The organism is Epibacterium sp. ABZ3_068 (assembly GCF_056159265.1).
In genome coordinates this window covers 2,858,200-2,970,613 of record NZ_JBSWUV010000001.1, presented here as the reverse complement: position 1 = coordinate 2,970,613, position 112,414 = coordinate 2,858,200, and the positions used below count along the sequence as shown (strand labels likewise).

Below are 112,414 nucleotides of genomic sequence, written 5' to 3'. Positions count from 1 at the left end.
AGTCCAGCGTAAAGGCGATCAGAGCAGCGCCACCGGGAAGGCCGACGATGTCCGGGAAGGCGCTCGCCATGAACCCTGGAGCGTGGCTACCCAACCCAGATGGAACAAGAAGATATTGTTTGCCATCCGCGCCATAGCTGACCAAACCAGACCGGATGCCCGACCCGGTGTTAAAGCTCCACAGCTCTTCCCCGGTTTTGTCGTCATAGGCATGAACCGTGCCGTGTACATCTCCGTTGAACACCAGCCCACCAGCCGTCGCCAGTACAGAGCCAAGACCCGGAATGTCATAGTCGACGGTCCATTTCAGCTCTCCGGTCATCGGATCTCGTGCGTCCAGGCGCGCACTGGCTTTGCCACCCGGCGGATCCACAGCCTCCAGAACCGACACGCCGAGATACAGTCCTGCAAGGCCGACCTCTTCCGGATTCTGTGGAGCAGCAACAATGCGGTTACAGACCTCCATCGCATTGGTGTACCAAAGCCCGGTCTCGGGGCTGTATGCCCCATGGTTCCAGCTGCGCGCACCCAGCAGATATGGGCACAGCGTGGTCTCTTCGCCTTCTTTTGGCTCATTCCGGCCAATCAGCTCACCCGTTTTGGGATTTATCCCTTCGACCCAGTTATAATTCTGAACCAAGGGCCAAACGTTGACGACATCGCCGGTTTCCTTTTCCAGAACCGAGACAAACCCACCTTTGTTCAGATGGAAAATGACCTCTTTGCCGTCGTGTTCAATGGTGACCGTCTCATAGGCCGAGTCATAGTCCCAGACGTCATGGGGCACTTCCTGGTGGAACCACTTCAGGTCACCCGTCGGGGCATCAATCGCCAGAACGGAAGCCGTGTATTTGTTGTCCCCCTTGCGTGCCTTGCCAAAGAAATCCGGGGCCGCGTTACTGGTTCCGATGATGATGGCGTCACGCTTTGCGTCGTACTGCCCCGGCATCCAGGCACCGCCGCCACCCACTTCACCTGTGTCGGCAGGCCAGCTTTCAGGATCATCCGAGATCGTATCAAAGGTCCAGGCAGGCTCTCCCGTTTCAGCATTTACCGCATAGATCTTGCCCCGTTGCGGTTGGTCCCCACCGGTGGTTCCCCCATAAAGGACACCTCCTGCCAATTGCGGAGGCGAGGAGAAGAGGCAGCCATAGCAGTTCTTCAGATCGGTGATCTGACGGGACCAGATGACCTTGCCCGTCTGTTGATCAAGCGCAATGAAACGGCCATCAAGCGTTCCCAAGTATACTTTACCATTGCCGACAGTCACCCCGCGTGAGGCCGCCTGATAGAACACCCGGCGAACGATGGGATCCAGATCCGGTTGATAGTGCCAGATCGTCTCGCCGGTGGTGCCGTTCACCGCATAGACGTTGTTATTCGGCCCGACGTAGTAGACGATCCCATCGACAACAATGGGGGTCGCCTGCAGGCCGTGCTGAATATCACCGGGCTGGTGAATCCAGGCCACCCGCAGATCCTTGACGTTTTCTGATGTAATCTGATCCAACGGGCTGTACCGCCAGCCATCGTCCGTCCGGTGGTATTTGGGCCAGTCCGCGCCGTCATCCGCCAGTAAAAGTGTCGGGGCGATTGCCCCCATTGCCAATGCCGCTGCTGCTACAACGCCATGGACCCCAAACAAGATGCCTTGGGCCATTTGTCTCCTCCATGTTCCCTGCGGGTTTCGCAAACGTTCGTGCGAAGCCACACAGATGAACAAGCAACGCCCGTGCCAAAACCTGATGGAGAATTTCAAAAGGCAGAATTCACACAGCATAAAACCCCATCCAGCCTATGTGGGGACAGGGTTTAAGCGCCCAAACTTTTGGAGGAGCAAAATCAGGCCATGGCGATCAACTGGTCCGGCAGGTCTTCGATTTCGACCGTGCTGCCCTCACACAGGGCCAGACAGAGCTCAAAGACATTGACCATCTCACGCACGTTTCCCGGCCATTCATAGGCGCAGAGCGCGGCCTCTGCCGCCTTGGAGAACCGGACGGGGCGATCTTCGGCCACACGTTTCAGAATGCAACGGATCAGCCAGGATTTGTCCTCTCGCTCTCTGAGCGCGGGAATATCCAGGATCACTCCATTCAGGCGGTAATACAGGTCCTGACGGAACTGCCCCATATCAACCAGTTCCTTCAAATTCCGATGCGAGGCCGAAATGACCCGAATATCAACGGCCACCGGTTTGGTCGCGCCGACGGCCATGACTTCGCGTTCGGCCAGAACCCGCAGCAGACGCGCCTGAAGGGCCAAGGGCATATCACCGATTTCGTCCAAGAAAAGCGTGCCACCATGGGCCTGTTCAATCAAACCTTTCTTGCCCTTGGAATGAGCCCCCGTGAAGGCATTCGGCGCATAGCCAAACAGCTCACTTTCAATCAGTGTTTCCGGAAGGGCTGCGCAGTTGATGGCAATGAACGGGCCCTTTTTCTTGCGGGCGTCATGCAGGGCGCGGGCGACAAACTCTTTGCCGACGCCGGTTTCACCTTCCAGAATGATGCTGATCTGTTTGTCGACCACCCGCGCCGCTTTGGCTGCCAAGGCCTGCATACGGCTATCACCGCCATGAACCCGGGTTAGCGCCCGTGGCAGGTCAGATTGCGCAGCCGCCTTGCGGCACCGCACCGGAGCCTGAACATCAGCAAACACAATCTGCCCGTCCAGAGTCTCCAAGGCCTGTTCACCGGGGGCCGTAGCGCCCAAAAGACAGGGAAGGTCATTAAAATCGAATTCAAAGAAGTCCTCAAACGGGCGCCCGACCACCTGCTGACGCGCCTTGGTGCCGCTCAACATATGATGCGCTCCACGGGTCACGCCTGAAATTGTGCCGTCATCCGCTACAGAGACCGCGCAGTTGGGATCCACCCCCAAGAATTCAGACGATGTATTCAGCCGTAGGATCCAGTCGGATTTGCGAGCGGACATCAAATTGGCAAGCTCGATCCGCCGCACGCAGGATTTCACCACCTCAAGGGTCAAGGCCTGGCTGTATTTTTCCGAAGGAGACATCAGAAGGGAGACATCCAGTACGCCAACCAGCTTGCCCGTCGGGTCATAAATCGGTGCAGCCGTGCAGCTGAGCGGCGTATGCGCCATATCAAAATGATCGGTCTGGTGGATGGTGATTGCTTCACCGGAACTCAGACATGCGCCGACCCCGCAGGTTCCCGCATGGGCCTCGCTCCATTCGGATCCGATATAAAGCCCAGCGCGTTTCAGTTCCCGGTCGACCTTTTCGTCGCCGATGAAATCAACAGTCACCCCTTTGGCATCTGTCAAAAGCAGAACATAGCCCATGGAATTGACGCGGCGGTACAGGTCTTCCATCCCGAACCTGGCCATGGACAGCAGGTCCTCTGCCTCTTGTTGATGCTCTCGCAGAACGGATTGGGGCACGATCCGCGCCTGCCCCTTATGTTCGGGATCCAGATTGTGATCGTTCAGACACCGCATCCAAGAGGCCACCACAGCTTTGTCACGCGTGGTTTTACCGCCCTCTGCGGCGGTCACAATTTCATTTACATGTTGCGCAAAGGCGCGTGTTCCGGTCATTGCAGCCCTCCTCCCAAAGCGACAGCAACCCGTTTCCTCTACAGTCTTACATGTTCAGATTAGGGCCATTGGAACAATTGCCAAAGTGTTTCTGTTGCCTTGCCCCAAGTAAAGCGGAAAGGCGCGCAATACGACCAAGGATGTAGGTTCGGGAGGTTGGGCAGGCTTGACCGAAGCAGGCTTGACCGAAAAGGGCAAATGCGCGCCCGGTCTGGGCGGTGACCGGGCGCGCGCGGAGAGGTCAGAGCTGAGTTTTGATCAGCTCATTGACCCGTGCTGCGTTTTCCAACTGGACCATGTGACCGGCTCCGTCGATCACAATGACCTCTGCCCCCTTGATCTGGTCCGCATGAGAGACCGGGATAACCTCATCCTCGCGCCCCCAGATCACCAGTTTGGGAATGGCGAGATCTTCGAGGGCGGATGCAATCTGCACCGCTTGATCGCCTCCCCGGAACAGGGCTGCCTGCAAGGCCTCCAGATAGCTTTGCACCCCATCAATCCGTTTGTATTTCATGAGATCTTCGACCATCGAGCGGCTCACCAGGCTTTTGTCTGCAAAAAGATGGCGCAGCTTGGGCTTCAGCTCTTTGCGGCTGGCCGCCGAGACAAAGCCTTCAATGTAATCGGCGTTGATTTCTGCGCCCAGACCGGCAGAGCAGATAAGGGTGAGAGAGGCGACGCGTTCCGGATGGGCAATTGCAACCTGACCGGAGACCAGCCCGCCTTTGGAGTGCCCCACAAGATGAGCCTTATGGATGCCCAGATGGTCCATAAAGGCAACAACCGTTTGCACCAGCTTCGGCAGATCCGGCTCGGTTACGGTTTTGACCGACTGCCCATGACCCGGAAGATCAAGCGCGAAGACCGGTGCAACCTCGGCGACTGCGTCAATGTTGAACAGCCAATTGTCCAGGTCTCCGCCAAAGCCATGGATCAGAATAACCGGCACCCCATCACCTGCCCGTTCCGCATAACGGATTTTTCCAATGGGTAGCTCGGCAAATTCATAAGTCGGTCCTGTGTCTTCTTCCGCGTCTTCGACGGGCATCTCGTAGCTGTCGACAAAGGCTGCAATTTCCGCATCGCTGACGGTTTCAGGAGCCAGAACACCCAAGAGCGCGCGGACCGGATAGACTTCACCCGCAGTGCCAACACATTTGCGCAGCAGCCCCCCGTCGGCGGCCTCTACCACATTGGCAATCTTGTCGGTTTCCACATCCATGATCTCGTCCCCGGGACTGATCACGGTGCCCTCTTTGACATGCCAAGCGGCCAGGGTTCCCTCGCTCATGGACAGGCCCCATTTCGGCATCAGGATTGGTGTGATCTCAGCACTCATCGCGCGGCCACCCCACGTGCATTTGCGCCCATGGTTTTGCGCACGGCGTCGGCAATGCGATCAGCGGACGGGATATAGAGATCTTCAAGCGCGGGCGAGAACGGCACCGGCGCATGGGGCGCAGTCACCATTTCAATCGGGGCTTTCAGCGCGTTAAACGCATCCTGCGCAACAACCGAGGACACATCAGAGGCAATCGAACACCTCGGATTGGCCTCATCCACACAGACCAGCCGCCCTGTTTCCTCGACGCTTTCAATGACTGTTTCCATATCAATGGGTGACAAGGTCCGAAGGTCGATCACTTCAACGTCGATACCTTCTTTCTGAAGTGTCTCTGCCGCCGCCAGAGAGTTCCGCACCATCAGCCCATAAGTCACGATGGTCACATCAGATCCTTCCCGTGCAATCGCCGCCTCACCAAAGGGGATCGCATAGGGTTCTTCAGGCACATCACATTCCGAGCCATAAAGGTTCTTATGCTCCAGAAAGATCACCGGATCATTGTCCCGAATGGCCTGGATCAGCAGCCCCTTGGTGTCATAGGCGTTTGAAGGGCACACCACCTTGAGGCCCGGAATATGGGTGAAGACCGGTGTCAGCATCTGGCTGTGCTGTGCCGCCGCGCGAAAGCCCGCGCCGCACATCGCCCGGATCACCACCGGCGTTTCTGCCTTGCCACCGAACATATACCGGAACTTGGCCGCCTGATTGAATATCTGGTCCAGACAAACGCCCATGAAATCAATGAACATCAGTTCCGCGACAGGCCGCAACCCACAGGTCGCGGCTCCGATCGCGGCCCCGACATAGGCGCTTTCGGACAGGGGGGTGTCGATCATCTGTTTGGGATGTTTGGCGTAAAGCCCCTTGGACACGCCAAGAACCCCACCCCAGGCGTCATCTTCGCCCGGCGCCCCTGCGCCCCCAACAATATCCTCTCCCAACATCACAACGGTGGGATCCCGGCTCATCTCCTGGTCCAGAGCTTCGTTGATTGCGTCTTTTACACTTAATGTACGTGCCATGTGTTTTCTCCTCCTTGGTCAAACGTGTCAGTAGGTCACGTACACGTCGGTTGTCAGTTCAGCCGGGGTTGGTAGAGGCGCGGCGATGGCCTCTTGGACGGCGTCTTCGATCAAGGCGAGCACTTCGCTGTCCACGGCGTCCAGCTCGGCCTCTGTCAACACGCCCGCATCGGTCACTTTGGCCCGGAATATCTTGAGACAATCGCGGTTCTTGCGGTTTTCTTCATTCTCTCCGGCTGCGCGATAGGTCTGAGCATCGCCTTCGAAATGACCAAAGAAACGGATCATCTTGCATTCCAGCAAGGTCGGCCCAGCCCCTTCGCGTGCGCGTTTGATAATCTCTCCCGCCGCTTCATAGACGGCAAAGAAGTCCGTGCCATCAACCGTGATCCCCGGCATGCCAAAGCCCGTGGCACGGTCCACATAGCTGTCCGAGGCCACCGCATATTCAACGGAGGTGGATTCAGCATACCCATTGTTTTCCACCACAAAGAGCACCGGCAGGTTCCAGATGGCTGCAAGATTCATCGACTCCAGAACCGTGCCCTGGTTCGACGCCCCATCGCCAAAGAAGGTGATACCCACCCCATCATGGCCGAGTTTTTGCGCGGCCAGGGCCGCACCGCAGACCAGCGGAGCGCCTGCGCCAAGGATACCGTTTGCCCCCATCATTCCCTTGCTCAGGTCAGCGATATGCATTGACCCGCCCTTACCCGCACAAGAGCCGGTGGATTTGCCATAGATCTCAGCCATCATCCCTTTGACATCCACCCCCTTGGCGATGCAGTGGCCGTGGCCCCGGTGGGTTGATGCAATGCGGTCGTGATCCTGCAGATGCATCATAATGCCCACTCCGGTTGCTTCCTCACCGGCATAGAGATGCACAAAACCCGGAATTTCACCGCGTCCAAAGTCCACATGCAGGCGTTCTTCGAACTCCCGAATGGTTTTCATGCGGCGATAGGCTTCCAACAGCCCCGCCTTGTCCAATGGAAATGGATTGCTCATGAGTTCCTCCCTGTTCATTGAGCGGCGCGCAGCACCTCCTGCGCTGCACGAGTGAGACGCCCGCTTTTGGCTGCAAAAGCCATGACCGCGGGCACGTTAACGGTGCGAAACGCATCTGTTTTCAGACGGATACTGACATCATCCGTCTCGCCAAATGTCAGCTCCCGCTCACCATCAAAGGCGAGCGAACCAGATGAAATACTCGGTAAAAACAAAATATTAGGCTCCATCCGCTCCACGTCTGCGACGCCGATCTCTTCGATCAGACCCGGAGCAATGGGAGCCAGTACAGAAGAAGGTGCCCCCACAGTGGGAACCAGTCGGACGCGGCGTCCCTCCGGTTCATCCCTGCTCAATGGCGCCAACAGGCCGATGATAGAGGACATGCCGATCCCCTCAGGCAGGCCAAAGGTGGCAAATAAATCGCGGAAATTTTCGGTTTTCCAGAGTGCACGGGCCCCGACAAACCCTTCGGCCACAACCGCCACATCCACCAAGGCGATCTCACGCCGGTCGTTGACCATGACCTCCAGCAGTTTGTTGTCCTGAAACGCAAAGTCGCAGGGTATCTGTCCCGAAACCGCAAGCCCCACGGCCAGCCCCGTTATCGTGGGTTCGCGTAACTCGGGAAAGGCGTTGTTGGTACCCGTAGACACACCGGCAATCGGCGTGTTCCCGCAATTGGCCACCACCACACGGTTGGTACCATCCCCGCCAAGCACAACGATGACTCCAACTCCCATGGAAGCCATCTGGCGCGCGGCTTCCGCCGTGTCCATGGCGCTGCAGGTGACGGGCATATCAAGGTAGGACACTTTGGGGAACCGCACCGCTCCCATACGCGCTTCGCGCTCCATAGTGCGCAGCAGTTGCGTGCGAATCCCGCCGTTCTCCGGCATGATGACCGTTTCCTCAACGCCGACAGCTGCCAGTCCCGACAATATGCGCAGAACGATATTGGCCCGGTCGTTGATCGGGAGGTTTCCCGCATAGGAAACAACCCTGCGGATATCCCGGGCCGAGACCGGATTCGCGATGATGCCTACTTTTGCTTTCACAATGCTGCCTCCCTTTGACAATGAACCAAGCAACGATCATGCCAAACTGAGGTAGGACCTGGCCTTTGTCCCTGGCGCGGCGCAAACCAAGACAAAGGCGGTATTGGAAAAGTCCCCCCGGACCCTGCACAATGCTCGTGTGAAACAGGAAATCGGCAGGATGAAACAAGCCCAGGTTCAGACCCAGCAGCAGCGTCTATCGCTCTCGCAACAGATGCAAAACTCGCTCAGCTTGCTGCAACTGGGGGCCGAGGGGGCGTATCGCGCGGCACTCCGGGAAAGCCGACGGAACCCGTTTTTGAAGCTGATCCCCTCCGCCCCTCACACGGGCGTTTCCCATAGGCCTGAACAGGACGCCGAAGCCCAGCTGTCCGTGTCTGACGCCTTGCTGGAGCAGATCGCATTGATCCGGCTGTCAAAAGACGATCAGGCCCTTGCGCGTGACCTGGTTCATTGCCTTGATGATCGCGGCTATTTCACAGACCCAGCAGAGGAGATCTGCGGCTATTTGAACTGCACGGCGTCGGCGCTGACCCGCGTTGTGGCCTGTTTACAGTCAGAGCTGCAGCCTGCCGGGATCTTTGTGTGGAGTTTGGCCGAAAGCTTTGCGGTCCAATTGAAAGCGCAAAACCGGTTCGACCTCATCATTGCCCGCGCTTTGGACCATTTGGACCTCGTTGCCAAACAGGACATCGCAGGCCTGAGCGCGGCCTGTGCGGTGGAGCGCGAAGACGCAGAAGACATCATTGCAGATATTCGTGGATTGAGCCCCGCGCCGCTGGTGCCTTTGATGCCAGAGTATGTCGCCTCCAAAATCCCGGACCTGATTGCAGACCATGATGCAGACGGCGTTCTTCAGATCACTCTGAACCCAGAAGCCTTGCCACAAATGCTGCTGGATGACGCGCTATTCAACCACCGATGTGCAACGGAGGTCGATGCACAAACGCTTGCGTATTATAAAGACTGCCACCGTCAGGCTGCGGGATTTATCATATCGACTCAGAAACGCGCCAACACGCTGCTTCGAATTGGAGCAATTCTTGCGCGTGTCCAGGCGCGCTATTTTAGAACCGGACGTATGCTGGACCGAAAGCCACTGACAATGGCCGGGCTGGCCGAGGAAATCGGAATGAACAAGAGCACCATCAGCCGAGCTCTGTCAGATTGTTTCATCCAATGTGACCATGGGCTGATTGCGGCTTCAGAGCTATTCGTTCGCCCTTTGAACAGCGAAGGAGATGGCAAAACCCGCCAGCACGCGATGAAACGCCTGTCCCTGCTAATCCGGACCGAAGACAAGATCGCGCCGCTATCAGATCAGGCGCTGGCGCTGCAACTGGAAAGTGCCAATCTGCCAATTTCCCGAAGAACGGTTGCGAAATACCGCGACCTCCTGGGCATTCCCAAAGCCTCTGCGCGCCGCCGCGCGCCCTAACCCAGCTCCAACGTCATCACTCCAAAGAACTTCGGCTCGCACGGCTGCGGGGGTGTTCCACGGTACATGCGCGCGGTTGAAAAGACCGGCGCAAAGCCCATGCCCTCCAGAACCTCTGCCAAGGGAGATCCAGCGGCCGTATCCACAAAAAACGGACCCTCTGGGAAATGATCCGGACAGGACTGCAGCAGGGTTATGATGTCCTCTTCAGTCTGGGCCTGCACCGGACCAATCTTGACCCCTTCGTGACACTGGCGAAAGGTTGCAAAGCCCCGAATTTGGCCTCCGACCTCCAACAGCTGGGTCTGGCGTGTGTCAGTTGTGGCGAACCAAGCGCGGGCATAGGCGCTGCGTCCATAGCCTGCAGCCGCACTGTCCATCGGCAGGATTTGGGCCAGATCGTCGTTTTCAGCCCTGCGCGAGGCTTTTCTGCCACGCGGTAGCGCCCCCATAAAGCGCACCGTCTGCCCATCCCCGGCAAACCCGGAGCGCCGGTAATTTTCCTGTTGGTCCGGCACGCCATCCAGCCCGACAGTGCGTGTGCCCGCATGTTTCAGGGCCGCTTGCCACAGGCCAAACCCCACCCCCTGCCCGCGCCATTGCGGCCGACAGATATAAAGCCCCAGAAACGCCTGATCCGCCGAATGGTTTACAACCGAAATACAAGCCGCCAGCCTGCCTTCGGTTTCCGCCACAAAAAAACCATCCGGGTCCGCTGCAAAAAATGCCCGGGCGTCCTCCAGTCCGGGGTTCCACCCTTCCTCCTGGGCCCAGCCCAGACAGGTCTCCAACTCCTGTTCCGTCATATTGCGGTAAATCATTTTGTCAGCGCCTCTTTTAACGTGCGTGCGGGTTTGGGGCGTTCCCGTAGGTCCAAGGCGGAATGGAGATCCACAAGATGGCTTTTCATCAATTCTTCCGCGGCCTGACCTTGTTTATTGGCCAATGCCTCAACCAGTGCGTGATGGGCGTGCTTTTCACACAGGGCGCTTTCACGGCGCCAGTACAAAGCGATGATCAAAGAGGACCGTGCGATCAACGCCTCGATAAATCCGGCAATTGTGGCATGATTTGCTATGCGGGCGATCTCTATGTGAAAGAGCCCGGACAGGTGCAGCGCCTTGCCATTATCTCCCGACGCCAATGCATCGTGTTCGTCTTTGATGTGGCGCTGGAGCAAATCCAGATCTTCTTCTGTCGCACGCGTCGCGGCACGTCGGGCCAGCCCAGGCTCCAGCAAGGCGCGCGCCTCAAAGACCTCATGCGCTTCGCGGATCGACGGCTGAACAACAAACGCCCCCCGATTGCGCCGGATTTCAACCAGTTGCTGGTGGCCGAGAGCCTGTAGAGCCGAGCGAATGATGGTCCTGGACACACCGAAAATCTCTGCCAGATCATCCTCACCCAGCTTGGTCCCCGGAGCGATGCGGTGCTGGTGTATAGCTGTCAAAAGCTCATCTGCAACGGCATCCGCCTGGGAGCTGCGGCTTTTGGGTTTCTTGGCGTCACGATCATTCATAATGGGACATCATTGGCAGAGCCGGAAATTGCAAACAAGGGATTCGCAAACTGCATCCATGCAGATACTTAATTGTATACAATTTTGCGCTCAATTTATCAACTTCCTGCATAAATATGGCCCATAAAATGAGCAATCCAAGTTTTCTGCACCGACGATATACAAAGGGATTTCCCCATCGCCCCACACCCCCGCCAAGGATGATGCAAGCAAAATAACGGAGCTTGCATGTCAGACCGGCACACAGAACTGGAATTGGTTCAAGTCACCAAGAACTATGGCGGCACAATCGCAGTGGACGCGATCAACCACCGGTTCAAACCAGCCTCTTATGCCTGTCTTCTCGGGCCATCGGGCTGCGGAAAAAGCTCTACCCTGCGGATGATTGCGGGCCACGAAACGGTCAGCAGCGGCGCGGTTCTGATCGGCAAGCGTGACGTGTCCAAACTGCCGCCCGCAAAACGTGGCACGGCGATGATGTTTCAAAACTACGCCCTGTTCCCCCACCTGTCAGTCGCCGAAAACGTGGCCTTTAGCCTCAAGATGAAGGGAACAGACAAAGACGCCCGTCTGAAAGCCGCCGGAGAAATGCTGGAACTGGTGGATTTGTCCAATCTGGCTGACCGCACGCCGGATCAGCTTTCTGGCGGTCAACAGCAACGGGTTGCGCTGGCGCGGGCCCTGATCACCCGCCCACAGGTATTGCTGTTGGATGAACCTCTGTCGGCACTGGACCCGTTCCTGAGGATCCGCATGCGCAGCGAGTTGAAAAAACTGCAGCGGGAACTTGGCATTACCTTTGTTCATGTGACCCATGGCCAGGACGAAGCCCTGGCGCTGGCCGATGAAATCGTGGTGATGAACAACGCCGTCATTGAACAGGCTGGCAGCGCCCGCGACGTGTTTGATGCGCCTCAGACGGCCTTTGTTGCCCGGTTTCTGGGCGGGCACAACGTGATCGACCTCCCCGAGGGGCGCTTTGCCCTGCGTGCGGATCAACTGGCACTGACGGATGCAAGCCTGGGCCGCATGGAGGCACAAGTCACCGGCGTCGAATACCAAGGCACCCATGTCAGCGTCACAACCCGAATTGCCGGAAATCAGGAGGTCGCGGTTCTGATGCCGGACAGCGACTTCTTTTCCCAATCACGAAACCCGGGCGACACCGTCGGTCTGACCTGGGAGCAAGAAAAACTGCATCGACTGCAATCCTGACTGTCTGACTAGGAGAGAACACAATGGCCGGAATTTCCAGAAGAAAACTGCTCAAGACCGGGGCCGCTGCGGTGGGTGCCAGCACCCTGGGCGCGCCGATGCTTTGGGCACAAAACATCAAAGACATCACCCTGCGCCAGTTCGGCACCGGGGTGTCGAACCTGAATGAAGTGGCCACAAAGGTCAAAGAGGACCTGGGCTTTACCCTTGAAATGACCGCGCTGGATTCCGACAGCGTGACCCAACGGGCCGCGACCCAGCCCAAGAGCTTTGACATCGCTGACATCGAATATTGGATCTGTAAAAAGGTCTGGCCCACCGGCAACCTGCAGGCGATGGATGTCTCCAAAATCAAGAACTACGACAAGATTGTCGGCACCTTCAAAAGCGGCAAACTGACACCGGACAGTGTGATTGCACAAGGCACGGCACCGCATACAGTCGGCTTTGTGAATGGTGTTGACGGCAAGGAATTCGCGTCTGAGGAAACCGGTTGGATGACCCTGATCCCAACCATCTATAACGCCGACACGCTGGGCATCCGCCCCGACCTGATTGGCCGCCCAATCGAAAGCTGGACTGAATTGTTGAACCCGGAATTCGCGGGCAAGGCTTCGATCCTCGACATTTCGTCGATCGGCATTATGGACGCAGCCATGGTCTGCGAGGCGATGGGTGAAATCCAATATGGCGACAAGGGCAACATGACCCGCGAAGAGATCGACAAGACAATGGCGATCTTTACCGAGGCCAAAAAAGCGGGCCAGTTCCGGGCCTTCTGGAAATCCTTTGACGAAAGCGTCAACCTGATGGCCTCGGGCGAAGTTGTGATCCAATCCATGTGGTCCCCTGCGATCACCGCCGTACGCTCCAAAGGTATCCCATGCGTCTATCAACCGCTGAAAGAGGGCTATCGGTCCTGGGGCGGAGGCCTGGGCTTGTCGGCAAACCTCTCCGGCCTCGAACTGGAAGCCGCCTATGAGTACATCAACTGGTACCTTGATGGGTGGGTCGGTGGCTTCCTGATGCGTCAGGGCTACTACTCTGCGGTGCCCGAAACCTCCAAGAACTACATGTCCGAAGACGAATGGGGCTTCTGGTTCGAAGGGAAGGAAGCAAAGGGCGACATCACCAACCCGTTTGGCGATGTCATGGAAAAAGCGGGCGCGGTCCGTGACGGCGGCTCTTTCTATGACCGTATGGGCGCTGTGGCCTGCTGGAACGCGGTGATGGACGAGAACCAGTATATGGTTCGCAAATGGAACGAGTTCATCGCGGCCTAAGCCAGTCCCAGACACCACTGGCGGGGCGTTCGCGCCCTGCCCATTGATAGCCTCTTTTCAAAACCCGAGCCCCCTCCATATGAGCCGAACTCTCAAAAGCTGGATGATGGTGAGCCCCCTTGCTTTGGTGCTCCTGGTCTTCCTGATCCTGCCCATTGTCATGATCGTTACGGTCAGTTTCTGGCAGGCCACCGAATGGTCAATTGTCCCGGCCTTTGTCTTTGAAAACTATGAATTCCTCTTTGGCTCTCCGGTGACCTACAAGGTCTTTGCCAATACGTTCAAATATGCCGCCATCACCTGGACCTGCACGCTGCTGATCGGCTTTACGGTGGCCTATTTCCTGGCGTTCCATGTGCGCAGCCTGACCTGGCAGATCGCGTTGTTCCTGTTGTGCACCATCCCGTTCTGGACCTCAAACATCATCCGCATGATCTCGTGGATCCCGTTTCTGGGACGCAATGGCATTGCCAATTCGGCGCTGATGTCTTGGGGACTGGTCGATGAACCGGTTGACTGGCTTTTGTTCAGCGACTTTGCCGTCATCCTTGCCTTTGTACATCTTTATACGCTGTTCATGGTTGTGCCGATTTTCAACACGATGATGCGGATTGACCGCTCTCTGATCGAGGCCGCGCGGGACGCGGGCGCAACTGGCGCTCAGATCCTGTGGTATGTGATCATCCCGCTGACAAAACCGGGCATTATGATCGGCACGATCTTTGTCCTGACTCTGGTGATGGGCGATTTCATCACCGTGCGGTTTATGAGTGGCTCACAATCTGCCAATGTGGGGCGTCTGATCTCAAACGATATTTCTCTGCTGCAATACCCGTCAGCCGCTGCCACGGCCGTCATCCTGCTGATCACGGTTCTGATGGTGATTGCAATCCTGTTGCGCTTTGTCGACATCCGCAAGGAGCTTTGAGATGGAACCGCGTTCACGCTCTTTCTATGTACTCGCTGCGTTCTTTGGCCTGTTTCTGCTGTTCCTGTACGGTCCAACGCTCACCATCGCGATCCTGTCGTTTCAAGGGCCACAGGGCGGGCTGACCTTTCCGATGAATGGCGTGTCACTTTATTGGTTCTATGACCTGTTTCAGGAACAGGCCGTGGGCGATATCTGGGGCAGTTTCCGCCGCAGCTTTGCCCTTGGCTTTATGGTCATGGTGACCACTGTTGTGGTGTCGGTCATGGGGGGGCTGGCGTTCCGGCACAGGTTTGCCGGGTCGACCATCCTGTTCTACATCATCATCACCGCGCTGGTGATCCCCTCCATACTGATCTCCCTTGGGGTTGGGCTGTTGTTCAGCCAGTCCGGACTTGAAGTCCACTGGGCCACCTCTGGCTTTGGCGCTCAGCTTACCTGGACCCTGCCCTTTGGTCTGCTGATCATGTTCGCGGTTTTCAACCGGTTTGACGGCAGTTTCGAAGAAGCCGCGCGCGATCTGGGCGCCACGCCATGGCAGGTGCTGCGCCATGTGGTTATCCCGATCATCGGCCCCTCTCTGATCGGCGTGGCACTATTCGGCTTTACGCTCAGCTATGATGAATTTGCACGGACGCTTCTGACAGCTGGCAGCTACAATACCCTCCCGCTTGAGATTTTTGGCATGACCACAAATGTCACCACGCCGGTTCTTTATGCGCTGGGGACACTGACGACGCTGTTTTCCCTGCTGATGATCGCGGCCTTCCTGCTGCTGGCCTGGATCAGCACCCGCCGCAAGGCGCGCAAGGGGTCGGACGCAGGAAAGGGCATGGTATGATTGTTATCATCAACCCCAATTCCACAGAGACCATGTCCCAGGCAATGCTGGAAACAGCCAGACCTCTGGCGGGAAACGTGCCCATAGAGGCCTGGACCTCCCGCCTTGGGCCGCCGTCCATTCAGGGACCCGAAGACGGCAAAGCCGCTGTTCCACCCCTGCTGGATCTGGTCAAAAGCGCAGTAGATCAGGGAGCGCAGGCGATCATCATCGGCTGTTTTGACGACACCGGATTGGCGGAGGCACAGGCCCTGGCTCCCTGCCCGGTCTTTGGTATCGGTCAGGCGGCCTATCATGCGGCAGCCATGCTGGGGGGGCAGTTTTCCGTTGTCACCACTTTGGATATTTCAGTGCCCATACTGGACGCCAACCTGCGTGCTTATGGGCTTGGCAGTTCCCTGGCCAAGGTCCGCGCCAGCGGTGTGCCCGTGCTTGAACTCGAGCAGGCAGAAACAAAAGTGATCGATGAAATCTGCACTGCGGAAAAGGAAGATGGGATCAAAACGGTAGTCTTGGGCTGCGCCGGAATGGTCGAACTGCCCGAAAAGGCCCGCTCTCAAACACATGTGCATCTGGTCGACGGTGTCAGGGCTGCCGTTGCCATGGCACGGGCGCTCATCGCCTGAACCGCAGTTCAGCCGTTTTATGTCCCATCTTCACCAAATGTGGTACGCGACCGCAATGCGCGCACGCGCACCCTTTGGGACATTTCGATATGGGCGCGCATGGCGGCTTCGGCACGGGCCTCGTCACGTGCCTTGATGGCGTCCAAAACGTCAAAATGCTCCTGAACGGCTTTCTCCGCACGGTCTGCATGGGCCAGAGTTGTTGGACCAAGGATCAGCAGAGTTTTTTGCAGACTAATGATTGATCGGGACAGAAACCGGTTTTTCGCAGCATCCACAATGGCAGCATGGAACTGACGATTCAATGGGACCGCCTCTGGCGCGTTGCCCATTTTCTTCAATTCCTGGTTCAAAGCCTCAAGCTCTTCGATCTCGATACGCGACGCGGCACGCGCCGCCACCCGTGCTGCTGTCCCCTCCAGCACCGAGCGCATCTCATAAAGCTCCATGAGCTCCGCATATTCCAACACCCGGATCGTGGCCCCCTGTCGCGGAACATGAGTGACAATGTCATCAGCCTCCAGCTGACGGATCGCCTCGCGTACCGGAGTGCGGCTTACCCCAAGACGCTCCGCAATATCTGTCTCGCGCAGACGGTCGCCCGAGTTCATCTGACCAGAACGAATTTCGTCCAGCAATTGACGATAGACTGCGTTGCCTTGTGGTCCCCCCGAGGCCGCCTCTTCGATGTCGGTCATTTCAAACCCGCTCATGTATACACTTGTATCCAGATGGATACATTGTTAGAAAGAAAGACGTCAAGCCACATTCCGAGAGCGCGCATTTGTCTAAGCCCCATGAATGGTCACTTCTGATACGCCGCATCGCAACCTTTACGGTCGCCTCAGTGGGGACGGCCGTCTTCTGGTGGGGCGGCCTGCCATTGCCATTCTTGTTTGGTCCGATGTTTGCCTGCCTGATCGCGGCGCTCTTTGGGGTGCCTCTTGCGGGTTTCGGCCAGCTCTCTGCCGCTGCGCGCACCATTTTAGGGGTTGCCGTAGGGGCCTCCATCACACCTGCCTTGTTCGCACAGCTGCCCGCGATGGCCAGTTCCATCGCTTTGGTTCCGGTGTTTATACTTATGATTGGTCTGGTGGGCGTCCCGTTCTTTCAGAGGGTCTGGAAGCTCGACCATGCAACCGCATATTACGCCGCCATGCCCGGCGGCTTGCAGGACATGGTGATTTTTGGGATCGAAGCCGGGGCAAACCCACGCGCCTTGTCCCTTATCCATGCAACCCGGGTTTTATGCATCGTATCGCTGTCGCCGCTGCTTCTTGCGCATTTCTATACGGCGGACCTCAGCCACCCGATCGGGTCACCCGCCAGCGAACTGCCCTTGCGAGAGCTGATGATCATGGCCGCCGCTGCCCTGATCGGATGGAAGCTCGGGGAGCGCATCGGGCTGTTCGGGGCAACGATCCTCGGACCCTTAATATTATCCGCAGCCCTGTCATTGGGCGATGTCATTCATACCCGCCCCCCCAAAGAGGCCGTTCTGGTCGCGCAGTTCTTCATCGGCTCCGTCATTGGCGCACATTTTGTCGGTGTCACCCTGACCGAGCTGCGGCGCGTGGTTCTGGCTGGTGTCAGCTATGTGGGCGTTCTCTGTGTGCTTGCAATCCTGTTCGCGCAGGTCGTAATTCACCTTGGCGCAGGCCAAGAGGTTGAGGCGTTTCTGGCCTTCGCCCCAGGTGGTCAGGCTGAGATGGCCGTTCTGGCGATTGTCACCGGAGCCGATCTGGGATTTGTCGTCGCCCACCATCTGGTGCGCATGGTTCTAGTCATCATCGGAGCGCCCATTGCAGCCACCCTGCTGCGCCGCAGGTCCAGATCTCGCAACTGATTGCCACAACCTTGCTTTGGCGAACCATCAGCCTTGTTTATGTCTCAGCGGTCATGGTGCGGTTTGTGCGTCTGTCTCCTTTTTCATTTCCTTTCGCCAATGACTAGACATGCTGCGGATTGAGTTGCCGCGATCGGCTTGACGGCAGGAGAGACCACAACAATCTAGAACCTAGCAGAAGCAGGCTGAGTGAACATCTCGCTGACCGTCAAAGAAAACTCGCTTGGAAGGACGTCGCCGTCAGGGAAACATGTGCGTCCAGCGGCGGGTGCAGCTCGAACGCCTTCGGCTCACGCGCAAAGTTCCAGAGCCGGAACAGAGACCATTCCGAACGCCGCTCCTCGGCCACGGCCAATTCGGTGCGGCTGATATGGAAAGGCGTGCGCTCCCAGCCGTTTGCCGTTTTCACTTCGATCAGGCGCGGGCGTCCGTCCTGCGCGAAGCTGGCGATATCGTAGCCAGCACCATCGCCATCCTCTTCCGACACCCACCGGACCTTACGCGCAAGGTCGTGACAGCCCGCTGATTTAAGGGCTGCACGCTCGTGCGCCAGGACGCGTTCCTCACCGGCACGGCCGAGGGCACGGTTTCGCTCATCCCGCGCCGCGACATCGAATTTGCGGGCGATGTGCAGCATCTGCTCCAGCTCCTGGGGCGGCGGCTGGTTCGATAGTGTCGGCGGTGGCCCTATCCAGATTGGCGCGGCTTCGGCCAGGCTGGTCAGCGCGCCAGAACCCGAATGGCGGCCGAGCCACGCCGGGTTCAACGCCAGCCAGCGCGCCACGGCATCCTCCAATGCCATCTGGAAACTGAATGCAGGCTTGTAACCGGGGATCCAATCTTCCCCAAGCCCCTTGAGCACTGCGCTGATGTTCCGATGTTTGAACTCGACCGCCCCTTCGGACCTATCGTTCAGCAAAGGCAGTAGCGCCCGTCGATGCTCGGCCTTGTTGTAGCGGTGCCCAGCGATGTCATCACCCAGCATCGCAAAGTAATCTGCGACGATCAGATCATTTTCTTCATCTGTCCAGGGTCCATTCGACATGCCGCCAGGCTATAAGCGGAAAGTCTCTTTGTCATCAGAGACGTCTCGTGATTGACCCAGCCCCCTGAATTCCGGCCACTGAGGTGTTAGTAATCCGTCCAAGCAAAGGATGGACTATGAAACGCAGATTTTCAGACGAACAGATCATTGGGATGATCAAAGAATACGAAGCCGGTGTGAAAGCCCAAGAGCTGTGCCGGAAGTACGGCATCAGCGATGCAACGTTTTACAAATACAAAGCCAGATTTGGCGGCATGAACGTGTCCGATGCGAAGAAACTGAGAGCGCTGGAAGACGAGAACAATCGTCTGAAGCGGATGTTGGCAGATACGATGCTGGACAATGCGGCCTTGAAAGACCTCGCGACAAAAAACTACTGACGCCTGATGTGAAGCGCAGGGCCGTGTCGGACGTGATGGATCGGCACGGCCTGTCTGAGCGTCGGGCGTGCGAATTGGCGGGCCTGCATCGGTCTGTTTTTCAATATGAGAAGCAGGATCAGGGCGATGACGCCCTGCGCAAACGACTGCGTGAACTGGCGAACGAGCGCCGTCGGTTCGGATATCGCCGTTTGGGCATCCTGTTGGCCAGAGAGGGTTTTGAGGTGAACCACAAGAAACTGTTCCGGCTCTACCGCGAGGAAGGGCTGGCCGTGCGGCGCAGGCGTTCTCGTAAGCGGGCTCTGGGCACGCGCAGGCCGATCCTGGTGCCTGAACGGGCAAACCAGCGCTGGTCGTTGGACTTCGTGTCAGATGCCTTCGCAGACGGCCAACGGTTCCGCGTGCTGTGCATCGTGGATGACTGCACCCGAGAAGCACTGGCTACGGTCGTGGATCGCTCGCTGTCGGGTTCACGCATGACCCGAGAACTGGATGAACTGATCCGCCGACGCGGTCAGCCCGACATGATCGTCAGCGACAACGGAACGGAAATGACATCTCATGCTGTGCTGCGATGGTGCCAGGACACTGGCGTTGGTTGGCACTACATCGCGCCAGGAAAGCCCATGCAGAATGCGTTTGTCGAAAGCTTCAATGGCCGCCTGCGCGACGAATGCCTGAACGAACATATCTTCGGCAATCTCGCCGAAGCCAGAAAGATAATTGAAACCTGGAGGATCGACTACAACACTGAACGACCACACACTTCACTTGGCGGGCTGGCTCCAGCCGTTTGCGCCAGTCTCAACCGTGCCACCCGGCCTGCCTCGCTTGAGCTCCGCAAGGGCTCCGCTCAGCAGGCCTTGACCGCAACCCAATCAACAGAAAGAAACAAGAACGGGTTCTACACCTGAACGGACCGGATCAGGGGGCTGGGTCACAGTTCCTATTGAATGCACCGCTACACTCCTCAGTCAATTTGAAACAAAGCTTCGAAGCCTATGCAAATAAGTTACTCAGCTACAAAAGAAATCCTTGCACGCTCTGAGAGGATTCGTGAGCAAGAGTTCCAAGCACTTAAAAATATCGTCACCTTGACCAATAACGCTTCGACCCGCTCTCAGGGGCGAGACTTGGTTATACGTTCTCTGGCAAACTTTGAGGCATTCAGCGATGTGGGCCAACAACTATTGGGAAGTCCCGTTCGATCAACAGGGCTACATCCCTATTTGTCCAGATTTTTGTCTCAAAAGAACTTTGAGGATCGATTGGCATATGAGATGCACACCTCACTGGTCGCGGATCAGAAGGTAACGCTACACAGTGAGCAATCAAAGGTTTTGAACTTGCTTTTGTCTGGTGCAAACGTAATATTTAGCGCCCCAACTAGCGTTGGTAAAAGCCTAATCGTTGACGCGTACATATCCCATAAGCGGCCATTCAAAGCAGTAATCATAGTCCCTACAATTGCGCTAATTGACGAGACACGGCGTCGATTTTTAAGTAAGTTTGGAGATGACTGTAAAGTTATTACCCACCCAAGCCAAAGCGCCGCACCAGGAATCTGTAATCTGTACGTATTGACACAAGAGCGAGTGTTAGATCGCGATGATTTAGATGATGTGGATTTTTTGTCGTAGATGAATTTTATAAACTCAACATTCCTTCTGACAACAATGATCGGGACAGATCAGTTGATCTAAACCTAGCATTTTCACGCCTAGCGAGCACAGGCGCACAGTTCTATCTACTTGGACCAAACATACAGTCGATTAATGGCATAAACAGCTACGATTACTGCTTTATTCAAACAGATTTCTCAACTGTAGCAGTAGACATTAAGAACTTCGATTTACCAACTAAGGGTAACGCTAGAAAAGATAAGCTCATCGAGCTTTGCACATCGTTTAGGGAGCCAACCATTGTCTACTGCCAATCACCGAATAAGGCAGCCGAGGTTGCAAATCACCTCATTGATGAACTGGCACTGCCTGATAATCCCGCAGCACAAGAAGAAGCTGAATGGATTGCAAAGGAGTATCATGAAGAGTGGGTTGTTCATCTCGCCATAAAGAAGGGTATTGGTATACATCACGGTGGCGTTCCTAGAGCGCTTCAGCAGCACTTTATTCAACTCTTCAATGATCGAAAAATTCAGTATCTTGTGTGCACTTCGACGATCATCGAAGGAGTGAACACTGTGGCAAAAAACGTGGTGATCTATGACAGAAGAGAAAGCACTAACTTAGTAGATCACTTTACTTACAAGAACATATCTGGCCGAGCTGGAAGAATGAACGAATACTTTGTCGGGAATGTATTTGTTCTAGAAAGTCCACCTGAAGAGAAGGAGTATTCGGTAGATTTGGTGATCGAAGATCAACCTGATGCTACGCCGTTGAGTCTACTGCTCGAACTGCCAGACGAGAAATTGAAACCACAATCCAAGGAGCGAATTTCTACAGTCAGAGATGACAGTCTTTTGTCGATTGAAACTATACGCGCCAATCGCCACATTTCTCCAGACATTCAAAACTGGATTGCAGAAATCATTATCAATGATTTATTTCTCTATGATGATGTTTTGAACTGGAAAGGCGTCCCCAAGCAAAAACAACTTGAGGCCTTAGGGTCAGGACCCATTGATTTCCGTCGGGCTGCGTGATTCACTGCTTCGAAAATGAGCGGTGAACATGTCAGACCTTTTCTGGCTGACGGACGCGCAGATGGCGCGCCTTGAGCCCTTCTTCCCGAAATCCCACGGCAAACCACGCGTCGATGACAGGCGCGTCTTGAGCGGTATTATTTTCATCAATCGCAATGGTTTACGCTGGCGTGATGCGCCGAAGGAGTATGGCCCCCACAAGACGCTCTACAACCGTTGGAAGCGGTGGAGTGACAAGGGCATTTTCGCTCGTCTGATGGTCGGCCTGGCCGCCGAGCATCGTGAAGAAAAGACTGTGATGATCGACGCAACTTACCTCAAGGCTCACCGTACAGCGACCAGTTTGGGCGTCAAAAAGGGGGGGCGTGGACGCCTGATCGGGCGAACCAAGGGCGGCATGAACACCAAGCTACATGCCATTTGCGACAGCCAAGGACGCCCGCTTGATCTGTTTGTAACCGCCGGACAGGTAAGCGATTACATCGGGGCACGCGCTTTGCTCAGCAACTTACCGCACGTCGATTGGTTGCTCGGAGATCGAGGCTATGATGCCGACTGGTTCAGAGAAGCGTTGCAAGACAAAGGGATACGCGCCTGCATCCCGGGCCGGAAACAACGCAGGAAGCCAGTGAAGTACGATAAGCGCCGCTACAAGCGCAGAAACCGGATCGAAATCATGTTCGGTAGGCTAAAGGATTGGCGGCGTGTGGCGACACGCTACGACAGATGCCCAAAGGTCTTCCTATCAGCAATCGCACTTGCTGCCCTGGTCATCTACTGGCTTTGAAACTCAATGAGTCCAGACCCTAGCAGACCTCATCTTTGAGTATTTGTCTGAGAGCACGTTGAGATATTATGGCATATTTTCTGGGAAGCAACTCGCTTGGCATATCAATGAGCTTAGAACAGGTGGGACACTCGGAGCTTACATTCGAAGCTGCATAGAAAATATAGGGTCGGAGGAGAGTGTCAGTGATGCAATCGAACGTGCGTTGAGATTCGTGCGAAATGTTATCTGTCACAGGCTTCCCAAAGACATTAAGGTTATTGAAGAAATCCAGTCGGAAATTCTTACTCGGTACGGTCGCGAGTGTGGCGACTACTCAAAATTCTGCGAACAACTAGAACACCTGTTCATACCCGCCAATCTATTCGCGTTAGATGAATATGGAATTCCGCTGCAAACTGCAGCTCGATTAGAGCGCTTCATCGGGCAACCCGAAAGTTTAGATGCGGCACTGAGTCAAATTTCAGAACTGGATTTGTCGCCTCAAGATTTTGCATCGTTTGAAACTGGGCTTATTCGCTCTCTTCAGAATTTACTCAAACGCCACATCGGCCTTGTGTAGTGTAAGGTGGCATGTCGATGGAAGCTGCCTTCTGTTCAGAAGTTGTTGACGCAGTTCTCTCGTTTTGTGACTGCATTAGTACAAACTATTCTGCCAAATGGATTGCTCTCCACGAGCGGGCACACATTGAGCTTGGCCACTTCTCCATTTTGGAGGGCGTTCCAACCTTCAACCTGATTTCTAAGTCTGGTAAGTCACAGGTTCAAGAACCTGACCTTCCGCGTGAACTTTGGGATAAGGTAGAGCGGTGTTTGGAATTACAAGCCGATCATGAGGCCTTAGAAAAAATGCTAGGCAACATGGATGAGGTCGATTGGGTCGAATTGCGCGTCACGATTGCCAGCATTGCTTCTGTGATGGTGTTGATTGAAAAGATTGACACTGACAATCCTAATCCTAGCGAAACCCATCCCAAGGCCGCGACGCGAATATTTCAGCTACTTGGGCATGTCGGCGATATGTGGTCCATTGGTGTATCACTAAATGCTGATAATCTGCCTGATGCTGAGCGTATTCAGGAGTTTGCAAAAGAGGTGATTTTGCCTGCCTATTTCGATGCGGTTGAGATGGCAAGATCAGCCGAGGCCACAAGTTTCATCGATGATCTAGGTAATCCTGAAATTTTCTTTGCAGATATCGCGCATGCAAAACTTGGCCACTGGGACCAATTGCAAACGGTTGGCGCGAAGGAATGGGCGGTACTGAAAGACGCCAATGAGCAAATTTTGCCGTTGGTCTATAAATTTCAGGCGGAGAATAGAACATCAATATAATGTAGAATTGCGGCTTGGCCAATATCCCTGATATCGGGCGTTCTGGGTAGGTCACTTGTATCTTGCGAGACAACGAATGCAAAGCGATACATGTCCAAATCGCTTTCTTCAGAAAGCCGTTCAATTTCACCATTCACATCAGTTGGGAAATGAGGTTCGTCACTTTGTAGCTGAAAGGTATGCGAGCTATTCGGGCCTAACGGCATCAGGTGCCATTCCCCTTTGTATCGTTCAAACCCGATAGCATGCACGTGGACGTCGGACCGAAGGAAAAAGCAAAACTCCTCCCCTAGTTTAAGTGTAGTGTTTGGTGCAACACGATCCTTGACCTTTTTGATGAGGTTCAATTCGTCCTTGGTAAAACGTTTGATCTGGAGTTTCCCGCGAATGCCGCGCGCCTCGACATAACTATCCCATGCGTTTGTATGCTGTTTCGGAAATAATCGTGGATCAACCGCATGCGCCGTTTCAGCATGGTTTTCAGCGATCCATGCATGGATCAGCTTGGCTTTGGGACGTCCAATGGTTCCGCTGCGAAAATTCGATAGGTAATCGGTGCCAACCGTCAGTTTGTGGCCGAAGGCTTGCTCCATAATGGCTTCTACGCTCAAGTTGGTGGTGTCCGCGACAGCACGGGCGACATGATACAGGGCGGCGCGATCAGCCTTGGTCGCTGACTTCCAATTGTTTTCCACATCAAAACCCTTGCCTCAAAACTACCCGATTTTACCCGCAACCTACGGTCATTACAGCGGTATTTTAGGATATCCAGACCTCGAAGCCAGAAAATTATCGCTTTGGGTCTTGGGAATAATGCCCTATATTGTTCCACTTATGTTCTCTTGCAGTGAGAGGCAACAAAGGAGCCCCCGAACCAGAGAAACGCCGAGAGGCAGAAAGAGGCAGGCCATGACCGACATTCCCCCAGAATTTAATCCCGAAACGGCCCCGCCGCGCCTGACGATTGATTGGGATGCCTATCTGCCATTCATCGAAGATGAGGATATCTCGGACGAACATAAGCGCGAGTTGATCGAAGCATTGTGGTCCATCATGGTCAGCTTTGTCGATCTTGGGTTCGGCGTTCACCCCGTCCAGCAAGCCTGTGGAAAAGACGTGTCTTTGGCAGAAATGCCCGCAGCGGATGTGCTAAAATCACCCAATACCAAAACAACTTTTGAAACTGCCGCAGCCCCCGAGACTGACGCGCGACAAGAAGGGAGTCTTTAATGGAAACAAAACAACACGCTGTCATTTACGCCCGCGTTTCAAGCGTCGCTCAGTTGAAAAAGGGTGACGGGTTGGCGTCGCAAGAAAGCCGTTGCCGCGAATATGCGCGATACAAAAGGCTATGAGGTGCTTGAGGTCTTCAATGACAACAAATCAGGTGGTGATGCGGATCGTCCTGCCATGATTGCCTTGCTGGCCTATCTGAAAGCCCAGAAAGATACTTGCGTCGTAATCATCGACGATATCAACCGTTTTGCACGGGATGTGGTTGGGCATTGGCAACTACGCGCGCTGCTGGCCGAAGCGGGTGGGAAGCTGGAAAGCCCGTCGATTGAATTCGGCGAAGACAGCGACAGCATTCTGTTGGAGAACCTGCTGGCATCTGTGTCCCAGCACCAACGCCAGAAAAACGGCGAACAAACCAAAAATCGTATGCGGGGGCGTGCGCTTAACGGGTATTGGGTGTTCCGTGCGCCGATTGGCTATAAATACGAGCGTGTTGCAGCACATGGCAACATGCTTGTGCGCGATGAACCTTTGGCGTCCATCATCCAAGAGGCCTTGGAAGGGTTTGCCTCAGGGCATTTTGAAACTCAAGCCGAAGTGAAACGGTTTCTGGAATCCAAACCTGCGTTCCCGAAAGACTTCGCCGATGGCACGATCCGTTTTGAACGGATCATTCGTCTGATGACGCGTATGCATTTTGCGGGCTACATCGAATTTCAGAATGGGATGTATCTTTGCGCAAAGGCCATCATGAAGGCCTGATCTCATTGGAGACCCATGAACTGATCCAGCAACGGATCAAGGACGGGGCCAGAGCGCCCGCTCGCAAGGATATCAAACGCGGATTTCCCTCTACGGGGGTTTGTGTGCTGCGATGATTGCAACACACCTCTGACGGCCTGCTGGTCTACCAGCAAGTCGGGCAAGAAACATCCGTATTATCTCTGCCACGCCAAAGGATGCCCGAGCTATCGCAAATCCATCCGTCGTGATGTGCTCGAGGGGGAGTTTGACCTATTGATGCAAAGCCTCAAACCATCCGAGGGCATGTTTGCCATTGCGTCAAAGATGTTCAAAGACGCTTGGGGCCAACGTGCGTGCCAAATGGAGGCTGACAAACGCCTGATCCGCACGGAGCGCAACAAACTGGATAAGCAAATCGAAGGCCTTTTGGATCGCGTAGTAGACGCGGATAGCCCAACCCTGATCACCGCCTACGAGAAGCGCATCAAAAAGATGGAGCGTGAGAAGCTGATTTTAGACGAAAAACTGCAAAATAGCGGGAAGCCAATGCATACCTTCGAGCAAATGTTCGAACACGCACTGCAATTCTTGTCAAATCCTTGGAAAATCTGGAAAAGTGGCAATCTAATTGCCCAGAGAACTGTCCTGAGGCTGGCCTTTGCAGAGAAAATCAGCTTTGCAAGAAATGAAGGACTTCGAACACCTAAAACCACCTTACCATTCAAGGTGTTAGAGGGGTTTTCTTGCCAAAAGAAGATAATGGCGGAGAGACAGGGATTCGAACCCTGGAGACGGTTTCCCGCCTACACACTTTCCAGGCGTGCGCCTTCGACCACTCGGCCACCTCTCCGTGAGGCGGATATATCTTTGATTACAGAGGGGATTGCAAGAGCCAAAACAGCATTTCTTTGCTGAAATGTGACTGTTTTTTGTGGGTAAATTTCCGCCCGTCCCAAAAAGGCCCGACAGTTTGAATGCCGGGCCTTCTTCTTGGTACATTTACGCGGTAGAATCCGGTTCAGGATCGCCCCGCAAGGCTTCGGGGTTGCGAATCCAAAGATCCCGCTGGGCAAAGGGAATCTCAATTCCGGCTTCGCGGAACCGGCGCTCGATCTCATAGTTGATTTCGGATTGAACCGAGAGCTTCCAGTTCACATCCCGCAGGATCGCGCGGATCTCAAAATCAAGGCTATCCGCCCCGAACCCCTGGAACACGATACTGGGAGCCGGATTGGCCAGAACCATCGGATGGGCATTGGCAATCTCGGACAGAATCCCTTCGACCTTGCGCGGATCGGTGCCATAGGCCACGCCAACTGGAACGATAACGCGTCCCACCGTGTTGCCACGGGTAAAGTTGGTGACTGTTCCAGTAATCAGATCCGAGTTCGGCACAATCACATCGGTACGGTCAAAGGTCTCGATCCGTGTGGAGCGCACCGAAATGTCGCGCACATAGCCCATCATGCCCCCAACTTCGATCCAATCCCCTTTTGAGACCGGACGCTCGATTAGGAGAATAATACCCGAGACAAAGTTGGACACAATTGTCTGCAGGCCGAAACCGATGCCCACGGACAATGCACCGGCCACAATGGCCAAGGACGACAGATCCAATCCGGCCGCGGAAATTGCGATAACCGCAGCCAGGAATATCCCGACGTATCCCGTGCCCGAAACAATTGCATTCTGCCCCCCCGGATCCAGCCGGGTCTTGGGCAGAAGCGACGTCCGCAGGCTGCTTTGGAGGATGCGGGTCACCATATATCCGATGGCAAAGATCACCGTAAAGCTGAGGAATGCGGTCGGAGAAATCGTGACATCTCCGACGTGAAACCCGTTGCGCAGCTTGTTCAGCAGCTCCATCAGATCCGCCTGCCGCGCGCCCCAGATCAGTGCAAAGAACGGCATGCTGACCAAGGCCAGCAAAAAGCCCAGCAAAACCGCAACCAGACTATCGCTCGCAGTTTCACGATCCTGTTTGCTGAGGTAGCCGTAAACGTCCACCAGGAACCGCTGCAGTACAAGCAAGGTTGCGATCAGCGCCAAGGTCAGGATCGACGGGTAAATCAACGCTTCTGCCGCATTGATAAACCCAACCGCAGCCAGAACCGGGGAGAGGAACCCAAGGAGGTAGGCAATCCGGCGCACCATCTGAATAATGCCATTGATCCCAACCGCCAGCGCGCCTTCACCAGTTTCCTCTTCGGAAACATCTGTGCGTTGCTGCTTTCCGATACGGTGCAACCGCAACATCAGAAGGGCCGCCGCCAGGATCAACGGGAAGCGGAGGACGGCCAATGCCCCCTCGGAGAAGAAGATGAAATCTTCCAGCGTGCTCAGCACATCCTTGGCCACCAGGATGACGGCCAAGAGATCAAGAACCAACCAGGTTGCTGCTGCATTCTTTGGGTCAACCGGGAGCAAGGGATTTTCGGCACGGCGAACATAAAGCCGACCTCCCAACCAGTGAAACGCCAGAAGGATCAGCGCCCAGCCCGCAATGTTGGTCAGCAGCAATGATCCGCGAACCCCAAGAATATCAGCCATCTTTACAGCGCTGACAATCAGCACAACACCGACATAGGGCAGGATCACCTGCCACAGGGACACGCAGAATTCCCAGATGGCCGAGCTTTCCAGTTCGTGCTTGCGGACATAGGCAGCCGTTTTCTGCGACAGCGCGCGCCCCCTCAGAAGTAAGAGGCTGCCCAACCCCAATAGAACGGCCAAAGTCGGCCAGTTTCGTTCAATACGCCGGGCTGTTGTCTCGTGCCCGATTTGATTGACCGTCTCGTTCCACATCGAATTGCTGGCCGAAGTCAGGCTGGACAGCGCGTCCTTCCAGTTTTCCGGGTTAAGTGGTGTCGGCCCGCGTTCCAGCAAAACCGTCTTGCGACGTTCACGGATGATGCTGTCAACTTCGCTAATCAAACCTGATGCCCGGCGAAAGGCCTCCTCGGAAACGATGCGGGGCACGCGCAGCTCGATCAGCTGGTTGCTGAGGCGCTTGCGCAAAGTCGCAAGATCCTCTGGTTCCATTTCGCCATCGGCGGGTGGCTCACCAAGTGCATCCAGCTGCGCCTGAAGTGTGGCAATGCGTTCACCGTTCTTTGATTGCTCATCGCGGAACGTGTCGCGATAGCTCACCAAATCATGCCGCAGCTGCTCCAGTGACACAGTCGAGGCGCGGTTTGCGTCAATCACCTCTTCGGCGCGGTCGGCCGTCTTCAGCCAGCCTTGGTAATACTCTTTGGCCGCAGCACTGGTTTGGGCTGCCGTCACTTGGGTCTGTACAGAAACAGAGAGGCTGATCAGAACGACCAGCCTCAGGAAAAATTTGAACATGTAGGTCAATCCAACATTCATACGTCTTCAAACACGCCCGGAATCGACGCCGGAGCGTGGGTCATCCAGTCCGGCACCGGCAGCCCTTTGTCACGCAGGAAGTCCGGGTTGAAGAGCTTTGACTGATAGCGTGTGCCATAATCACAAAGGATGGTCACAATAGTATGGCCAGGTCCCATTTCCTTGGCCATGCGCACGGCTCCGGCGATGTTGACACCGGACGAACCGCCCAGAACCAGGCCTTCGTCGTGCAGGAGATCAAAGACATAAGGCAGCGCTTCATTGTCCGAGATCTGATAGGAGAAGTCCGGAGTGAACCCTTCTAGGTTCTTGGTGATACGTCCCTGCCCGATGCCTTCGGTGATTGAAGAGCCTTCGGAGGCCAGTTCGCCGGAGGTGTAGAAGGAATAAAGCGCCGCGCCCATCGGGTCTGACAACGCGACTTTTACACCTTTGGGCTGGAGCGCCTCTGCAACGCCGGCCAATGTTCCGCCGGACCCAACCGCACAGGTAAAACCGTCGACCTTGCCACCTGTCTGTTCCCAGATTTCGGGACCGGTTGTTTCGATATGCGCCTGACGGTTGGCAACATTGTCAAACTGGTTTGCCCAGATTGCGCCATTGGGCTCTGTTTTGGCCAGTTCCTTGGCCAGACGTTCCGAATAACGGACATAGTTGTTGGGGTTGCGGTAAGGTGCCGCCGGGACCTGAACCAGCTGTGCTCCGGCTAGACGCAACATGTCCTTTTTCTCTTCGGACTGGGTCTCGGGGATCACGATTACGGTCTTGAAGCCCATGGAAGAGCCAACCAACGCCAGACCAATGCCAGTGTTGCCCGCCGTCCCTTCGACGATAGTGCCGCCGGGTTTCAGATCCCCGCGCGCGATCGCATCTTTGATGATATAGAGCGCGGCGCGGTCCTTGACGGATTGGCCGGGGTTCATGAATTCGGCCTTGCCCAGGATCTCACATCCGGTCTCCTCGCTCACACGGTTGAGACGGATAAGCGGTGTGTGGCCAATAGCATCGGCCAAGTCGCGTGCAATGCGCATGGTATCCCTTTCGATCATTCCCCCAATGATGTAGCGAAGCGGTTCCGGCTTCACAAGGCAGGAACCCCAGGGGAAATGGTCAATTCGCCTGCGCGCGCAAGCGGGCGCGGTGGCGGGCGAGCCATAAACCACAGGTTACCAGGGGGCCGTCGCGATAAGCGCCTGCGTCAATTCCTTCCATGAAGTCATCAAAACTCAGAACGCGGTGACGGATATCCTCTCCCTCGCAGTCCAAACCTCCCCCTGCGGCGACCTGCTCAAAGCGGCCCACACCCACGAACAAGTGAACAAACTCCCCCGAGGAGCCCGAGGACGGAAAAATTTGCGAAACGCTCTCTAATTGCTTCAAAGCGATGCCCGCTTCCTCCTGAGCCTCGCGAATTGCGGCTTCTTCAGGAGATTCGCCAAAGTCGATCATCCCGGCAACGGCCTCCCACAGCCAGGGTTGCCGATCCCCGGCCATGTAGACGGGGGCACGAAACTGCTGGATCAACAAAACCTCATCGCGCCACGGGTCATAGGGTAGAATCGCTGATGCCCGCCCCACCTGAAAACACCCGCGATTGATGACCTCGCTCAGGCTTCCATCAAAGCGACGATACCGCAAATCCATTTCATCCATGGCAAAATGGTTGATGTATTCCCGCTTGTGCTCATGCACCACAACATCGCGCGCCAAAGGGTGATCCGGATGTTCGCTCCCGCCCTGCAAGGCAACCCAGGCTGACGCACGGTTGCGAATGGCATTGAGGCTGGCTGCCATCTGTTCTGGCGTGCGCCGACCTTTCCAGGCCATCATTTCTTCTGTAGCGCGCAGACACACTGTGCTCCATTGGGCCTTCCACGCCTCGAAGTCCCACCGCGCCCCTTTAGACCAAGTGTTCTTTTCCGGAAAAAACATCTGCGCGTCGTGCTGGTCTCCGTTTACGGTGCGGACCTGGCACGCGTCGATATCGCTGGAAAAGCCGGATTCGTAATGGGCCAAAGCCTCCAGATCATCCGCATCCAGATCGCGCACCAGAATCCCTTCTGCCTGTTCTCCTGAAACAACACAAAGGGTCGGGAACGGCTGCCCCACAACATTAAACGCCTGATACCCGTCAAGATAGGCAGCCGATATATCCAATTCAGACGCGGAACGTCCCAGCACATGCTCCAACACCGGCAAAAAGCGCAGCGTGCCGTAAAAAAACAAATCTATCACTTGAACGGACCTCGATCCTAAAAAACTAACCCCAGCGTTTTCCGGCGCGTTCTGTGATCAGGCCAACCAAACAGCCGCCAACAATCAAAGTCGCCCAGACCTTGGCGTCGGCGATAACAAAGAAATAGTCCAAAGCAATTGTGAAAATGGCGCCAATCGCGTCAAATGGCCCATCATAGCGCAATCGCTGGGCAAGACGGAACATTTCCCAGGCACCCTGGGCAAAGAGTGCCAGAACAACCATCAGAAACATGCCCGTCAGACCGTTGTTGATGGACGGAACAAATCCAAAGCCGGTACGGCTGCCCATGTAAACCCATCCGACCATAGCCCCCAGCATCACATTGAAATGTACAAAATAGCCGAAATCGGTCCCTTCGGGCAGCAACGGCATCACCTGTATCGAAACAACAAAGGCCAAAGCGCCCAGTAAAAGCGCAGCAGCTAGTCGGGCGGCAGTCGGCATTCAAATATCCTGTTATCGATGGGCAATTGTTATCTGTGTCACGTCACAGGTACCCGTTTTGAAGGCCGCCGCACAAGAGGTGAGGTAAAAATTCCACATTTTGCGAAACCGGTCATCAAATCCCAACGTCTGGATCTGATCCCAGCGATCATTAAACGTATTGTGCCAACGCCGCAGAGTCTGGTCGTAACTGGGGCCGAATTCGATGGATTGAACCACATTCAGCCCTGCATGCTCGACATGCTGGCGCAAAATGCCCGGGCTTGGAAGCATGCCGCCGGGAAAGATGTGTTTCTGAATAAAATCAATACCTTTGCGATATATCTCCCACCGCCGGTCCGCAACGGTTATGATTTGCAGTGTCGCACGCCCCTCAGGTTTCAGTCGATCCCGAATGGTGTCGAAATACGTCGGCCAGTATTTCTGCCCGACGGCCTCAAACATCTCGATCGAGGCAATCCCGTCAAAACGTCCCTGGCAATCACGATAATCCTGCATTCTCAGGTCAACCTGATCAGAAAGACCCGCCTTTTTAATTCGTTGCCGGGCAAACCTCAGCTGTTCTTCACTGATCGTCAGACCCGTCACCCGAAGCCCGCGTTCCTTGGCTGCATATTCAGCAAACCCGCCCCAGCCGCAGCCGATTTCCAGAACATGATCGCCGGGTTTCACTCCCATCTGATCCACCATAGAGGCGTATTTTGCGGTCTGCGCCCCTTCCAGACTTTCCTGTCCGGTGTCGAACTTCGCGCTGGAATAGGTCATCGTGTCATCCAGCCACAGGCTGTAGAAATCATTCCCGAGATCATAGTGATACGAGATGTTCTTGCGCGCCTGTTTACGGTGGTTACGATGCAGCCAGAAACGGAACCGTTCATAGGCCCGCGCCAAGGATTGTCCCGGGAAGCCATCGTACACCGTATCGGCCCCCATATGAACCAGATCCATGAAGGCCTGCAGATCATTGGTGCTCCACCAGCCTTCCAGATAGGCGTCGGAAAAGCCCAGGTCCCCTTCGCGGATCAACCGGGCGAAACTGTCCGGATTGTGGATATGCAAATCCGCCGCCGGTCCCGGCTGCGCCCCTTTTGCGCGAAATATGCGTCCATCCGGAAGATAAATATCCAATTGCCCGGCCTCCATCTGGCAGAGCGCGTGAAAGACCTGCGGAAAATAGCGCGGCAGGTTTCGTTGGCCTTCGGTGGTCGTGAAAATCATTCGCTTCCCCGTCGTACTGGATTATAGTTACAGGCTAAAAAAGAAACGGAATTGTGACAAGACATCTGTGTTTCCCTTCTCAAGTTGGCACGGATTTTAGGCTTTCATAAGCTGCGAGCGCCCGTTTGCGCCCGTAGCCAAGGTCGATGATCGGTTCATCTCGCGGAGCCGCGGCAGACAGGGCCCATGACGCAGGGCAGCATTCAAAAAACGCTTTTGCAGTTTCAGGGGGGGCGCCCTGCCCCTCGGCGATCCATTTTCGGCAATAGCGCCCGTCCCGGTCAAACTTGTCGCGCTGACCGTCCGGGTTGAAGATGCGAAAGAACGGAGCAGCATCCGGGCCACATCCCGCCACCCATTGCCACCCCATCGCATTTGCTGCGGGATCCCAGTCCACCAGACAGTCCGCAAACCATTCCATCCCGGTTTTCCAATGCACCATCAAATGCTTACACAGGAAACTCGCGACAACCATCCGCACCCGATTGTGCATTTTTCCAGTGACATACATCTCTCGCATCCCTGCATCGACCAGATCGACACCCGTACGCCCCTGTTTCCACTTCTGCTCTGCAACCGGATCGCTCTGCCAGTCGAAGTCATCCCAGCCGGACCGCCAGTTCCGGTCCAGAATGTGCGGCGTATGATGCATCAGATGATAGGAAAACTCTCGCCAAACCAATTCTTTACGAAACTTCTCCACGGCAGGAGATGGCGCAACCTGGTCGCACAGGCTCCAGATTTGTCGCGGCGAAATCTCTCCCCAAGCCAGGTTTTCCGAAAGCCCCGATGTCACCTCGGCTGCCGGAACATCACGCAATTGATCATAGCGCGGCAGGTCTTCGTGAATGAATTCCTCCGCCCGTGCAAAAGCGCGCGTCTCACCCACCCGGCAATGAGCGGCGACGACATCTGCACCACGGTGCATGCGGCTGTCATAACCCAGCTCTGCAAGTGTCAAAGACGCAGGACAGCAATCCGGCGCATCCAGCCTCGGCGCAACATGCGCGGCCGGGGAAACCTCCTGTACAGAAACCGCACGCCAGAACGGGGTATAGACCTGAAAATATCCACCCGCCTTTTTCTCCACCGACCAGGGTTCGAACAACAGGCGCCCCCCAAAAGAGCGCGCCTCCCCCCCGTGAGACTTGAGCGATTTCTCGATCTCGATGTCGCGTTTTTGGGCTGCGCCATCATAAAGGCGCGACCAGTAGACCCCTGTCGCACCGGTTTCCCGCACCAAATCCTGCAACACCTCCAGCGCGGTCCCGCGCCGGATTATGAACGGCAACCCCTGCTCTTTCAAACGCTGCGCAAAATGCGCGAGGCCCAGCCCGAGCCGGAACTGCGCCGCCGCGCCCAACCCTTCTTCTGCCGTGTCACAGATATAAACCGGAAGAACCGCAGCCCCTTTTGCAGCAATGGCGTCCAGCACCGGGTTGTCGGCCAGTCGCAAATCCCGCCTGATCCACCAAACAACAATCTTCTTTTTGGTCAAGCGGCTCCCCTTTTGCCTTAAAGAACATCCTCCAACGCATTGAGGAGATTGTCGATCTCCTGTGGGGACGTGTAATGAACAAAGCTGATACGCAGCACTCCGGTTGCTGGATCAATCCCCAGCGCATTTAATGCGCGCACCGCATAAAAATCTCCGGCGCCTGCCATTATTCCACGGTCCGCAAGCTGCGATGCGACCTCTGCCGGAGAAGCCTGCAAAGCCAGCCCCAAGGTCGGCGCACGGTTCGCAGCATCCGTCGGTCCCAACAGGCGGACGTTATTTTTAGCCTGAAGGAAACGCAGCAACGGCTGCATCAGCTCGATCTCATGGGCGCGCATCAGATCATGAACAAACGTGGCCTTGCCTTGCACTGCCAGCCCTTGCCCACCGTGATGAGCAGCCAGATCTTCGAAGTAATCCACCATCCCGGCTGATGCCGCGACCTGAGCGTGATCCGGACCTGCCGGGGTGAACCGCTTGTAACGTGTTTCGGCGTTGAAATAATGCCCCTGGTTCGGCAGCAAATCCGCAAGCGCGTGGCGGACAACCATAACCCCCTGATGGGGCCCATAGGTCTTGTAGGCTGAAAACAAATAGATATCCGGCCCAAGGTCTTCTACATTCGGCAAACCATGCGGTGCATAGGACACACCATCCACACAGACAAAGGCACCTGCGGCATGGGCAATCGCAGTGATGTCCGAAACCGGGTTAATCTGGCCAACAACATTGGAACAATGCGGGAAACACACCAGACGAACGTTTTCGTCCAGCAGGGTTTCAAGGGCCTCCAGCTCCAATACGCCCGTTTCCGGGTTCATCTTCCATTCGCGGATCTCAATTCCTTCTTCGGCCAACCGCCGCCAGGGTCCGGTGTTGGCCTCATGGTCCTGATTGGTGACCACAATTGCCTCTCCCGGAGACATGAACCTGCGAAACGCCTGCGCCAGAACATAGGTGTTCTGTGTGGTTGACGGGCCAAAGCTCAGCTCGTCCGACTGAACGCCCATCCAGGCTGCCAGACGCGCGCGGGCTTCATCCATTTCTTGTCCAGCCAGGCGCGAGGCCGCATAGGGACCATAAGGTTGCACTTTGCGCTCTTGGTAAAACCGCGTCAGCCGATTGATCACTGGCGCACAGGTGTATGACCCGCCAGCATTTTCAAAGAACGCCTGCCCCTTCAGGCTTGGTTCTGCAAACGCGGGGAACTGCGATCTGACGTATTCGACATCCAATTCGGTCATATCCGGCGTCTCCTGTCCTGTTCCGGCCCAAACTTCCCCAAAGGTAAGAACTTCGCAAGAGGTTTGAAGCCGCAGCCCCCTATTAAAGCGCCCAAGAGGCCGTGCCTGGTGCCGACCTATAATCGGCTCATGAAGAGACTACTGTTTTCAGTATTTTGCCCTTTAACTCTGACGCATCTGCACCTATATTCAGAGCGTTCCTTCGGGAACTATGGACATAAACGCGCTCGTAATAAACGGATCGGACCCGGGGGCGGTACCCGGCGACTCCACCAAACATCCTTCATTTGGGGATCATGGGGTCGAAACAGGATCGACGGACGTCTAAAGGGGTTAGCTTTGTTTCGGCTGTCTGCCACCGTTATCGGCGAAACTTGTACAATTGCAAATGACAATCGTGCTCCGGTAGCCCTGGCTGCGTAAGCAGTTCGGAAAACCGAAATTAAGCCCTTACGCCTAGCCGCGTAAGGCGGGGTTCGCAGGTACCTGGCAACAGAAACCTGCACTTCCCCTCCCCACACCTTCTTAACACTCTGCATTTTCCTCGCACAAAGAGAAGATAAAAAGGTCGTCTACATCCGGCGACAGCCCCGTGCTTATCCCGGACGGAATGGGACGTGACGGGACGCATCTGCCGGAGCGGTTAGCCTGCCCGTATGACCGTGTGCCCGTTTGAATGCTCCGGACAAAGCAAACACAACCGGGCAGGCACCTACAGAAAGTCTTCTATGGGGGCCCAAGAAAAACTTTCACTTGAACCGCGCCCCCAAAACCGCGCATCCCTCCTTCCATCACAGCAAAGCGTCACGCGCCCCAAAAGGCCGTGCGACCAAGGGGATACAGGTTTGGCGATGGCTACTTTTAGTGAACTGTTCCGCGCCTTTGGCCGGATTGGCGTTTTGTCATTTGGTGGGCCGGCTGCGCAGATTGCATTGATGCATCAGGAGCTGGTGGAGAAACGCCGCTGGCTGAGTGAAGATCAGTTCCTGCGCGGCCTCAGCTTTTGCATGATGTTACCAGGCCCCGAGGCGATGCAGCTTGCGACCTATGCGGGATGGCGTTTGCGGGGCACCTTGGGAGGGATCCTGGCCGGAGCCCTTTTTGTACTTCCCGGCGCCTGTGTCATCGCAGCATTGGTGTGGCTGTATGTCAGCCTTGGGGCTCATCCCCTTGTGGCTGCGGGGTTCCTCGGCATCAAGGCTGCGGTCATCACCATCGTGTTCAAGGCTCTTTGGGGTCTTAGCCAAAAGGCGCTGCACCGCCCTCTGGATGGGCTGCTTTCGCTTTTTGGGTTTGTTGCGCTCTTCTTTTTGAACCTTCCGTTTCCGCTTGTCATCCTGACCTCCGGAGTGATCGGCTGCGCCTTACCGCAGTTCTTTACGATTACGGGGCAGTCCACCGAAAAGACAGGTTCACATGTAGAGCCTGTTTCGCCAGGCACACATATGCGCCAGGTGGCGCTCTGGTCGGCCTTGTGGCTGCTGCCGCTGCTGGCGCTTTCTGTTTGGGGGGCTCCGCTTCTGGCAGAGATCGGGTGGTTCTTTGCCAAGCTGGCCGTTGTGACCTTTGGCGGGGCCTATGCCGTTTTATCCTATATGACACAGACCGTTGTACAAGAGCAGGGCTGGATCACCTCGGGCCAGATGGTTGACGCGCTTGGCCTTGCGGAAACCACTCCCGGCCCTCTTATCCTTGTGACACAGTTTGTCGCCATGCTGACAGGTCAGAATGCTGGCGGCGCAACACTGGCTCTGGCGGCCGGCGCAATTGCACTGTGGGCGACTTTTATACCCTGTTTCCTTTGGATTTTTGCCGCAGCGCCCTTTGTGGAACGACTGACCCAGGTGCCTCGGCTCAATGCTGCGCTGAAGGCAATCACAGCCACGGTTGTAGGCGTGATCCTGAACCTATCTCTGTGGTTCGCCATATCCATCCTGTTCGACCAGGTGGAGCGCATCACAACCGGCTTGCTCCATTTCAGCCTGCCTGTGTGGTCAAGCTTGAACGTTGTCTCGCTTCTTCTTGTCCTTGCCGCCCCACTCGCCTTGAAGATTGTCAAAGGCAACTTGTTTACCCTTCTGTTGGCCATGGCAACCTTGGCCATCCTCTTACAAAGGCTTCCGTTTCTGCAATAAACCGCCCCGCGGAAAAAAATCCCCCGTGTTTCCGCAATCTCTTTAGTTTCCGCAAATTTCCGCTATGATTGGAAAAAAGAGCTAAGGGAATACTCTATGACCGGCGAAATCGATTATGGAAATCTGATGCATGCCGCCATGCGCAGCCTGATCAAGACCGTGTTGGAGGACGTGGCCGAGCGTGGCCTGCCTGGGAACCACCACTTTTTCATAACGTTTGACACCAACCATCCCGATGTGTTGATCGCCCAGTGGCTCTGCGACCGCTACCCCGGTGAAATGACTGTTGTGGTGCAGCATTGGTTTGAAAACCTGGTAATTGATGACGCCGGTTTTTCGATCACCCTGAACTTTGGCGACAATCCGGAACCTCTTTATATCCCGTTTGACGCAATCCGGACCTTTGTCGACCCATCTGTTGAATTTGGGCTGCGGTTTGAAAGCCCGGAGACGGATGAGGACGATGATGCCCCAACCGTGTATGAGGTCACAGAAGAGGTCAGCGAAGGGGAAGAAGAGACAGAGGAGGCCCCCAACAAAGATGCTGAGGTTGTCTCTCTCGACAGTTTCCGCAAATGACCTGACCGGGAACCGAATTCCAAGCGGGGTGCGTCAGACGCGCCCCTTTTTGTTTGTTGGTTCGCGCTGTGTGTCGCCCCGTCAATGTACCTTCAGAGCGGCGCAGGTTCAGGGCTGGCGTTCCAGAAAGCTCGTTGTTTCCAGCCGCGGGAAGCCGTTGCGATGGGCTGAAAAATGCAAGTTCATGCCGCCCTCGACCAAGGTCCGGTCATATTGCTGGACTTCGTAGTCCCCGTTTGCATCAATAAACAAAGAGAAAATCGTCAGCGTGTCCCCCTCAAGGCGGGCCCAGACATAGGGTTCGCCTTTCAACGGATCCAGCGGCACGGCATGGCCAAAAACATTCTGGCGCATTGCAGCCGAAAACAGTTCTCCGCGCTCTCCAGGTTCGAACAGGATATCATAGCTTTTGGCAGAGACCTTGCCGGAGGCTTTGAACCGTTTGGTCGTCCATTTGACCCAGAACCCCGACGCCGCGGCACGGATTTCGACATGCATATCGCGGGTTTCCACCTTGCCGTCAGGCCGCGTCACCTCGGCTGAGCCCGCATAGACGCCCACAAACCGCTCCAGCGCCGGGTTGGCTTTGGCGCCGTATTTCTGCGCGGTTGCAGAGCCGGGTAAAAAGGTGATTACAAGCGAAAATACGACAAGAAGTATAGCGGCCAGGGCAGCAAAGCCTTTGGCTGTAACCTGAACGTGTGTAGCAGCCTTTTGCATGGTGAGTCTCATTTTGAATGTCCGCCCATCAACCAGCTTGGAATCGCCGCGCAGTAAACGCAGTGCCGATGGGGGTTATGTATGCCGCCAAACCTCCTTTGAAAAGGTTTCCGGCATTTTGTGAGCGTTAGCATGGGCTCAATGCGCGCCTTGCCAATTGAACCGTCCCCCCCCTTGCGCTAAAGCCACTGGGACGGTTTACCAGACGGAGAGAGAGACACCATGTCCGAGACCCGCACCGAAACAGACAGCTTTGGTCCGCTTGAAGTTCCTTCAGATAAATATTGGGGCGCGCAGACGCAGCGCTCGATCATGAACTTCCCCATTGGCTGGGAAAAACAGCCCGTTGCCATCGTGCGCGCGCTGGGTGTGATCAAAAAAGCCTGTGCCATGGCGAACAAGGCCAGCGGCAAGATGGATGCCAAGATCGCAGATGCTGTGATCCAGGCCGCCGGTGAGGTGTTTGAAGGCAAGTTTGACGACAACTTCCCGCTGGTTGTCTGGCAGACCGGGTCCGGCACCCAGTCCAACATGAACTCCAACGAGGTGATCGCCAACCGCGCGATTGAAATCCTCGGCGGCGTGATCGGCTCCAAAGATCCGGTTCACCCGAATGACCACTGCAACATGGGTCAGTCCTCAAACGATACCTTCCCGACAGCCATGCACATCGCCGCCGCGATGACCGTGCGCGATGTTCTGCTGCCCGGCCTCACCAAACTGGCAGAAGGTCTGGAAGCCAAGTCGGAAGAATTCAAAGACATCATCAAGATCGGCCGCACCCACACCCAGGACGCAACTCCGCTGACACTGGGTCAGGAATTTGGCGGCTATGCCCACCAGATCCGTCAGGGCATCGCCCGTGTGGAAGCCGCCCTGCCCGGCATTTATGAACTGGCACAAGGCGGCACCGCCGTGGGGACCGGTCTGAACACCGCCCCCGGTTGGGGTGAAACCGTCGCGGCGAATATGGCTGAAATCACCGGCCTGCCCTTTGTCACCGCGCCGAACAAATTCGAAGCGCTGGCCGCCCATGACGCCATGGTCTTTATGTCCGGCGCATTAGCAACCGTTGCCGGTGCCATGTACAAAATCGCCAATGACATCCGCTTCCTGGGTTCTGGCCCGCGTTCCGGTCTGGGCGAGTTGATCCTGCCGGAAAACGAGCCGGGCTCTTCGATCATGCCGGGCAAGGTGAACCCGACACAGGCCGAAGCCATGACCCAGGTTGCAGCCCACGTCATGGGGAATGACGCAGCAATGAAATTCGCAGGCAGCCAAGGTCACTTTGAACTCAACGTCTACAACCCGATGATGTCCTATAACCTGCTGCAGTCCATGCAGCTGCTGGGCGATGTGGCTGACAGCTTTACCGAACGTATGCTGAACGGCATCAAGGCAAACGAGCCGCGCATCGACAAGCTGATGAAAGAATCGCTGATGCTGGTGACCGCTCTGGCGCCGACCATCGGCTATGACAACGCGACCACCGTTGCAAAGACCGCGCATAAGAACGGCACCACCCTCAAAGAAGAAGCCATCGCGCTTGGCTTTGTGGACGCCGAAACCTTTGACGCCGTGGTGCGCCCGGAACAGATGATTGGGCCCAAAGCCTGATCCTATGTCACATGACCGACGAAACGCCCGGATTGTTCCGGGCGTTTTTGTTTTTATTGCGACGGAAATCACAAGCTGATCCGTTGAACGCCAAAGACTTTTGAACGGAGCCTCTTATGCAACGGTTTTCGCCCTATATTTTATGGGTCATCCTCGCCCTGCCCGCCTTTGGCATGGCCTATGATCTGGCGACCTCGACAAGCCCCCGCATCTATCACATTCTGGTCCACCCCAGCGGTGAATTTGCCGCGCGGTTCATGATCATTGCCATGCTGGCAACCCCGCTGATGCTGATTTTCAAGGGCTGGCGTGGCCCGCGCTGGTTGAAAAAGAACCGCCGCTATTTTGGTGTGGCTGCGTTTTTTTATGCCGCTGCACACACTGTGTTCTATCTGATCGACAAATCCTCATTGGAGCGGGTGATCACAGAATTGCCGCGGCTTTATATCTGGACCGGCTGGATTGGCTTTGTAATCTTTATCCCGCTGGCGGTGACCTCCATGGATTATTTCGTCCGCACAATGGGGCCGCGCTGGAAACAGCTGCAACGCTGGACCTACCCGGCCGCTGTGTTGACACTGGTCCACTGGGCCGCTTTGCACAATTGGCGTCATCCCGAAGCTGCAATTATCCATTTTGCGCCGCTGATCCTCTTGGAATCCTATCGCATCTGGTATTGGTATCTGCGTCCTCGCAGCCCGCGCGCGGCATAGGGCTGGATTTCCCGCAGCACTCGGCTATGGTTATGCCATGGCCGAGATTGTGAACCTGAACCGCTTCCGCAAAGAAAAAGCCCGCGCCGGCAAAAAGGCGCAGGCTGATGAAAACGCCGTGAAATTCGGCCGCAACAAAGCAGAAAAATCGCTGGAGACCGCAAAGGTGGAGAAATTCATCCGCGATCTGGATGGACACAAAACCGACGACGAATGAACCAACGCCCCAAGAAACATTCGCTTACTCTGCGCGGGCACCGCACCTCTGTCTCGCTTGAGGATGAATTCTGGACGGCTTTTCGCCAGATTGCCGCCCATGAAGGGCGTGCGCTGAATGAACTTGCGGCAGAAATTGACGAAACACGGGGCACGGAATGTGGGCTGGCCTCGGCTATCCGGCTTTATGTGCTGCGCCATCTTCAGGCACGCGCGGCGTCAGACGCAGCCTGATCCCATCCTTGGATCGCACAGTCAGATGTGCCACTGGAACGGGCGGCGTGCTGCCTGCATACTCGACCCTGAAATCCCGCAGGATCATTGACAGGAGCAAGACCCCCTCCACCATGGCGAACCCCGCCCCGGTGCAGACCCGCGCCCCTGCGGAAAAGGGAATATAGGCCTCGCGCTGACATGTCTTACCGTTTTCGGTCTGCCATCGCGTTGGGTCAAACCCGTCCGGATTGTCCCACAGCCGCTCATGGCGATGCAGATGCCAGGGGCTGAGGACGATCTGCGACCCAGTGGCGATATCGCGGTCCCGAAACCGTTCCAGGCAGCTGTTTTCCCGCACCATCATCGGCACCGGCGGGTAGAGACGCAGCGTCTCGCGAAAGACATCACGGGACAGGCGCAGCTTGGAAACGACTGAGAAATCCGGCCCTGTGATCGCCTGCGCCTCTGCGGCCAGCTTCTCTTGCCACTCTGGATACAGCGCCATCAGATAGAGCGCCCAGGCGAGCGCCGACGCGCTGGTTTCATGCCCCGCCAGGAAAAAGATCGCGACCTGATCGACCATTTCATCCGCGTCAAGGAGATCGCCGGTTTCAGGATCGCGCGTTGTCATGATCTTGCTCGCCAGATCATCTGGCGCGGTGCCTGCCGCAATCTCTGCCTGACGTGCATGGGTCAGAGAGGCAATCAGCCGCCGGATCTCAGCCGCGTTCGCCTTGGTCCCGCGGCGGAAGAAGCGGGGCATCCAGCGGGGCAAGGGCACAAAGGCCGCCACATTCAAAATCGGCTGGCTGCGTTGATAGTCCCGAAACCGGTGGAAAACAGCAGTGGCGGTTTCATGTTCGATTGGGATGGAAAACAGGGTGCGAAAAATCACATCCGCTGCCAGATGGGACGTGACCTCCTCGATCTCGACCTCTGCGCCCTGCCCCTGCAACCGTCGCAACCCGGCTTCACCGGCTGCGAACATGGCTGCAAATGTCTCTTTCAATCGACCGCCTTCAAAGGCCGGATCAATGATCCGCCGCTGGCGCTTCCACAGTTCTCCATTGGTGACAAAGACGGATTGCCCCAATAGAGGGCGCAGCCCTTCGGCAATTCGGTCGGATTTGGGAAAGTCGTCAGGCCGCTTGCACAGGACTGTATCTACCAGATCCGGCTGGTTCATCAAATAGGACCGGAAGAAAGGCGTTCGGAATTCTGCCATCCACGCCCGATACAGCCGCGCGGGCTGCGCGGACAGGATATCCTGGCGAAACAGGCGCGCATATCGCCACAATGACACCCGATCCGCACGGGACGGGGGTTTTGGCGGCAAAGGGGGCGTGGCGGTCATTCCAGGGCCATGGATGTATATTTCGAGGCCTGCACATCAATTCGCGCAGGCGAGGGTTTGCGGTCCCTGTAGCGCGCGCCCAAGGTCTGAGGGCCAGCCGTGATCTGGAAGTAATCATAATCCCCCGGCCGGTCAAAGGCGCAAAGATATTGGAAATGCAGCCGAAAGAAGCGCCAGCGCAGTTCGGCCCAGCGGTCCGCGCTCAGCGTTTGTGTAAAGGCAGCTGACACCACCAAAGGCCAGCGCTTCTGCGGGGTCGCCACGCCGCTGACCGCCACAGGGTCACATAAAGCAAAAGCGCAGCCATCCCCCGGCGCGGTCACATCCACCCAGGTTACCCGATCCTGGAGCGACAGATACTGCAAATCCCGACGCAGACGCGCCGCCTTGGGCAGAAAAGACACCATGGGCACAACCTGACCCAATGAGAGAAAGGACAAGGTTGGCGCAGTGCTGGACAGTCCCTTGCGCAGCAGATCAGCCAGAACGCTGACCCCGACATGCGCCCCGGACGAATGGCCGACCACCAACACCTCATCCACCTTTGGGTCGCGTAAACTCGCATGGATACGGTCCCGAAATGCTGTGATCCGCGCCTCCAGTTCAGGCGAATTTTCCCCGCATGAGGCGGCGGAATAAGCATAGTCATGCATGAGGTAATATGCAAAAAACTTGTTGTCCAAGCGTTTGAACCACTGCAACAGACGTGCACCGACAAAACCGCCAAGGATCATACCAACAGCCTGCGAGATCAGCCCGCGCGCAGCAAACTGACCCCAAATCGCACCCACGCCCGCATGGATCAGAACCGCCAGCCCCAACGCCAGAAGCGCCTGAACCAACAGCATCAGAACCGGGTACAAGGCAGCAATAACCGGTCCTTTGCGCAGCAACATCAATCTGTTGAGCGTCCCGGACGCAACATAGACCCAAGCTGTACGGATCAGCTGCAGATAGGTCCCCACAATGCTGGCATCCATGCTGTCACGCACGATATCAGACCAGACCATAACCTCGAAATCGGTTTCGACCCGTTCGCCCGCAATATCCGACGATACATGCCAGCCAAAGGCACCTTCGGCGGGACTGGGTGACAGGTTCAGTGTGTAGCCTGAAATCTCCGACTGAGCCGCGCCTTCCTTTCGGTACAGCTCGCGATACCGGCGCGGATGAATCGGATCATAACCGGGGATGTAAAACACCCGCCGCCTGCGCACGCTTTTTGATGGATGCTCCGCACCTGTCTGCCCGGTCACTGTTTGCTCACTGGTCGCCTGATCGATCCGACCCAGCTTAATCCGCCAATCTGGCAAGAGTAAGGCCCCACGCAGGGGCCTCTTTCGCTTTTACGATTGTCTTTAGGTCTATCCGAATTCGGCCAGGGCCGGGAACGTCTCCAACAGCCACCAGCTGAAGGTTGCAAAAAGACCTGTCACCAACATAAAGCCCACAAAGATCAGCAGCCCGCCCATCACTTTCTCGATCAGGCCCATATGGCGTTTCAGCTTGTTCATCAGCACCATAGACCGGTTGAGGAAGATCGCAGCCAGCAGGAACGGCACGCCCAGCCCCATCGCATAAACGCCCAGCAGAACCGTACCACGCGCAACCGATGCCTCGGATGCGGCCAAGGACAGGATTGCACCTAACTGCGGACCGATACACGGAGTCCAGCCAAAGGCAAAAGCCAGCCCCAGAACATAAGCCCCCAAGGCAGAGCCGCCAGATTGCCCCGCATCCATCCGCGCCTCACGATCCAAAAGCGGAATACGGAACACCGACAGAAAATGCAGACCAAAGATGATCACGATAACGCCCGAGATCTGTGCAAAAAGCTGCTGGTTCTGCAACACAAAGGCCCCGAAGGCCGAGGCTGTGAACCCAAGCAGAATAAAGACCGTCGACAGTCCCAGCACAAAAAACAGAGCCGCAAGGATCGCCTTGCGCCGCGCAGCCGAGGTTCCTTGCATCTCATTGATCGAGACGCCGCTCATATAAGCCAGATAGGGCGGCACAATCGGCAGCACACATGGCGACAAAAAGCTGATCAGCCCTCCAAAGAGCGCAACCAGCATGGCAGGCAAGAGGCCTGCATCAATGATATCAATCCCAAACATGCGCTACACTTAACCTCCCCATTTCCAAAGGTCACCCGCACAGGACGTCACATCCTTGTGGACAGGCTGAAACATCCTGATTAACTGCTGCCCATGACAGATGAAAACACCACTTTGGATGCAATCGGGCTACTGTGTCCGCTTCCCGTGCTTAAAGCGCGCAAACGGCTTAAATCAATGGAGGCCGGCGCGGTTCTGACACTGCTGGCTGATGACCCTGCCGCGATTGTGGATGTGCCCCATTTCTGCACTGAAGCAGGTCATGAATTTCTGGGCGTGGAAGAGGCATCTGACCATCAGATCTACACTCTCAGAAAATCTCGATAACCCATTGACGTAAAATAAAAAGGCGAGCCGCTCTGGCTCGCCTTTTTCATTATTACTTTGACCACCAGCCACGTTTCTTGGACTTGGGCGGAGCTGCGGGTTGCGCAGGCTCTCCAACCGCTTCCAGAACCGGGGCTTCCTCGGCCGGGGTGGGTTCTTCCACCGTGGCCTCGCTTTCCGCCTCCGCTGCTTCGTCAACCTGCGCCTCTTCGACTGCGGGTTCTTCTTTAGCCTCAGCAGGTTCGGCTAGGGCTTCATCAGTCCCCTCCTCGGCGCGGACCTCGTCGGTTGGCGCGTCTTCGGGGGCAGTGTCTACGAGCGCCGTGTCTTCGGAAGCACCGTCTTCGGAAGCACTGTCCTCAGCCGTCTCAACCTCAGGTGCTTCGGTAACTGCGTCGTCTGAAACCGTTTCCTCCGCTTGCGTTTCAACCGCAGGCTCTGCCTCTGCAACATCTGCTTTGGCGGCCAGTTCCGCCGGGGCTTCAACCGCCTCGACTTCAACAGTTGCATCTTCTGCCGGGGTCGACTCCTCTGCCGTTGTGGCAGCTGTTTCGGATCCCTCGGTTTCTGTGGTCCCGCTTACGACGGCCTCAGACGCTGCAACGCCGGTCTTCTTCTTACGGCTCCGAGAGCGGCTGCGGCTGCGGGAAGACTTCTTTTCTTCCTTCGGCGCATCGTCAGAAGGAGCATCTGCAGAGGCTTCGCCTTCGGAGGTTTCCCCAGCCTCGGCCTTATCAGTGGCCTCTGCATCGTCATCGTCAGAAGAGCTCGCATCGCTTTCGTTGTCGTCATCTTCCTGATCTTGGCTATAAGACGACGACTTCTTCCGCCGACGGCGACGGCGGCGGCGTTTGGGTTTGGTCTCTTCACCCTCTTCCGTCGCGACAGCGCTCTCTTCGTCGGAGGTCTCGCTCTCTTCTTCCGCGTCAACCTCATCCATGATCTTGGTATCGACAGAGACAACCGGCGTATCAACCGCAGGCACAAACCGGGTCGCGGTCTTGAACTTTTCAATTGAGAAGTCCGGGCTGACCAGATGCGGATCCCCTTCGATGCGCACGGACAGACCATAACGCGCTTCGATCTGAGCGATATGTTCGCGTTTGTTGTTCATCAGGAAGTTCGCGACATCCACAGGGCATTTCACCAGGACTTCACGCGAACGGCCACGGGTGCCTTCTTCCTCGATCTGACGCAGGATCGACAACGACAAACTGTCGTCCGAGCGGATCAAGCCGGTGCCATGGCAATGGGGGCACGGCTGAGTTGTCGCCTCGATCATACCGGGACGCAGACGCTGGCGGGACATTTCCATCAGGCCGAACCCCGAGATGCGGCCCACCTGGATGCGCGCACGATCGGTCTTCAACTTGTCCTTAATCCGCTTCTCGACGGCGGCGTTGTTCTTACGCTCGTCCATGTCGATAAAGTCGATGACAATCAGACCCGCCAGATCCCGCAGACGCAGCTGGCGCGCCACCTCTTCGGCGGCCTCCAGGTTTGTCTTGAGAGCGGTTTCCTCAATCGAGGATTCCTTGGTCGCGCGGCCAGAGTTGACGTCGATGGCCACCAGCGCTTCGGTCACACCAATCACGATATACCCGCCGGACTTTAGCTGTACGACCGGGTTAAACATGCCGCCCAGATAGCTTTCCACCTGGAAGCGCGCGAACAACGGCAGGGTTTCCTGATAGTTCTTCACGTTCTTTGCATGGGACGGCATGATCATTTTCATGAAGTCTTTGGCAATGCGGTAGCCGCGTTCGCCTTCGACCAGAACCTCGTCAATCTCGCGATTGTAAAGGTCACGGATCGACCGCTTGATCAGATCGCCTTCTTCATAAATCTTTGCAGGCGCGATTGATTTCAGCGTCAGTTCGCGGATCTGCTCCCACAGACGTTGCAGGTATTCGTAATCGCGCTTCACCTCCGCTTTGGTGCGTTTCGCACCCGCCGTGCGGATGATCAGGCCCGCGCCGGTTGGCACGTCCATTTCGGTGGCAATTTCTTTCAGCTTCTTGCGGTCGGCAGCATTGGTGATTTTGCGCGAGATCCCACCCCCACGCGCGGTGTTGGGCATCAGCACGCAATAACGGCCAGCCAAAGACAGATATGTCGTAAGAGCCGCACCTTTGTTGCCGCGCTCTTCTTTTACAACCTGCACCAGCAGAACCTGGCGGACTTTGATCACTTCCTGAATTTTGTATCGACGCGGGCGTGGTTTCCGGGCCGGACGGATCTCTTCGCTGTCATCCTCTTCGGCGACAGATTCGATTGTTTCTTCTTGCGCCGCCGCGTCATCATCAGACTGATCGTCTTCAATCTGGTCGCCTTCATCCGCATCGGAGTCAGCTTCAGAAACGGGTGCCGATGCGTCCGTTGCGTCTTCAGTTACAACCTCTTCCGCCTGTTCGGACGGCGCGCTTTCGGAGGATTCAGCCTCAACGACTTCCGACGTTTCCACAGTGTCGCCATCAGCGTCCGCAACCGGGTCCAGATCCGTTTTAGGATCGGTTTCGGCTGTGTCGCTGACAGCCGCCTCTTCAACAGCTTCTGCCGGGATCTCTTCTTCCGTTTCGGAAGGCTCTTCAACCGGAGTTTCGGCAACGGTCTCCATCGGAGAGCTGCCTTCCGGCACCTCTGCAATGACAACCTCAGACACATCTGCGTCGTCGGTCAGATCGATCGTCTCCATGCCGGAGATTTCACCCGAAATTTCGACCTTGGCAGGTTTGGTCTCTGCCAGTTCGTCGGAGACGTCTTTGGTTTCAACCACATCAGCCGAAGTGGTCTTCTGCGCCTTGGACTTGCTGCTGCGACGACGACGAGATGATTTAGAGGGCTTGCTGTCCTCTTCTTCATCCTTCTGACGCTGCGCCTCGGCATAGGCGCGCTCTTCTTCCATCAGCGCTTCGCGATCCGCTACCGGGATTTGGTAGTAATCCGGGTGGATCTCCGAGAATGCCAGAAAGCCATGGCGGTTTCCGCCATAGTCCACAAAAGCCGCCTGAAGCGAGGGTTCAACCCGTGTTACTTTTGCCAAGTAAATGTTGCCAGCAAGCTGGCGTTTGTTTTCAGATTCAAAGTCGAATTCCTCAACCTTGTTTCCGTCCACCACCACAACGCGGGTTTCCTCCGCGTGGGTGGCATCGATAAGCATCTTCTTTGCCATGTTTCCTTGGTGCGCCGCCCGCGCGCAACGCGGTCCCGTATGTGATCAACGGGGTGCAACTGGTTGGGGGGGCGTCTGGTCTGGGCGATTGTCTGCGGCGCAGAATAGAGCGCAGCCTGGGCCGTTTCGGTCCCCAGCGTCTCTGCCTCTATGCTCTTCGCTCGCGCGCGCGTCATCGCGTTTCTTCTCCGACAGGTTTCCAATCCTGGCCCTGCCATTCATTGCCTGCCCCAACACGGTTGGTTCAGGTGCTTTACTGCTTCACAAACTGTGAAGCCTATCACTCTGCTTGGTCGTTCTCGGCTGTGGCCGGACAAACGCCCGAAGCAGCGAATCTCATCTTCGGGGGAACCACCGAAAGGCTCAGCCCCGTTTTACCAACATAAGACCTGTGGATAGGTAATGACAATGGGCATTCGTCACAGGACCATGTGAAACACACGCTTTACATGAAACTTTAAAGAAATCGCTAACCAAACGCGCCTAAACGCCGGGATTTCTTGGAATTTTGCATATTTTGCAAATTCAGGCATCCCCACCGGGCGGAGATGCCTGCTACTTTTGAAAGCAAAACGTCAGCCAAGATAGTCGGCGCGCTGCAACCCGTATTTGGCCATTTTCTCGTTCAAAGTCCGGCGCGGCAGGCACAGTTCTTCCATAACACTGGCAATAGAGCCCTTATGCCGCCGCATGGTATTGTCGATCAACATACGCTCAAACGCTTCGACATATTCCTTGAGAGGCTTGCCTTCGGTGGTCATCACCGGCTGCATTTCTTCGTGATCCGACATCAACAAAGAGGCAATTGTCCCCGAGCCCCGCCGCGCCTGAAGAACCGCACGCTCTGCGATATTGATCAGCTGACGCACATTGCCCGGCCACGGTGCCTGCAATAGCTGCGCGGCTTCCTGAGCGGTGACCTGCGGCGTTTCACAACCGTATTCTTCGGCGAATTGTTCGCTGAGCCGAGTAAACAGCGTCAGGATATCCTCTCCGCGCTGACGCAGCGGTGGCACGGTGATGCGCAAGGCCGCCAGACGGTAAAACAGATCCGGACGCAGGATGTCTTCGCAGGTTTTGCCCGCTTCCTGAAGGTTGGAGATCCCCACGATCCGGGTTTCGCCGGGAATGCCCTGTTCGTTGATCACATTCAGCAGCTTCGCCTGCAAGGCCTCGCTCAGCGCGTCGATATCTTCCAGAACCAATGTGCCACCGCGCGCTTCCTCCATGGCAGGCAGCATGCTGTCTTCGGGCAGCATGGGGCCAAACAACCGTTTGGCCAGCGCGTCTTCTTCAAAGGCGGCGCAGGAGATCAGCACAAACTTCTTGCCTGCACGGCTGCCAACTGCGTGCAGCGCGTGGGCCACCAAGGTCTTGCCGGTGCCGGTTTCGCCGTCGATCAGCACATGCCCGTCAGCTTGTCCAAGATCCAGGATGTCTTCCCGCAGACGATCCATCACCGGGCTGGAGCCAATGAGCTTTTTCATAATCTGCCCACCATCGGACAGTTCCCGACGCAGCACCCGGTTATCAAGCGTCAGACGACGCGCGTTGCTGGCTTTTTTGGCCAGTTCCGACATGCGGTCCGGGTTAAAGGGTTTTTCCAGGAAATCAAACGCGCCGACGCGCATCGCCTCAACCGCCATGGGCACGTCCCCGTGACCGGTGATCATAATCACCGGCAGCGCGCTATCATTACCCATAAGCTTCTTCAGGAACTGCATGCCGTCCATGCCGGGCATCTTGATGTCGCTGATGACAATCCCCGGATAGTCCGGCCCCAGCTCTTTCAGCGCATCTTCCGCACTGGCAAAGGTCTCTGTGTCATATCCGGACAGGGCCAGCCATTGGCTGATCGACTGGCGCATGTCCTTTTCATCATCGACAATCGCAATCTTCATGGCCTGTGCCATTTCGCGCCTTCCTTTCTCCTGCCGCTATTCAGCGGCCTCGATCCCATCCAAGAGGATCGGCAGTTGCATCTCGAACACGGCGCCACCGGTTTCCCCGTTGCGCGCCGTTAGCCTCCCGCCTAGGTCGTTCACGATCCCGGAAGAGATGGCAAGCCCCAGTCCAACGCCCTCACCCGCCTGTTTGGTGGTGTAAAAGGGTTCAAACAGGTTGTCATAGTCGGTAATCCCGGTGCCATTGTCACGCACGGAAAGGGTCGCGGTTTCCCCTGCGGCCAGAATAATCTCCACCTCGGGGTCCTGGACAGACTTGGTGGCATCAATCGCATTGCGCAACAGGTTCACCATGACCTGTTCGATCCGCATCTGATCCCCCATCACAAACACAGGGTCTTCGGGCAGAATTCGGCTGATTTTCACATGACGTTCGCGCAACTGCGGTTCCATCATCGACAGCGACGACGCCAGCGCATCGCCCAAGTTTACAGGGTTAAACGTGTCCCCACCCTTACGCGCATAGGATTTCAGCTGGCGTGTGATCGCTCCCATCCGCTCAATCAGATCGTCAATCCGGCCAAAAGAGGCCAGCGCCTCATCCGGGCGGTTGCGGTTCAGCAACAGGCGCGCCCCGGCCAGATAGGTTTTCATCGCAGCCAGAGGCTGGTTGAGCTCATGACTGACAGCCGCCGACATCTCTCCCAATGCCGCCAATTTCGAGCTTTGCGCAAGGCTTTGCTCCGCCACTTCAAGGCTCTGCTGCATGCGTTCCCGCTCGGCAATTTCCCGCTGCAAGCGGTTGTTCAATACGCGAAGCTCTGCCGACTCCCGTTGGAACAACGCCATACGCAACGCGGTCTTTCGGCTCAGCGCATAGAACGCCAGCGCCAGAAGAAGCGCGAATCCCATGATTTCAAGTGCCAGAACCGCATTCACCTTCTCCCGGATCGAGGCATAGGTGGTGAAACTGGTCATCCGCCAGCCCTGAAAGGGGATCCGGCTTTCCAGCCGCATCACGGCCTCCCCCTGCAAATACGCATCGGGCGGCAGGGCTGTCCAATCCGTGGTGGCGCGGATTGCCCGCTGGATCGCCCCTTCGGGGGTCTGTAGCTTTAACGCATCCGTTTCCGACAGGCCGCGCCAGCGGGATTCTGTGGCCAGCACGATGGTTCCCGTGCTGTCACTGACCATCACCGCATCGGAAATCCCCGCCCAGGCGCGTTCAAACTTTTGCAGATCGACCTCAACCACAATTGCGCCCAGAACGCCCGACGCGTCGACAATCTTGCGCGAATAAGTAAAGCGGTATCCGGCAACTTCGCGTGGGATGACCGAAAAGACAGTGGATTTTGACCGCACCGCGTCAATGAAATAGGGCGCTGTGCGATGGTTCTCTCCCAATCGGTTCCGATCAGTGGCCGCAACTGTGCGCCCATCCTGCGCCAACAGGAAGATCGACGCCGCGCCGATTTCCTCGACAAAGGAAATAAGCCGTTGGGTAGAGAGCGAAAAGTCATTGGATTGCAGCGCCGAGATCAGCGCCTGATCGCGCGCCAGAAGCTGGGGCACAATGGCGTGACGGCGCAACTCACTCACCAGGTTACCGGAATACAGCGCCAGACGCAGCTCGGCCCGATTACGGGTGGTCTCGGTAAAACGGTGGGTCAGACTGCGGTTGGTAAACCAGATTGTCGCGGCCCCGGCCAGGACAAACATAAACAGCACCAGACGCACACGCCAAGAGACTGTGCGCAGACGGGCGCGGGCCCGTTTGGGAGGGTGGCTTTTGGGCGAGACAGACATATTCGGAATTTATGCCCGCCGCCGCCCAAGCACAAGTCAGGCTTCCGCGAGCATTCCCGCAAGTGCGCGGAACATCGCCGCGCCATCCGTGCCGCCATGCCCTTCATCCGCTGCCCGTTCCGGGTGTGGCATCATTCCCAGCACGCGACGGTTCTCAGACAGGATGCCTGCGATATCGTCACGCGACCCGTTCGGGTTGTCACCATAGGTGAACGCAATCCGGTCCTGATCTTTCAACGCCGCCAGCGTTGCGTCATCAGCAAAATAGTTGCCGTCATGATGCGCAATCGGAATACCGATCACATCGCCGACCTTATACCCTTGGGTGAAGACGCTGTCTGCGGTTGCCACCTTCAGATCGACGGTTTTGCAGATGTATTTCAAACCGGCGTTGCGCAGCAGCGCGCCCGGCAGGATGCCGGTTTCGGTAAGAACCTGAAACCCGTTGCAGACACCCAGTGCATAACCGCCACGGTCGGTATGTTCGGCCAGCGCTTTGCAAATCGGTGACTGCGCTGCAATCGCCCCACAGCGCAGATAATCGCCATAGGAGAAGCCACCAGGAACCCCCACAATATCAACACCTTCGGGCAGCGCGCTGTCCTTGTGCCAGACCATGGAAACATCGAACCCGGCCTGCTCGAACGCAACCGCCAGATCGCGGTCGCAGTTGGAGCCCGGGAATACAAGAACCGCCGCCTTCATCACAGGGTCTCGATGCTGTAGGATTCAATCACGGTATTGGCGAGAAGCTTTTCGCACATCTCGGTTACATCCGCCTCGGTTGCGCCTTCGGCCAGATCCAGATCGATCACCTTGCCCTGACGCACACCTTCGACCTTGTCAAACCCCAAGGCCCCCAGCGCGTGACGAACGGCTTCGCCCTGCGGATCCAGAACCCCGTTTTTCAGCATCACATGCACCCGTGCTTTCATCGCGTTTTCCTTTGGCTATCCAGCGCGCCCGATCGGCAGATGACCGGGCTTTCATCTTTCTAAAATACTCAAAATCCCGCCGGTTGTTTCAAGCGGCAGGATCTCGGCTCAGTTCACCAGCGTCGGCTTGCCTGCAGCTGGCGGGTTGTTCGGCATCACACCCAGACGGCGCGCCACTTCGCTATAAGCGTCGGTCAGGCTGCCCAGATCGCGGCGGAATACGTCCTTGTCCAGCTTCTGGCCGGTTTTGATGTCCCACAGGCGGCAGCTGTCCGGGCTGATCTCATCGGCAATAACCAGGCGCTGGAAATCACCTTCATAAACGCGACCGATCTCGATTTTGAAATCCACCAGACGGATGCCTACGGCCAAGAACACGCCGGACATAAAGTCGTTGACGCGCAATGCCAGGCTCAGGATGTCTTCCATATCTTGCTGGCTGGCCCAGCCAAAGGCCGCGATATGCTCTTCGCTGACAAAGGGGTCGCCCAGCGCATCGTCCTTATAGCAATATTCCACAATCGGTCGTGGCAGCTGCGTGCCTTCGTCAATGCCCAGGCGTTTGGACATGGATCCGGCCGCGTAGTTGCGCACAATCACTTCCAACGGCACGATTTCGCAGCTGCGCACCAGCTGTTCACGCATGTTCAACCGTTTCAGGAAATGGGTCGGAACCCCGATCTGGCCAAGGCCAAGCATGAAGAACTCGCTCAGGATATTGTTCAACACACCTTTGCCTTCGATCACATCATGCTTTTCAGCATTAAAGGCTGTGGCATCATCCTTGAAGTACTGGACGATCGTACCCGGCTCTGGGCCTTCGTACAAAGTCTTTGCCTTACCTTCATAGATTTTCTTGCGACGTGCCATGGACAGCCTTTCGGGGGTTGAAGCAGCGGGAATCTCCGCCCGTTTAACGCCCTCATAGTGCAAGCCCCCGCGTATCGCAAGATGAGCAGCACCAGATGCGCTGCACAGCTAGGCCCTGCCCGCACTCCAGACGTGGAAACCTGTGAATTTCAACATAGATAAACCTCAGGAGAAGCTTTGTTAAGATCCTGCGTTCCACCACAAAGAATATGACCTGCATTATCAGGCACGATCGGAACAAGGCTTTTTCCGAAGGATTTTAAATGTTGGGAGGAGCTGGATGACAACCTTTGACGACCGCGAAACCGCTTTTGAAAACAAATTTGCACATGATGAGAAGATCAAATTTGCAGCCACCGCGCGCGCCTGCAATCGGGTCGCACTCTGGGTGGCTCAGACCTTGGGCATGGCGCATGAAGACGCTGAAAACTATGCAAAAACCCTAGCACTCAGCGATCTTATGGAACCGGGGCACGATGCGTTTCTAAACCGCCTGCGTCAGGATCTGCGTGACCGCATAGCGGACAGCGAACTGCGCGCCAGGATGGAGAATGAGCTGGCAACCGCTCTGGAAGAGATCCGCACTGACGCCAGAGTGCCCCCCGGCTGACGGCCTATTGAGGGCAACTCATATACCAATCGTTAACCCCTTGCGTTATCAACGATGTCTTCACTTACCTTTATGTCTTATCAACCGCAGGCAGACATTCGGTTGATTTGGCAGAAGCCTAACCCTTGTCCAAAACCATGCGACACAGTTCGGGTTTTGGTCCCCCAAAGGGCGGTGCCGTCTGTCACCAATGGGAAAATTCACAGGTGACCAAATGACTTTATTCGTAGATCGCAAGAAAGCCTTTGAAGCGAAATTCGTCCATGAAACGAATTTGGACTTCAAAACCGAAGCCCGCCGCAACAGGCTCTTTGGCAGTTGGGTTTCGGAAAAACTTGGGCTCAGCGGCAAAACCAGCGAAGAGCTGGTCTCTTCCTACGCGGTGCAGGGCATTGTGCAAAATGATCAGCATTGCATTTTGGCCAAGGCAACAGCTGACCTGAACGGAAGCGCCAGCGCGCAGGAGATCGAGACCAAGCTGATAGAGCTGGCCAATGTTGCGCGCCAACAGATTGAAGACGCCGGGGTGTGACCCTTCGGGTGACACAAAGTCATTGCAAACAATGCAGTCAAATCCTGTCACCCAATTCCGGTGGCGGGATTTGAACTTTTTTAGGTAAATCAAGGCTGTGACATGCGTTGGTAATTAACCGATCTGAAATCGTAAGCCCGCTATCTTTACCTCCTATATCGTGGGCGATGAGGGGTCGATATGCTCAATTCCAAAATGGCAGCGCGCCAAACGGCGTCGAAAGCCATGCGTCTGTTGATCCCGGTGGCGTCAGCCGTGCTTTGCCTGTGGCTGCTGTCCACAAGCATCCGCCTGCCTAGCATCGCTGAATTGACAACATTGATCGCCCAGGTGCCCACCTTGAACTGGCTGGGTGCTGGCCTTGCAACCCTTGTCAGCTTCTGGTCGCTTGGCCGATATGACGGGGTGGCACACCGCCACCTTGGTACCGGGCTGGACGGAACCCACGCACGTCTGGCTGGCATGTTTGCCATTGGGTTTTCGCAAACTGCGGGTTTCGGGATCTTTACCGGCTCATTTGCCCGCTGGCGTTTGCTGCCAGGGCTGTCGCCGGTGCGGGCGGCCCAAATGACCGCGCTGACGGGGCTGACATTTATGGCGGCGCTTGCGGCCATTTGTGGCGTGGCTCTGATCGCCTGGTCCCCATTTCCCTATGCGGTCTTCACAGGCGTGATGCTGCTTCTGGGATGCGCGCTGGCCTGCTGCGCCACCTTCCTGTTTCCGACCCTGACATTGGGAAAACATCGGTTTCGCTGGCCCTCTGTAACCGCGCTACTGGCGTTAGGCATTTGGGCGGTTGTGGATGTTACAGCTGCTGGCACGGCTCTTTGGTTGCTGATGCCTCCCGAAAGCGGCATTTCCCTAACGCTGCTCTTGCCGGCCTATTTCCTGGCTTTGGGACTGGCGATACTGTCTTCTTCGCCGGGCGGCACCGGCCCTTTGGAACTGGCCCTAGTGTCCCTACTGTCGCAGTTTGATGCAACGTCCTTATTGGCCGGAGTATTTGCCTTCCGGCTTGTCTATTATCTTGCCCCCGCTGCGCTGTCTGCGGTGGTTCTGGTCTGGCCAAACCTTCTTGGACCAAAAAACCGCAAATACCAGATGTTGGATCTGATTGGATCGCGCAAGGACAGCCCACATACGATCCCTTTTGCCCGCCCCCGCTCTGAAACTGCCATTATCCGGCAAAATGGCGGCCATCTGCGCAGCTTCGGCTTCAACCAACTCGCACTTTTGGACACGCCGCAATGTTCGGTGGCGTTTTTTGATCCGGTATCCGGAAATACTGCAGAGACCTTCCAGCCTCTGCGCCAGTATGCACAATCGCGCAATGCGGCGGCCTGCTATTACAAATGCACGCCGCGCGTGGCTGCAGCGGCCCGCACGGCGGGCTGGCGCGCCCTGCGCATTGCCGAAGAAGCATTCGTGGACCCCACCGACTTTAGCGAGAGCGGATCCTCCAAACGCCAGCTTCGCCGCAAACTGCGCCACGCAGAAAAATCCGGGATCGAAGTACGCGACGCGGCGGAGGCGTTGCCCATGTCACAGCTTGCCCGCGTTGACCAGATCTGGAACGAGGCGCACGGAAACGCCCATGGCACCACCATGGGACGGTTTGAACCTGGCTATATCAAGGGGCAGCGGGTTTTCCTGGCGTGGCAAAACAAGACGATCATCGGATTTGCCACTTTTCACGTTTCTGATCGGGAATGGTGCCTCGACCTGATCCGCATGGGCCCTGACGCCCCGGATGGCACCGGTCACGCGCTGATACGCCGGGCCATTGACGCCGCCGCCACCCATGAGATCACGCGCCTGTCGCTGGCAGCCGTTCCGGATCACCGATTTGCCCAAAGGGTCGAACGTGGACTTCGCCGGTTCAAAGCCTGTTTTGCCCCGACCTGGCAGCCCCTTTACATGACTGCTCCAAACTGGGGCCAGATGGCGCTGTGCCTGGCAGAGATGATACGCCTGGTCCACCGCCCCCTGCCCGTTCAACCGGCACTGGACTGGGCCCCCTCCGACCTCTGCCCTGCGACCTCTGAAAAATGGGGGACTGGCATTCATAATAAAGATGAAGAAAATGAAATTGTGTTTGCGCAGCGTGCATGAGACTGGGTGCAATGCCCTTTGGTTCTGAAAAGAGCCATAATTGACGACGCGTATATGGGAACAAGTGTTATGAGCGACAAATTCGCGAAAGCCCTGCAATCAAAGGACGTTCTGCTGGCCGACGGCGCCACCGGGACCAACCTGTTCAACATGGGCCTTCAATCCGGCGACGCGCCGGAACTGTGGAACACGGATGAGCCTCAGAACATCAAAGCCTTGTACAAAGGGTCGGTGGATGCTGGCAGTGATCTGTTTCTGACCAACACATTCGGTGGCACCGCCTCCCGCCTGAAACTGCATGATGCGCAAAACCGCGTGCGCGAGTTGAACCGCGTTGGTGCGGAACTTGGCCGCGAGATCGCAGATAAATGCGACCGTGACATTATCGTTGCCGGCTCCGTTGGTCCCACAGGCGAGATCCTCCAGCCCGTTGGTGAACTGTCCCATGAGCTGGCCGTTGAGATGTTCCATGAACAGGCTGACGCGCTGAAAGAGGGTGGCGTAGACGTTTTGTGGGTTGAGACCATTTCAGCACCGGAAGAGTTCCGCGCCGCCGCCGAAGCCTTTGCCTTGGTCGGTATGCCCTGGTGCGGCACCATGAGCTTTGATACCGCCGGGCGCACCATGATGGGAGTCACATCTGCCGATATGGCGAAACTTGTGGAAGAGTTTGACACGCCGCCCCTGGCCTATGGTGCCAATTGCGGCACCGGCGCTTCGGACATCCTGCGCACTGTTCTAGGCTTTGGCGCACAGGGCAGCGAACGCCCGATCATCTCCAAGGGCAACGCAGGCATCCCGAAATATGTGGATGGGCACATTCATTACGACGGCACGCCAGACCTGATGGCCGAATATGCGGTTCTGGCCCGTAACGCAGGTGCAAAAATTATCGGCGGCTGCTGTGGCACCATGCCCGTTCACCTTGAGAAAATGCGCGAAGCGCTCGATACCCGCCCGCGCGGGGACCGTCCGACTCTTGAACAGATCGTAGAAATCCTTGGCCCGTTCTCCTCGGCGAATGACGGTACCGAAGACAGCTCTGGCGGCAGTGAACGACGTGCCCGCCGAGGCCGCCGTCGCGCATAAATACCTGTCAGAACTTGCACAGCGCAAAAGGGCCCGGATGGGCCCTTTTTGTGTTTTTGGGGTTTAATTTCCGTCGTTAAGCGGCGCCCGCGTTCAACCCTGGCTATGGCGCCCCGGCTTTAACGCTTCTTTGCAAGTGGGCGGACCTTTGTTTCGATGAATTCGATCAACACCCCAGCGATGTCTTTTTGAGTTGCTTTCTCAATCCCTTCAAAACCGGGAGAGGAATTCACCTCCAGCACCTGCGGGCCAGACTTGCTCTCAAGAATATCGACACCGGCCACAGAAAGCCCCAGCACCCGCGTGGCACGTTTGGCCGCCTCTCGTACCTCTTTCGAGATCCGCACACGACGCGCACTGCCCCCCCGGTGCAAATTGGAGCGAAACTCTCCATCCGCGGCCTGTCGTTTGATTGCCCCCACAACTTTGTTGCCAACCACAAGACACCGGATATCCGCCCCCGCAGCCTCAGATACAAATTCCTGGATCAGGAAATTCGCATCCAACCCTCGGAACGCATCCACAAGGCTTTCTGCCGCTTTTTTGGTTTCAGCCAGCACAACACCGCGCCCTTGGGTGGACGACAGCAGCTTCACAACAGCCGGTGCACCCCCAACCAATTCGACAAGCTGTTTCGTATCCTTTGGAGAATGCGCAAAGGCCGTGACCGGTGTGCCGATTTTTGCCGCCGCCAACATTTGGTGCGCCAGTAGTTTGTCCCGAGATGCGCCAATCGCTTCGGCGGAGTTCACACAATACGCACCCGTGCTTGCGAACTGGCGCAACACCGCCATCCCATAGGCGGTTGTAGACGCGCCGATCCGCGGAATAACCACGTCGAAATGGGGCAGCGGAGACCCGTCATAGTGAACCTCAGGGGCCAATCCGCCCATCTTGAGGTAACAACGGGTTGTATCAATGGATTCTATATTGTGACCACGCGCCTGTGCGGCTTCGACAATCCGAGTGCTGGAATAGTTATCGGGCTCACGCGTTAACAAAGCAATCCGCAACGGGCGCTGAACGGGCGCTGCAACCGGGCGTTTTCCATAAAGATCAAACGACAGTTTCGGCTGGCAAAAGGAACTGTTGGGATCAACAACCATCTCGTCAATGATCGCCGTGCGCCCAAGCAGCATCCGATAGGCCATATTCTCGCGATTGGTCAGGGTCACTTCAACCGGCCAGACTCGGTCCGCGATTTTTATGTTGGTCTCAATCACATAGCGCAGTTCGGTTTCGCCATTGGAGCTTGTCACACTGCGCCGGTCCACGATCGGTGCGGTACAGGTGATTTCCAGATCAAGCCGGTCAGGATCGGGTTGGATCAGGAACCGCACCATCGGTTTTTCAACCGAGCCAAAAGGCTCAATCACCGCCGCATGCAGCGCCGATGTTTTTGCACCGGTATCAACCTTTGCCTTGATCGCGTCCAAGCCAAGATCGGGAAAAGAAACCCATTCCTCCCAGCCGAGTGAAAAAATGCCATTCATGACGTTTGTCCAAACTGAAAATGAATTCAGACCACCCGAGAATCGCGGAGCTAATATATGGGTGCTCTGGAATTCGCTTTAAGGGCTGTCCTAAAATAGACAAGACAAAAGACCACCAAGGCCCGTTTTACGGCAACACGCGGATTAAAGGCCGCGACCGGCCCGCAGGTTTCGCCCGCACAGTTTACCCGTTTGGGTGGGCATAATACCCGGCTCCGACCGCAGGTCTGCCCTGTCAGAACAATGCGAGCTGATCCCCTGGCTGGGGTGGACGGGCAAACAGATCAGCGCGCAAGGGAGCGGTTTTTTCGCATAAACCCAAACGCTTACAAGCCGCTTTGAACCGCATCGACATCATCTCTGCAAAAGGACCTTCTCCGCGCATGCGGTGACCCCAGCGCGGATCATAATCACGCCCACCGTGCATCTCACGCAAACGGGCCATTACCTTGGCTGCGCGGCCCGGATAGTGTTCCTGGAGCCATTGCTGCCAAAGGGGAGAGACCTCCCGCGGGAGGCGCAACATAATCCAGCTTGCCGCATCCGCGCCAGCCGCCTGACCGGCTGCCAGCAGCGCCTCAACCTCGTGATCGGACAACCCCGGGATCAAGGGCGAAGCCATTACCCGCACTGGAACACCTGCCTCGGAAAGCCTGCGGATGGTGGCCAGCCGCCGCGCAGGCGTCGGCACCCGCGGCTCCATCCGCCGGGCCAGATCCGGATCCAGTGTGGTCAACGAAATACCAACACGCACCAGCCCCTTGGCCGCCATCGGGGCGAGGATATCCAGATCCCGTTCGACCAAAGCCCCTTTGGTCACAATGGCAACGGGATGATTGAAATCACGCAGCACTTCCAGACAACGACGGGTGATCTGCCACTCCCCCTCGCAGGGTTGATAGGGGTCCGTATTGGTGCCCATCGCCAGTGTCGCCGCCTTATAGCTGGGCCTGGCCAACTCCTGCCGCAGTACCGCATCCGCATTCGGCCGCGCAATCAGCCGGGTCTCAAAATCCAAACCCGGCGAAAAGCCAAGATAGGCATGGCTGGGCCGTGCAAAACAATAGATACAGCCATGTTCACACCCCCGATAGGCGTTCAGGGAACGATCAAACGGCAGATCAGGCGACCGGTTGTAGGTGATAACCGTGCGCGCCATTTCCTGCCGAATCTGAGTGGCAATATGGTCGCTGCGCGGCTCAACGGACCAACCGTCATCCACCGCGCCCCGGTCCAATTCAAACCGCCCCGGTGCATTGCTCAGTGCGCCACGCGCCTTATAGCGATGTTCATCCAATGTGCTGCCAGTTTCCATGGGCTGTATCTGCCACAAGAGGTAGAACAAATAAAGAACAAACCCGAAAAAACGAACATCTCCATGCAGATTTCTCATTTTTCATTTTTTAGAATTATTCGTATAGGTCGGTTCAGATCTCGACGAGGTCGCAATTCAGACAGTCGAAATGCGACAAGTTGACGAAAACAAGATCAAGAGACATGCCATCGCGGGACTCCCGCCCAGCAAGGAATACGCCTATGTCGGAAGAAGAAGACGACATCATCCTCTCGGAACTGGACGATGAGGAACTTGTCCAACAGATGTTCGACGACCTTTATGACGGTCTCAAGGAAGAGATCGAAGAAGGTGTGAACATTCTGCTGGAGCGTGGCTGGGAGCCTTATAAAATCCTGACTGAAGCGCTGGTTGGCGGTATGACAATCGTCGGCGCAGACTTCCGTGACGGTATTCTGTTCGTGCCCGAAGTTCTGTTGGCCGCTGGCGCGATGAAGGGCGGCATGGCCATCCTGAAACCGCTTCTGGCTGAAACCGGCGCACCGCGCATGGGCTCTATGGTGATCGGCACCGTCAAAGGCGACATCCACGACATCGGCAAGAACCTCGTGTCGATGATGATGGAAGGCGCGGGCTTTGACGTCCATGACCTGGGCATCAACACCCCGGTTGAGGAATATCTGGAAGCGCTCGACACCCATAAACCCGATATTCTGGGTATGTCTGCCCTGCTGACAACCACCATGCCTTACATGAAGGTGGTGATTGATACGCTGGTCGAACAGGGCAAACGGGAAGACTACATCGTCCTGGTTGGTGGCGCACCGCTGAACGAAGAGTTTGGCAAAGCCATCGGCGCGGACGCCTATTGCCGCGACGCCGCTGTTGCTGTGGAAACAGCCAAGGAATACGTGGCACGCAAGCACAACCAGATGAGCGCCTGATTTGGCCCGAAAAGGCAGAGCCGCCCGCTTGACAGAGCGGGCCGCTTGGCGCCCCCCGACGGGGCGCACACTCGAAGAACGCTCCCTTGCGGAACACGGGCTTGCAGCACCTGAACGCAAAACCGGGCGTGTGCTTCTGATCGCCTGCGGTGCCCTGGCCCGCGAAATTCTGGCGATCAAACAGGCCAACGGCATGGATCACCTCGATCTGACGTGCCTGCCCGCCAAATTGCATCTGTATCCCAACCAGATCACAGAGGCGGTGGAAGCTGCGGTGCTGAAACATCGCGCGGTCTATGACCAGATTTTCATCGGTTATGCCGATTGTGGAACCGGCGGACAACTGGCCCAGAAATGTGCAGACCTTGGTGTTGAAATGATCCAGGGCCCCCATTGCTATTCGTTTTTCGAGGGCAACGAAGACTTTGCCAAACACAGCGAAGCTGGCGAAATCACCGCCTTCTATCTGACAGACTTTCTGGTGAAACAGTTCGACGCTTTTATATGGCGGCCCATGGGGCTTGATAAAAATCCCGAACTGCGGGACATGATCTTTGGCAATTACACCACCCTGGTCTACCAGTCACAGATCGACGACCCGGCCCTGATCGACAAAGCCAAAGATTGCGCCAGCCGAATGGGACTGGCCTTTGAACACCGTCACACCGGATACGGGGATCTGGAGACACAGCTGAAGGACTGGCAGCAACAAGGACGCGCACCTTAGGCACACGCCCCCTTGGCATGGCTTTTACCTATGCGTTGGCACTTGCGGAAATCTTCTCCACTGCAGCCGCCTCAAACTCTGCCAATGCAGCACCGTCCAAGCTGCGCCCGACCCGTTCCGACCAGTCTTTGACAACCGGAATATCGGGAGTCAAATGGGGCATCCAGCTAAAGGGGGACGCCATCAGCACATCTGCAACGCTCACCTTATCGCCCATCAGAAATGGTTTTCCCTTCAAGGCGCGGGCCAGGGTTTCGCCCACGGCTGTCATATCGCGAAAATTGCGCGCGATTGCCGGGTGATCTATCCCCGAGAGCTCTGCCACCAGAACGGGTTCCACCACCCCGCTGTAATATGACATCCAGCCCAGGTAATCGGCACGGTCCGGGGACCCCATCGCAGGGCTGAGCGGATGGTCAAAGATCTCCTCAAGATACATCATGATCGCTGCGCTCTCACGCAGCTCATGCCCTTCATCCGTAACCAGGAACGGAACCTTGCCTTCGGGATGCGGGTTGCGGGGATCCTTTTGGCCCGCTCCATCCTGGCGCGGGATATCAACAACAACAACGTCGACCGCGGCCAGCTTTCCCATCAGCATCAACTGCGCAACAATACGAGAGGACCGGGTGTTCGGTGAATGATACAATGTGGGCATCTTGAATTCCTTTTATGTCTCAGGTTGTTTATGGGGCGGGTATGCAGCTATGCTCCTGACAATTTCCGTCAGTAGCCTTAGGGCATTTTCAGTTTATGTCCAAATCCGATCGTCTCTTTCGTTTGTTGCATTTGATCCGGGGGCTGCGCCCGCCTGTGACGGCCGCGCGGTTGGCGGCGGCAATGGAGGTCACAGAGCGCACGATATATCGGGACATCAACAGCCTCCGCGCGGCGGGTGCCCGGATCGAGGGCGAAGCCGGGCTGGGCTATACAATGACCGAAGACCCCGCCCTGCCCCCGCAGACCTTCACCCAGATCGAACTGGAGGCGTTGACCCTGGGTCTTTCGGATGTGAACCAGCGTGGTGATGCGGATCTGGCTCAGGCGGCTAATGATGCGCTGGTCAAGATCCTCGCCACCCTGCCTGAGCGTCAACAACGTCAGGCCATGCACGCGGTGAACATTGTGCATCGGTTCAACGCGGTGCCAAGCCCCACCATCGACATGACCCTGTTGCGTGAAGCCATGTGGGCCGAGGAAGCGCTGGATATCGGCTACCGCGACCTGAAGGACGCAAAGACCACGCGTCGGATCTATCCGTTGGCGCTCTCGTATCTCGATCGCAACGTGATGCTATTGGCCTGGTGCTGCAAACGCGAAAATTTCCGCAGCTTTCACGTCACCCGGATCGAAGGTTACAGCAAAACCAACGAAAGCTTCCGCCCCCGTCGGGTCCCGCTCCTGCGCGCTTTTATCGAACGGCTCAAGGCGCGCGATCTGGCCCCCTGCCGAAACAGGTAAGCGTCGCTGCACGGGCCGAGGTATCAGGCGTTGGCCGCAGCGATCTCGCGCACACGCTCGATCATGGCGCGCAACCCGTTGGATCGCTGCGCTGACAGGTGATCGTTCAGCCCCAAACGGCCCAGTTCCGCGCGCGCATCCACCGCCAGAACATCCGCCAGCGCCAGACCATTGTAAAGTTTGCGCAGAACAGCAATTAGCCCACGCACAATCATCGCATCGCTTTCACCGTCAAACTGCAACACCCCGCCCTCGATTGTGGCGTGCAGCCAGACCTGGCTTGCACATCCGTCGACCTTGGTCGCCGGCACTTTCAGCGCTTCATCCAGTGGGTCCATCGCCTTGCCCAGATCGATCACATGGCGATAGCGATCTTCCCAATCCTCGAGGAATTCAAAATCTTCCACGATCTCTTCAAAGGCGGCAGTTGCCATGGCGAATGTCCTTCGTGTGTTGGTCAAAGTGATGCGTCTGGGCCCGTTGACGACCTATGCGGCCCGTCACAAGTTTTCAACCGCTTTTCAAGCGCCGCGCAATCGGGTAACCATTTGCCGAAACACTTAAACGGGCGGGCATCATGCAGAAATCCATCGCTGTTCTTTTGACCGGGGCGCTTGTCCTTTCCAGCTGCGGTACAATCCGCGACAGCAAGATCAACCCGCGCAATTGGTTCGGCCGCTCCGATGAGGTGCGTCGCGAGGTCGAAGCCGAAACCACAAACCCGCTGATCCCGATCGACGACAAGGTTAACATCACTCGCAAGGCCGAAGCCGACGACACCCGCGTGCTGATCACTTCGGTCATCGAATTGCGCGTGGAACGCACCCCCACCGGGGCAATCATCAACGTCGCGGGCCTGCCAAGCCGCCAAGGCGCATATAACGTTGGACTGCGCCGCAATGAGGAGTCCGAAGATGGTGTGCTGGAACTGGAGTTCCTGGTCGATTATCCCGAGTTTGCAACCGCACGGGGCAGCGAGTTCAGCCGCACAGTGCGCGCCGCCTACAGCCTGTCCAATGCGGACCTGCGCGACATCCGTCTGATCCGGGTGGTTGCCGCCGAAAACGCACGTGAAACCCGCCGCCGCTAAAACTTCAGCTTGGGCTTTGGCCTTCGGTCGTGCTGTGGCGGGGGCATAAATTGCCCCCCTTGGAGGACAGCCTCATGAAATGGCGTGACCTAGCAGAGCATCAGATCCAAAAAGCCAAGGCCGAAGGCCAGTTGGATGGTTTAGCTGGTGAAGGCAAACATCTGACACATCGCGACGCAGGAGATATCGTGGATGCAGGGATGGGCATTATGGCCCAAGCCGGAGTTCTTCCGCGAGAGATCGAGTTGAAGAAAGCCGTCGACGCCCAAACCGAAGTTCTGTCAAAGGCCACTGATCCGGAACAGAAAAAAGCCGAAATGCGCAAGCTGGCAGATCTGCAGCTGCGTCTGAATATCGAGCAGGAAGCGCGGCGCAAGTTCTACCGCACCTCCTGATACGGATTACAGATCAGAGCTCGACCACATCCACGCTTTGACCACGTGCAACCAGCGCAATTTCCCCGGCGCACAGACGCAGCGCATCCAGACCAAAGACCTCTTTGCGCCAACCGCTGAGGGCAGGCACATCCCGTTGACCAGCCGCAATTGCATCCAGATCGGCACTTGGTGCGATCAGCTTGGCCGCGACGCCTGCCGTTTCGGTCTTTGCCTTCAATAACACCCGCAAAAGATCTGCCAAAGCTGGGTTCACTTGCATCTTGTCCTTGCTGCGATCGGGTTTTGGCATCTTGTCCGCCGGACAGTTCACTCCGCGTGCCACGGCCGCCAGAATGCCTTCGGCAATCGCGCCCTTGCGGGCCTCGCGCAGCAGAAGGCGAGAATTACCCAGATCCGCTGCGTTTTTCGGCTTGGTCGAGGCCAGTTCAACCAGCACGTCATCCTTGAAAACCCGGTTGCGCGGGACATTGTTGGTCTGCGCATAGTCTTCCCGAAAGGCTGCCAGTTCCCGAACGATGGCCAGAAACCGCGCGGAATTGGTGCGCGTTTTCACGCGACGCCAGGCGTCTTCCGGGCGAATGTCATAGGTCTCGGGGTTTGTGAGCACCCGCAGCTCTTCTTCCAGCCAATGGGCACGACCGCTCTTGGCCAGCTCTTTGCTGAGGAATTCATAAATCACCCGCAGGTGGGTCACATCGGCAATCGCGTAAGTCTTCTGTGCGTCGCTCAAAGGGCGGCGTGACCAATCGGTAAAACGCGAGCTTTTATCGAGATTTTGCTTGGCGATCTTGCGCACCAACGTCTCGTATCCGACCTGTTCGCCAAAGCCACAGACCATCGCGGCCACCTGGGTATCAAACAGGGGTTTGGGAAACACCTTTGCGTCGACCCAGAAAATCTCCAGATCCTGACGCGCCGCGTGGAAGACCTTTACCACCGCTTCATTGCGGAACAGATCATAAAGGGGCTCCAGCGACAGTCCCTCAGCCAGAGGATCCACCAGAACCGCGTCTGTTTCACCATCGCCATCAAAGGCCAGCTGGAGCAAGCAGAGTTTCGAGTAATAGGTCCGCTCGCGCAAAAACTCTGTATCCACAGTAACATAGGAATGCCCTGCGGCTTCGGTGCAGAACTGTTCCAACTCTTCGGTCGTGGTAAGGGTTTTCATCAATCGCGGCTTTTCTTGTTACTCTTGGCGTTTATCCGGATGTGATACGCTCTTGTCACAGCCAATGCAAACAAGTGCCGCAGCAACAGTGAATTTCCTGTGACGGCAGAAACGGTGCGCGCCCCAAAGCTTCACGATACGTGATGCTTTACAGAAAAATCATTCATTTTGAGAATGCCGGCGTCGCCCTTAGGTTCACCTTACACCCAGAAAAGGAGACGCAGCCATGTCTGTTCGTGAACACATACCAAACGCGCCAATCTTTCATCTGCACCTGAACGTCCTGTCCCCGGTCCTGGCCGGGGTTGCCTTGATCGTCCTGTTGGGCTTGCCTGCATTGAACGCGCCAAGCCAGCCGGACGGGGACTTGGATTGGCACGGCAATTCAGCCTCGGCTGGTGGCCAGCGTTAAGGCAGCAGAACCGGAGTTTTGTCACCAGCGGCAAAGCGGCGCAATACGGCGGGGTACAGCTTGTGCTCTTGTACAAGAACCCGTGCGGCCAGATCGTCAGGGGTATCACCGGCCTGAACCGGCACCCGCGCCTGCCCCAGAATCGGGCCATCATCCAGCAGCGGCGTCACTTCGTGAACGGTGCAGCCATGTTCGGCGTCACCGGCCTCAAGCGCGCGCGCATGGGTGTGAAGCCCTTTGTATTTCGGCAAAAGCGACGGGTGGATGTTCAGCATCCGCCCGTCGAACTGGCCGACAAAATCCGCAGTCAGAACCCGCATGAACCCCGCAAGGCACACGATATCTGCACCGGCCTCCAGGATTGGCTTGACCAGTTCCGCTTCAAACGCAGCCCGATCCCCCTTAAAGGGGCGGTGATCCACGGCGGCCGTTGGGATCCCCATGGCGGCAGCCTTGGCCAAACCGCCGGCGTCCGCGCTATTGGCCAGCACCAGACAGGGGCGAGCCGGATGCTCCCCCACCATACTCTCGGCCAGCGACACCATATTGGAGCCGCCGCCCGAAATCAGAATAGCGACTTTCTTGGGCGTGCTCACAGCAGCGAGCCTGTGTAACGGATGCCTGCACCTTGGGTTACGGTACCGATACGGGTGACGGTCTCTCCCTCACCTTCCAATACCTCGACCAGCGCATCTGCACGGTCAGCTGCAACGGACAGAATCATGCCCTGACCACAGTTGAAGGTTTTCAGCATCTCAGAGGCTTCAATCCCGCCGGTTTCAGCCATCCATTTGAAGACCGCCGGTAGTTCCCAGCTGTCGAGATCAATGTCCGCCCCCAGATCCTCGGGCAGAACACGCGGCAGGTTTTCAGTCAGGCCACCGCCGGTGATATGGGCCAGCGCACGAACGCCCCCTGCCCGCACCGCCGCCAGACATTGTTTGACATACAGCCGTGTGGGCGTCAGCAGAACCTCGCCCACGGTGCCTTCGCCAAATGGGCAGGCATCATCCCAGGCCAGCCCCGCAACATCCACCAGTTTGCGCACCAACGAATAGCCGTTGGAATGCACACCGTCAGACGCCAGCGCCAGCAGAACATCCCCTTCCTGAACGCCCGCAGGCAGCGCAGTACCACGTTCCATTGCACCAACCGAAAATCCGGCGAGGTCAAAGTCGCCTTCGGGATACATCCCCGGCATCTCGGCGGTTTCACCACCAATCAGCGCACAGTTGGAGCGCACGCAGCCCTCGGCAATGCCTTCGATGATACGCGCGGCAATTTCGGTTTCCAGTTTTCCGGTTGCAAAATAATCCAGGAAGAACAGCGGCTCTGCCCCTTGGCAAACCAGATCGTTCACACACATGGCAACCAGATCTATACCAACGCCATCAACAACACCCGTGTCGATCGCAATACGCAGTTTGGTACCTACGCCATCGGTGGCGGCAACCAGTACCGGATCGGTATAGCCTGCGTCCTTCAGATCAAACAGAGCGCCAAAGCCACCCAGCCCGCTCATGACGCCAGAGCGATTGGTGCGTTTTGCAGCCGGTTTGATCCGGTCCACCAGGGCATTGCCCGCATCAATATCAACACCTGCGTCTGCGTATGTCAGACCGTTTTTGCCAGTGGTCATCTTTGGCTCCTTTGCAATGGATGCGCTGCCTTTACCGCAAGCCGCTGCCAAAGGGAACATGCGAATGACGCCTAATCTGCATGCGAACAGGACGACCGCCACCGCTCAGACAAAAACCCTGCCCGCCGGGGCGGACAGGGCAAAGTTTAAGCATGTGTAAGTGTTTTATTAGACAGCAAACTGCCAAGGGGCTGCAGCAAAGCCATAAGCCGCGCCCTTGCGGATCACCTTACCCAAGCCCGGGAATTCAATATGGGCGCCGGTGACCAGCATCTTGTCTGCGGACGCGCGGTCCAGCATTTTCTTCCGGGTTTCGACGGTCAAAACCGGATCGGTGTCAAAGGCCACGGTCCACTCGGGCAAAGCGAACTGCAGGCCGGTCAGGTGGATTACATCTCCCCAAAGCAGCAGGGATTCGGTTCCGCCATCCAGCATGTAACCAGAGTGACCAGGAGTGTGCCCCGGCAAAGGCAGGGAGGTAAAGCCCGGCGCCACTTCGACTTCGCCATCAAATTTTTTCAGGCGGTCCGCATAAGGTGCGGTGGTGTTGCGCGCCATTTCAAAGAACGGGCGATTGCCTTCGGGAACAGACGCCATGATGCCATCGTCATACCAAAAACCATGCTCGGTCGCGGAAACAACCAGCTCGGCATTCGGGAAAACCGCGTGCCCCTCTGCATCCACCAGGCCGCCAGAGTGGTCGGGGTGCATATGCGTCAGCAGGATAGTGGAAATCTGTTCAGGTTTGACACCGGTTGCAGCCAGCGACGCTGCCAGATTGCCCAGGGTTGGGCCAAAAAGACCTGCCGCGCCTGCGTCCAGCAGTGTGTATTTGCCTGCTTTTTCGATCAGGTAGCCGCTCACTGGGATCGGCATGCCCTGCTCACCAAAACCAAACAGCGTGTCCGCCAGAACGTCATCAGCTTTGGCCTGGTCAAACGGGGAAATGATCTGCGAGGCGATGGCAATGTGGCCATCCAGAAGCGCGGTGACCTTTGCATCCCCAACTGTAAAGCTGTGAATGGTGCCGGTTTTGGCCGGGGCCGCTTCAGCATGGGCAACTTGGGTCAAGCCCCCAGCTGCAACGACAGGAGCCGCCAGGGTCGCGCCCAAAATCTGTCTGCGATTGATAGCCATTACTACTTCTCCAATAAGGCATGTGGGAAAATTCGACTGTAAATGCAAACTAGTGGGTAGTATTGTCGGGCACTATCCCCATATTCCTGATGACACCCTATTAGCGACGCTTATAACCCGAGGATGTGCCATGGATCGTCTTGGATTGCTGCAAACCCTGATCACCGCTCTGGATGAAGGCAGCCTGAACCGTGCGGCTCGGCGCCAGGGCATCACACAATCCGCAGTCAGCCAGCAGATCCGCCAGCTTGAAGCGCATTTTGGCCAGCAATTGTTATTACGAACCGCCACCGGTGTCCATGCCACACGGGCGGGTGCCACCGCAGCGCAGCATGCGCGACAGTTGCTGATGGGCTACGCCGCGCTTGAAGCAGATCTGGAGGAGCAAAGCGACCGCCTGTCCGGCACCTACAGAATTTCCGTGGGCACCGTTCTGGGGCAGGCGGTCATGGGACCGCTTCTGATGCGGATGAAACACGCCTACCCCGATCTGGACATCGTGATGTCCATGGAGGATCGCATCGTGGATGTGGTCCGTGAAAATTTTGACCTCGCACTGCGCGCAGGCACCATGGGTAACAGCGATGGTTTCTGCCGCAAGATTGCAGAGCTGGAAACCGTGCTGGTGGCCGCCCCTGATTATCTACGCACCCATGGAGCGCCACAGCACCCCGACGAGCTGCAAGATCTGAAGTTCATCCGCTACAATGACGAATCTTCCAACAACCTCCTGCGGTTGAAGCACAAGACCCTCAGCATTGATGCGCCGGTCACCCCCGGTTTCACCTCGAGCGATCCACATCTGACCATTCAGGCGCTCAAAGGAGGGATGGGCTTTGCCCGTGTGGTGCGCGTCATCGCCGATGATCACCTGGCTGACGGTTCACTTGTGCAGATCCTGCCGGCCTATACGCCGCAGCCCAAATATGTCTATGCCGTCTACCCATCCCAAAACGGTCTGGACCGCACACAGCAAGCCATCGTGGACGGCTTCCTCGCCGCCATAACCGAGGCCGTGCCGCCCAAAGGCAAGAGCGTCGGAAAACATCTGGAACTCATCACCGCGTGACATGGCGTTGGGTTCGTCGCGGGTCTTGAAGGATCTCAATTGAGATTTGGAAAACACAGCCGCGACAAACCCACTCCAGAGCCGCGGCTGCCCTCTTGACCTTCCTCGCGTCAAAGCGTAGCCAAGCACCACGGCGGGCCTGTAGCTCAACGGTTAGAGCAGAGCGCTCATAACGCTTTGGTTGCAGGTTCGAATCCTGCCGGGCCTACCATTCCCCGCAAAACTTATAAGATTTCGAACCGCTTACTTCCCGCGCCCCCGCTTATGCGGCCCTTCTGAGCGGAACCGGTCCTTTTGCCCGTTTAGACACCCCTGCTGCGCTGTCCGACGGTTCTGGGAGACAGGCTTTGATCCCCGCGACGCCACAAGAACGAGCATTTCACGCAAAGCTGATGATAAGCTGCACATGCATAAGGCCCGTTTTAATCCTTCCCGGCTTATTCATAACTTTACCGTTCCGGCGGCCTATAACGAACTGACTGAACCGGCGAGGGGGCTGTTGATGCCTGTGGCAATTGTAATGTTTCCGGATGACACCATCCCCGCCGTCCTGCATGAGGACAGCGGCACGGATTTGGTGCTGCGCCTGAATGGAATTGCCGATCCCCCCACCCCTCTCAAAGAAGCCTCCGCGCGGCTCTGGCTCCTCAGCCTGCCTGCGCCTTCCGGCTGGTTTAACAGTATCGGCGCAGCGCGGCTGCATATCGAAAGCTGGATCTCGGACCGCGATATCACCCAATAGGTGCCCCCGTCGCGCAAAGGCTCATCATCGCCCGATCACCAGATCGGCCTGAAGCCCACCCAGGGCCTCGCTTGCCCCCAATCGCAACACGCCCCCATGCGCGCGGGCCACATCAGCCACAATCGCCAAGCCCAGACCGACACCGCTCCCCTTGTTCTGGTTGCGAGCAGGATCCAGCCGGGTGAAGGGGCGCACCGCTTCACTCCATTGGGATTGCGGGATACCGGGTCCGTCATCTTCCACACGGATCCGCAACGCATTTTCCGTCACCGAAACCGAGACCCGCGCCCGCGTGCCATATCGTACCGCATTTGAGATCAAATTCTCAATCGCGCGGCGCATCCCGCCCGATTTAAGCGTGACAAGGCCAGAGCCGACCAAATCGCCCAACATCACATCCTTGCCCTGCCGCTGCCAGTCCCCGACAATGGTTTTGGCCAGTTCATGCGCATCCACCTCTTCGGGAGCGCTGGTGGTGACCCCACGCGAAAAATCCAGGAACGCATCCAGCAGCGATTGCATCTCGTCCACGTCCCGCAGCATGGGTTCAGCGTCTTCCTCGTCCAGCATTGCCAGGCCCAGCCGCAGGCGCGTCAGCGGTGTGCGCAGATCATGACTGACCCCCGACAGGATTAGGGTGCGCTGTTCGATCTGACGTTCAATCCGGGCTCGCATATCAACAAAGGCAGTGCCGGCGGCCTTTACCTCGGCAGCGCCACGAGGATTATAGGGCACATTACGCCCGCGTCCGAAGGCCTGCGCGGCTTCGGCCAGTTTCTTGATCGGCCGCAGCTGATTGCGCATGTAAACAAAAGAAATCACGGTCATCAGAAAGCTGAAGATCACAAGCGTCACGATCAGCTGGTGCGGTGCAGCAGCAGTGACACGACGTTGGTCAAACACCAGTTTCAACGGCCCCAAATGGGTGCCGATCACAATGGCGGCTATCTTGCTGTTAGGCATCTGCACCGCAATCACATGCGGCAGGTTGCTGCGCAACGTATCCCTCACAACCCGGCCGGAAAACTCGGTCCAACTCAGGATATCCCGTTCCGCCGGGGCGTCTGAGGGCAGAAAGCGCGCCTCGATCCGCAGGGGCCGCAAATAGGGAGTAAGGTTTTGCAGGGCTTCGGCCTGGCTGTCTGACTGCGCGATCACCTCTTCCAGAAGCGCGATCTCACGCATGATCGTATAGGTCATCTGCCCGGTCACATCGGTCAGATCCCGCCGCACAAACGAGGTCGACACCACCAGTTGCAACACCACCACCGGCAGCACCAGGATCAATGCCGCCCGCCCATACAGGCTGCGCGGGATATAATTATTGAGCCGACTGCGTGCCATCAGGTAACCCTATTTGTAACTGCTCATAAGAGGTTCATTTCTTCAGGGCGATCATAATGGGATTGAGAGGCAAGGACAGTATGAAAGCGGATTTTGATTACCCCCAGCCGTATGGAACTGCTGTAGAAATCACCTCGCAGGTTCGCTTGCTGCTGTGCTCCAATCCCTCCCCGATGACCTTCAAGGGGACAAATACCTATCTTGTTGGCACAAAAGACCTGGCCGTAATTGATCCGGGGCCTCAAAACGACACACATCTGAACGCGATTCTGGGAGCTCTCACCCCGGAACAGACCATCACCCATATTATTGTCACACACAGCCATTTGGACCACAGCCCGCTTGCCCGACCGCTCAGCGACGCGACCGGCGCTGAGATCCTGGCCTTTGGTGATGCGGTGGCGGGGCGCAGTAAAATCATGCAGGAGATCGCAGCCCAAGGGCTGGCAGGGGGCGGCGAAGGCATCGACCATGACTTCCAGCCTGATCGCAACCTTTCAGATGGTGATGTGGTGGCCGGATCGGACTGGCAGCTTGAGGTCATTCACACGCCCGGCCATCTTGGCAACCATATCAGCCTGGCGCTGGACGATCTTTGTTTTACCGGTGACCACGTAATGGGCTGGGCCAGCTCACTGGTCTCCCCTCCGGACGGCGATCTGAGCGATTTCATGACCTCCTGTGACCGGCTTCTGCAGCGGCAGTGGAGGGCCTTCCTGCCGGGCCATGGGGCGCCGGTTTGCGCCCCTGACGCGCGGCTACGCTGGCTTGTCGAACATCGCAGAGCGCGCGAGGGCGCCATTTTGAACGAGCTCTCCAAAGCATCAGCAACAGTGTTCATTTTAACCCGTGCAATTTACACAGAAACTCCCCCCGCCCTTCTGCCAGCGGCTGAGCGCAATGTCTTTGCCCACCTTGTTGATTTGCATCAGAAAAAACGCGTGTCATGCCGTGGCTCGCTCGGCTTCGCCAGCGAATTTTCCCGCCTTTCCTAAAAATTTTGAGATTTTTTGCAGGAACCCTCTGGACGCCTAGAAAAACCCCCGCTATATCGCTCGGACCGTTCCGGCGTAGCTCAGCGGTAGAGCAGTTGACTGTTAATCAATTGGTCGTAGGTTCGATCCCTACCGCCGGAGCCAAAGAATTCAAGGGCTTAGAGGCTTGATCCTCTAGGCCTTTTTTCTATTGGGAACGCCGAGGGAACAATCCACTATGTGTTAGTTTTGTTCCCAACAACTGTTTGCTCCTGCCGTGATTCATCTGTTGGCCGAAGTCTGATTTCCGGGCAAGTTGATGCTACGCTTGGTTCTGATTTGCGCATCGAAGGGCATTGTTATGTTTAAAGCACTTTTAGAAGGTCTGTTCAGAACACCGAGTAAGGATGAAGAATCTAGTTCACCGGCTACCGCGCAAACTAATACCAGAAGTGTGCAAGCACCTGCCTTCCCAAAGCAAGAGCTGACTTTCAACCCCGATACGATCACCAGCGACGCTATTGATGAAGCATTCGAGCACTTAGGCTTGCTAAAACCGTCTGCGAAGCCCTCTATTGATGCCGCTATCCATCGCTGCATGGCTGAAGGGTTCAAAGCTGTGGCTCTGTCACATCGAAAAGACGGGGAGCAACTGAGCAAAGAGGAAAAGAAAGCGCTTGGGATCAGGTCGAACGCCTTCATGTCCAAGCGGGCCGCAAGTGAGCTGTCCGAGAAGGGCAAGCTAAAGCCGCTAGAGGCACATTATCTAACACTATGGCGCGCAGATTTTACGGTAGATCGTGCCAAGCGCATTCTGACAGCCTCTGGCCACGAGTTCGGACGTATCAGCCAACTTGGCGCTCACCGTGACGGCTGCGCTTTCTGCACCGAAAACTACGATTCATATATTGACCCATTCACAGCATCGCCTTTCCCACCCGCAGAGTGTCCCAATGCAGCTTGCGGGATGATGTACCATGCATCTGTTGATTGGGTAGCGGTGCACAAAAGTCGGCGTTAGACGCTCACCCATCCCAATCAACCAGCGCAAATGCTTGCGACGGGTCCACCCCCGCTTCTTTCGCCATTGCCAGCGCTTGAATGATGCCAGCCGCAGCGCGGCGCGCACGTCCGCTTGCGTCAAAGGCTTGCAAGGGGCGCACAACGTCAATGGTCACGGGGTTGCCCAGCTTGTTCTGGGCTTCCTCTGCCAGCAAGGCGAAGATCGGCTCCAAGGTCCATTGGGCTAGGTGGCGTTGCGCTGCCCTCACCTTCGGGCCGGTTGTGCTGGCATTGGCAAGGGCGGGCAGAACGCCATAAGCGTTGCTGTTAGACTGCCGAGCACTTTCGAGCGTTTCCAGCGACATGCTTTTCTGCATATCCGGGGTTACGTCCAGTGCCTTCCAATCCTTCGCCGGTGCTGGACCACCTGCCGCCGTGATTGCCACGTTTTCCCGAAATAGAACCCGGCCACGCTTACCACGAAACCCACGCGCCAGAGCGCCCATTTCAAGATCTACCGCCTCTGGAAATGTCACAATCTGAGGGGGCGATTAGGGCTATCGAGAAGCGAAACGACCAGAACTGGGAAAGCTCACCCGGTCCAGCAAGAGTGAAAGATCATGGATTCTGTTCGTTTTTTTTCCAGGACAAACGCCCCTTTTGCGGGCGTCACCAGCCTCCCGAAGAAGCTTCAAAACATCGGTATGGGCAAGACCCGCGTCCAGCAAATGGACAAGACGGGATTTCCTGCAGAGAGCAGGTTCAGTTTGACTATTCGGTCAATTGTTTCGCACGCGAAACAATTGACCGTACGGTCGAAATGCAACGCCTGTTGGCAGTTGTCTTGAGTTGCAAACCAGCCTGGTTAAACTTCTAAAATTTCTTTGGGACAAGTGCACTTTTCCTCTGGACGGCTAAAGCGGATATCCCTATATGACGCAGCACATTCCGGCGTAGCTCAGCGGTAGAGCAGTTGACTGTTAATCAATTGGTCGTAGGTTCGATCCCTACCGCCGGAGCCAAAGATTTCAAGGACTTAGCACTCATCCGCTAAGTCCTTTTTCTTTTCAAGTACAGAATAAGTACAGCAAACACAGCCCAAGATAGCAAATGTTTCTCGCCAAGCCTTCTGGAACTGGTCGAAACGCAAAGCCGACTTTCCCAAACCTGTTTCGGAAGGACCAAATGGCCCCACATACAAGGTCGAGGACTTCAAAACTTGGCTCGAGAACGATGGGAAAGCGATTGGTGGAGCGCTGGTCGGCGCTAACTCTGTCGCAGAAGATCTCCTGGCGACTGATCCGAAAAACGCAAGGTCCGCAATTGAAGCCCTAAGTGCTGTTAAGAAAAAGCGGCTGCGGCAAGAACTGACCGCCAAAATGGAGTTCTTGCGCGAACTGGAAGCCGAACTGGATGCGGTCAAACAGCCAGAACACATTTTTGACCCACCGAATCCGAATTACATGGGCCGATTTACTGCTGCGGCCCTGCTGATCCAACCCCGTCACCCTCTCTCGGAAGTCGAAAAATTCTACGGTGCGGGTGTCTATGCGCTCTATTTCAAGGGCGACTACCCTGCATACGAAAAGATTTCAGGAAAGGAGACGCCTCTTTATACAGGCAAGGCTGATCCCAAGATTGCGCGTGCTGAAAACCCCGCGAGCCCCGCAATTGGAACCGTTGCATAATGTGATGAACGCTGGCCTACACGGTTGGCTCAGTTGGCAACGGCCCTCCACTGATATTTTGTTAGACGGGACATCTTCCTAAGCCCTTGATTGGCCTTTCACTTATGGAGAGGTCGACATCTGGGCACGGTATCGAGCACAGTTTTCTGGCTGATTTCCATCCAAAATGAAACGACGCAGCAGGTCTAGCCCGCTGCGTCGCCTATGGCTACAATGCCCCAAGTGGTTGCAGCCACTTGGATTGGTGCGGATCAGTCCAGAAAGTCTACGTCAGGAAACTGGTTTCTGGCCAAGACCAAAGCAATTGCCGGGGGTACAGATTTGCCATCGGCAATCTGCTCTGCAACACCAACCAATTCGCCTTGCAATTGGACTTCAGCGTCATCGAGCTGATCGGACAATTCGTCTCGGCGTTGTTCCAGTTTGACAGCGTTTGAAATCACCATTCCAGTCATGCTGCCACTGGACCTGTCCCTCTTTCGTGCCGCCCCGGTGCTAGTTTAGTTGATATGTCCAAACTGACGGAGATAGAGCAGAAACTCGTCACCCTTTTCGCCGTAGATGGGGCGGGTAATTGCTGCAATCTTGGAAGGCATCCGCCGGTCACTGGCCGGTTTGATCCGGTTCATCCTCATCAAGCTCATTTGGGTGCCTATTCTGTCTTCATCACTGTGCTTGGCTGCCCGAAGACCGGCCAATTCGGCAAACTCGTGGACCCAGACACCTTCCTGGTTCATGGCTGCATCATTGTTCCGAAGATCACCAAGCTCTGCGTCACTGAACCAATCCGGGGAAAACAGATCCCGAATGCCCGTAGATTTCAAAGAGCCTTGCGGCCCCTTGATGACTGGCATCGTGTCCAGCTTGCAGCCGGGTTGCCTTTGACGAGCCACGGCCCCGACCATATAGCATTGTGAGACGGCCTCGGTGTATTCGTCTCGGCCACATTGAAAGGCAACAGTAAAGAGGTCCTTCACCCGACTTGTCCCATCCCAAGTCAGGCTATCCAGATAGTCCAGGATTGGGTTGAACTTGTAGAAATAGGCAACGGTCGTGATTGCGTCCTGCACGTTTTCCTTGGACGGCTGGTAGTCCTTACGCTGGTGCTGTTCCATCAAGAAAGTGCGGGTCAACAGGAGCAACTTGTCAGTCAGCACACGGTCTGGAGCGACATATAAGGTGACACTTTTGGCGACTGGAACCCCCTTGTTTTGTGGGGCTTCCTGATAGCGCCGACATCTAACTTGCCATTTCCCGACACGTAACTTGCAACTCATCGAACAAAGAAGCGCTGCAACGCCAACCCACGGCAATTCTCAATAAATCTCAACCCAATGACACGTCTTCGCGCCTGAAAATTCCCCTCGGCATTGACCGACACTGACTGCGTGTAGATTCCAAACCCTTTCGATCGATAGAAGAGAAAATTCGGTCACTTGCCACAAGGCATACAGACCGAAATGAGCTTTGTTTGTCGCTAGGTTTCACTCGAAAGATCGTCAGCAGCACAGATCGCGTCCAATACCTTCAATACCCCTCTGAGTTCCAGTCTCACGACGCTCTGTTGCACAAATCGGCTGATGGCCGGGGTTCCCCTTAGCCCGGGCACACTTATCCCACGGCCTCGGTGACAGGGATGCCGAGCGCGGTGTAGCCGTTCAGGACGGCGATGCGGACCTAGAGTTCGGTGACCTGACGGTCAAAGTCCCGTGCCATGCCCCGCTCGGCAACACATTCGCAGAATGTGTGAGAGGAGGCCGCTGGCCCAGCAGTTTCACACAATACATCCAATCGTCGGGAAAATGATCCCCCAGATCATTTTCTGACCCTCCTCATATCTCGACGCGGCTTCGGCGGTGGTATCCGCTCCATCGTCGCCAGAGGGCACGACCAAGGTATTTCGATGCCCGCAGTGCTTCGTTTCGCGCGACCGCGCCGGCGGTGACTGTCTTCCACGGTTTGGCATTCTTGCGAGGCGGAATGACAGCGTGGGCGCCGCGATCCGCGATTGCATCGTGGCATTTTCGGGTGTCGTAGGCACCGTCGGCGGTGACGCTGCCGATCCGCTCGTGCGCCGGGATCTGTTTGAGCAGGTCGGGTAACACCGGCGCATCGCCGATGTGGCTCCCTGTGATCTCCACGGCCCGAACCTCCAGCGTGTCCTCATCAATCCCCAGATGGATCTTGCGCCAGACGCGCCGCTTGGGACCACCATGCTTGCGGGCGTGCCACTCACCTTCACCCTCCACCTTGATCCCGGTGCTATCGATTAACAGGTGCAGCGGGCCCTTCGACCCACGATAGGGGATGTTGACGGCCAGGGTTCGATTGGGCTTTCGCGGCCCCACAGGGGCCACGGTCCCGTCTCACTCTGGCGGCGGGACAGGGTGCTGAAATCGGGCACCGCCCAGTCGAGACCAACCAACCGCAACAGGCTTTCGACGAAACCGTTCGCCATGCCGAACAAAACCTTCATCGAAAGGCACGTCTGGATAGCGGCATCTCTATAGGTCTGCTGTCGGCCACGCCTGCCTGTCGGCACGCCATCACAGCTCATCTCAGGGTCGAACCAGATCGTCAGCGATCCCCGGCGCTTTAGCGCTTCGCTCGCCATTGGGCTAGAACCAATGGCGCCTCAATGGCTCGCTAGGCTGGCCAGTTCCTGGTCTTGTAGGTCGGGGGTGTGGGTCAGCTCATGCATCCCGGCTACCACGCTGGATTCACAAGATGAATCCCTCACGAGATTTGTGCAACAGAGCCGTTAAAAGTCGGACGCTTTAGCTCAGCTCCCCGTCCTTTGACTACTCGGGAGGCCTTGTGAACATGGAAACGGGGCTAATGGAACGGGTGTAGTCTGAACTGGTGCGATTTGGAATCACAGCTTCGGATTATGCACGCGCCATTGCACCTGAGCGGACCGGTGAGAAAGCGCTACAACCAGCCTTCGTCCGCGCGAGCATTTTGGATACGTCGTTGAGTTGATCGATGTAGTCCCAGCCGACAGCAGGCGCGCCTCTCAGAAATGTTCTGTTGGTCGCGAACATGGTGAACAAAAGCACGAATACAACCGGGGCTCAGAGGCTCCGTCCGTTCAGGCATGAATTGACCCGCGAGATCAATTCCTAGATGGCCATCACTCCCTTTGCGGCTTCCGTCAGGGTCAGTCTATCCAACACCAGATCAGAAACCGCACATCGCAATCACTGATTCTCTTTCTGAAGCCGTTTCAGTTCTTTCAACTGATCTGCGCCTACGACGCCGAACTTCTTTTGCCAGCGGTAATAGGTTTGTTCAACAATGCCAATCTGTCTGATCGCATCGAGACCGGACATACCTTACCCCATCAGAACTTCAACCTGACGTAACTTCAAGACTATCTCTTCGGGCTTCGCTCGCTTGTTTGCAATTCGTGTTGCTCCGTTTCCTAAATATAGCGGGGAAACAGTTCAGTAGGGGAGAGACAGTCTCTCATTCGCTGGGTTTCAGACTCCATTTGAGCCCCTGTTGACCAATGGCCGTTCTAAATCATTCAGCTGCCATTTGGCCAAGTTCAGCCATCAAAACGGCGTCCGCCTCTTCCCAGACCTCACCAAAACGATCACAGGCTGGTGGGCGGTCCTCGGCTCCCATTTCGATATCCTGCAAACAACGGCGCAGACCTGTCAGCCCCAAAACCGCAGCGGATCCCGCGAGACGGTGTGATTCCGCACGCATTTCCCGAGAAATCTCTCCGCCCTCAGCCAAATCAGACGCGAAGGCCGCAATCTCATCAAGAAAACGCATCAAGAATTCCTGGGCCTTTTCGGCGCCAAGCGCTTCAAAGAACTGAGCAATATCAGATTCAACCTCTTCTTCGCTTGCGGTAACCTCACGTAGGGCCCGGCGGCCAATAACCTCGACCAGCTGACGTTTGCTGACAGGTTTCGTGAGGATTTCCGCGAAGCCTGCAGCCATGATCCGGCGATGATCATCCGCTGCCGCATGCGCGGTCAATGCTACCACACTCGTTTGTGGAGCAAGCTTGCGCGCCCTGATCCGGCGGATGGCCTCAATCCCATCCACTTCGGGCATGCTGATATCCATAAAGATGAGATCAAAATGATTATGGGCCACCAATGCAACGGCCTCTGCACCGCCGGACGCGGCGGTCACGTTATGGCCCATCAGCTCCAGCATTCTTTGCAAGAGTTCCCGATTGACGTCATTGTCCTCAACCACGAGAAGCCGGGTCGATCGGCGGTCCACATCGGCGCGGCTGATGACACCTGGGGTCGAGTTATCCACTACCGGCAATGGCGCACGAATGACAAATGTACTGCCTTCTCCCAGCTCGCTTTCACAGGTGATTTCGCCCCCCATCATACCCACCATACGGCGGGTAATGGCCAGCCCCAGACCGGTCCCCTCGCTCATCCGGCCGTAACTGGAATCAAGCGTCACAAAGTCATCAAAGATCCGCTCCAAATGTTCGGGCGCGATGCCCTTTCCGGTGTCAGCCACCTGAAATTCAACGAAATCGCTGCCCTCTTCGCGGCTGATGTCCACCATCACCCCACCTTCGCGGGTGAATTTGATCGCATTGCCCACAAGATTGAGAAGCGTTTGTTGGACGGCACGCGGATGCCCCTCTACGAAGCGGGATCCACCAAGGTTACAATACACTGACAGTTCGATCCCAGCCGATTGCGCAGCGGCCTGCTGGCTGGCCACCAGACCTTCGACCAGATCCACCAGATCGAAAGAAGTTGTTTCTTCCGGCAGCGCGTCCGCTTCCAGACGGGAGAGTTCCAGAACGTCATTAACGTGCTGCAGCAGCAACTCTGCAGATACACGCATGGCATTCAGATACTTGCGTTGAGACTGCGTTGGTTGCTCACTTTCCATAATTTCAATGGCCCCGAGAACACCTGTCAAAGGAGTGCGCATTTCGTGGCTCATTACAGTCAAAAGATTCGCTTTTGCCCGCTCGCCCGCCAATGCGTCATCTCGTGCAGCGCGCAGCTCTGCTTCCGCTTCATAACGATCAGAAATATCGCGTAGGAAGCTGACAAAAACAGCATTGTCTCCGGACAGCGTCGGGGTGATCGACAATTCGACCGGGAAGATCTCTCCCGATTTGCGAATGCCGCGAAGCTCAATACGACCGTTGACAGCAACAGGTGCAGCCCCGGCCCCCAAGAAAGGCCCCAGATCAGGGCTGTCTTCACCGTGATTGTGCGGAACAATAAGCTGCGACATATCCGAGCCCAACGCGTCTTCGCGACTGTATCCGAAAATGGATTGGGCTGCGCCATTGTATTCAATAATCTGGCCGTCACTGTTCATCACAAGTATCGCATCCAGGGAGGAAGACACCATGGCCTGCATACGCGCAGCTGTCCGCGTACTTCCGGCTGCCAAACTGCGCACCCGGCGATAGAGCACAACCAGCAATAAAACCGTCAATCCCAAAGCGGTGATCAGGACAAACACAACTGCCGCGAGCTGGGAAAGCATGCGATGCAGATCCAGACGTTTGGCTTCGTTCTCTTTGGCATAGATCGTGAGCCCCGCGATGGACAATTCGCGAATGTCTTTCCGGTTCTCAACCAGTTGCGCGCGGAACACATCCAAGTCCTGGAGGAGCTGATCATCTCCGGAATCAACGTACACAGCAAGTTCATCCAGACGCCTCTGCACGTGTTCAAGCAAGAGGTTGGCTTCTGGATTGCTCCGGAAGGGAACAAAAGCCACACTCTCGCGCACGGTGGTGATCCGGCTGTAGAACACGTCGAACGCGCGGCGTAAATCTTTGAGGTCCGCACGGCTCTCAACCTCGAGCGCGCTATTCTCAACCCTTAGAAATTCAACCTCAATCCGGGTCAGATTCCATCGCATATTGTCCGTTTGCGCCGTTGACAGCTCTTCGAGCCGATGGACAATTTTACTGCCAAGCCAAACGGATTCACCGAACAACAAGAGCAGAACTACAATTCCGAAAGCCGCGACTCCGCGGCGGTAGTTGCGTAATTTCCGCTCTTGCTGAGAATTCATGGATTTGACCTTCGGCTATTTCTTGATAATCAACTTTTCCAGCTGCCAGATGCTGCGAGAATATACGGCTTCTGTTCGGTACACCGGGTCGCTGTCGTAAGGGTAGACCACCCACAACGGCCCTTTTGCGCGGATGCTCATCTGATCGCCGTTACGCTCAAACGCGATGATAGGACCGCCATCCACCGCATCAGAAACCGGGATTTTGACCGAATATGCATTGATGGCCACAGCTTCAATTTCACCGGCTTCCAAACCCAGTTCCCCGATGAGTGCCACCAGAGGGACTCCGGTAAAGGACTGTTTTCCCTCGGTCCAGATCGTCTCAGTCTCAAATGAGGCGGCTGGCATGGCGCGCAGATCATCCAGAGTATAGCCGAGGCTTTGACTTACGGTGCCGTCTTGGTTCACGTATTCGACCGTAAGGATGTTTTCGCCAGCGGCCTTCGCCGACGTTGTCACTGCGGCAGTGGTTAGCGCTGCGGCCGTCAGTGCAAAAACGGCAAACAGAGTTGCTTTAGCCGCTTTGATAATTCCCTTCATCAAAAATACTCCTTCTTGAACAGATCCCGGGGATTACCCGCACTATCGCATAGGCACACCGTCGCTGCATGAGTCCGTCAGGTTACAGAGGTACTCTTTCGTATATTTATTTCGAACTTCTGAATCGAACGACTGGTCCAAGTTGAGACAGCGTAAAAAGCTATTTCAGACTAATCTAAAGTGCATAAACTTGAATATTTCGGAGGAAATGATGACGCAACTTGCTGTACAATCTTGGGATGAAGTTCAGGATTTTGAAACCAATTCAGAAATAGAATTGGATCATCTAACCAAGAGAAGGGCGTCATCCGACATGCGCATTCTGATTGCCGATGATCACGATATGGTCCGTGATACAATCTCTGCATATCTGTCTGCAGAGGGCGGAGCAGACGTCACCACAGCAATCGATTTGCCCTCCGCTCTGAACGAGATGGAAGTCAGCGGACCGTTTGATCTGGTGCTTCTTGATTACAACATGCCGGGAATGATGGGGCTGGATGGGCTATCGCGCGCTTTGGCTGCAAATGGCGGCAAAGGGGTCGGTATCCTGTCAGGCACGGCACCGGCGCGCACCGCCCAGGACGCATTGGCCGCAGGGGCAATTGGGTTTATTCCCAAAACCATGGGCGCAAAATCCTTGCTGAATGCGGTACGTTTCATGAGCGCTGGCGAAATCTATGTGCCTGTAGAACTGATGCGTGAACAAGCCGGTGCCGAAACACATCCGTTGGCCCAAAAACTGAGCCCGCGCGAATTGGAAGTTCTGGGCGGGCTGAGCCGGGGTCTTTCGAACAAGGAAATTGCGCGCGAACTGGACCTGCAGGAAGTGACAATCAAACTACACGTACGCACCCTTTGCCGGAAACTGGATGCCAAGAACCGCACCCAAGCTGCACTGATTGCCAAGGAAGCCGGTCTTTTCTGAACATAGACCTGCGCGCCACAAAAGGCGCGTGCGGCCCCCCCGTCAAATTTGTGCTCACCTGATCAGCTTTACGGGATGACAATGCGGAACACCCGGCATATGTTCCCGTTATGTCCAGTGCTATTTCTTCGATCCGAAACCTCGGCCCCGCCTTTGAGCAAGCCTGTCAAGCAGCCGGTATCCTGACAGCGGAAGAGCTGCGCGCGCTTGGTGCGGATGCGGCCTATGCTCAACTCCTGCGTTCAGGGACCAGGCCGCACTTTATTGGCTATTACGTGCTGGTGATGGCGCTTCAGGGCCGCCCGTGGAATGATTGTAAAGGCGAAGAAAAAAAGGCGTTGCGACAGCGCTTTGACACCATCAAAGCACAGGCCTTTGATAAAAACCTCTCAGAGTTTGAGCGTATCTTGGACAGTATCGGCGTGATCGAGCGACGCCGCTGATTGCCACAATTGCAACAGGCAATTGATGCTATCGCAACACGCGACTTCAACCAAAACGTCACAAATACTAACACCTACAAGTATTGAGGTTTACGACGGCCATCTTGTCCTACACTATGCGCCTGCTTTCATGCAAAAATGCATTCAAAACGCAGTTTTAATTATTTAAATTAAAGGATTATCCCATGGGAAATCAGCTCGGCACATCAGGAGCCACCTTTCAGGATGTTTGGGACGCCTATCCTGACGGCAACCCTTGCACCAATCCGACGTTCAGCAACCAATGCGCCATCAGGGTTTCACATGCGCTGATGGAATGTGACATCGACCTGAGCGGTTTCCGAGGCACCCGCTGTTGGAACGACACCAGCAAATACAACACCAAACATATCATCCGGGCTGAGGAATTTGCCAATTGGCTCAAGCTGACGCCTTTGCGCGGATTGGGCCCGACACTTTCGGTCTCCCCAGAACAGTATCAATCAGAGTTGGCTGGTAAAACGGGTATCGTTTTCTTTAAAGACTACTGGCAGCGGTCAAACGAGAGCGTGGCGAACCGCTCCGGCGATCACATTGACCTGTGGAACCGCAATCGCGCAACCGGGCAATGGTTCTCCTGGAGCCGAAACTTTTGGGAAACCGTGTCGCCTTCAACCAGCGATCAGAAGCAATCGCGCGAAGTGCTGTTCTGGAGTATCTCATGATCCAAAGTCTCGGCAGATTTGTACTCGCAGGAGTATTGGTGGCAGCGGGTGTCGCGGTGGGGCAGTTTGCCCCATTTGGCAAAGGCGCAGATACACCTTCCTCTGCTGTGTTTGACGCCGAGCTTGGCAAAGCTCTGTTTGCGGCCCATGCAATCGAAATACAGGAAACCGATTGCAATCTGTCTGCCGGTCAACCGGACACCATTGGTGATTTTCTGATGGGTTATATGCGGACACTACAGGTGCAAGGGCCAACCACTCATGAATGCGGCGGGCGCGGCAACGGGCTGTGCAGCTTGTCTTATGCGGTGCCTATGGGTGAGAAGACTGACACGAAAATTTTACTGTTTGAACGCAGCGCAACCGGTGAGGTTGTCGCCGACAGTGTGAGTTGCCTGGCCCAGTAAACCGGGCTGGTCACTGCCCAGAAAAAGGCCGCCCCATTCAAATGGGACGGCCTTGACATAAACTTTCACCTATTTGCGAAGTGACTGGTGCGGCTTAGCCGACCAGTTCGATACCCGCAAAGAAGTATGCGATCTCAACCGCTGCGGTTTCCGGTGCGTCAGAACCGTGAACAGAGTTTTCGCCGATGGATTCAGCAAACTCAGCACGGATGGTGCCTGCATCGGCTTCGGCTGGGTTGGTTGCACCCATGACTTCGCGGTTTTTTGCGATGGCGTTTTCGCCTTCCAGAACCTGAACGATCACCGGCTCGGAGGACATGAATTCGCACAGTTCGTCATAGAACGGACGCTCGGCGTGCACTTCGTAGAATTTGCCCGCTTGTGCTTTGGTCATGTGGATACGCTTTTGCGCAACGATACGCAGACCAGCTTCTTCGAACTTGGCGTTGATTTTGCCGGTCAGGTTGCGGCGGGTTGCATCGGGCTTGATGATCGAGAAGGTGCGTTCCAGTGCCATCTTGGCTCTCCTTAGCTGGTCTGCGGGGCCATCCCCGCAGCGTAAAACATCGCGCGCCGCCTAACATGGTTGCCCGCCCTTGGGAAGAGGCTTCATGCGGGGCTTGCGTGCCTTCCGGCACAGGCGGGGTAAATTGACCAGATTGGCCTGCATACGAATTGACAGTTCCCTGCCCCTGCGCCACACCCCAAATATGTTAAAGATCCAAGATATCACCTTCTCCATCGACGGGCGCACTCTGATTGAAGGCGCAACGGCGAATATCCCAACGGGCCACAAGGTCGGAGTTGTCGGGCGCAACGGCACCGGCAAGTCCACTCTGTTCCGGCTGATCCGAGGGGAGCTGTCGCTGGAAGGCGGCACAATTGAGCTGCCACGCCGTGCCAAGATTGGTGGGGTTGCGCAGGAGGTGCCCTCCAACGAAGTCTCGCTGATCGACACGGTCCTGGCCGCCGATAAAGAGCGTGCAGCACTGTTGGCAGAAGAGACCGAGGATCCGCACCGGATTGCGGAAATCCAGACACGCCTTGCCGATATTGACGCCTGGTCTGCCGAGGGACGCGCGTCATCCATCCTAAAAGGGTTGGGGTTTGACGATGAAGATCAGAAACGCCCCTGTTCGGATTTCTCCGGCGGGTGGCGGATGCGGGTGGCGCTGGCGGCGGTTTTGTTTGCTGAACCGGATTTGCTGCTGCTGGATGAACCAACCAACTATCTTGATCTTGAAGGGGCGCTTTGGCTTGAGGCCTATCTGGCGAAATACCCCCATACGGTCCTGATTGTCAGCCACGACCGGGGACTTTTGAACCGGGCCGTGAATGCGATTCTGCATCTGGAAGACAAGAAGCTGACGCTGTATCAGGGCTCATACGATACATTTGCCGAAACCCGTGCTTCGCGTATTGCAGTTGCCCAATCCGAGGCAAAAAAACAGGAAGCGCGTCGGGCTCATTTGCAAAAGTTTGTGGACCGGTTCCAGGCCAAGGCGTCCAAAGCAAAGCAGGCACAGGCGCGGGTCAAAATGATCGCCAAGATGAAGCCGATCTCGACTCCGCAGGAAGCGGCGATGCGCGCGTTTTCCTTTCCCGAACCCGAAGAGTTGTCGCCGCCGATTATCCATCTTGAGGGTGGCATAACCGGGTATGGTGACGTTGAGGTTCTGAAACGTCTGGACCTGCGCATCGATCAGGACGACCGGATTGCGCTGCTGGGGAAGAACGGCCAGGGCAAATCGACGCTGTCCAAACTGTTGGCCGACCGCCTGCCGCTGATGGCAGGCAAGCTCACCAAATCCAACAAGCTGCGGGTCGGCTTTTTTGCCCAGCACCAGGTCGACGAACTTTATGTAGACGAAACCCCGGTTGAGCACCTGCGCCGCCTGCGCCCCAACGAAGGGCCTGCAAAATGGCGCACACGGCTCGCCGGGTTCGGGTTGGGTGCCGATCAGGCAGAGGTCCTTGTCGGGCGGCTGTCTGGCGGTCAAAAGGCGCGGCTGTCCTTGTTGCTGGCCACATTGGATGCGCCGCATATGCTGATCCTCGATGAGCCGACGAACCACCTGGACATCGAAAGCCGCGAAGCACTGGTGGAGGCACTGACGGCCTACTCCGGTGCCGTCATTCTGGTCAGCCACGATATGCATTTGCTGTCACTGGTGGCGGATCGTCTGTGGCTGGTCTCGGACGGGACCGTAAAGCCATATGATGGCGATTTGGACAGCTATCGCGACTTCTTGCTGACTCAGAACAAGTCAAATTCCAAATCCTCCACCACCAAACCGGCCAAGCCCAAACCCAAACGCCCCAGCCGCGATGTAATGCTGGCGCTGCGGGCGGATGTGCGCAAATGTGAAGAACGCGTCGAAAAACTGACCGATATGCAGAACAAGCTGGACGCCAAGCTGGCGGATCCCACAATATATGAACCAGAGCGCGCGGATGATCTGGGCGTCTGGCAGAGGAAACATCAAGAGTGCATTGAGGCGCTCGACCGGGCCGAGACCATGTGGGAAAAAGCATTGGAAAAACTGGAGCGTGCAGAAGCGTTATGATTGATACCGCGTTTCTGATTACGTCCTTTGTGACGCTGTTTGTGATCATCGACCCGATCGGTCTGACGCCGATTTTTATCGCCTTGACCCATGGCATGACGGCGAAGCAACGGCGCCAGATCGCAATCAGGTCCATCCTTGTCGCCGGCGGCATACTGGCCCTGTTTGCCGTTCTGGGCGAAGCTGTACTGGGTTTTGTCGGGATTTCCATGCCAGCCTTTCGCGTGGCGGGGGGCGTGTTATTGTTCCTGACGGCACTGGACATGTTGTTTGAACGGCGCACCAAACGGCGTGAAGACACCAGCCAGCCGGGCGAAGAGGATGATTTTCACGATCCTTCCGTCTTTCCCTTGGCGATCCCACTGATTGCCGGACCCGGATCCATCGCAACGGTGATCCTTCTGACCGGCCAACAGCCGGGCTTTGTTGGGTTTGCATCCGTCATGGGGGTTGCGGCCTCGGTTCTGCTGATCCTGTTCGTTTTATGTCTGTCGGCAGGAGCGCTTGCGCGGGCTCTCGGCCAAACCGGGGTGACGGTTGTGACCCGGCTGTTGGGCATGTTGTTGGCCGCGCTGGCGGTTCAGTTTGTGCTGGATGGGTTGCAGGCATTTGGCTTTGCCGGATCGTAATGGTGGCCGTGCGCCCCTATCTGTTGTGACTGGAGGCATACATGGATTCATTTGAAACCGCTCATCTCGTCTACCTTGTGATTTTGCTGCTTGCGGTCCTGTCCTGGTTTGTGGCGCAGAACCGGCAGTCCATGAACCAGACCCTGCAGCAGATTGTGATCTGGGTGTTCATCTTTATGGGAGCCGTTGCGGGGTATGGCCTTTGGGACGATATCCAGGGCGATCTGGTGACGCAGCAAAGCGTCCATGCCGATGGCGGCTCGATTACCCTGCCCCGTGCCCGCGACGGACATTATTACCTGACAGCAGAGATCGACGGCGTGCCGGTTTTCTTTCTGGTCGATACCGGCGCATCCCAGGTGGTGCTGTCGATGAAGGACGCCGAACGCATCGGGTTGAACACAAGCGAGCTGCCATTTCTGAGCCGCGCACAAACTGCAAACGGAGAGGTGCGCACCTCTATGATCCGCCTGGATCACGTCTCGGTTGGTGGGTTTGAGGATCGGAACGTGCGCGCCTGGGTCAACGAGGGCGCGTTGGAGAATTCACTGCTGGGCATGAGCTACCTTCAGCGCTGGTCCAAGATCGAGATCCGTGACAATGCGCTGGTCCTGACACGCTAGCTTTCGGCCTTTTTCTCCCAACGGCCGCTTTCTTCAGACCAATACTGCGCACTACAACCTTCTGATGTCAGGGTTTTCCACTGAACACGGGCGCGTTGGACGGCCTCAGCATCGGTGCCATCAAACAGGATACACACCCGTTCCAGCCCGTTAACCTCATCCGCGCTGACATCTGCGCCATGAATGGCCATGACGCAGGCTGGGCCATTGGCGGCCTCGGACGAGGCCGTCAACAGGATCGGTTGCAGGGCATCATGGGGCCCGCCGGCCAGACCGTGGGGCAGAAAGCTGTCTTCGGCTCCCAACCACAGGCGGTCATCTAGCCAGGCCATGCGCTCCATCTCTTGGCCGCGCACCGCGATGCGCCACCCCGCCCCGCGCGCCTTGTCCAGAAGGACCGGTAAGGTCTCCTCCAGCGGGCGGCGGGTCAGGTGATAGAAATAGGCGGCCCCCATGTGATTTACTCCGACTCGTAGTGGTCCTGCACCAGACGGCTGAGCGCCAGAACGCCCCAGCCGGTGGACCCTTTGGGTGCGTAGGGTGTGCCTGAGGCAACCGATGCAACGCCCGCGATATCAAGGTGGATCCAGGGGGTGCCGTCCTTGATGAACCGCTGAAGGAACTGCGCCGCCGTGATAGAACCCGCCGGACGTCCGCCAATGTTTTTCATATCGGCAATCGGGGATTTCAGTTTCTTGTCGTAGGCCGCACCCAGAGGCATGCGCCAGGCCCCCTCCCCTTCGGCAGCGGCGGCCGATAGGAAGTTGTTGCAGATCGTGTCATCATTGGAGAATACGCCCGCGTTTTCATGGCCAAGGCCGATGATGATCGCACCGGTCAGCGTTGCAAGGTCGATCACCCCGGTTGGTTCGAACCGTTCCTGCGCGTACCACAGCACATCACACAGAACCAGACGGCCTTCGGCGTCGGTGTTGATGATCTCGACCGTGTCGCCCTTCATGGATTTGACCACATCACCAGGGCGCGTCGCGCTGCCAGAGGGCATATTCTCCACCAGGCCAACAAGACCCACAACATTGGCCTTTGCCTTGCGCAGAGCAAGCGCCCGCATGGTGCCTGCAACAGTGCCTGCGCCGCCCATATCCATGGTCATATCTTCCATGCCGGCTGCCGGTTTCAGGGAGATCCCACCGGTGTCAAAGACCACGCCTTTTCCAACAAGTGCCAGAGGCGCTTCACCTTTGGTGCCGCCATTCCATTGCATCACAACAACTTTGGACGGGCTGTCAGAGCCTTGGCCCACGGACAAAAGCGTGCGCATGCCAAGTTCTTCCAGTTGCTCTTCTTCCAGAACTTCGACGGTAAGGCCCAGTTCCTGCATCTCAACAAGTCGGTTGGCAAATTCGGTGGTGGTCAGCACGTTTGCCGGTTCGCTCACCAGATCGCGGGTCATATGGACGCCATCCGCCAGCGCAAGAACGGTGGCGATCGGGGTTTCCAGCGCCTCGGGTTTCTTATGCGCAATCACCAGTTCCGGCAGGGTGCCGCTGGTTTCAGATTTATGCGCATCAAAGGAATAAGAGCGCAGCGCAAAGCCAAGGGCCAGATCTTCAGCATTGGCCAGTGAACCAGCCATCAAGGTTACAATCTCTTCGCCCGCACGCGCCGCGAGTTTGGCACCTGCCCCGCGCAGCTGTTCCTGGGTTGGCTTTTTGGGCAGAATCACAACATCCAGCACCTTCACCAGAAGGCCAACAGGCCAGGCCAGAGACAGAACATCGCCGGCCTTGGCTTTTTTCAGGCCATCACCTTCGACCATACGCGCCAGCGCGCCCTTGCACAGACGGTTTGCAGACCGTGCGCCGGGGTCCAGATCGCCTTCGGGTGAGACGATGACGGCAAGACGACCGGTAACATCGCCCATGGTTTTGACGTCAAATTCAACGACACGGACTTTGGGTGATTGGCTCATGAAACTCCCCTTTGGTTCAATTTGTTACCCAGTGGTACCGTGGTCGGCCAGCGGTGACTAGGCAAAACGCATGGGACTAAAAATCAAAGACGGTGACAAGGGAATACTGCGTCTTACCGACCAAAGGAGCGGCAATTCTCCGGCAGGTCGAAATTGCAGTTTTCACGGCTGTTTGAATGCACTAAGGTCGCCGCAATAAGACACATGCGGATCTGGGGGGATTGCTTGTCACGTTTCGACAGATATGTCCTGTCTCAATATCTGCTATTCTTCGGCTTCTTTGCTCTAGTTCTTGTGGCAGTTTTTTGGGTGAACCGCGCTGTGGTGCTGTTCGACCGGTTGATCGGTGACGGTCAGTCGGTTCTGGTTTTCCTTGAGTTTTCAGCGCTGACGCTACCGAACTTGATCCGAATGATCCTGCCCATTGCCGCCTTTGCCGCGACGGTTTGGGTGACCAATCGTCTGAATGCGGAAAGTGAGCTGACGGTTCTGCGCTCCACAGGGTCAAGCCCCTGGCAACTGGCGCGTCCTGCACTGGCATTTGGGGTGTTCTGCGCCGCAATGATGCTGGCGCTGACCCATTTCCTGCTGCCCCTGTCCATCAGCCAGTTGGATGAGCGCCAGTCGGAAGTTGCACGAAATGTCACCGCACGCCTTCTGAATGAAGGGGATTTTCTGCACCCCGCATCGGGAGTGACCTTCTATATCCGTCAAATCGATGATGATGGCACCTTAAACGATGTATTCCTGTCAGATCGGCGTGACCCGGATCAGACGGTGACCTATACCGGTTCCAAAGCGTTTCTGGTGCGAAACGAAGATCGCACCCATTTGATCATGGTGGACGGCATGGCCCAGCGTCTGCAGAAACAAACCCGTCGGTTGTCAACCACGGCGTTTTCAGATTTTTCATATGATATCAGCCCATTAGCCAATAAGGCTGAGAATAAGTCCCGCAACATTCGCGCCATTCCAAGTGCCGAGCTGATGCACAGCCGGGACATGGTTCAGGCCCGCGATGGACATAGCCTTGGCGCCCAGGCAGAGGAGTTGCACCTGCGATTTGCCCGCGCCTTAGTGTGTATTGCCGTGACCTTGATTGGGTTTTCTTCTCTGATGCTGGGGAATTTCTCTCGATTTGGGGTGTGGAAGCAGGCACTGCTGGCCTTTGTGCTGCTGATCGTCGTCGAAGGTATGCGCGGCGTTGTGTCCGAACCTGTTCTGCAGGACCCGGATCTTTGGCCGTTGATTTATGTACCAACCGGATTTGGGATCGCCATCGCGCTGATCTTCCTACAGCTATCAGCCCAGCCACTAGGGGTTCGATTAAAGCGGTTGCGCATGGCGCGGCGGGAGGCTGAGTCTTGAAGCTGGACTTTTATTATGCCCGCCGGTTCCTGCAGTGGTTTGCCGTTATCAGCGGAGTTTTGATGACTCTGGTGTCCTTGATCGATCTGAACGAACAGATCCGGAGGTTTGACGGCGTTGATCTGAGTTTTGCGGAGCTGGTGAACCTGACACTTTTGAACACGCCGGCCGCGCTGAATGAGTTTTTGCCGCTGATCATGATCCTGACCACGATCGTGTTGTTTGTCGGGCTTGCTCGCAGCAGCGAACTCGTGGTGACACGCGCCGCCGGTCGATCTGGCATCCGCGCCCTTGTGCCCCCTTTGGTTGTGGCGATGCTGATCGGTCTTGTGGCGCTGACCACTCTAAATCCGATCGCGGCGGCAACCGCGAACCGCTACAAGAAACTGTCGGATGAATACCGCAATGGAAATGGGGCAGTTTTTTCCATCAGTGGAGAAGGTCTGTGGTTGCGTCAGGGAACGCCTGCGGGACAATCCGTGATCCATGCCGGTGGATACCTTGGCCTGGGAGACGCCGTGGCACTGCAGAATGTGAGCATCCTAGAGTATTCAAATTCCGGCGGCCCGAAAACGCGCATCCTGGCTGACACGGCGCAATTGGACGGGGATGCCTGGGTTCTGACCAATGCAAAGGTCTGGCCGCTGACCGTGGGTTTTGTTCCGGAGAACGCCGCCAAAACACATGAATCCCTGCGCCTTCCGACCACACTGACCACAGAGCGGATCCGGGACACGATTGGCGCAACTGAAGGGATTTCGATCTACAACCTGCCACAGACCATACGAGATCTGGCCAGCGCCGGGTTTTCGACCAAACGGTATGAGGTTCTGTTGCAGGTGGAGCTTGCACGTCCGATCTTTCTGGTATCAATGGTTCTGGTGGGGGCGGCGTTTACAATGCGCCACGCCCGTTTTGGCGGAACCGGTCTTGCGGTTCTGGCTGCTGTTCTTTTGGGCTTTGGCCTTTATTTCATTCGCAACTTTGCCCAGATCCTGGGTGAAAACGGACAGGTGCCTATTGCGCTGGCAGCCTGGGCACCGCCAGTTGCGTCCATAATGCTGACGTTGGGGCTCTTGCTCCATGCGGAGGACGGATAATATGCGCCGCACTCTTTTGATGACTGTTGTGCTGCCCTGGTTAGCGGCGGCCTCGCCCGCCCTTCCACAAGAGCTGGCAGCGCCCGCAGCTGTGACACAGCAGGCGGTTTTGGTGGCTGACAAGGTTTTTATCACCCCGGATCGGCAGCTGGTTGCCTCGGGCGGGGTGGAAGTGTTCCAGAATGATGTGCGCCTTCAGGCCGAGAAGATCATCTTTGACGATGAAAGCGGGCTGCTCAAGATCGAGGGCCCGATCCGCATTGACCAGAACGGCGATCTGTCAATCTTGGCCGATGCCGCTGAATTGGACAGCGACCTGCAAAATGGCATCCTCTCCTCCGCGCGACTGGTGTTCAACCAACAGGTGCAGCTGGCCTCATTGCAGGCTACTCGGGTGCGCGGGCGGTATACTCAGCTATATAAGACGGCAGTGACGTCCTGCGATGTATGCAACGACGGTCGCCCGCCGCTCTGGCAGATCCGGGCTGAACGGGTGACCCATGACCAGGAAGAACGCCAGATCTATCTGGAAAACGCCCAGTTGCGTGTCCGCAATGTGCCGGTGTTTTACTTCCCGGGACTGCGCCTTCCGGATCCGACCCTGGACCGCGCCACCGGGTTTCTGGTGCCGTCCCTGCGGACCACATCGAACCTGGCGACAGGTATAAAGGTGCCCTATTTCTTCAAAATCGGAGATCACAAGGACCTGACGCTTTCACCCTATGTATCATCCAAAACCCGGACCTTGGACTTTCGCTACCGTCAGGCCTTCCGGCGCGGAAATATTCAGTTGGACGGTGCCTTTACCCGGGATGATTTGCAACGTGATCAGGACCGTGGATATGCGTTTCTGAACGGGCGCTTTGATTTGTCACAGGGTTATCGGCTGTCCTTCAACCTGCGCACGGTATCCGATGACGCCTATTTCGCGGACTACGGGCTGGACGATGTGGACCGTCTGCGTTCAGATATCACGCTCTCTCGAATCAAGCGGGACGCGTTTCTGCGCAGCGGGATTACCCATTACAAATCGCTCCGTGACAGCGAAGCACAGGACGAAGTTCCATCTCTGATTGTCGATTTTGCTTACGAAAAACAGTATCATCCGGTCTGGGCTAAATCCGGGACATTCAGCTACCGTTTGGAAACCCATGCCCATCGGCGGACCTCGAACGAGCTGGCGACGGATACGGATTCAGCGGGCCGGGACATTGGGCGGTTCTCGTTTGATTTGGACTGGGACCAAAATTGGCGCTTCAACTCCGGTGTGGTTGCACAATGGCAGCTCGGAGCTGCCTTTGAGCAGTTTTCCATCGAAGATGACGCTGTTTTTGCAAACGATAGCGGCCGCACGGTCCCACGCACCGCACTGACCTTCCGCCTGCCGATGACCCGTGTCACAGCGGGGGGAGCCACCCAATATCTGGAACCCATTGCGCAGATTGCGTGGTCCCACATCTCTGGTGATGAAATTCCAAATGATGAAAGCAATTTCGTCGAATTTGATCAGGGTAACCTGTTGTCGCTGTCACGGTTTCCGGCTTCGGACCAGCGCGAAGACGGTCTGCAGCTGGCCTATGGCGTGAACTGGGCGCATTTTGCCCCCTCGGGATGGCAGGCTTCGGGCACTATCGGGCAGGTTCTGCGTCAGGATGCCGAGGAAGACTTCACCAAGACATCCGGCCTGGGCGGCACATCTTCGGACATTCTGCTGGCGGGGCAATTGAAGCTGAACCAGGGTGTTGCCCTGACAGCTCGGGGGCTATTGAATGGCTCTTTGAACCTGTCAAAAGCCGAGGTCCGCGGAGATGTGAGTTACAAAAAGGCCAATGTGCGCGGCAGCTATCTGTGGCTGGGCACAGACGCGGCCGAAGACCGCGATGATTCCACCTCGGAGCTCTGGTTTGATGGCAACTATGAGGTCAATGCAAATTGGCTGGCCAGCGCCAACCTTCGCTATGACGTCTCGGACGGACGTGCCACGCGGGCGGGGCTTGGACTCGCCTATCAAAACGAATGTGTGACGGTCGACCTGTCGGTCAATCGACGCTATACATCGACAACAAGTGTTGAGCCTTCCACGGATTTCGGCTTTACCATTTCGCTAAACGGATTTTCCGTAAACAGCGGCACCAATAAGTACAGGCGATCATGCAGCAAGACTTGATTATTCCGCATTTCCTTTCCGCAACAGCGCGCCAATTCGTACGGCGCGCCTTGGGCGCTGCTGCGGTTGCGGCCCTTCTGGTAACCTCTGCGCCCGAGGTTTCGGCACAGGGGCTGTTCTCGCCTGTTATTCGAGTAAACGATCAGGCCATCACCGAATATGAGCTGCAGCAACGTGCACGCTTCCTTGCCGCCACCGGAACGGCTGGCGACCCGCTGGAAGAAGCGCGCAAGATTTTGATCGAAGACAAGCTGAAGCTGGAACTGATCAACGAATTTGGCCTGACGCCAACAGATGAGGAAGTACGCGAGGGTATGGAAAACCTCGCGCAGCGCGCAAACCTGTCCCTGGATGAATTCCTGGGAACACTTGCCCAAGCCGGTGTCGATCCGCAGACGCTGCGTGATTTCACTCGGGTTGGATTGGGCTGGCGCGAGTATGTGGGGGCGCGTTTTCTGGCGCGGGCACGGCCAAGCGAAGCAGAAATCGACCAAGCCATGGGCTCAGCAGGAACGGGCGGTGTTCAGGTATTGCTGTCCGAGTTGATCGTGCCGATCACGCAGGAAAACGCCGCTCAGGTCGAGGAGTTTGCCGAACAGGTCCGTGCGCAGAAAGGGTTTGACGCCTTTTCAGCCGCCGCATCACGCTTTTCGGCGGCTGACAGTCGTAAAAACGGCGGTCGCCTGCCGTGGATGAACCTGACCAACCTGCCGCCACAGCTTCGCGATGTGGTTCTGAATCTCAAGACCGGCGAAATTTCAGACGCGATCCTGCTGCAAGGGGCCGTTGCCTTGTTCCAGATGCGTGGCATTCGCGAGGTTGAGGGCGGATCTGAACGCTATGCTGCGATTGAATATGCGACTTACCTGATCCCGGGCGGACGCTCGCCCGAAGGCCTTGCAGCGGCGCAAGCCGTCATTGATCAGGTCGACACCTGCGACGATTTTTACGGGGTTGCGCAGGGACAGGATCCCGCAGTTCTGACAGTCGAAAGCCTGCCGCCAGCGGATATTCCACGCGACATCGCGCTCGAGCTGGCCAAGCTGGACGCGGGCGAGACCTCGACCGCTGTGACCCGCAACAACGGACAGACGCTGGCCTTGGTTATGCTATGCGGTCGCACCAGCGAAGTGGCAGAACAGACAGATCGTCAATCCGTCGCCAATGCGCTGACACAACAGCGGCTCGAGACATTCTCGAATAGCTTGTTGTCGCAGCTGAAGTCCGAAGCGCGCATCGTCGAATGAGCAGCCCCGCACGCCCGATTGCTCTGAGCTGTGGCGAGCCTGCAGGGATTGGACCGGAGATCGCTGTCAAAGCCTGGGACGTTCTCCGTGCCGGATGCCCCTTTGTCTGGCTGGGTGATCCGCGCCATTTGCCGCAGGGGACGACGTTTGAGACTGTCGAAACCCTTGCGCAGGCCAGCGAGGTTTCGGTCCGGGCATTGCCGGTTTTCCCCATCCCCTTTGAGGGCAACACGGCCAAAGGGGTCGCAGACCCCCAAAACGCACGCGGCGTGATCCGGGCGATCGAAACCGGCGTTTCACTGGTGCAGTCCGGTGAGGCGGCCGCTTTGTGTACGGCACCGATCCACAAGAAAGCCCTGATTGACGGCGCTGACTTCGCCTATCCCGGCCATACGGAATTTTTGGCGCATCTGGGCGGACGTGATCGCGTGGTGATGATGCTGGCAAGCCCTGCCCTGCGTGTGGTACCGGCAACGATCCATATTGCTCTTGCTGATGTGCCAAAAGTGCTGACACCGGACCTGCTGGAAGAGGTGATACGGATCACCGCCGACGGCTTGCGGGATCAGTTTGGTATTGAAGCGCCGCGCATTGCAGTGGCAGGCCTTAATCCCCATGCGGGCGAAGGCGGGGCCATGGGGCGGGAAGAGCTGGAGTGGATCAACGATCTGCTGGCCGGACTGGATCTGGATCACTGTAACATCACTGGCCCTCATCCGGCCGATACGCTGTTTCATGCAACCGCGCGCAAATCCTATGACGCTGCCGTCTGCATGTATCACGACCAGGCACTGATCCCGATCAAGACATTAGATTTCGACCGGGGTGTAAACGTAACCCTTGGTCTGCCCTTTATCCGTACCTCACCCGATCACGGGACGGCCTTTGATATCGCAGGCACAGGGAATGCCAACCCCTCCAGCCTGATCGAAGCGCTATTGCTGGCGCAACGAATGGCTGCCAGCTCTTGACGGCTGCGGGGTGCGCTCCTAAGCACGCGCAACGCCTCCGCATCCCATGCATTTGGTCAGAACAGAGAGATTATGAGCGCTATCGATTCCCTGCCCCCTCTGCGTGAGGTCATTGCCACGCACCAGTTGTCGGCCCGCAAATCGCTTGGCCAGAACTTTCTGCTGGATCTGAACCTGACGGCCAAGATCGCGCGCCAGGCCGGAGATCTGAAAGACTGTGACGTTCTGGAAATTGGCCCAGGTCCCGGAGGCTTGACCCGTGGGCTCCTGTCTGAAGGGGCCCGCCGGGTGCTGGCCATTGAAAAAGACCAGCGCTGCCTGCCAGCTTTGGCCGAGATTTCAGATGCCTACCCGGGCCAATTGGAAGTGATCAACGGCGACGCGCTTGAAATTGACCCGCTGGCCCACCTGACACCGCCAATCCGGGTTGCGGCAAACCTGCCCTATAACGTGGGTACTGAATTGTTGGTGCGCTGGCTGACACCAAAAGAATGGCCTCCGTTCTGGCAAAGCCTGACCCTGATGTTTCAGCGCGAAGTGGCAGAGCGTATCGTCGCGCAACCGGGCAGCAAAGCCTATGGTCGCCTGGCGATCCTGTCGCAATGGCGCTCTGACGCCAAGATTGTCCTGTCGCTGCCGCCGGGTGCCTTTACCCCGCCTCCAAAGGTCAGCAGCGCTGTTGTGCATCTGAACGCCCTGCCCGCGCCGCGCTATCCGGCGGATGCAGCGACCCTGTCACGGGTTGTGGCCGCTGCGTTCAATCAACGGCGCAAAATGCTACGTGCTGCGCTCAAATCGGTAAGCCCGGATATCGAAGACCATCTGGCCGCTGCAGGCATCCCGCCCACAGAACGTGCAGAGCAAGTCAGCCTGGAAGCCTTCTGCGCCTTGGCGCGAAGCCTGAAACCCGTAACCTAAAACCTGTAGGATAGAGAGCGCCAGACAGGTCACTTCTTATGACTGGTTATGTCTGGCCCCGGCTCACAAAGAAAGAAACCCCGCGTGCCGGTCTGGCTGCGGGGTCTTTTGATTTCGTTCTCTTCAGCGTTTTACTCTGCCGCTGCCGCCGGATCACCCGGATCTACGGGAGACTCGTCTGACTTTACCTCTGCAGCCGGGGCTTCGCCCTCGGGTTTGGCCTTAGGCTTACGCGCACGAGTGGAGCGAGGTTTTGGTGCCTCTTCACCTTCTGCGACCGGCTTGCGAGCGCGTGGCTTGCGCGGTGCAGCTTTCTTGGGCTTGGCCGGAGCATCCTCGACTTCAGCTTCAGGCGCGCCGCTTTTGTCCTCAGGTGTCTCCACCAGGCCGCTTCCGCTGTCGCTCTCTGATGCCTCGCGCGGGTCGATCACGTCGGTTGCTTCAGCAGCTACAGACGCAGTTTCTGCATCGGCTTCGGCCTTGGACGCAGCTTCGCGTTCCTGACGCTCAAGACGCTCTGACCGTTCACGATCACGCTCTGCCTGGCGTTCACGGTTTTGCCGCTCCTGCTCCTCGCGACGGGCCTCGATCTCACGCTGGGCTTCGTTCAGAAGCCGTACGTAATGCTCGGCGTGCTGCTGAAAATTCTCAGCAGCCACACGGTCGTTGCCTAACTGTGCATCGCGCGCCAGTTGGTTATATTTATCAATGATTTGCTGCGGCGTACCGCGCACTTTGCCTTCGGGTCCAGAACTGTCAAACACGCGGTTGACAACATTTGCACCGTTGGGACGGCTCCGGTTCGATTTCGACCGGGAACGGGATTTAGACGATCTCATAAGCCTAACGTCAGCCTTAGTTCATTATGTCTGAGACCCCGAATTTGCGCGCCTCTGCGCAGGGTCGTCGACGATTTTGGGCTTGATGTCGCCGCAGAGGACTTTAGCTCCTCACACTCAAGCGACAATCTTGAGTAACCATGTAATGCCCCCCGACACAAGGGGTCGTGTAGAAATTTATGCGATTTTTCCCATCAGAGGTACGTTTTTTCGGATTTTCCCGGGTCAGACGGGCCAAAATCCGCAGATAACGCGGTCACGACCGTCCATGTCTCTTACGGTACGCACTTGGGTCAAACCGGCGGACAGGAACAAATCCGTGACCGCTGCGGCCTGGGTCGGACCAATTTCGACCATCACACGACCACCCGGTGCGAGATGCGCGCCAACTCCGCGGCAGATTGCGCGATAGGCCCCAAGACCGTCCGCCCCGTCAGTCAACGCCATTTCAGGCTCATATTTGCGCACTTCGGTGCTGAGATCACCCATTTCCGAAAGTGCAATATAGGGCGGATTGGAGACGATCAGGTCAAACTGCCCCTCAACCGCGAAAAACCAGTCCGAAGATTTGATGTCCGCGCGATCCTGTAACCGGTGCAGAACCGCGTTGGCACTGGCCTGCAGGCAGGCTGCCTCACTCAGATCCACGCCTAGGCCGGTTGCACCTTCCTGTTCGGCCAACAGCGTCACCAGAATGCAGCCGGATCCCACACCAAGGTCAAGCACCCGTTTGAACGGCTGGCTCAATGCGGTTTCGATCAGCGTCTCTGTTTCGGGGCGCGGGTCCAAGACATCTCCCGAGACCTTAAAGCGGCGGCCATAGAATTCGCGTTCCCCAACCAGATGTGAAACCGGAACCCGGATCGCACGCAGGGAAATCAGCTGTTCGTAACGGTCCGCAACCTCATCCGACAGTTCTTCAGGAGCGATCAAGGTGACACGGCTGGCTTCGATGCGGGCGGCGTGGGCCAACAGCACCCGGGCATCGCGAGCCGGGTCGGCGACGCCTGCTGCGCGCAGGCGGTGTGTTGCCTCGGCCATCGCCTGGGCTGCAGTTCCGACGCTCATTGGTCCATCTCGGCCATCAGGCGGGACTGGGCATCCGCCGTCAGCGCATCAATGGTCTCATCCAAGTCTCCCTGCAGGATCTGATCCAGTTTGTAGAGCGTCAGGTTGATCCGGTGATCGGTCATTCGTCCCTGTGGGAAGTTATAGGTTCTGATACGTTCGGAACGATCCCCGGACCCCACCTGGCTGGCGCGATCAGCCGAGCGTTCATTGTCGATGCGCTGACGCTCCAGATCGTAAAGCCGGGTTTTCAGAACCTGCATCGCGATCTCGCGGTTACGGTGCTGGGATTTCTCGGAGCTGGTCACAATCATGCCGGTTGGCAAATGGGTGATGCGCACAGCGGAATCTGTGGTGTTCACGTGCTGACCACCGGCACCTGAGGCACGCATGGTGTCGATCCGGATGTCGGCGGGGTTGATGTCGATGTCGACGTCCTCTGCCTCGGGCAGAACGGCAACCGTTGCGGCAGAGGTATGGATACGCCCGCCGCTTTCGGTTGAAGGCACCCGCTGCACCCGGTGCACGCCACTTTCGTATTTCATGCGGGCAAAGACGTTTTCACCCTTGATATGGGCCACAACCTCTTTGATCCCGCCAAGTTCTGTGGCCTGTTCCTCGATCAGCTCCAATCGCCAACCGCGCGCCTCGGCGTAGCGGGTATACATCCGCAAAAGATCACCCGCAAAAAGCGCAGCCTCATCACCGCCTGTGCCCGGACGGATCTCCAGAATCGCGGGGCGCGCGTCGGCCTCGTCCTTGGGCAACAGCGCGAGTTGAAGCGCATGTTCCGCCGCGGGCAGAGCGGCTTTGAGCGCGGGAATTTCCTCTGCGGCCAGTTCGCGCATATCGGGATCATCCATCAGCGCTTCGGCCTCTGCCAGATCTGCTACCAGCTTCTGATAGCTGCCGATCTGTTCGGCCACAGGGCGCAGGTCGGAATACTCCTTGGCCAGCTTTGCAATATCCTCGCCACTGCTTCCATCTGCCATTGCAGCTTCAAGATACTGAAATCGTTGCAGGATTTGGTGCAGACGTTCTTCGGGGATCATCGAGGTGCTTTCATATCTTTTGCGCTTAGGCAGATTTGAACTATGTGATATGCTAGCGTCATGCAACTTACCAGTATTCTTGTTTCTTTGGCAGTCGTTGCAAGTCTGACACCCGCCTTCGCAGATGTGGCAGGTCCAGGAGGAAAGACCATCGACTGCTACTGCACCGATTCGTCTGGCAGCCGGATAGAATTGGGAGAAACCATCTGCTTGTTCGTGGATGGAAATATGTTCATGGCACAGTGTCAGATGTCACTGAATGTTCCCATGTGGCGCAAGGTCGAAGACGGATGTACCACCTCTCACCTCAAGCAGAGCCGCCCCAAAGGGCGGAACCCAGCGCAGCTATAGCAATCCGATTTCCTGACCAAGCCTAAAGCACTTCAGGCTTGGCGCAGGACGTGATCCTCAGATGCTCTGCTTCCACTGAAGCATGGCCGTGTTCAGATTGGTTGTTGCAGCGTTATATCCTGGACCATTCAAGGCCCGTTCCGCAGCGGCAAGGTCGTTTTTCTCTACCAGTTCAGCGACACGTCCCGCTTCCAGATGGAAAACCGTATGAGTTTTCATCACCTCTTGATAACCGCTGCTTTTTGCGACTTTGGGGTCAGACGTCAATGAAAACAGCCACTTGCCAAAAGAGCACTGGTCATTGGTGCGAATATCGCAGCTCGGCTTGGGAAGCTTGCCTGTCTTAACTGCATCGCCCAGTTTTTGCTTCCAGGCTGCATGCGCCTGCATGGCTTCCCCGATTTGTTGCTCCAATACGGCTTTGTCCATTGAACCCTCCTTAGTCTTCGGAACGTCCTGATCAATAGCCTCAGATGAGTTAATTTTTGCTTTTCGCTCCGCAAATGAACCCAAAAGGAAACTGCCCGCACGGCATGTGTCTCCGGATATCAGACAACAGTCATACCGCGCAGGCGCGACTTTATTTGCGCGCAACTCCCGGCAAGATGCAGAGCATTTCATAAAGGAGGTTTGCCGCCGTCAGAGCAGTGTTGCCGTTTGTATCATAGGGCGGCGACACTTCGACCATGTCACATCCCACAATACTGACCCCTGTCAGTGAGCGGATGAGTTCCAGAGCCTGCATGGTCGTCAGACCGCCAATTTCCGGGGTACCGGTGCCAGGCGCAAACGAGGGGTCAAGCCCGTCGATATCAAAGGAAATATAGGTCGGTCGGGTGCCAATGTCGCGACGGATTTCTGCGCCCATGCCCGCCAGAGAGCGCCCCCACAGTTCGGCTGCGGGGAAATGCTGAAACCCCCAGCTGGTTGCCTCAGCAAAGTCTTCGGCTGAATATCCCGTACCGCGCAGACCAATCTGGTAGACCTTGTCGGGCACAACCAGACCTTCTTCATAGGCGCGCCGGAACACAGTGCCATGGGTTTCCTTTTCCCCAAACATGTCCTTGTTTACATCCGCATGCGCATCCACATGGATCACCGCCATCGGCCCGTATTTACGAGCCATGGCCCGCAAGATCGGCAGGGTGATGGAATGATCCCCTCCCATCGCCATCGGCGTGCAGCCACCGGACAGGATCGCGTCGTAGCTTTCCTCAACAATGCGCATCGAATCCTTCAGTGAAAACGTATTGATCGCCAGATCCCCGATATCGGCCACGTTCAGAAAATCAAACGGCGCCGCCTTGGTGGTCATATTGTAAGGGCGGATCATCGCGCTCTCAGAGCGGATCTGCTTGGGGCCAAATCGGGTGCCAGAGCGCCAAGATGTGCCAATGTCCATCGGGATCCCCAAGAACCCCACATCCAGCCCATCAAGCGAAGTGGCTTGCGGCAGCCGCATGAAGGTGTTCGGCCCCGAGAACCGTGCAAGATCGTTACCGCTGATCGGTTGATTGGTTGGTGTCATTTTTTAAGATATTCCAGCCCAGTAGGCAGATGATTTCGGTTGCAACATGAGCGCCGGCAATGGCTGTAGCCCCAGAGGTGTCGTAAGGCGGAGAGACTTCCACGATATCGCCACCTTTGATGTTGATGCCAGCAATTTCGCGCAAAATACGCGCGGCTTGCGCAGAGGACAAGCCACCCCATACCGGTGTGCCTGTGCCGGGGGCAAAGGCAGGATCCAGACCGTCGATATCAAAGGTCAGATAGACCGGGCGGTCCCCCAAAATCGCCTTGATCCGGCGCGCGGTTTCCACCGGGCCGATCTCATGCACTGTGGGGGCATCGATGATGTTCACCCCCAATGTGTCGGCATTGGTGGTGCGGATCCCCACCTGGACGGAGGTCTTGGGATCAATCAGGCCCAGCTTCACCGCTTTATAAAACATGGTGCCGTGGTCGACGCGGTCAAGATCATCATCCGGCCAGGTGTCGCTGTGCGCATCAAACTGCAAAAGCGACAAGGGGCCATAGCGTTCGGCATAGGCTTTGAGAATCGGAAAGGAGATATAGTGATCGCCACCGATGGCAACCGACGCCGTGCCCGTGTCGAGGATACCCCGTATGTGATCGGTCAGCGCATCTGGGAAGGCTGCGACATTGGCATAATCAAACGCCAGATCGCCGTAATCCACAATGGCAAGTTCTCCCATTACGTCAAAGGGCCAGCCATAGGGCGCATCGGGGCTTTGCAAGGCGCTGGCTTCGCGCACCGCGCGGGGACCAAGACGTGTGCCCGGGCGGTTGGTCACCGCCTGGTCAAATGGCACACCGGTTACGGCAATATCCGCCTTGCGCAGGTCCTTTGTATAGCGCCGACGCAAGAAGGACATCGCCCCACCAAAGGTGTTTTCAAAACTCGGCCCCTTCAGGTCTTCGCGGGTGAAGGCCTCATCCACCTGGTTTTTTGCATCTTCCAGTGCCATGACATACTCCCTGCGTCGCGCTTTGATATTTGATCAAATATACGATACCCGCGCTTCTGTCATCCCACCGGTTGGAGGCGCTCGACCAGACGGGCAAAGAATGAAGCGCCAATGGGCGCAACCTCATCGTTGAAGTCGAATTTCGGGTGATGAACGCTGGGCCCATCCCCCTGCCCCAGGAACAGATAGGCACCGGGACAGGACTGCAGGAAATAGCTGAAATCCTCGGATCCCATTTGCGGCGCGCAGTCACCATCGACACGGCTGTCGCCAACAACTTCGCGCGCGGTGGCCAGCGCCAGCTCGGTTCGGCTGGGGTCATTCACGGTGGCCGGATAACCGACATGGTACTTCAGCTCCGCGTCCACCCCATAGGCGATCGCTTGACCGCGCACGATTTCCTCCATGCGGCGCATCACAACAGCCTGCGCATTTTGATCAAAAGACCGCACAGTTCCGTTGATAAATGCCGTGTCCGGCACGATATTGTCGGCGCTGCCTGTGTGGATCTGCGTGACCGAGACCACAAGATCATCGAGCGCAAAGTGATTGCGACTGACGATAGTCTGGATGGCCTGCGCGATGCCACAGGCGGCAACAACCGGATCGCGGGTTTCATGGGGCAACGCTGCATGGCCCCCAACACCGTTGATATAGATATAGAACTCATCCGCGGCCGCCATAATCGGGCCCGGCCTGGCGATAAAATGCCCCGCAGGCACCCCCGGAGCTGTATGAAGCGCATAGATCTGCGAAATGTCGAACCGCTCCAGCACGCCCTCTTCGACCATGTAACGGGCCCCGCCCACGGTTTCTTCGGCCGGTTGGAAAATCAACGCCACCCGCCCCGAGAAATTACGCGTCTCGGCCAGATATTTCGCGGCCCCCAACAGCATTGTGGTGTGACCATCATGACCGCAGGCATGCATATTGCCTTTATGTGTGGAGACATAATCGACGCCCGTTTCCTCTTCGATCGGCAAAGCGTCCATATCCGCGCGCAGGCCAATAGTCTCACCTTTGGTGCGCCCGTTGATAATGGCCACCATGCCGCTGGTGGCGATGCCCTCGTAAAGCTCGTCCACGCCAATTTCGCGCAGTCTTTCAGCCACATATGCTGCGGTTTTGGGCAGCTCCAAAGACAATTCGGGAATTGTGTGCAGATGCTGTCTCCATCCCTGCATCTCGCGGGCATAATCGGCAACACGGTTCACGACGGGCATGGGCTGGACTCCTGCATTCGACTCGGTGATTGATGCATGTGACACTGGAACAAGGGCAACCGCAATGACTGACAAACCGATCATCCACGATGAAAGTGCCGGAATTGAACGTCTGCTCGAAATCATGCGCTGTTTGCGGGATCCGGACACTGGTTGCCCTTGGGATCTCGAACAGGATTTTGCAACTATCGCGCCCTATACCATTGAAGAGGCCTATGAAGTTGCGGATGCGATTGAGCGGGAGGCCTGGGGAGAGTTGAAAGGCGAGCTGGGCGATTTGTTGTTCCAATCCGTGTTTCACGCGCAGATGGCAGCCGAGGCCGGGCATTTCACTTTTCAGGACGTGGTGACAACCATGTCCAACAAGATGGTGAGCCGTCACCCACATGTCTTTGGCGAGGAGAGCCGGGAGAAATCCGCCGAACAACAGACCGCCGATTGGGAAGCGATCAAGGCCGCCGAACGTGCCGAGAAAAACCAAGAGGGCACATTGGATGGTGTCGCCGTCGGACTGCCTGCCCTGTTGCGGGCGTATAAGTTGCAAAAACGTGCGGCGCGGGTCGGGTTTGACTGGCCTTCAGCACAGAATGTGATTGCAAAAATTGCTGAGGAATCAGCGGAACTTGTAGAAGCGCGCGATCATCTGTCCCAGGATGAGGTAGAGGAGGAATTTGGTGACCTGCTGTTTGTAATGGCCAATCTGGGCCGTCATCTGGGTGTTGAGCCCGAAGCCGCTCTGCGCAAGGCCAACGCTAAATTTACCCGACGTTTCCAAGGGGTCGAGGCAAAACTGGCCGAGCGTGGAAAGTCGCCAAGCGACAGTGATCTGGCCGAGATGGACGCCTTGTGGGATGCGGTAAAGGCGGATGAACGGGCCAAAAGGTAAGGACCAGGCAATGAGCGCACGAAAGATCATCATCGACACAGATCCAGGCCAGGACGATGCGGTTGCAATCCTTTTGGCGCTGGCCTCACCGGCAGAAGTCAACCTGCTGGGGATCACCTGTGTAGCCGGAAACGTCCCGCTTGCCTTGACCCAGAAAAACGCACGAATTGTCTGTGAGGTCGCGGGAAAAACCGATGTCCTGATCCACGCCGGCTGCGACGCGCCGATGCGCCGCTCGCTGGTGACGGCGGAACATGTGCATGGGAAAACAGGGTTGGACGGACCGGAGCTGTTTGAGCCCAGCATGGCTCTGGCCGATCAACATGGGGTGGATTTCATAATCGACACTTTGCGGCGCGAAGCGGCGGGCAGCGTGACGCTCTGCACGCTTGGACCGTTGACCAATGTTGCAACGGCCTTCATACGCGCCCCGGATATTGTGCCCAAGGTCAAGGAATTGGTCATGATGGGCGGAGCCTATTTCGAGGTCGGCAATATCACCCCAGCAGCAGAATTTAACATCTATGTCGATCCGGAAGCCGCTGAAACTGTGTTCAAATCTGGAGTGCCTCTGGTGGTGATGCCGCTGGATGTTACCCACAAGGTGCTGGCGACCCGCGCCCGCGTGGAGGCTTTGCGCGCGATTGGCAGCAAGGTTGGTACCTTCACCGCCGAGATGCTTGATTTCTTTGAACGCTTTGACATCGCCAAATACGGATCCGACGGCGGCCCGCTGCACGATCCTTGTGTGATTGCCTATCTCCTCAAACCCGAGTTGTTCCAGGGGCGTCACATCAACGTGGAGATTGAGACTGAGTCCAAATTGACACTAGGGATGACTGTCGCAGATTGGTGGCGGGTGACAGATCGTGCGCCCAATGCCATGTTTATGGGAGATGTGGACTCTGACGGGTTCTTTGACATGCTCACCGAAAGGATCGCGCACCTATGAGCGCTCAACTACACCTCGCCAAACCGGCCCATCTGGACAAGGTGGTGGAATTGGTCGAGGCCTTCCATGCGGAAACAGAGATCAAAAGCGACGATGCGCACCGGCGCACAGCAATTGAACCGCTTCTGCACGGGCACCCGTATGGTGCTGTCTATCTGATCGGTCCACCCCGTGCGCCCGTAGGGTACATCGTGCTAACGTTTGGCTGGTCAGTTGAACTGGGCGGCATGGATGGGTTCGTGGATGAACTATACGTCCGCCCAACCGTTCGCGGCCGCGGGATTGCAACCGAAGTGCTGCAAAACCTGCCCAAGATGCTGGCCGACGTCGGATTAAAAGCGCTGCATCTGGAAGTGGATTATGAGAATGAAACCGCGCTGCGTCTTTACGGGCGCGCACGGTTTGAACCCCGTGAACGGTATTTTCTGATGACAAAGGTTCTGGCCAAACCCGGCGGTTGAACCTTCACTGCAGACGTCGGGTAAACTCTGGAAAATTGGCGGCCAGCTCTGTTGCGCTGAGGGCCTGACTGCGCCCTGTCAGAACCGAGGCTGCAAATTGCGCGTCAGCCTCTGCCAGGATTGATATCAGCGGCCCGTCCATCAGTTCGGGATTCTCTTTTAGCATTGCACCCAGATCAATGTGGATGTGCGCCCCCTCCCCCACATAGCGTTCCTGACCGAGCGCAAAGATAACCAGGCACGGCAAATCACATTGACCGTTTGTCGCAACCAATGTGGCCACACGCGCCCCACCATCCTGAAGATCGCGAATGACCCGGCCAACACGCAGCGCCTCGTCCAGGGTTCCACCAGAGCTGTTCAGCCAGATCCCGATCGCTTGCCCCCGGTCCAGGTTCAAAGCTGCGGACCAAAAGGAATGAAGAAAGGCACCGTGAAAGGCCTCATCCAAAGGACCATCCAGCCTGATCCCGCCCTGAACCATGCGCCAATCCGCTGCGGCCGGGCCCCCAAACGCAAGCGTTAACCCCAATACACCAAAGCCAAACAGCCGCCGCATGTGTCCCATGAAATTCGCGCTCCTTGTTGTGCCAATGAACACTTCAAGGACCACGATGTCATAAAAAAGTTACAAAACAACTCAAAGCCTGACAAGACGCCAAAAGATCATGATGTCTTGACTATAATGACGTCATTTTAATCAACCGCTCAGACCAAGGGTATGTGTTGTGCTTTCTCTGGATCGATAAGGCCTGTGATGCGAGGATCATCCATGACTTCGATTGCACGCCTGTAGGGCTTGAAACCGGATCTGATGTAGAAAGACAGAGCCTGAGCGCTGTCCAGAGAACAGGTATGAACGTAAAAGCGTGTGATTTGGCGGGCAAAAGCTCGTTCGATTGCGTGTGCCATCAACCAGCGGCCAACGCCTTTTCCGATCAGCTCTGCCGAGAGGCCAAAGAACGACAGTTCGCAGTCCCCATCGTTTTGCCATTCCAGTTCCAACAGGCCCAGATCGCGGCCGTCCTTTTGGACGGACCAGACTTCCACACTGTCCTGAGCCAGATGCGCCTCCAGCTGTGGCTTGTCCAATTGAAGACGCGAGAACCATAGATAGTCCTCCCCGACAAGCCGGTAGAGTTTGACATACCACTCTGCACTGGGACGATCGTGACGCGTGATGGAAAGCGCGTCCGGCGGAGCAATTGCCCCCGTCTCGGCGCGTTCAAACATCTGCAGATACGTTACCACAGCGGCCAGCTTGCCTGCGGGCAGCTCGGTGATACCATCAGGAAACGTCATGTATTCTTTCCACTTCAAGTCAGATTTTGCTGCAAGGTCAGGTGCCTGACCACCGCGTGCCCCCGCTCCCGTTACAGAAGGATGCAATTTTCGGCTTTGTTTCAAGTGCAATCTGACCTGCGGTCTTGCGCAATTACGCCGGGATTGCTAGCTCATATACAGCTGAAAAACGTGGACCGGTCAGGTTATCCCGGTCACTGACAGGCTGCCCCTTGGGCCCCTGTCCAGGAGTTAGTCTGGCATTTGCCCGAACCCGCAGCAGCACCCAATAGGACATTGGGGGATGCTGTTATGTTTCGAAGGCTCCCCCTATAAAAGATACGGAGTTTCAAATGGCGCCAGATAAACGCGTTATATTTCTTGGCCAGTTTCTGATTGCCCTGATGATGGCCTTTCTGATGACGGGCATTTTCACTGCCATCCCCAGCGGCTTTGCCGACGGGTGGGTCCGGATGTGGATGGGGCGCTTTGTCGTCGCGATGCCAGTGGCCTTTGGACTTTCAATGCTGGTTGGACCCTTTGCATTCTGGCTGGCCCGAAAAATAGTCCTTCTGCTGCCGAGACAAAACGCATGTAAGCCTTAAAGCAACCTGTAGTCGGAAAAACTGGCAGCTTCCCCCCGTTTTTGTCCGGTGTCGTCGATCAGCGTCCAGATTACCGCATTTTGGATTTCGAACCTCTGTCCTGTGGCACTGGTGCGGATGCCACAGTAGTCATCAATGAAGCCCTGCGCGCGCATACGGTCAAACATCTCAGCGCGCGCATCGCGATGTTGTGGCTCTGCGGTCAATCGTGACGGCATTCCTACCAGCTGCGCCCAGTTCATATGCCACAGCTCTTGCGCGGCCAGGTTACCATAGGTGAGCACCGGATCATCGTCGGTGCTATGGGACAGGATGGGGAATGGCGCATGATACAGCGCCTGCGGAGCAGCATAACGATACAGCGCGCGCCCCAACAGCCGGGCATAGCTGCTGGTCAGAAGTTGCGCATGTTCGGCCTGAAATTCATTTTCAGAACTGGGTTCCTGCATCATCTGCCCCATATTAATCCCTTTTCAAACAAACAACGCCCCACCATATGGCGGGGCGTTGCAGCATTCAATCAGGTTGATGCGTTTAGGCTTTCAGGATCGAGCGGCCTGCGTATTCCGCCACTTCGCCCAGCATTTCTTCAATACGGATCAACTGGTTATACTTTGCAAGCCGGTCAGAACGCGCCAGCGAGCCGGTTTTGATCTGGCCACAGTTGGTTGCAACGGCGAGGTCTGCGATGGTTGCATCCTCGGTCTCGCCAGAGCGGTGCGACATGACATTGGTGTAACGCGCACGGTGGGCCATATCGACCGCTTTCAGCGTCTCGGTCAAAGAGCCGATCTGGTTTACTTTGACCAGCATGGAGTTCGCACAGCCACGTTTGATCCCTTCAGCCAGACGCGCCGGGTTGGTTACAAACAGATCGTCGCCAACCAGCTGGACTTTGTCACCAATCTGATCGGTCAGCGCCTTCCAGCCGTCCCAATCATCTTCGGACATGCCGTCTTCGATAGAGATGATCGGGTAGTCGTTGACCAAGGCTGCGAGATAGGCCGCGTTTTCATCCGAAGTCAGGGTCTTGCCTTCGCCGGACAGGACATATTTGCCGTCCTTGTAGTATTCGGTCGCCGCACAATCGAGCGCGAGATAG

The 112,414-nt window shown here is 56.5% G+C and carries 111 protein-coding genes, 4 tRNA genes, 1 other RNA gene and 3 pseudogenes (2 of these 119 running past the window's edge); 60 read left to right on the top strand and 59 right to left on the bottom strand.

Translation table 11 applies throughout. The features are described from left to right. The 6 genes from ACXAEW_RS14225 to ACXAEW_RS14200 all read right to left on the bottom strand — a co-directional run. Nucleotides 1-1,660, bottom strand: partial view of an outer membrane protein assembly factor BamB family protein gene (locus ACXAEW_RS14225; RefSeq protein WP_474941943.1) — the 5' portion only. It extends 2 nt beyond the left edge of the window; the window shows 1,660 of its 1,662 coding nt (coding positions 1-1,660); it begins with the start codon at nt 1,658-1,660; only part of the stop codon is in view: it crosses the left edge, with 1 base visible at nt 1. Nucleotides 1,661-1,842: 182 nt separating this feature from the next. After that, nucleotides 1,843-3,564, bottom strand: coding sequence for a sigma-54-dependent Fis family transcriptional regulator (locus tag ACXAEW_RS14220; RefSeq protein ID WP_474941942.1), 1,722 nt, complete (start codon nt 3,562-3,564; stop codon nt 1,843-1,845). Between the two features lie 241 nt (nt 3,565-3,805). Continuing rightward, on the bottom strand, nt 3,806-4,906 hold the full coding sequence (locus tag ACXAEW_RS14215; protein WP_474941941.1) for an acetoin dehydrogenase dihydrolipoyllysine-residue acetyltransferase subunit: 1,101 nt from the start codon (nt 4,904-4,906) through the stop codon (nt 3,806-3,808). Then, nucleotides 4,903-5,934 (bottom strand): alpha-ketoacid dehydrogenase subunit beta, encoded by a 1,032-nt coding sequence (locus ACXAEW_RS14210; RefSeq protein ID WP_474941940.1) that lies wholly within the window; start codon nt 5,932-5,934, stop codon nt 4,903-4,905. Before ACXAEW_RS14210 ends, ACXAEW_RS14215 begins: the two co-directional genes overlap by 4 nt. Before the next feature lie 27 nt (nt 5,935-5,961). Continuing rightward, nucleotides 5,962-6,942 carry a thiamine pyrophosphate-dependent dehydrogenase E1 component subunit alpha gene (locus tag ACXAEW_RS14205; protein ID WP_474941939.1) on the bottom strand — a complete coding sequence of 327 codons (981 nt, stop codon included), beginning with the start codon at nt 6,940-6,942 and terminating at the stop codon, nt 5,962-5,964. A 14-nt stretch (nt 6,943-6,956) separates the two neighbouring features. Beyond that, entirely contained in the window at nt 6,957-8,000 is a 1,044-nt protein-coding gene (locus ACXAEW_RS14200) for an NAD(+)/NADH kinase (RefSeq protein ID WP_474941938.1), read from the bottom strand. Nucleotides 8,001-8,160: 160 nt separating this feature from the next. Between ACXAEW_RS14200 and ACXAEW_RS14195 the strand changes: the two genes are divergently transcribed. Continuing rightward, on the top strand, nt 8,161-9,438 hold the full coding sequence (locus ACXAEW_RS14195) for an RNA polymerase factor sigma-54 (protein WP_474941937.1): 1,278 nt from the start codon (nt 8,161-8,163) through the stop codon (nt 9,436-9,438). Here ACXAEW_RS14195 and ACXAEW_RS14190 read toward each other — a convergent pair. Further along, entirely contained in the window at nt 9,435-10,259 is an 825-nt protein-coding gene (locus tag ACXAEW_RS14190; protein ID WP_474941936.1) for a GNAT family N-acetyltransferase, read from the bottom strand. The two genes, ACXAEW_RS14195 and ACXAEW_RS14190, sit on opposite strands and share 4 nt — an antisense overlap. Then, nucleotides 10,256-10,957 carry a GntR family transcriptional regulator gene (locus ACXAEW_RS14185; RefSeq protein WP_474941935.1) on the bottom strand — a complete coding sequence of 234 codons (702 nt, stop codon included), beginning with the start codon at nt 10,955-10,957 and terminating at the stop codon, nt 10,256-10,258. The genes ACXAEW_RS14190 and ACXAEW_RS14185 overlap by 4 nt, the downstream gene beginning before the upstream one ends. Before the next feature lie 228 nt (nt 10,958-11,185). On the opposite strand from ACXAEW_RS14185, the gene ACXAEW_RS14180 reads away from it, so the two are divergent. The 5 genes from ACXAEW_RS14180 to ACXAEW_RS14160 all read left to right on the top strand — a co-directional run bounded on the left by ACXAEW_RS14180 (nt 11,186) and on the right by ACXAEW_RS14160 (nt 15,850). Then, nucleotides 11,186-12,172 carry an ABC transporter ATP-binding protein gene (locus ACXAEW_RS14180; protein ID WP_474941934.1) on the top strand — a complete coding sequence of 329 codons (987 nt, stop codon included), beginning with the start codon at nt 11,186-11,188 and terminating at the stop codon, nt 12,170-12,172. A 23-nt stretch (nt 12,173-12,195) separates the two neighbouring features. After that, nucleotides 12,196-13,455, top strand: coding sequence for an ABC transporter substrate-binding protein (locus ACXAEW_RS14175; protein WP_474941933.1), 1,260 nt, complete (start codon nt 12,196-12,198; stop codon nt 13,453-13,455). Nucleotides 13,456-13,534: 79 nt separating this feature from the next. Next, complete coding sequence (locus tag ACXAEW_RS14170; RefSeq protein WP_474941932.1) at nt 13,535-14,383, top strand: ABC transporter permease; 849 nt, start codon at nt 13,535-13,537, stop codon at nt 14,381-14,383. A gap of 1 nt (nt 14,384) precedes the next feature. Then, nucleotides 14,385-15,224, top strand: coding sequence for an ABC transporter permease (locus tag ACXAEW_RS14165; RefSeq protein ID WP_474941931.1), 840 nt, complete (start codon nt 14,385-14,387; stop codon nt 15,222-15,224). Continuing rightward, on the top strand, nt 15,221-15,850 hold the full coding sequence (locus tag ACXAEW_RS14160) for an aspartate/glutamate racemase family protein (RefSeq protein WP_474941930.1): 630 nt from the start codon (nt 15,221-15,223) through the stop codon (nt 15,848-15,850). Before ACXAEW_RS14165 ends, ACXAEW_RS14160 begins: the two co-directional genes overlap by 4 nt. A gap of 17 nt (nt 15,851-15,867) precedes the next feature. On the opposite strand, the gene ACXAEW_RS14155 is transcribed toward ACXAEW_RS14160, so the two are convergent. Further along, nucleotides 15,868-16,563 carry a GntR family transcriptional regulator gene (locus ACXAEW_RS14155; protein WP_474941929.1) on the bottom strand — a complete coding sequence of 232 codons (696 nt, stop codon included), beginning with the start codon at nt 16,561-16,563 and terminating at the stop codon, nt 15,868-15,870. 71 nt (nt 16,564-16,634) lie between these two features. Here ACXAEW_RS14155 and ACXAEW_RS14150 point away from each other — a divergent pair, with 71 nt between their 5' ends. Further along, nucleotides 16,635-17,696, top strand: coding sequence for an AbrB family transcriptional regulator (locus ACXAEW_RS14150; protein WP_474941928.1), 1,062 nt, complete (start codon nt 16,635-16,637; stop codon nt 17,694-17,696). 208 nt (nt 17,697-17,904) lie between these two features. On the opposite strand, the gene ACXAEW_RS14145 is transcribed toward ACXAEW_RS14150, so the two are convergent. Then, on the bottom strand, nt 17,905-18,741 hold the full coding sequence (locus ACXAEW_RS14145) for a protein NO VEIN domain-containing protein (protein WP_474941927.1): 837 nt from the start codon (nt 18,739-18,741) through the stop codon (nt 17,905-17,907). A gap of 116 nt (nt 18,742-18,857) precedes the next feature. On the opposite strand from ACXAEW_RS14145, the gene ACXAEW_RS14140 reads away from it, so the two are divergent. The 6 genes from ACXAEW_RS14140 to ACXAEW_RS14115 all read left to right on the top strand — a co-directional run bounded on the left by ACXAEW_RS14140 (nt 18,858) and on the right by ACXAEW_RS14115 (nt 23,908). Continuing rightward, nucleotides 18,858-20,035 (top strand): IS3 family transposase gene (locus tag ACXAEW_RS14140; protein ID WP_474940315.1). Its coding sequence is split into 2 segments (ribosomal slippage): nt 18,858-19,104 and nt 19,104-20,035, totalling 1,179 coding nucleotides; the frame shifts between segments, so codons are not numbered across the junction. An 87-nt stretch (nt 20,036-20,122) separates the two neighbouring features. Continuing rightward, a complete protein-coding gene (locus ACXAEW_RS14135) occupies nt 20,123-20,761 on the top strand; it encodes a DEAD/DEAH box helicase (RefSeq protein WP_474941926.1) in 639 nt (212 codons plus the stop codon). Nucleotides 20,762-20,781: 20 nt separating this feature from the next. Next, complete coding sequence (locus tag ACXAEW_RS14130) at nt 20,782-21,786, top strand: helicase-related protein (protein ID WP_474943038.1); 1,005 nt, start codon at nt 20,782-20,784, stop codon at nt 21,784-21,786. A 28-nt stretch (nt 21,787-21,814) separates the two neighbouring features. Continuing rightward, nucleotides 21,815-22,573, top strand: coding sequence for an IS5 family transposase (locus ACXAEW_RS14125; RefSeq protein ID WP_474941925.1), 759 nt, complete (start codon nt 21,815-21,817; stop codon nt 22,571-22,573). A 58-nt stretch (nt 22,574-22,631) separates the two neighbouring features. Continuing rightward, the gene (locus ACXAEW_RS14120) at nt 22,632-23,135 is read left to right on the top strand and encodes a hypothetical protein (RefSeq protein ID WP_474941924.1); all 504 of its coding nucleotides are present in this window, start codon (nt 22,632-22,634) and stop codon (nt 23,133-23,135) included. A 17-nt stretch (nt 23,136-23,152) separates the two neighbouring features. Continuing rightward, complete coding sequence (locus tag ACXAEW_RS14115) at nt 23,153-23,908, top strand: hypothetical protein (protein ID WP_474941923.1); 756 nt, start codon at nt 23,153-23,155, stop codon at nt 23,906-23,908. Here ACXAEW_RS14115 and ACXAEW_RS14110 read toward each other — a convergent pair. Then, nucleotides 23,881-24,603 carry a hypothetical protein gene (locus ACXAEW_RS14110; protein WP_474941922.1) on the bottom strand — a complete coding sequence of 241 codons (723 nt, stop codon included), beginning with the start codon at nt 24,601-24,603 and terminating at the stop codon, nt 23,881-23,883. The genes ACXAEW_RS14115 and ACXAEW_RS14110 overlap by 28 nt on opposite strands. A 214-nt stretch (nt 24,604-24,817) precedes the next feature. Here ACXAEW_RS14110 and ACXAEW_RS14105 point away from each other — a divergent pair, with 214 nt between their 5' ends. The 3 genes and pseudogenes from ACXAEW_RS14105 to ACXAEW_RS14095 all read left to right on the top strand — a co-directional run. After that, complete coding sequence (locus tag ACXAEW_RS14105) at nt 24,818-25,138, top strand: hypothetical protein (RefSeq protein WP_474941921.1); 321 nt, start codon at nt 24,818-24,820, stop codon at nt 25,136-25,138. A gap of 63 nt (nt 25,139-25,201) precedes the next feature. Continuing rightward, nucleotides 25,202-25,906, top strand: coding sequence for a recombinase family protein (locus tag ACXAEW_RS14100; RefSeq protein ID WP_474941920.1), 705 nt, complete (start codon nt 25,202-25,204; stop codon nt 25,904-25,906). Between the two features lie 102 nt (nt 25,907-26,008). Then, nucleotides 26,009-26,089, top strand: a pseudogene (locus tag ACXAEW_RS14095) (hypothetical protein); the annotation flags it as partial. Between the two features lie 559 nt (nt 26,090-26,648). On the opposite strand, the gene ACXAEW_RS14090 reads toward ACXAEW_RS14095, so the two are convergent. The 8 genes from ACXAEW_RS14090 to ACXAEW_RS14055 all read right to left on the bottom strand — a co-directional run bounded on the left by ACXAEW_RS14090 (nt 26,649) and on the right by ACXAEW_RS14055 (nt 35,918). Then, nucleotides 26,649-26,738, bottom strand: a tRNA-Ser gene (locus ACXAEW_RS14090). 149 nt (nt 26,739-26,887) lie between these two features. Continuing rightward, nucleotides 26,888-29,236: a DUF3772 domain-containing protein gene (locus ACXAEW_RS14085; protein WP_474941919.1), complete on the bottom strand. Its 2,349-nt coding sequence runs from the start codon at nt 29,234-29,236 to the stop codon at nt 26,888-26,890. Between the two features lie 17 nt (nt 29,237-29,253). Then, complete coding sequence (locus ACXAEW_RS14080) at nt 29,254-30,288, bottom strand: cysteine synthase A (protein WP_474941918.1); 1,035 nt, start codon at nt 30,286-30,288, stop codon at nt 29,254-29,256. A 79-nt stretch (nt 30,289-30,367) separates the two neighbouring features. Beyond that, entirely contained in the window at nt 30,368-31,492 is a 1,125-nt protein-coding gene (locus ACXAEW_RS14075; RefSeq protein ID WP_474941917.1) for an NUDIX domain-containing protein, read from the bottom strand. Between the two features lie 25 nt (nt 31,493-31,517). Next, a complete protein-coding gene (locus ACXAEW_RS14070) occupies nt 31,518-31,958 on the bottom strand; it encodes a TrgA family protein (RefSeq protein WP_474941916.1) in 441 nt (146 codons plus the stop codon). Nucleotides 31,959-31,970: 12 nt separating this feature from the next. Further along, the gene (locus ACXAEW_RS14065) at nt 31,971-33,176 is read right to left on the bottom strand and encodes a class I SAM-dependent methyltransferase (protein WP_474941915.1); all 1,206 of its coding nucleotides are present in this window, start codon (nt 33,174-33,176) and stop codon (nt 31,971-31,973) included. Between the two features lie 79 nt (nt 33,177-33,255). Further along, entirely contained in the window at nt 33,256-34,674 is a 1,419-nt protein-coding gene (locus ACXAEW_RS14060; RefSeq protein ID WP_474941914.1) for a cryptochrome/photolyase family protein, read from the bottom strand. Nucleotides 34,675-34,691: 17 nt separating this feature from the next. Then, complete coding sequence (locus ACXAEW_RS14055) at nt 34,692-35,918, bottom strand: aminotransferase class V-fold PLP-dependent enzyme (protein WP_474941913.1); 1,227 nt, start codon at nt 35,916-35,918, stop codon at nt 34,692-34,694. A 157-nt stretch (nt 35,919-36,075) separates the two neighbouring features. On the opposite strand from ACXAEW_RS14055, the gene ssrA reads away from it, so the two are divergent. From ssrA to ACXAEW_RS14040, 3 genes are all read left to right on the top strand, one after another. Further along, nucleotides 36,076-36,425: a transfer-messenger RNA gene (gene ssrA / locus ACXAEW_RS14050) on the top strand. 344 nt (nt 36,426-36,769) lie between these two features. After that, nucleotides 36,770-38,053 (top strand): chromate efflux transporter, encoded by a 1,284-nt coding sequence (gene chrA / locus ACXAEW_RS14045; RefSeq protein ID WP_474941912.1) that lies wholly within the window; start codon nt 36,770-36,772, stop codon nt 38,051-38,053. A gap of 96 nt (nt 38,054-38,149) precedes the next feature. Next, complete coding sequence (locus ACXAEW_RS14040) at nt 38,150-38,632, top strand: SspB family protein (RefSeq protein ID WP_474941911.1); 483 nt, start codon at nt 38,150-38,152, stop codon at nt 38,630-38,632. 108 nt (nt 38,633-38,740) lie between these two features. On the opposite strand, the gene ACXAEW_RS14035 is transcribed toward ACXAEW_RS14040, so the two are convergent. Further along, nucleotides 38,741-39,352: a hypothetical protein gene (locus ACXAEW_RS14035; RefSeq protein WP_474941910.1), complete on the bottom strand. Its 612-nt coding sequence runs from the start codon at nt 39,350-39,352 to the stop codon at nt 38,741-38,743. A 222-nt stretch (nt 39,353-39,574) separates the two neighbouring features. Between ACXAEW_RS14035 and fumC the strand changes: the two genes are divergently transcribed. The 4 genes from fumC (at nt 39,575) to ACXAEW_RS14015 (ending at nt 42,132) form a co-directional block, all read left to right on the top strand. Continuing rightward, nucleotides 39,575-40,969, top strand: coding sequence for a class II fumarate hydratase (gene fumC, locus ACXAEW_RS14030; RefSeq protein WP_474941909.1), 1,395 nt, complete (start codon nt 39,575-39,577; stop codon nt 40,967-40,969). A gap of 116 nt (nt 40,970-41,085) precedes the next feature. Beyond that, the gene (locus ACXAEW_RS14025) at nt 41,086-41,682 is read left to right on the top strand and encodes a protein-methionine-sulfoxide reductase heme-binding subunit MsrQ (protein ID WP_474941908.1); all 597 of its coding nucleotides are present in this window, start codon (nt 41,086-41,088) and stop codon (nt 41,680-41,682) included. A gap of 37 nt (nt 41,683-41,719) precedes the next feature. Then, the gene (locus ACXAEW_RS14020; RefSeq protein ID WP_474941907.1) at nt 41,720-41,899 is read left to right on the top strand and encodes a DUF4169 family protein; all 180 of its coding nucleotides are present in this window, start codon (nt 41,720-41,722) and stop codon (nt 41,897-41,899) included. Next, nucleotides 41,896-42,132 (top strand): ribbon-helix-helix domain-containing protein, encoded by a 237-nt coding sequence (locus tag ACXAEW_RS14015; protein WP_474941906.1) that lies wholly within the window; start codon nt 41,896-41,898, stop codon nt 42,130-42,132. Before ACXAEW_RS14020 ends, ACXAEW_RS14015 begins: the two co-directional genes overlap by 4 nt. Here ACXAEW_RS14015 and ACXAEW_RS14010 read toward each other — a convergent pair. The 3 genes from ACXAEW_RS14010 to ACXAEW_RS14000 form a co-directional block, all read right to left on the bottom strand. Beyond that, nucleotides 42,074-43,468, bottom strand: a complete 1,395-nt coding sequence (locus tag ACXAEW_RS14010) for a cytochrome P450 (RefSeq protein WP_474941905.1) — start codon at nt 43,466-43,468, stop codon at nt 42,074-42,076. The two genes, ACXAEW_RS14015 and ACXAEW_RS14010, sit on opposite strands and share 59 nt — an antisense overlap. Next, entirely contained in the window at nt 43,465-44,724 is a 1,260-nt protein-coding gene (locus ACXAEW_RS14005; RefSeq protein WP_474941904.1) for a hypothetical protein, read from the bottom strand. Before ACXAEW_RS14005 ends, ACXAEW_RS14010 begins: the two co-directional genes overlap by 4 nt. Nucleotides 44,725-44,832: 108 nt before the next feature. Next, nucleotides 44,833-45,585 carry a cytochrome c biogenesis CcdA family protein gene (locus tag ACXAEW_RS14000; RefSeq protein ID WP_474941903.1) on the bottom strand — a complete coding sequence of 251 codons (753 nt, stop codon included), beginning with the start codon at nt 45,583-45,585 and terminating at the stop codon, nt 44,833-44,835. Between the two features lie 93 nt (nt 45,586-45,678). Between ACXAEW_RS14000 and ACXAEW_RS13995 the strand changes: the two genes are divergently transcribed. Continuing rightward, complete coding sequence (locus tag ACXAEW_RS13995; RefSeq protein ID WP_474941902.1) at nt 45,679-45,912, top strand: sulfurtransferase TusA family protein; 234 nt, start codon at nt 45,679-45,681, stop codon at nt 45,910-45,912. Between the two features lie 52 nt (nt 45,913-45,964). Here the strand turns inward: ACXAEW_RS13995 and ACXAEW_RS13990 are convergent, their stop codons facing one another. From ACXAEW_RS13990 to purC, 6 genes are all read right to left on the bottom strand, one after another. After that, nucleotides 45,965-49,084: an Rne/Rng family ribonuclease gene (locus ACXAEW_RS13990; RefSeq protein WP_474941901.1), complete on the bottom strand. Its 3,120-nt coding sequence runs from the start codon at nt 49,082-49,084 to the stop codon at nt 45,965-45,967. 575 nt (nt 49,085-49,659) lie between these two features. Continuing rightward, nucleotides 49,660-50,997 carry a sigma-54-dependent transcriptional regulator gene (locus ACXAEW_RS13985; RefSeq protein WP_474941900.1) on the bottom strand — a complete coding sequence of 446 codons (1,338 nt, stop codon included), beginning with the start codon at nt 50,995-50,997 and terminating at the stop codon, nt 49,660-49,662. A 24-nt stretch (nt 50,998-51,021) separates the two neighbouring features. Continuing rightward, the gene (locus ACXAEW_RS13980; protein WP_474941899.1) at nt 51,022-52,794 is read right to left on the bottom strand and encodes a sensor histidine kinase; all 1,773 of its coding nucleotides are present in this window, start codon (nt 52,792-52,794) and stop codon (nt 51,022-51,024) included. 36 nt (nt 52,795-52,830) lie between these two features. Continuing rightward, nucleotides 52,831-53,499, bottom strand: coding sequence for a phosphoribosylformylglycinamidine synthase subunit PurQ (gene purQ / locus ACXAEW_RS13975; RefSeq protein ID WP_474941898.1), 669 nt, complete (start codon nt 53,497-53,499; stop codon nt 52,831-52,833). After that, the gene (purS, locus tag ACXAEW_RS13970) at nt 53,499-53,729 is read right to left on the bottom strand and encodes a phosphoribosylformylglycinamidine synthase subunit PurS (protein WP_474941897.1); all 231 of its coding nucleotides are present in this window, start codon (nt 53,727-53,729) and stop codon (nt 53,499-53,501) included. Before purS ends, purQ begins: the two co-directional genes overlap by 1 nt. Before the next feature lie 108 nt (nt 53,730-53,837). Then, complete coding sequence (purC, locus tag ACXAEW_RS13965) at nt 53,838-54,599, bottom strand: phosphoribosylaminoimidazolesuccinocarboxamide synthase (protein WP_474941896.1); 762 nt, start codon at nt 54,597-54,599, stop codon at nt 53,838-53,840. Nucleotides 54,600-54,879: 280 nt separating this feature from the next. Here purC and ACXAEW_RS13960 point away from each other — a divergent pair, with 280 nt between their 5' ends. The 4 genes from ACXAEW_RS13960 (at nt 54,880) to bmt (ending at nt 58,942) form a co-directional block, all read left to right on the top strand. Continuing rightward, the gene (locus tag ACXAEW_RS13960) at nt 54,880-55,209 is read left to right on the top strand and encodes a DUF1476 domain-containing protein (RefSeq protein WP_474941895.1); all 330 of its coding nucleotides are present in this window, start codon (nt 54,880-54,882) and stop codon (nt 55,207-55,209) included. Nucleotides 55,210-55,423: 214 nt separating this feature from the next. Then, nucleotides 55,424-55,741, top strand: a complete 318-nt coding sequence (locus ACXAEW_RS13955; protein ID WP_474941894.1) for a DUF1476 domain-containing protein — start codon at nt 55,424-55,426, stop codon at nt 55,739-55,741. Nucleotides 55,742-55,921: 180 nt separating this feature from the next. Then, nucleotides 55,922-57,853, top strand: a complete 1,932-nt coding sequence (locus ACXAEW_RS13950; protein WP_474941893.1) for a phosphatidylglycerol lysyltransferase domain-containing protein — start codon at nt 55,922-55,924, stop codon at nt 57,851-57,853. Nucleotides 57,854-57,922: 69 nt separating this feature from the next. Continuing rightward, nucleotides 57,923-58,942 carry a betaine--homocysteine S-methyltransferase gene (bmt, locus tag ACXAEW_RS13945; RefSeq protein ID WP_474941892.1) on the top strand — a complete coding sequence of 340 codons (1,020 nt, stop codon included), beginning with the start codon at nt 57,923-57,925 and terminating at the stop codon, nt 58,940-58,942. 119 nt (nt 58,943-59,061) lie between these two features. Here the strand turns inward: bmt and rimK are convergent, their stop codons facing one another. Both rimK and ACXAEW_RS13935 read right to left on the bottom strand, forming a co-directional pair. Then, nucleotides 59,062-60,435 (bottom strand): 30S ribosomal protein S6--L-glutamate ligase, encoded by a 1,374-nt coding sequence (rimK, locus tag ACXAEW_RS13940; protein ID WP_474941891.1) that lies wholly within the window; start codon nt 60,433-60,435, stop codon nt 59,062-59,064. Nucleotides 60,436-60,670: 235 nt separating this feature from the next. Next, complete coding sequence (locus tag ACXAEW_RS13935; protein ID WP_474941890.1) at nt 60,671-61,750, bottom strand: PA0069 family radical SAM protein; 1,080 nt, start codon at nt 61,748-61,750, stop codon at nt 60,671-60,673. A gap of 221 nt (nt 61,751-61,971) precedes the next feature. On the opposite strand from ACXAEW_RS13935, the gene ACXAEW_RS13930 reads away from it, so the two are divergent. Together ACXAEW_RS13930 and ACXAEW_RS13925 are read left to right on the top strand one after the other, a co-directional pair. Further along, a complete protein-coding gene (locus tag ACXAEW_RS13930) occupies nt 61,972-62,673 on the top strand; it encodes a corrinoid protein (RefSeq protein ID WP_474941889.1) in 702 nt (233 codons plus the stop codon). A 1-nt stretch (nt 62,674) separates the two neighbouring features. Continuing rightward, nucleotides 62,675-63,400, top strand: a complete 726-nt coding sequence (locus ACXAEW_RS13925) for a DUF1638 domain-containing protein (RefSeq protein WP_474941888.1) — start codon at nt 62,675-62,677, stop codon at nt 63,398-63,400. Between the two features lie 28 nt (nt 63,401-63,428). Here ACXAEW_RS13925 and ACXAEW_RS13920 read toward each other — a convergent pair whose 3' ends face one another. After that, entirely contained in the window at nt 63,429-64,058 is a 630-nt protein-coding gene (locus ACXAEW_RS13920; protein WP_474941887.1) for a glutathione S-transferase family protein, read from the bottom strand. A gap of 95 nt (nt 64,059-64,153) precedes the next feature. Between ACXAEW_RS13920 and ACXAEW_RS13915 the strand changes: the two genes are divergently transcribed. Next, nucleotides 64,154-64,861 carry a helix-turn-helix transcriptional regulator gene (locus ACXAEW_RS13915; RefSeq protein ID WP_474941886.1) on the top strand — a complete coding sequence of 236 codons (708 nt, stop codon included), beginning with the start codon at nt 64,154-64,156 and terminating at the stop codon, nt 64,859-64,861. Nucleotides 64,862-64,884: 23 nt separating this feature from the next. Here ACXAEW_RS13915 and ACXAEW_RS13910 read toward each other — a convergent pair whose 3' ends face one another. Continuing rightward, a complete protein-coding gene (locus tag ACXAEW_RS13910; RefSeq protein WP_474941885.1) occupies nt 64,885-65,295 on the bottom strand; it encodes a SufE family protein in 411 nt (136 codons plus the stop codon). 143 nt (nt 65,296-65,438) lie between these two features. Between ACXAEW_RS13910 and ACXAEW_RS13905 the strand changes: the two genes are divergently transcribed. Continuing rightward, on the top strand, nt 65,439-65,951 hold the full coding sequence (locus ACXAEW_RS13905; RefSeq protein WP_474941884.1) for a hypothetical protein: 513 nt from the start codon (nt 65,439-65,441) through the stop codon (nt 65,949-65,951). 74 nt (nt 65,952-66,025) lie between these two features. Further along, nucleotides 66,026-66,346 carry a DnaJ family domain-containing protein gene (locus ACXAEW_RS13900; protein ID WP_474941883.1) on the top strand — a complete coding sequence of 107 codons (321 nt, stop codon included), beginning with the start codon at nt 66,026-66,028 and terminating at the stop codon, nt 66,344-66,346. Nucleotides 66,347-66,359: 13 nt separating this feature from the next. Here ACXAEW_RS13900 and rnd read toward each other — a convergent pair whose 3' ends face one another. Then, nucleotides 66,360-67,517 (bottom strand): ribonuclease D, encoded by a 1,158-nt coding sequence (rnd, locus tag ACXAEW_RS13895; RefSeq protein WP_474941882.1) that lies wholly within the window; start codon nt 67,515-67,517, stop codon nt 66,360-66,362. 226 nt (nt 67,518-67,743) lie between these two features. Here rnd and ACXAEW_RS13890 point away from each other — a divergent pair, with 226 nt between their 5' ends. Then, nucleotides 67,744-67,929: a hypothetical protein gene (locus tag ACXAEW_RS13890; protein WP_474941881.1), complete on the top strand. Its 186-nt coding sequence runs from the start codon at nt 67,744-67,746 to the stop codon at nt 67,927-67,929. Here ACXAEW_RS13890 and purN read toward each other — a convergent pair. The 3 genes from purN to ACXAEW_RS13875 all read right to left on the bottom strand — a co-directional run bounded on the left by purN (nt 67,926) and on the right by ACXAEW_RS13875 (nt 70,705). Beyond that, nucleotides 67,926-68,525 (bottom strand): phosphoribosylglycinamide formyltransferase, encoded by a 600-nt coding sequence (gene purN, locus ACXAEW_RS13885; RefSeq protein WP_474941880.1) that lies wholly within the window; start codon nt 68,523-68,525, stop codon nt 67,926-67,928. The genes ACXAEW_RS13890 and purN overlap by 4 nt on opposite strands. Next, nucleotides 68,522-69,568, bottom strand: a complete 1,047-nt coding sequence (gene purM / locus ACXAEW_RS13880; RefSeq protein WP_474941879.1) for a phosphoribosylformylglycinamidine cyclo-ligase — start codon at nt 69,566-69,568, stop codon at nt 68,522-68,524. Before purM ends, purN begins: the two co-directional genes overlap by 4 nt. A 168-nt stretch (nt 69,569-69,736) precedes the next feature. Further along, entirely contained in the window at nt 69,737-70,705 is a 969-nt protein-coding gene (locus ACXAEW_RS13875) for an MBL fold metallo-hydrolase (RefSeq protein ID WP_474941878.1), read from the bottom strand. A 130-nt stretch (nt 70,706-70,835) separates the two neighbouring features. Here ACXAEW_RS13875 and ACXAEW_RS13870 point away from each other — a divergent pair, with 130 nt between their 5' ends. The 3 genes from ACXAEW_RS13870 (at nt 70,836) to ACXAEW_RS13860 (ending at nt 72,516) form a co-directional block, all read left to right on the top strand. Next, entirely contained in the window at nt 70,836-71,774 is a 939-nt protein-coding gene (locus ACXAEW_RS13870) for a LysR family transcriptional regulator (protein WP_474941877.1), read from the top strand. A gap of 135 nt (nt 71,775-71,909) precedes the next feature. Then, nucleotides 71,910-71,985: transfer RNA gene (locus ACXAEW_RS13865), tRNA-Ile, on the top strand. Between the two features lie 195 nt (nt 71,986-72,180). Then, nucleotides 72,181-72,516: a hypothetical protein gene (locus ACXAEW_RS13860; RefSeq protein WP_474941876.1), complete on the top strand. Its 336-nt coding sequence runs from the start codon at nt 72,181-72,183 to the stop codon at nt 72,514-72,516. Nucleotides 72,517-72,540: 24 nt separating this feature from the next. On the opposite strand, the gene ACXAEW_RS13855 is transcribed toward ACXAEW_RS13860, so the two are convergent. Then, on the bottom strand, nt 72,541-73,860 hold the full coding sequence (locus ACXAEW_RS13855; protein WP_474941875.1) for an ATP-binding protein: 1,320 nt from the start codon (nt 73,858-73,860) through the stop codon (nt 72,541-72,543). Nucleotides 73,861-73,940: 80 nt separating this feature from the next. Here ACXAEW_RS13855 and ACXAEW_RS13850 point away from each other — a divergent pair, with 80 nt between their 5' ends. The 3 genes from ACXAEW_RS13850 (at nt 73,941) to ACXAEW_RS13840 (ending at nt 75,855) form a co-directional block, all read left to right on the top strand. Continuing rightward, the gene (locus ACXAEW_RS13850) at nt 73,941-74,855 is read left to right on the top strand and encodes an MBL fold metallo-hydrolase (protein ID WP_474943037.1); all 915 of its coding nucleotides are present in this window, start codon (nt 73,941-73,943) and stop codon (nt 74,853-74,855) included. A 69-nt stretch (nt 74,856-74,924) separates the two neighbouring features. Beyond that, nucleotides 74,925-74,999, top strand: a tRNA-Asn gene (locus ACXAEW_RS13845). A 196-nt stretch (nt 75,000-75,195) separates the two neighbouring features. Then, nucleotides 75,196-75,855, top strand: coding sequence for a hypothetical protein (locus ACXAEW_RS13840; RefSeq protein WP_474941874.1), 660 nt, complete (start codon nt 75,196-75,198; stop codon nt 75,853-75,855). A gap of 4 nt (nt 75,856-75,859) precedes the next feature. Here the strand turns inward: ACXAEW_RS13840 and ACXAEW_RS13835 are convergent, their stop codons facing one another. Next, the gene (locus tag ACXAEW_RS13835) at nt 75,860-76,342 is read right to left on the bottom strand and encodes a hypothetical protein (protein WP_474941873.1); all 483 of its coding nucleotides are present in this window, start codon (nt 76,340-76,342) and stop codon (nt 75,860-75,862) included. Nucleotides 76,343-76,783: 441 nt separating this feature from the next. On the opposite strand from ACXAEW_RS13835, the gene ACXAEW_RS13830 reads away from it, so the two are divergent. After that, a tRNA-Asn gene (locus ACXAEW_RS13830) sits at nt 76,784-76,858 on the top strand. 357 nt (nt 76,859-77,215) lie between these two features. Next, complete coding sequence (locus ACXAEW_RS13825) at nt 77,216-77,524, top strand: GIY-YIG nuclease family protein (RefSeq protein ID WP_474941872.1); 309 nt, start codon at nt 77,216-77,218, stop codon at nt 77,522-77,524. A gap of 251 nt (nt 77,525-77,775) precedes the next feature. Here the strand turns inward: ACXAEW_RS13825 and ACXAEW_RS13820 are convergent, their stop codons facing one another. From ACXAEW_RS13820 to ACXAEW_RS13795, 6 genes and pseudogenes are all read right to left on the bottom strand, one after another. After that, nucleotides 77,776-77,979: a hypothetical protein gene (locus ACXAEW_RS13820; protein ID WP_474941871.1), complete on the bottom strand. Its 204-nt coding sequence runs from the start codon at nt 77,977-77,979 to the stop codon at nt 77,776-77,778. A gap of 45 nt (nt 77,980-78,024) precedes the next feature. Continuing rightward, the gene (locus ACXAEW_RS13815) at nt 78,025-78,657 is read right to left on the bottom strand and encodes a VapE domain-containing protein (protein WP_474941870.1); all 633 of its coding nucleotides are present in this window, start codon (nt 78,655-78,657) and stop codon (nt 78,025-78,027) included. Between the two features lie 478 nt (nt 78,658-79,135). Continuing rightward, a pseudogene (locus ACXAEW_RS13810) lies at nt 79,136-80,164 on the bottom strand (IS5 family transposase). Between the two features lie 303 nt (nt 80,165-80,467). After that, nucleotides 80,468-80,931: pseudogene (locus ACXAEW_RS13805) on the bottom strand (transposase); the annotation flags it as partial. A gap of 118 nt (nt 80,932-81,049) precedes the next feature. Beyond that, nucleotides 81,050-83,557 carry a response regulator gene (locus ACXAEW_RS13800; RefSeq protein ID WP_474941869.1) on the bottom strand — a complete coding sequence of 836 codons (2,508 nt, stop codon included), beginning with the start codon at nt 83,555-83,557 and terminating at the stop codon, nt 81,050-81,052. A gap of 15 nt (nt 83,558-83,572) precedes the next feature. Further along, a complete protein-coding gene (locus ACXAEW_RS13795) occupies nt 83,573-84,100 on the bottom strand; it encodes a putative pterin-binding protein (RefSeq protein WP_474941868.1) in 528 nt (175 codons plus the stop codon). A gap of 313 nt (nt 84,101-84,413) precedes the next feature. Between ACXAEW_RS13795 and ACXAEW_RS13790 the strand changes: the two genes are divergently transcribed. From ACXAEW_RS13790 to ACXAEW_RS13775, 4 genes are all read left to right on the top strand, one after another. Then, on the top strand, nt 84,414-85,028 hold the full coding sequence (locus ACXAEW_RS13790; protein WP_474941867.1) for a response regulator transcription factor: 615 nt from the start codon (nt 84,414-84,416) through the stop codon (nt 85,026-85,028). 110 nt (nt 85,029-85,138) lie between these two features. Further along, nucleotides 85,139-85,471 (top strand): TfoX/Sxy family protein, encoded by a 333-nt coding sequence (locus ACXAEW_RS13785; protein WP_474941866.1) that lies wholly within the window; start codon nt 85,139-85,141, stop codon nt 85,469-85,471. A gap of 185 nt (nt 85,472-85,656) precedes the next feature. Then, entirely contained in the window at nt 85,657-86,175 is a 519-nt protein-coding gene (locus ACXAEW_RS13780; protein ID WP_474941865.1) for a type VI secretion system amidase effector protein Tae4, read from the top strand. Further along, nucleotides 86,172-86,582: a hypothetical protein gene (locus ACXAEW_RS13775; RefSeq protein WP_474941864.1), complete on the top strand. Its 411-nt coding sequence runs from the start codon at nt 86,172-86,174 to the stop codon at nt 86,580-86,582. Before ACXAEW_RS13780 ends, ACXAEW_RS13775 begins: the two co-directional genes overlap by 4 nt. 94 nt (nt 86,583-86,676) lie before the next feature. On the opposite strand, the gene ndk is transcribed toward ACXAEW_RS13775, so the two are convergent. Then, complete coding sequence (ndk, locus tag ACXAEW_RS13770) at nt 86,677-87,099, bottom strand: nucleoside-diphosphate kinase (RefSeq protein ID WP_153214227.1); 423 nt, start codon at nt 87,097-87,099, stop codon at nt 86,677-86,679. Nucleotides 87,100-87,292: 193 nt separating this feature from the next. Between ndk and ACXAEW_RS13765 the strand changes: the two genes are divergently transcribed. From ACXAEW_RS13765 to ACXAEW_RS13755, 3 genes are read left to right on the top strand one after another with little or no spacing between them, the layout of a single operon-like run. Next, nucleotides 87,293-89,149: an ABC-F family ATP-binding cassette domain-containing protein gene (locus ACXAEW_RS13765; RefSeq protein ID WP_474941863.1), complete on the top strand. Its 1,857-nt coding sequence runs from the start codon at nt 87,293-87,295 to the stop codon at nt 89,147-89,149. Continuing rightward, complete coding sequence (locus ACXAEW_RS13760) at nt 89,146-89,778, top strand: MarC family protein (protein ID WP_474941862.1); 633 nt, start codon at nt 89,146-89,148, stop codon at nt 89,776-89,778. The genes ACXAEW_RS13765 and ACXAEW_RS13760 overlap by 4 nt, the downstream gene beginning before the upstream one ends. A gap of 41 nt (nt 89,779-89,819) precedes the next feature. After that, the gene (locus ACXAEW_RS13755) at nt 89,820-90,401 is read left to right on the top strand and encodes a retropepsin-like aspartic protease family protein (protein WP_474941861.1); all 582 of its coding nucleotides are present in this window, start codon (nt 89,820-89,822) and stop codon (nt 90,399-90,401) included. Here the strand turns inward: ACXAEW_RS13755 and ACXAEW_RS13750 are convergent. Together ACXAEW_RS13750 and ACXAEW_RS13745 are read right to left on the bottom strand one after the other, a co-directional pair. After that, complete coding sequence (locus ACXAEW_RS13750) at nt 90,398-90,856, bottom strand: DNA polymerase III subunit chi (protein ID WP_474941860.1); 459 nt, start codon at nt 90,854-90,856, stop codon at nt 90,398-90,400. The genes ACXAEW_RS13755 and ACXAEW_RS13750 overlap by 4 nt on opposite strands. A 5-nt stretch (nt 90,857-90,861) precedes the next feature. Beyond that, a complete protein-coding gene (locus ACXAEW_RS13745; protein ID WP_474941859.1) occupies nt 90,862-92,334 on the bottom strand; it encodes a leucyl aminopeptidase in 1,473 nt (490 codons plus the stop codon). A gap of 225 nt (nt 92,335-92,559) precedes the next feature. Between ACXAEW_RS13745 and lptF the strand changes: the two genes are divergently transcribed. The 6 genes from lptF to rsmA all read left to right on the top strand — a co-directional run bounded on the left by lptF (nt 92,560) and on the right by rsmA (nt 100,105). Next, complete coding sequence (lptF, locus tag ACXAEW_RS13740; protein ID WP_474941858.1) at nt 92,560-93,702, top strand: LPS export ABC transporter permease LptF; 1,143 nt, start codon at nt 92,560-92,562, stop codon at nt 93,700-93,702. Further along, entirely contained in the window at nt 93,699-94,802 is a 1,104-nt protein-coding gene (lptG, locus tag ACXAEW_RS13735) for an LPS export ABC transporter permease LptG (protein ID WP_474941857.1), read from the top strand. Before lptF ends, lptG begins: the two co-directional genes overlap by 4 nt. A gap of 1 nt (nt 94,803) precedes the next feature. Further along, complete coding sequence (locus ACXAEW_RS13730; RefSeq protein WP_474941856.1) at nt 94,804-96,969, top strand: LPS-assembly protein LptD; 2,166 nt, start codon at nt 94,804-94,806, stop codon at nt 96,967-96,969. Then, nucleotides 96,954-98,216, top strand: a complete 1,263-nt coding sequence (locus ACXAEW_RS13725; RefSeq protein WP_474941855.1) for a peptidylprolyl isomerase — start codon at nt 96,954-96,956, stop codon at nt 98,214-98,216. Before ACXAEW_RS13730 ends, ACXAEW_RS13725 begins: the two co-directional genes overlap by 16 nt. Continuing rightward, a complete protein-coding gene (gene pdxA / locus ACXAEW_RS13720) occupies nt 98,213-99,187 on the top strand; it encodes a 4-hydroxythreonine-4-phosphate dehydrogenase PdxA (protein ID WP_474941854.1) in 975 nt (324 codons plus the stop codon). Before ACXAEW_RS13725 ends, pdxA begins: the two co-directional genes overlap by 4 nt. Before the next feature lie 72 nt (nt 99,188-99,259). Next, the gene (gene rsmA, locus ACXAEW_RS13715; protein WP_474941853.1) at nt 99,260-100,105 is read left to right on the top strand and encodes a 16S rRNA (adenine(1518)-N(6)/adenine(1519)-N(6))-dimethyltransferase RsmA; all 846 of its coding nucleotides are present in this window, start codon (nt 99,260-99,262) and stop codon (nt 100,103-100,105) included. A gap of 131 nt (nt 100,106-100,236) precedes the next feature. Here rsmA and ACXAEW_RS13710 read toward each other — a convergent pair whose 3' ends face one another. The 3 genes from ACXAEW_RS13710 to prfA form a co-directional block, all read right to left on the bottom strand. Beyond that, complete coding sequence (locus tag ACXAEW_RS13710) at nt 100,237-100,944, bottom strand: DUF4167 domain-containing protein (protein WP_474941852.1); 708 nt, start codon at nt 100,942-100,944, stop codon at nt 100,237-100,239. A 225-nt stretch (nt 100,945-101,169) separates the two neighbouring features. Then, nucleotides 101,170-102,012: a peptide chain release factor N(5)-glutamine methyltransferase gene (prmC, locus tag ACXAEW_RS13705; protein ID WP_474941851.1), complete on the bottom strand. Its 843-nt coding sequence runs from the start codon at nt 102,010-102,012 to the stop codon at nt 101,170-101,172. Next, nucleotides 102,009-103,064: a peptide chain release factor 1 gene (prfA, locus tag ACXAEW_RS13700; protein ID WP_474941850.1), complete on the bottom strand. Its 1,056-nt coding sequence runs from the start codon at nt 103,062-103,064 to the stop codon at nt 102,009-102,011. The genes prmC and prfA overlap by 4 nt, the downstream gene beginning before the upstream one ends. Before the next feature lie 60 nt (nt 103,065-103,124). On the opposite strand from prfA, the gene ACXAEW_RS13695 reads away from it, so the two are divergent. Continuing rightward, on the top strand, nt 103,125-103,415 hold the full coding sequence (locus ACXAEW_RS13695) for a hypothetical protein (RefSeq protein WP_474941849.1): 291 nt from the start codon (nt 103,125-103,127) through the stop codon (nt 103,413-103,415). A gap of 57 nt (nt 103,416-103,472) precedes the next feature. Here ACXAEW_RS13695 and ACXAEW_RS13690 read toward each other — a convergent pair whose 3' ends face one another. From ACXAEW_RS13690 to ACXAEW_RS13675, 4 genes are all read right to left on the bottom strand, one after another. Further along, nucleotides 103,473-103,844, bottom strand: a complete 372-nt coding sequence (locus ACXAEW_RS13690) for a CZB domain-containing protein (RefSeq protein WP_474941848.1) — start codon at nt 103,842-103,844, stop codon at nt 103,473-103,475. A gap of 151 nt (nt 103,845-103,995) precedes the next feature. After that, entirely contained in the window at nt 103,996-104,943 is a 948-nt protein-coding gene (gene speB / locus ACXAEW_RS13685) for an agmatinase (RefSeq protein WP_474941847.1), read from the bottom strand. Beyond that, on the bottom strand, nt 104,912-105,904 hold the full coding sequence (gene speB / locus ACXAEW_RS13680) for an agmatinase (RefSeq protein ID WP_474941846.1): 993 nt from the start codon (nt 105,902-105,904) through the stop codon (nt 104,912-104,914). Before speB (ACXAEW_RS13680) ends, speB (ACXAEW_RS13685) begins: the two co-directional genes overlap by 32 nt. 59 nt (nt 105,905-105,963) lie before the next feature. Further along, complete coding sequence (locus ACXAEW_RS13675) at nt 105,964-107,127, bottom strand: M20 aminoacylase family protein (RefSeq protein WP_474941845.1); 1,164 nt, start codon at nt 107,125-107,127, stop codon at nt 105,964-105,966. A 64-nt stretch (nt 107,128-107,191) separates the two neighbouring features. Here ACXAEW_RS13675 and mazG point away from each other — a divergent pair, with 64 nt between their 5' ends. The 3 genes from mazG to ACXAEW_RS13660 are packed head-to-tail and all read left to right on the top strand — an operon-like array spanning nt 107,192 to nt 109,426. Continuing rightward, complete coding sequence (gene mazG / locus ACXAEW_RS13670; protein ID WP_474941844.1) at nt 107,192-108,013, top strand: nucleoside triphosphate pyrophosphohydrolase; 822 nt, start codon at nt 107,192-107,194, stop codon at nt 108,011-108,013. Between the two features lie 10 nt (nt 108,014-108,023). Next, nucleotides 108,024-108,965, top strand: coding sequence for a nucleoside hydrolase (locus ACXAEW_RS13665; RefSeq protein WP_474941843.1), 942 nt, complete (start codon nt 108,024-108,026; stop codon nt 108,963-108,965). Continuing rightward, nucleotides 108,962-109,426, top strand: coding sequence for a GNAT family N-acetyltransferase (locus ACXAEW_RS13660; protein WP_474941842.1), 465 nt, complete (start codon nt 108,962-108,964; stop codon nt 109,424-109,426). Before ACXAEW_RS13665 ends, ACXAEW_RS13660 begins: the two co-directional genes overlap by 4 nt. A gap of 4 nt (nt 109,427-109,430) precedes the next feature. Here the strand turns inward: ACXAEW_RS13660 and ACXAEW_RS13655 are convergent, their stop codons facing one another. After that, nucleotides 109,431-109,994: a hypothetical protein gene (locus tag ACXAEW_RS13655; RefSeq protein ID WP_474941841.1), complete on the bottom strand. Its 564-nt coding sequence runs from the start codon at nt 109,992-109,994 to the stop codon at nt 109,431-109,433. A 140-nt stretch (nt 109,995-110,134) separates the two neighbouring features. Continuing rightward, nucleotides 110,135-110,728: a GNAT family N-acetyltransferase gene (locus tag ACXAEW_RS13650; protein WP_474941840.1), complete on the bottom strand. Its 594-nt coding sequence runs from the start codon at nt 110,726-110,728 to the stop codon at nt 110,135-110,137. A 332-nt stretch (nt 110,729-111,060) separates the two neighbouring features. On the opposite strand from ACXAEW_RS13650, the gene ACXAEW_RS13645 reads away from it, so the two are divergent. Next, nucleotides 111,061-111,312 (top strand): DUF2798 domain-containing protein, encoded by a 252-nt coding sequence (locus tag ACXAEW_RS13645; protein ID WP_474941839.1) that lies wholly within the window; start codon nt 111,061-111,063, stop codon nt 111,310-111,312. On the opposite strand, the gene ACXAEW_RS13640 is transcribed toward ACXAEW_RS13645, so the two are convergent. Further along, nucleotides 111,309-111,773, bottom strand: a complete 465-nt coding sequence (locus ACXAEW_RS13640) for an MEKHLA domain-containing protein (protein WP_474941838.1) — start codon at nt 111,771-111,773, stop codon at nt 111,309-111,311. The two genes, ACXAEW_RS13645 and ACXAEW_RS13640, sit on opposite strands and share 4 nt — an antisense overlap. Nucleotides 111,774-111,846: 73 nt before the next feature. Next, a protein-coding gene (gene eno, locus ACXAEW_RS13635; RefSeq protein WP_474941837.1) for a phosphopyruvate hydratase crosses the window boundary here: on the bottom strand, nt 111,847-112,414 show its final stretch. 710 nt of this gene lie beyond the right edge of the window; only the last 568 of its 1,278 coding nucleotides appear in the window; its start codon lies off the right edge, out of view — the gene reads right to left on this strand; its stop codon occupies nt 111,847-111,849.

Coding starts and splice junctions, on each gene's coding strand:
- ACXAEW_RS14070 (WP_474941916.1), bottom strand. CDS start 31,958: ATGCCGACTGCCGCCCGACTAGCTGCTGCGCTTTTACTGGGCGCTTTG.
- ACXAEW_RS13820 (WP_474941871.1), bottom strand. CDS start 77,979: ATGACTGGAATGGTGATTTCAAACGCTGTCAAACTGGAACAACGCCGA.
- ACXAEW_RS13655 (WP_474941841.1), bottom strand. CDS start 109,994: ATGGGACACATGCGGCGGCTGTTTGGCTTTGGTGTATTGGGGTTAACG.
- ACXAEW_RS13780 (WP_474941865.1), top strand. CDS start 85,657: ATGGGAAATCAGCTCGGCACATCAGGAGCCACCTTTCAGGATGTTTGG.
- ACXAEW_RS13795 (WP_474941868.1), bottom strand. CDS start 84,100: ATGAAGGGAATTATCAAAGCGGCTAAAGCAACTCTGTTTGCCGTTTTT.
- ACXAEW_RS13875 (WP_474941878.1), bottom strand. CDS start 70,705: ATGGCTATCAATCGCAGACAGATTTTGGGCGCGACCCTGGCGGCTCCT.
- ACXAEW_RS13985 (WP_474941900.1), bottom strand. CDS start 50,997: ATGGCACAGGCCATGAAGATTGCGATTGTCGATGATGAAAAGGACATG.
- ACXAEW_RS13955 (WP_474941894.1), top strand. CDS start 55,424: ATGACTTTATTCGTAGATCGCAAGAAAGCCTTTGAAGCGAAATTCGTC.
- prmC (WP_474941851.1), bottom strand. CDS start 102,012: ATGAGCGTCGGAACTGCAGCCCAGGCGATGGCCGAGGCAACACACCGC.
- ACXAEW_RS13675 (WP_474941845.1), bottom strand. CDS start 107,127: ATGCCCGTCGTGAACCGTGTTGCCGATTATGCCCGCGAGATGCAGGGA.
- purC (WP_474941896.1), bottom strand. CDS start 54,599: ATGGCACGTCGCAAGAAAATCTATGAAGGTAAGGCAAAGACTTTGTAC.
- speB (WP_474941846.1), bottom strand. CDS start 105,904: ATGGCACTGGAAGATGCAAAAAACCAGGTGGATGAGGCCTTCACCCGC.
- ACXAEW_RS14015 (WP_474941906.1), top strand. CDS start 41,896: ATGAACCAACGCCCCAAGAAACATTCGCTTACTCTGCGCGGGCACCGC.
- ACXAEW_RS13835 (WP_474941873.1), bottom strand. CDS start 76,342: ATGGGCGCTCTGGCGCGTGGGTTTCGTGGTAAGCGTGGCCGGGTTCTA.
- ACXAEW_RS14170 (WP_474941932.1), top strand. CDS start 13,535: ATGAGCCGAACTCTCAAAAGCTGGATGATGGTGAGCCCCCTTGCTTTG.
- ACXAEW_RS13660 (WP_474941842.1), top strand. CDS start 108,962: ATGAGCGCTCAACTACACCTCGCCAAACCGGCCCATCTGGACAAGGTG.
- ACXAEW_RS13760 (WP_474941862.1), top strand. CDS start 89,146: ATGATTGATACCGCGTTTCTGATTACGTCCTTTGTGACGCTGTTTGTG.
- ACXAEW_RS13840 (WP_474941874.1), top strand. CDS start 75,196: ATGTTTAAAGCACTTTTAGAAGGTCTGTTCAGAACACCGAGTAAGGAT.
- ACXAEW_RS14190 (WP_474941936.1), bottom strand. CDS start 10,259: ATGATTTACCGCAATATGACGGAACAGGAGTTGGAGACCTGTCTGGGC.
- speB (WP_474941847.1), bottom strand. CDS start 104,943: ATGACACCAACCAATCAACCGATCAGCGGTAACGATCTTGCACGGTTC.
- ACXAEW_RS13980 (WP_474941899.1), bottom strand. CDS start 52,794: ATGTCTGTCTCGCCCAAAAGCCACCCTCCCAAACGGGCCCGCGCCCGT.
- ACXAEW_RS13765 (WP_474941863.1), top strand. CDS start 87,293: ATGTTAAAGATCCAAGATATCACCTTCTCCATCGACGGGCGCACTCTG.
- ACXAEW_RS14160 (WP_474941930.1), top strand. CDS start 15,221: ATGATTGTTATCATCAACCCCAATTCCACAGAGACCATGTCCCAGGCA.
- ACXAEW_RS13905 (WP_474941884.1), top strand. CDS start 65,439: ATGCAGAAATCCATCGCTGTTCTTTTGACCGGGGCGCTTGTCCTTTCC.
- ACXAEW_RS14055 (WP_474941913.1), bottom strand. CDS start 35,918: ATGACCGAATTGGATGTCGAATACGTCAGATCGCAGTTCCCCGCGTTT.
- bmt (WP_474941892.1), top strand. CDS start 57,923: ATGAGCGACAAATTCGCGAAAGCCCTGCAATCAAAGGACGTTCTGCTG.
- mazG (WP_474941844.1), top strand. CDS start 107,192: ATGACTGACAAACCGATCATCCACGATGAAAGTGCCGGAATTGAACGT.
- ndk (WP_153214227.1), bottom strand. CDS start 87,099: ATGGCACTGGAACGCACCTTCTCGATCATCAAGCCCGATGCAACCCGC.
- pdxA (WP_474941854.1), top strand. CDS start 98,213: ATGAGCAGCCCCGCACGCCCGATTGCTCTGAGCTGTGGCGAGCCTGCA.
- ACXAEW_RS13935 (WP_474941890.1), bottom strand. CDS start 61,750: ATGGAAACTGGCAGCACATTGGATGAACATCGCTATAAGGCGCGTGGC.
- ACXAEW_RS13745 (WP_474941859.1), bottom strand. CDS start 92,334: ATGAGCCAATCACCCAAAGTCCGTGTCGTTGAATTTGACGTCAAAACC.
- ACXAEW_RS13930 (WP_474941889.1), top strand. CDS start 61,972: ATGTCGGAAGAAGAAGACGACATCATCCTCTCGGAACTGGACGATGAG.
- ACXAEW_RS13785 (WP_474941866.1), top strand. CDS start 85,139: ATGTCCAGTGCTATTTCTTCGATCCGAAACCTCGGCCCCGCCTTTGAG.
- ACXAEW_RS13960 (WP_474941895.1), top strand. CDS start 54,880: ATGACAACCTTTGACGACCGCGAAACCGCTTTTGAAAACAAATTTGCA.
- ACXAEW_RS13665 (WP_474941843.1), top strand. CDS start 108,024: ATGAGCGCACGAAAGATCATCATCGACACAGATCCAGGCCAGGACGAT.
- ACXAEW_RS13920 (WP_474941887.1), bottom strand. CDS start 64,058: ATGCCCACATTGTATCATTCACCGAACACCCGGTCCTCTCGTATTGTT.
- rsmA (WP_474941853.1), top strand. CDS start 99,260: ATGAGCGCTATCGATTCCCTGCCCCCTCTGCGTGAGGTCATTGCCACG.
- ACXAEW_RS14125 (WP_474941925.1), top strand. CDS start 21,815: ATGTCAGACCTTTTCTGGCTGACGGACGCGCAGATGGCGCGCCTTGAG.
- ACXAEW_RS14145 (WP_474941927.1), bottom strand. CDS start 18,741: ATGTCGAATGGACCCTGGACAGATGAAGAAAATGATCTGATCGTCGCA.
- ACXAEW_RS13695 (WP_474941849.1), top strand. CDS start 103,125: ATGCAACTTACCAGTATTCTTGTTTCTTTGGCAGTCGTTGCAAGTCTG.
- ACXAEW_RS13690 (WP_474941848.1), bottom strand. CDS start 103,844: ATGGACAAAGCCGTATTGGAGCAACAAATCGGGGAAGCCATGCAGGCG.
- ACXAEW_RS14035 (WP_474941910.1), bottom strand. CDS start 39,352: ATGCAAAAGGCTGCTACACACGTTCAGGTTACAGCCAAAGGCTTTGCT.
- ACXAEW_RS14025 (WP_474941908.1), top strand. CDS start 41,086: ATGCAACGGTTTTCGCCCTATATTTTATGGGTCATCCTCGCCCTGCCC.
- ACXAEW_RS14115 (WP_474941923.1), top strand. CDS start 23,153: ATGGAAGCTGCCTTCTGTTCAGAAGTTGTTGACGCAGTTCTCTCGTTT.
- ACXAEW_RS13640 (WP_474941838.1), bottom strand. CDS start 111,773: ATGGGGCAGATGATGCAGGAACCCAGTTCTGAAAATGAATTTCAGGCC.
- ACXAEW_RS13775 (WP_474941864.1), top strand. CDS start 86,172: ATGATCCAAAGTCTCGGCAGATTTGTACTCGCAGGAGTATTGGTGGCA.
- prfA (WP_474941850.1), bottom strand. CDS start 103,064: ATGATCCCCGAAGAACGTCTGCACCAAATCCTGCAACGATTTCAGTAT.
- ACXAEW_RS14180 (WP_474941934.1), top strand. CDS start 11,186: ATGTCAGACCGGCACACAGAACTGGAATTGGTTCAAGTCACCAAGAAC.
- ACXAEW_RS13870 (WP_474941877.1), top strand. CDS start 70,836: ATGGATCGTCTTGGATTGCTGCAAACCCTGATCACCGCTCTGGATGAA.
- ACXAEW_RS13645 (WP_474941839.1), top strand. CDS start 111,061: ATGGCGCCAGATAAACGCGTTATATTTCTTGGCCAGTTTCTGATTGCC.
- ACXAEW_RS14010 (WP_474941905.1), bottom strand. CDS start 43,468: ATGACCGCCACGCCCCCTTTGCCGCCAAAACCCCCGTCCCGTGCGGAT.
- ACXAEW_RS14020 (WP_474941907.1), top strand. CDS start 41,720: ATGGCCGAGATTGTGAACCTGAACCGCTTCCGCAAAGAAAAAGCCCGC.
- ACXAEW_RS13825 (WP_474941872.1), top strand. CDS start 77,216: ATGGAGTTCTTGCGCGAACTGGAAGCCGAACTGGATGCGGTCAAACAG.
- ACXAEW_RS13915 (WP_474941886.1), top strand. CDS start 64,154: ATGTCCAAATCCGATCGTCTCTTTCGTTTGTTGCATTTGATCCGGGGG.
- rimK (WP_474941891.1), bottom strand. CDS start 60,435: ATGAATGGCATTTTTTCACTCGGCTGGGAGGAATGGGTTTCTTTTCCC.
- ACXAEW_RS13990 (WP_474941901.1), bottom strand. CDS start 49,084: ATGGCAAAGAAGATGCTTATCGATGCCACCCACGCGGAGGAAACCCGC.
- ACXAEW_RS13755 (WP_474941861.1), top strand. CDS start 89,820: ATGGATTCATTTGAAACCGCTCATCTCGTCTACCTTGTGATTTTGCTG.
- ACXAEW_RS14065 (WP_474941915.1), bottom strand. CDS start 33,176: ATGATTTTCACGACCACCGAAGGCCAACGAAACCTGCCGCGCTATTTT.
- ACXAEW_RS14175 (WP_474941933.1), top strand. CDS start 12,196: ATGGCCGGAATTTCCAGAAGAAAACTGCTCAAGACCGGGGCCGCTGCG.
- ACXAEW_RS14215 (WP_474941941.1), bottom strand. CDS start 4,906: ATGAGTGCTGAGATCACACCAATCCTGATGCCGAAATGGGGCCTGTCC.
- rnd (WP_474941882.1), bottom strand. CDS start 67,517: ATGAAAACCCTTACCACGACCGAAGAGTTGGAACAGTTCTGCACCGAA.
- ACXAEW_RS14000 (WP_474941903.1), bottom strand. CDS start 45,585: ATGTTTGGGATTGATATCATTGATGCAGGCCTCTTGCCTGCCATGCTG.
- ACXAEW_RS14185 (WP_474941935.1), bottom strand. CDS start 10,957: ATGAATGATCGTGACGCCAAGAAACCCAAAAGCCGCAGCTCCCAGGCG.
- ACXAEW_RS14080 (WP_474941918.1), bottom strand. CDS start 30,288: ATGCGCATTGCACGCGACTTGGCCGATGCTATTGGCCACACACCGCTT.
- ACXAEW_RS13790 (WP_474941867.1), top strand. CDS start 84,414: ATGCGCATTCTGATTGCCGATGATCACGATATGGTCCGTGATACAATC.
- ACXAEW_RS13910 (WP_474941885.1), bottom strand. CDS start 65,295: ATGGCAACTGCCGCCTTTGAAGAGATCGTGGAAGATTTTGAATTCCTC.
- purS (WP_474941897.1), bottom strand. CDS start 53,729: ATGAAAGCACGGGTGCATGTGATGCTGAAAAACGGGGTTCTGGATCCG.
- ACXAEW_RS13950 (WP_474941893.1), top strand. CDS start 55,922: ATGCTCAATTCCAAAATGGCAGCGCGCCAAACGGCGTCGAAAGCCATG.
- ACXAEW_RS13890 (WP_474941881.1), top strand. CDS start 67,744: ATGTCTGTTCGTGAACACATACCAAACGCGCCAATCTTTCATCTGCAC.
- ACXAEW_RS14105 (WP_474941921.1), top strand. CDS start 24,818: ATGACCGACATTCCCCCAGAATTTAATCCCGAAACGGCCCCGCCGCGC.
- ACXAEW_RS14155 (WP_474941929.1), bottom strand. CDS start 16,563: ATGAGCGGGTTTGAAATGACCGACATCGAAGAGGCGGCCTCGGGGGGA.
- ACXAEW_RS13725 (WP_474941855.1), top strand. CDS start 96,954: ATGCAGCAAGACTTGATTATTCCGCATTTCCTTTCCGCAACAGCGCGC.
- ACXAEW_RS13900 (WP_474941883.1), top strand. CDS start 66,026: ATGAAATGGCGTGACCTAGCAGAGCATCAGATCCAAAAAGCCAAGGCC.
- ACXAEW_RS14040 (WP_474941911.1), top strand. CDS start 38,150: ATGACCGGCGAAATCGATTATGGAAATCTGATGCATGCCGCCATGCGC.
- fumC (WP_474941909.1), top strand. CDS start 39,575: ATGTCCGAGACCCGCACCGAAACAGACAGCTTTGGTCCGCTTGAAGTT.
- ACXAEW_RS14085 (WP_474941919.1), bottom strand. CDS start 29,236: ATGTTCAAATTTTTCCTGAGGCTGGTCGTTCTGATCAGCCTCTCTGTT.
- ACXAEW_RS13855 (WP_474941875.1), bottom strand. CDS start 73,860: ATGGCACGCAGTCGGCTCAATAATTATATCCCGCGCAGCCTGTATGGG.
- ACXAEW_RS14205 (WP_474941939.1), bottom strand. CDS start 6,942: ATGAGCAATCCATTTCCATTGGACAAGGCGGGGCTGTTGGAAGCCTAT.
- ACXAEW_RS13650 (WP_474941840.1), bottom strand. CDS start 110,728: ATGACGTTTCCTGATGGTATCACCGAGCTGCCCGCAGGCAAGCTGGCC.
- ACXAEW_RS14135 (WP_474941926.1), top strand. CDS start 20,123: ATGCAAATAAGTTACTCAGCTACAAAAGAAATCCTTGCACGCTCTGAG.
- ACXAEW_RS13730 (WP_474941856.1), top strand. CDS start 94,804: ATGCGCCGCACTCTTTTGATGACTGTTGTGCTGCCCTGGTTAGCGGCG.
- purQ (WP_474941898.1), bottom strand. CDS start 53,499: ATGAAGGCGGCGGTTCTTGTATTCCCGGGCTCCAACTGCGACCGCGAT.
- ACXAEW_RS14195 (WP_474941937.1), top strand. CDS start 8,161: ATGAAACAAGCCCAGGTTCAGACCCAGCAGCAGCGTCTATCGCTCTCG.
- ACXAEW_RS13995 (WP_474941902.1), top strand. CDS start 45,679: ATGACAGATGAAAACACCACTTTGGATGCAATCGGGCTACTGTGTCCG.
- ACXAEW_RS13710 (WP_474941852.1), bottom strand. CDS start 100,944: ATGAGATCGTCTAAATCCCGTTCCCGGTCGAAATCGAACCGGAGCCGT.
- purM (WP_474941879.1), bottom strand. CDS start 69,568: ATGACCACTGGCAAAAACGGTCTGACATACGCAGACGCAGGTGTTGAT.
- ACXAEW_RS14210 (WP_474941940.1), bottom strand. CDS start 5,934: ATGGCACGTACATTAAGTGTAAAAGACGCAATCAACGAAGCTCTGGAC.
- ACXAEW_RS14220 (WP_474941942.1), bottom strand. CDS start 3,564: ATGACCGGAACACGCGCCTTTGCGCAACATGTAAATGAAATTGTGACC.
- ACXAEW_RS14165 (WP_474941931.1), top strand. CDS start 14,385: ATGGAACCGCGTTCACGCTCTTTCTATGTACTCGCTGCGTTCTTTGGC.
- ACXAEW_RS13850 (WP_474943037.1), top strand. CDS start 73,941: ATGAAAGCGGATTTTGATTACCCCCAGCCGTATGGAACTGCTGTAGAA.
- ACXAEW_RS13860 (WP_474941876.1), top strand. CDS start 72,181: ATGCATAAGGCCCGTTTTAATCCTTCCCGGCTTATTCATAACTTTACC.
- ACXAEW_RS13800 (WP_474941869.1), bottom strand. CDS start 83,557: ATGAATTCTCAGCAAGAGCGGAAATTACGCAACTACCGCCGCGGAGTC.
- ACXAEW_RS13750 (WP_474941860.1), bottom strand. CDS start 90,856: ATGGGGGCCGCCTATTTCTATCACCTGACCCGCCGCCCGCTGGAGGAG.
- chrA (WP_474941912.1), top strand. CDS start 36,770: ATGGCTACTTTTAGTGAACTGTTCCGCGCCTTTGGCCGGATTGGCGTT.